This window comes from Anaeromyxobacter dehalogenans 2CP-1, assembly GCF_000022145.1.
Classification (GTDB): Bacteria; Myxococcota; Myxococcia; order Myxococcales; family Anaeromyxobacteraceae; genus Anaeromyxobacter; species Anaeromyxobacter dehalogenans.
On record NC_011891.1, the window covers coordinates 1,723,141 to 1,835,353 of the forward strand.

104 protein-coding genes and 1 tRNA gene (2 of these 105 running past the window's edge) are annotated in these 112,213 nt (G+C 75.0%); 79 read left to right on the forward strand and 26 right to left on the reverse strand.

What is annotated here, in order from left to right:
- The 8 genes from A2CP1_RS07745 to nadD all read left to right on the forward strand — a co-directional run.
- A protein-coding gene (locus tag A2CP1_RS07745; protein ID WP_012632822.1) for a lysylphosphatidylglycerol synthase transmembrane domain-containing protein crosses the window boundary here: on the forward strand, positions 1-215 show its final stretch. 775 nt of this gene lie to the left of the window's left edge; 215 of the gene's 990 nt are visible here — the last part of the coding sequence; its start codon lies beyond the left edge, outside the window; it ends in the stop codon at positions 213-215.
- Positions 216-229: 14 nt separating this feature from the next.
- Entirely contained in the window at positions 230-847 is a 618-nt protein-coding gene (locus tag A2CP1_RS07750; RefSeq protein WP_012632823.1) for an RNA polymerase sigma factor, read from the forward strand.
- Between the two features lie 4 nt (positions 848-851).
- Positions 852-1,694, forward strand: coding sequence for a hypothetical protein (locus A2CP1_RS07755; RefSeq protein WP_012632824.1), 843 nt, complete (start codon positions 852-854; stop codon positions 1,692-1,694).
- 119 nt (positions 1,695-1,813) lie between these two features.
- Complete coding sequence (locus A2CP1_RS07760; RefSeq protein WP_012632825.1) at positions 1,814-3,550, forward strand: caspase family protein; 1,737 nt, start codon at positions 1,814-1,816, stop codon at positions 3,548-3,550.
- Positions 3,551-3,606: 56 nt separating this feature from the next.
- Positions 3,607-4,584 carry a hypothetical protein gene (locus A2CP1_RS07765; protein WP_012632826.1) on the forward strand — a complete coding sequence of 326 codons (978 nt, stop codon included), beginning with the start codon at positions 3,607-3,609 and terminating at the stop codon, positions 4,582-4,584.
- A 160-nt stretch (positions 4,585-4,744) separates the two neighbouring features.
- On the forward strand, positions 4,745-5,986 hold the full coding sequence (locus tag A2CP1_RS07770) for an exo-beta-N-acetylmuramidase NamZ family protein (protein WP_012632827.1): 1,242 nt from the start codon (positions 4,745-4,747) through the stop codon (positions 5,984-5,986).
- A gap of 30 nt (positions 5,987-6,016) precedes the next feature.
- Complete coding sequence (locus A2CP1_RS07775; protein WP_012632828.1) at positions 6,017-6,580, forward strand: hypothetical protein; 564 nt, start codon at positions 6,017-6,019, stop codon at positions 6,578-6,580.
- Positions 6,577-7,140 (forward strand): nicotinate (nicotinamide) nucleotide adenylyltransferase, encoded by a 564-nt coding sequence (gene nadD, locus A2CP1_RS07780; RefSeq protein ID WP_012632829.1) that lies wholly within the window; start codon positions 6,577-6,579, stop codon positions 7,138-7,140. Before A2CP1_RS07775 ends, nadD begins: the two co-directional genes overlap by 4 nt.
- On the opposite strand, the gene A2CP1_RS07785 is transcribed toward nadD, so the two are convergent.
- Positions 7,128-7,985, reverse strand: a complete 858-nt coding sequence (locus tag A2CP1_RS07785; RefSeq protein WP_012632830.1) for a Rossmann-like and DUF2520 domain-containing protein — start codon at positions 7,983-7,985, stop codon at positions 7,128-7,130. The genes nadD and A2CP1_RS07785 overlap by 13 nt on opposite strands.
- A gap of 47 nt (positions 7,986-8,032) precedes the next feature.
- Entirely contained in the window at positions 8,033-10,474 is a 2,442-nt protein-coding gene (locus A2CP1_RS07790; RefSeq protein WP_012632831.1) for an AAA family ATPase, read from the reverse strand.
- A 195-nt stretch (positions 10,475-10,669) separates the two neighbouring features.
- On the opposite strand from A2CP1_RS07790, the gene A2CP1_RS07795 reads away from it, so the two are divergent.
- The 11 genes from A2CP1_RS07795 to A2CP1_RS07845 all read left to right on the forward strand — a co-directional run bounded on the left by A2CP1_RS07795 (position 10,670) and on the right by A2CP1_RS07845 (position 22,985).
- The gene (locus A2CP1_RS07795) at positions 10,670-12,628 is read left to right on the forward strand and encodes an FAD-dependent oxidoreductase (protein WP_245530011.1); all 1,959 of its coding nucleotides are present in this window, start codon (positions 10,670-10,672) and stop codon (positions 12,626-12,628) included.
- A 20-nt stretch (positions 12,629-12,648) separates the two neighbouring features.
- Positions 12,649-13,155, forward strand: coding sequence for a QcrA and Rieske domain-containing protein (locus A2CP1_RS07800; protein WP_012632833.1), 507 nt, complete (start codon positions 12,649-12,651; stop codon positions 13,153-13,155).
- A gap of 10 nt (positions 13,156-13,165) precedes the next feature.
- Entirely contained in the window at positions 13,166-14,521 is a 1,356-nt protein-coding gene (locus A2CP1_RS07805) for a cytochrome b (protein WP_012632834.1), read from the forward strand.
- A gap of 2 nt (positions 14,522-14,523) precedes the next feature.
- Positions 14,524-15,810, forward strand: coding sequence for a c-type cytochrome (locus A2CP1_RS07810; protein ID WP_012632835.1), 1,287 nt, complete (start codon positions 14,524-14,526; stop codon positions 15,808-15,810).
- Positions 15,811-15,831: 21 nt separating this feature from the next.
- Positions 15,832-17,694, forward strand: a complete 1,863-nt coding sequence (gene nosZ, locus A2CP1_RS07815) for a Sec-dependent nitrous-oxide reductase (RefSeq protein WP_012632836.1) — start codon at positions 15,832-15,834, stop codon at positions 17,692-17,694.
- Positions 17,695-17,716: 22 nt separating this feature from the next.
- Positions 17,717-18,373, forward strand: coding sequence for a hypothetical protein (locus A2CP1_RS07820; protein WP_012632837.1), 657 nt, complete (start codon positions 17,717-17,719; stop codon positions 18,371-18,373).
- 4 nt (positions 18,374-18,377) lie between these two features.
- Positions 18,378-19,754 (forward strand): nitrous oxide reductase family maturation protein NosD, encoded by a 1,377-nt coding sequence (nosD, locus tag A2CP1_RS07825; protein ID WP_012632838.1) that lies wholly within the window; start codon positions 18,378-18,380, stop codon positions 19,752-19,754.
- On the forward strand, positions 19,751-20,650 hold the full coding sequence (locus tag A2CP1_RS07830; RefSeq protein ID WP_012632839.1) for an ABC transporter ATP-binding protein: 900 nt from the start codon (positions 19,751-19,753) through the stop codon (positions 20,648-20,650). Before nosD ends, A2CP1_RS07830 begins: the two co-directional genes overlap by 4 nt.
- Positions 20,647-21,114: a nitrous oxide reductase accessory protein NosL gene (locus A2CP1_RS07835; RefSeq protein WP_012632840.1), complete on the forward strand. Its 468-nt coding sequence runs from the start codon at positions 20,647-20,649 to the stop codon at positions 21,112-21,114. Before A2CP1_RS07830 ends, A2CP1_RS07835 begins: the two co-directional genes overlap by 4 nt.
- Positions 21,111-21,953 carry an ABC transporter permease subunit gene (locus A2CP1_RS07840; protein ID WP_012632841.1) on the forward strand — a complete coding sequence of 281 codons (843 nt, stop codon included), beginning with the start codon at positions 21,111-21,113 and terminating at the stop codon, positions 21,951-21,953. The genes A2CP1_RS07835 and A2CP1_RS07840 overlap by 4 nt, the downstream gene beginning before the upstream one ends.
- Before the next feature lie 69 nt (positions 21,954-22,022).
- Entirely contained in the window at positions 22,023-22,985 is a 963-nt protein-coding gene (locus A2CP1_RS07845; protein ID WP_012632842.1) for a patatin-like phospholipase family protein, read from the forward strand.
- An 82-nt stretch (positions 22,986-23,067) separates the two neighbouring features.
- On the opposite strand, the gene A2CP1_RS07850 is transcribed toward A2CP1_RS07845, so the two are convergent.
- Complete coding sequence (locus A2CP1_RS07850; protein WP_012632843.1) at positions 23,068-24,156, reverse strand: HNH endonuclease; 1,089 nt, start codon at positions 24,154-24,156, stop codon at positions 23,068-23,070.
- A 535-nt stretch (positions 24,157-24,691) separates the two neighbouring features.
- The gene (locus A2CP1_RS07855; protein ID WP_012632844.1) at positions 24,692-25,753 is read right to left on the reverse strand and encodes a metallopeptidase family protein; all 1,062 of its coding nucleotides are present in this window, start codon (positions 25,751-25,753) and stop codon (positions 24,692-24,694) included.
- Positions 25,754-26,012: 259 nt separating this feature from the next.
- Here A2CP1_RS07855 and groL point away from each other — a divergent pair, with 259 nt between their 5' ends.
- Positions 26,013-27,656, forward strand: coding sequence for a chaperonin GroEL (gene groL, locus A2CP1_RS07860; protein ID WP_012632845.1), 1,644 nt, complete (start codon positions 26,013-26,015; stop codon positions 27,654-27,656).
- Between the two features lie 297 nt (positions 27,657-27,953).
- On the opposite strand, the gene A2CP1_RS07865 is transcribed toward groL, so the two are convergent.
- On the reverse strand, positions 27,954-29,321 hold the full coding sequence (locus A2CP1_RS07865; protein WP_012632846.1) for a GGDEF domain-containing response regulator: 1,368 nt from the start codon (positions 29,319-29,321) through the stop codon (positions 27,954-27,956).
- Between the two features lie 25 nt (positions 29,322-29,346).
- Between A2CP1_RS07865 and A2CP1_RS07870 the strand changes: the two genes are divergently transcribed.
- The 12 genes from A2CP1_RS07870 to A2CP1_RS07925 all read left to right on the forward strand — a co-directional run bounded on the left by A2CP1_RS07870 (position 29,347) and on the right by A2CP1_RS07925 (position 42,387).
- On the forward strand, positions 29,347-30,114 hold the full coding sequence (locus A2CP1_RS07870; RefSeq protein ID WP_012525523.1) for a chemotaxis protein CheW: 768 nt from the start codon (positions 29,347-29,349) through the stop codon (positions 30,112-30,114).
- A gap of 135 nt (positions 30,115-30,249) precedes the next feature.
- The gene (locus A2CP1_RS07875; RefSeq protein ID WP_012632847.1) at positions 30,250-31,680 is read left to right on the forward strand and encodes a response regulator; all 1,431 of its coding nucleotides are present in this window, start codon (positions 30,250-30,252) and stop codon (positions 31,678-31,680) included.
- Positions 31,681-31,777: 97 nt separating this feature from the next.
- A complete protein-coding gene (locus tag A2CP1_RS07880; RefSeq protein ID WP_012632848.1) occupies positions 31,778-34,933 on the forward strand; it encodes a valine--tRNA ligase in 3,156 nt (1,051 codons plus the stop codon).
- A gap of 14 nt (positions 34,934-34,947) precedes the next feature.
- Positions 34,948-35,784: a carboxylating nicotinate-nucleotide diphosphorylase gene (nadC, locus tag A2CP1_RS07885; RefSeq protein ID WP_012632849.1), complete on the forward strand. Its 837-nt coding sequence runs from the start codon at positions 34,948-34,950 to the stop codon at positions 35,782-35,784.
- 63 nt (positions 35,785-35,847) lie between these two features.
- Entirely contained in the window at positions 35,848-36,840 is a 993-nt protein-coding gene (locus tag A2CP1_RS07890) for a biotin--[acetyl-CoA-carboxylase] ligase (protein WP_012632850.1), read from the forward strand.
- Between the two features lie 73 nt (positions 36,841-36,913).
- Positions 36,914-37,678, forward strand: coding sequence for a type III pantothenate kinase (locus A2CP1_RS07895; protein ID WP_012525528.1), 765 nt, complete (start codon positions 36,914-36,916; stop codon positions 37,676-37,678).
- Positions 37,675-38,511 carry a tetratricopeptide repeat protein gene (locus A2CP1_RS07900; protein WP_012632851.1) on the forward strand — a complete coding sequence of 279 codons (837 nt, stop codon included), beginning with the start codon at positions 37,675-37,677 and terminating at the stop codon, positions 38,509-38,511. The genes A2CP1_RS07895 and A2CP1_RS07900 overlap by 4 nt, the downstream gene beginning before the upstream one ends.
- Positions 38,511-39,656: a hypothetical protein gene (locus tag A2CP1_RS07905; RefSeq protein WP_012632852.1), complete on the forward strand. Its 1,146-nt coding sequence runs from the start codon at positions 38,511-38,513 to the stop codon at positions 39,654-39,656. The genes A2CP1_RS07900 and A2CP1_RS07905 overlap by 1 nt, the downstream gene beginning before the upstream one ends.
- Complete coding sequence (gene murJ / locus A2CP1_RS07910; RefSeq protein WP_012632853.1) at positions 39,656-41,263, forward strand: murein biosynthesis integral membrane protein MurJ; 1,608 nt, start codon at positions 39,656-39,658, stop codon at positions 41,261-41,263. The genes A2CP1_RS07905 and murJ overlap by 1 nt, the downstream gene beginning before the upstream one ends.
- A gap of 113 nt (positions 41,264-41,376) precedes the next feature.
- Complete coding sequence (locus tag A2CP1_RS07915; protein ID WP_232288394.1) at positions 41,377-41,565, forward strand: glycine zipper domain-containing protein; 189 nt, start codon at positions 41,377-41,379, stop codon at positions 41,563-41,565.
- Positions 41,566-41,576: 11 nt separating this feature from the next.
- A complete protein-coding gene (locus A2CP1_RS07920) occupies positions 41,577-41,948 on the forward strand; it encodes a hypothetical protein (protein WP_012632854.1) in 372 nt (123 codons plus the stop codon).
- Positions 41,949-42,084: 136 nt separating this feature from the next.
- The gene (locus A2CP1_RS07925) at positions 42,085-42,387 is read left to right on the forward strand and encodes an STAS domain-containing protein (RefSeq protein WP_012525534.1); all 303 of its coding nucleotides are present in this window, start codon (positions 42,085-42,087) and stop codon (positions 42,385-42,387) included.
- Positions 42,388-42,582: 195 nt separating this feature from the next.
- Here A2CP1_RS07925 and A2CP1_RS07930 read toward each other — a convergent pair whose 3' ends face one another.
- From A2CP1_RS07930 to A2CP1_RS07940, 3 genes are all read right to left on the reverse strand, one after another.
- Complete coding sequence (locus tag A2CP1_RS07930) at positions 42,583-44,166, reverse strand: response regulator (RefSeq protein WP_012632855.1); 1,584 nt, start codon at positions 44,164-44,166, stop codon at positions 42,583-42,585.
- A gap of 166 nt (positions 44,167-44,332) precedes the next feature.
- Positions 44,333-45,148, reverse strand: coding sequence for an anti-sigma factor family protein (locus A2CP1_RS07935; RefSeq protein ID WP_012632856.1), 816 nt, complete (start codon positions 45,146-45,148; stop codon positions 44,333-44,335).
- A gap of 22 nt (positions 45,149-45,170) precedes the next feature.
- The gene (locus tag A2CP1_RS07940) at positions 45,171-45,815 is read right to left on the reverse strand and encodes a sigma-70 family RNA polymerase sigma factor (RefSeq protein ID WP_012632857.1); all 645 of its coding nucleotides are present in this window, start codon (positions 45,813-45,815) and stop codon (positions 45,171-45,173) included.
- Positions 45,816-46,120: 305 nt separating this feature from the next.
- On the opposite strand from A2CP1_RS07940, the gene A2CP1_RS07945 reads away from it, so the two are divergent.
- Positions 46,121-47,461 carry a radical SAM family protein gene (locus tag A2CP1_RS07945; protein WP_012632858.1) on the forward strand — a complete coding sequence of 447 codons (1,341 nt, stop codon included), beginning with the start codon at positions 46,121-46,123 and terminating at the stop codon, positions 47,459-47,461.
- The gene (locus tag A2CP1_RS07950) at positions 47,458-48,660 is read left to right on the forward strand and encodes a class I SAM-dependent rRNA methyltransferase (RefSeq protein ID WP_012632859.1); all 1,203 of its coding nucleotides are present in this window, start codon (positions 47,458-47,460) and stop codon (positions 48,658-48,660) included. Before A2CP1_RS07945 ends, A2CP1_RS07950 begins: the two co-directional genes overlap by 4 nt.
- Here A2CP1_RS07950 and A2CP1_RS07955 read toward each other — a convergent pair whose 3' ends face one another.
- The 3 genes from A2CP1_RS07955 to A2CP1_RS07965 all read right to left on the reverse strand — a co-directional run bounded on the left by A2CP1_RS07955 (position 48,661) and on the right by A2CP1_RS07965 (position 51,270).
- Complete coding sequence (locus A2CP1_RS07955) at positions 48,661-49,227, reverse strand: PAS domain-containing protein (RefSeq protein ID WP_245530012.1); 567 nt, start codon at positions 49,225-49,227, stop codon at positions 48,661-48,663.
- 185 nt (positions 49,228-49,412) lie between these two features.
- On the reverse strand, positions 49,413-49,952 hold the full coding sequence (locus A2CP1_RS07960; RefSeq protein WP_245530013.1) for a hypothetical protein: 540 nt from the start codon (positions 49,950-49,952) through the stop codon (positions 49,413-49,415).
- 238 nt (positions 49,953-50,190) lie between these two features.
- Positions 50,191-51,270 (reverse strand): CPBP family intramembrane glutamic endopeptidase, encoded by a 1,080-nt coding sequence (locus tag A2CP1_RS07965; protein ID WP_012632862.1) that lies wholly within the window; start codon positions 51,268-51,270, stop codon positions 50,191-50,193.
- A 72-nt stretch (positions 51,271-51,342) separates the two neighbouring features.
- Between A2CP1_RS07965 and coaBC the strand changes: the two genes are divergently transcribed.
- Entirely contained in the window at positions 51,343-52,560 is a 1,218-nt protein-coding gene (gene coaBC / locus A2CP1_RS07970; RefSeq protein ID WP_012632863.1) for a bifunctional phosphopantothenoylcysteine decarboxylase/phosphopantothenate--cysteine ligase CoaBC, read from the forward strand.
- Between the two features lie 2 nt (positions 52,561-52,562).
- On the opposite strand, the gene A2CP1_RS07975 is transcribed toward coaBC, so the two are convergent.
- Positions 52,563-53,507: a zinc dependent phospholipase C family protein gene (locus A2CP1_RS07975; RefSeq protein WP_012632864.1), complete on the reverse strand. Its 945-nt coding sequence runs from the start codon at positions 53,505-53,507 to the stop codon at positions 52,563-52,565.
- 339 nt (positions 53,508-53,846) lie between these two features.
- Here A2CP1_RS07975 and A2CP1_RS07980 point away from each other — a divergent pair, with 339 nt between their 5' ends.
- The 4 genes from A2CP1_RS07980 to A2CP1_RS07995 all read left to right on the forward strand — a co-directional run bounded on the left by A2CP1_RS07980 (position 53,847) and on the right by A2CP1_RS07995 (position 57,535).
- Entirely contained in the window at positions 53,847-54,464 is a 618-nt protein-coding gene (locus A2CP1_RS07980; protein WP_012632865.1) for a uracil-DNA glycosylase, read from the forward strand.
- Between the two features lie 2 nt (positions 54,465-54,466).
- A complete protein-coding gene (locus A2CP1_RS07985; protein ID WP_012632866.1) occupies positions 54,467-55,882 on the forward strand; it encodes an NfeD family protein in 1,416 nt (471 codons plus the stop codon).
- Between the two features lie 54 nt (positions 55,883-55,936).
- Positions 55,937-56,716, forward strand: coding sequence for a slipin family protein (locus A2CP1_RS07990; protein WP_012525547.1), 780 nt, complete (start codon positions 55,937-55,939; stop codon positions 56,714-56,716).
- A 123-nt stretch (positions 56,717-56,839) separates the two neighbouring features.
- The gene (locus A2CP1_RS07995) at positions 56,840-57,535 is read left to right on the forward strand and encodes a head GIN domain-containing protein (protein ID WP_012632867.1); all 696 of its coding nucleotides are present in this window, start codon (positions 56,840-56,842) and stop codon (positions 57,533-57,535) included.
- A gap of 17 nt (positions 57,536-57,552) precedes the next feature.
- Here A2CP1_RS07995 and A2CP1_RS08000 read toward each other — a convergent pair whose 3' ends face one another.
- A complete protein-coding gene (locus A2CP1_RS08000) occupies positions 57,553-58,455 on the reverse strand; it encodes an isoaspartyl peptidase/L-asparaginase family protein (RefSeq protein WP_012632868.1) in 903 nt (300 codons plus the stop codon).
- Positions 58,456-58,698: 243 nt separating this feature from the next.
- Here A2CP1_RS08000 and A2CP1_RS08005 point away from each other — a divergent pair, with 243 nt between their 5' ends.
- From A2CP1_RS08005 to A2CP1_RS23925, 8 genes are all read left to right on the forward strand, one after another.
- The gene (locus A2CP1_RS08005) at positions 58,699-59,880 is read left to right on the forward strand and encodes an acetyl-CoA C-acetyltransferase (protein WP_012632869.1); all 1,182 of its coding nucleotides are present in this window, start codon (positions 58,699-58,701) and stop codon (positions 59,878-59,880) included.
- Positions 59,881-59,888: 8 nt separating this feature from the next.
- Positions 59,889-60,590, forward strand: a complete 702-nt coding sequence (locus A2CP1_RS08010) for a CoA transferase subunit A (protein WP_012525551.1) — start codon at positions 59,889-59,891, stop codon at positions 60,588-60,590.
- Between the two features lie 14 nt (positions 60,591-60,604).
- Positions 60,605-61,261 carry a 3-oxoacid CoA-transferase subunit B gene (locus A2CP1_RS08015; protein ID WP_012632870.1) on the forward strand — a complete coding sequence of 219 codons (657 nt, stop codon included), beginning with the start codon at positions 60,605-60,607 and terminating at the stop codon, positions 61,259-61,261.
- A 37-nt stretch (positions 61,262-61,298) separates the two neighbouring features.
- The gene (locus A2CP1_RS08020) at positions 61,299-62,090 is read left to right on the forward strand and encodes an SAM hydrolase/SAM-dependent halogenase family protein (protein WP_012632871.1); all 792 of its coding nucleotides are present in this window, start codon (positions 61,299-61,301) and stop codon (positions 62,088-62,090) included.
- 14 nt (positions 62,091-62,104) lie between these two features.
- Positions 62,105-62,461, forward strand: coding sequence for a TIGR02266 family protein (locus A2CP1_RS08025; RefSeq protein ID WP_012632872.1), 357 nt, complete (start codon positions 62,105-62,107; stop codon positions 62,459-62,461).
- Positions 62,462-62,516: 55 nt separating this feature from the next.
- A complete protein-coding gene (locus A2CP1_RS08030) occupies positions 62,517-63,833 on the forward strand; it encodes a class I SAM-dependent RNA methyltransferase (RefSeq protein WP_012632873.1) in 1,317 nt (438 codons plus the stop codon).
- 157 nt (positions 63,834-63,990) lie between these two features.
- On the forward strand, positions 63,991-65,730 hold the full coding sequence (locus A2CP1_RS08035; protein ID WP_245530014.1) for an AMP-binding protein: 1,740 nt from the start codon (positions 63,991-63,993) through the stop codon (positions 65,728-65,730).
- A 144-nt stretch (positions 65,731-65,874) separates the two neighbouring features.
- Positions 65,875-67,029, forward strand: a complete 1,155-nt coding sequence (locus A2CP1_RS23925; protein WP_012632875.1) for a TonB family protein — start codon at positions 65,875-65,877, stop codon at positions 67,027-67,029.
- A 22-nt stretch (positions 67,030-67,051) separates the two neighbouring features.
- On the opposite strand, the gene A2CP1_RS08045 is transcribed toward A2CP1_RS23925, so the two are convergent.
- The 6 genes from A2CP1_RS08045 to A2CP1_RS08070 all read right to left on the reverse strand — a co-directional run bounded on the left by A2CP1_RS08045 (position 67,052) and on the right by A2CP1_RS08070 (position 74,012).
- Entirely contained in the window at positions 67,052-68,170 is a 1,119-nt protein-coding gene (locus tag A2CP1_RS08045; protein WP_012632876.1) for a hypothetical protein, read from the reverse strand.
- Between the two features lie 11 nt (positions 68,171-68,181).
- Complete coding sequence (locus A2CP1_RS08050) at positions 68,182-70,764, reverse strand: TonB-dependent receptor domain-containing protein (RefSeq protein ID WP_012632877.1); 2,583 nt, start codon at positions 70,762-70,764, stop codon at positions 68,182-68,184.
- A gap of 4 nt (positions 70,765-70,768) precedes the next feature.
- Complete coding sequence (locus A2CP1_RS23930; protein WP_012632878.1) at positions 70,769-71,500, reverse strand: energy transducer TonB; 732 nt, start codon at positions 71,498-71,500, stop codon at positions 70,769-70,771.
- Positions 71,497-71,919, reverse strand: a complete 423-nt coding sequence (locus A2CP1_RS08060; RefSeq protein ID WP_012632879.1) for an ExbD/TolR family protein — start codon at positions 71,917-71,919, stop codon at positions 71,497-71,499. Before A2CP1_RS08060 ends, A2CP1_RS23930 begins: the two co-directional genes overlap by 4 nt.
- Before the next feature lie 13 nt (positions 71,920-71,932).
- Positions 71,933-72,598 (reverse strand): MotA/TolQ/ExbB proton channel family protein, encoded by a 666-nt coding sequence (locus A2CP1_RS08065; RefSeq protein WP_012632880.1) that lies wholly within the window; start codon positions 72,596-72,598, stop codon positions 71,933-71,935.
- A gap of 163 nt (positions 72,599-72,761) precedes the next feature.
- On the reverse strand, positions 72,762-74,012 hold the full coding sequence (locus A2CP1_RS08070) for a M48 family metallopeptidase (RefSeq protein ID WP_012632881.1): 1,251 nt from the start codon (positions 74,010-74,012) through the stop codon (positions 72,762-72,764).
- A gap of 89 nt (positions 74,013-74,101) precedes the next feature.
- On the opposite strand from A2CP1_RS08070, the gene A2CP1_RS08075 reads away from it, so the two are divergent.
- The 6 genes from A2CP1_RS08075 to A2CP1_RS08100 all read left to right on the forward strand — a co-directional run bounded on the left by A2CP1_RS08075 (position 74,102) and on the right by A2CP1_RS08100 (position 79,217).
- Positions 74,102-75,502 carry a VWA domain-containing protein gene (locus A2CP1_RS08075; protein ID WP_012632882.1) on the forward strand — a complete coding sequence of 467 codons (1,401 nt, stop codon included), beginning with the start codon at positions 74,102-74,104 and terminating at the stop codon, positions 75,500-75,502.
- A 77-nt stretch (positions 75,503-75,579) separates the two neighbouring features.
- A complete protein-coding gene (gene miaB, locus A2CP1_RS08080) occupies positions 75,580-76,974 on the forward strand; it encodes a tRNA (N6-isopentenyl adenosine(37)-C2)-methylthiotransferase MiaB (RefSeq protein WP_012632883.1) in 1,395 nt (464 codons plus the stop codon).
- Complete coding sequence (locus A2CP1_RS08085) at positions 76,971-77,405, forward strand: VanZ family protein (protein ID WP_012632884.1); 435 nt, start codon at positions 76,971-76,973, stop codon at positions 77,403-77,405. Before miaB ends, A2CP1_RS08085 begins: the two co-directional genes overlap by 4 nt.
- A 12-nt stretch (positions 77,406-77,417) precedes the next feature.
- A complete protein-coding gene (locus tag A2CP1_RS08090) occupies positions 77,418-77,945 on the forward strand; it encodes a gamma carbonic anhydrase family protein (RefSeq protein ID WP_012632885.1) in 528 nt (175 codons plus the stop codon).
- On the forward strand, positions 77,942-78,406 hold the full coding sequence (locus A2CP1_RS08095; RefSeq protein ID WP_012632886.1) for a cyclic nucleotide-binding domain-containing protein: 465 nt from the start codon (positions 77,942-77,944) through the stop codon (positions 78,404-78,406). The genes A2CP1_RS08090 and A2CP1_RS08095 overlap by 4 nt, the downstream gene beginning before the upstream one ends.
- Positions 78,407-78,542: 136 nt before the next feature.
- Positions 78,543-79,217 carry a DedA family protein gene (locus tag A2CP1_RS08100; RefSeq protein ID WP_012632887.1) on the forward strand — a complete coding sequence of 225 codons (675 nt, stop codon included), beginning with the start codon at positions 78,543-78,545 and terminating at the stop codon, positions 79,215-79,217.
- A gap of 187 nt (positions 79,218-79,404) precedes the next feature.
- On the opposite strand, the gene A2CP1_RS08105 is transcribed toward A2CP1_RS08100, so the two are convergent.
- Positions 79,405-81,744 (reverse strand): TIGR02266 family protein, encoded by a 2,340-nt coding sequence (locus tag A2CP1_RS08105; protein ID WP_012632888.1) that lies wholly within the window; start codon positions 81,742-81,744, stop codon positions 79,405-79,407.
- A gap of 191 nt (positions 81,745-81,935) precedes the next feature.
- Here A2CP1_RS08105 and guaB point away from each other — a divergent pair, with 191 nt between their 5' ends.
- From guaB to A2CP1_RS08190, 17 genes are all read left to right on the forward strand, one after another.
- The gene (gene guaB / locus A2CP1_RS08110; protein ID WP_012632889.1) at positions 81,936-83,399 is read left to right on the forward strand and encodes an IMP dehydrogenase; all 1,464 of its coding nucleotides are present in this window, start codon (positions 81,936-81,938) and stop codon (positions 83,397-83,399) included.
- 49 nt (positions 83,400-83,448) lie between these two features.
- Positions 83,449-85,005: a glutamine-hydrolyzing GMP synthase gene (gene guaA / locus A2CP1_RS08115; protein WP_012632890.1), complete on the forward strand. Its 1,557-nt coding sequence runs from the start codon at positions 83,449-83,451 to the stop codon at positions 85,003-85,005.
- A 157-nt stretch (positions 85,006-85,162) separates the two neighbouring features.
- Positions 85,163-87,118 carry a hypothetical protein gene (locus tag A2CP1_RS08120; protein WP_012632891.1) on the forward strand — a complete coding sequence of 652 codons (1,956 nt, stop codon included), beginning with the start codon at positions 85,163-85,165 and terminating at the stop codon, positions 87,116-87,118.
- A 151-nt stretch (positions 87,119-87,269) separates the two neighbouring features.
- Positions 87,270-88,007, forward strand: a complete 738-nt coding sequence (locus A2CP1_RS08125) for a tetratricopeptide repeat protein (RefSeq protein WP_012632892.1) — start codon at positions 87,270-87,272, stop codon at positions 88,005-88,007.
- A 13-nt stretch (positions 88,008-88,020) separates the two neighbouring features.
- Entirely contained in the window at positions 88,021-89,835 is a 1,815-nt protein-coding gene (locus A2CP1_RS08130; protein WP_012632893.1) for an AMP-dependent synthetase/ligase, read from the forward strand.
- A 92-nt stretch (positions 89,836-89,927) separates the two neighbouring features.
- Positions 89,928-90,311 (forward strand): response regulator, encoded by a 384-nt coding sequence (locus tag A2CP1_RS08135; protein ID WP_012525575.1) that lies wholly within the window; start codon positions 89,928-89,930, stop codon positions 90,309-90,311.
- A 105-nt stretch (positions 90,312-90,416) separates the two neighbouring features.
- A complete protein-coding gene (locus A2CP1_RS08140; RefSeq protein ID WP_012525576.1) occupies positions 90,417-90,749 on the forward strand; it encodes an SCP2 sterol-binding domain-containing protein in 333 nt (110 codons plus the stop codon).
- A gap of 15 nt (positions 90,750-90,764) precedes the next feature.
- Positions 90,765-91,940, forward strand: coding sequence for a CaiB/BaiF CoA transferase family protein (locus tag A2CP1_RS08145; protein ID WP_012632894.1), 1,176 nt, complete (start codon positions 90,765-90,767; stop codon positions 91,938-91,940).
- 78 nt (positions 91,941-92,018) lie between these two features.
- On the forward strand, positions 92,019-92,282 hold the full coding sequence (locus A2CP1_RS08150; protein ID WP_012632895.1) for a hypothetical protein: 264 nt from the start codon (positions 92,019-92,021) through the stop codon (positions 92,280-92,282).
- A 93-nt stretch (positions 92,283-92,375) separates the two neighbouring features.
- Complete coding sequence (locus tag A2CP1_RS08155) at positions 92,376-93,608, forward strand: hypothetical protein (RefSeq protein WP_012632896.1); 1,233 nt, start codon at positions 92,376-92,378, stop codon at positions 93,606-93,608.
- A 12-nt stretch (positions 93,609-93,620) separates the two neighbouring features.
- The gene (locus tag A2CP1_RS08160) at positions 93,621-94,520 is read left to right on the forward strand and encodes a metal ABC transporter substrate-binding protein (RefSeq protein ID WP_012632897.1); all 900 of its coding nucleotides are present in this window, start codon (positions 93,621-93,623) and stop codon (positions 94,518-94,520) included.
- The gene (locus A2CP1_RS08165) at positions 94,517-95,287 is read left to right on the forward strand and encodes a metal ABC transporter ATP-binding protein (RefSeq protein ID WP_012632898.1); all 771 of its coding nucleotides are present in this window, start codon (positions 94,517-94,519) and stop codon (positions 95,285-95,287) included. Before A2CP1_RS08160 ends, A2CP1_RS08165 begins: the two co-directional genes overlap by 4 nt.
- Positions 95,284-96,126 carry a metal ABC transporter permease gene (locus A2CP1_RS08170; RefSeq protein WP_012632899.1) on the forward strand — a complete coding sequence of 281 codons (843 nt, stop codon included), beginning with the start codon at positions 95,284-95,286 and terminating at the stop codon, positions 96,124-96,126. Before A2CP1_RS08165 ends, A2CP1_RS08170 begins: the two co-directional genes overlap by 4 nt.
- 110 nt (positions 96,127-96,236) lie before the next feature.
- A tRNA-Met gene (locus A2CP1_RS08175) sits at positions 96,237-96,313 on the forward strand.
- 53 nt (positions 96,314-96,366) lie between these two features.
- The gene (locus A2CP1_RS08180; RefSeq protein ID WP_012632900.1) at positions 96,367-97,122 is read left to right on the forward strand and encodes a DUF554 domain-containing protein; all 756 of its coding nucleotides are present in this window, start codon (positions 96,367-96,369) and stop codon (positions 97,120-97,122) included.
- 397 nt (positions 97,123-97,519) lie between these two features.
- Positions 97,520-97,882, forward strand: coding sequence for a pyridoxamine 5'-phosphate oxidase family protein (locus A2CP1_RS08185; RefSeq protein WP_012632901.1), 363 nt, complete (start codon positions 97,520-97,522; stop codon positions 97,880-97,882).
- A 63-nt stretch (positions 97,883-97,945) separates the two neighbouring features.
- Positions 97,946-99,220 carry an amidohydrolase family protein gene (locus A2CP1_RS08190; protein WP_012632902.1) on the forward strand — a complete coding sequence of 425 codons (1,275 nt, stop codon included), beginning with the start codon at positions 97,946-97,948 and terminating at the stop codon, positions 99,218-99,220.
- 71 nt (positions 99,221-99,291) lie between these two features.
- On the opposite strand, the gene A2CP1_RS08195 is transcribed toward A2CP1_RS08190, so the two are convergent.
- Positions 99,292-100,197, reverse strand: a complete 906-nt coding sequence (locus A2CP1_RS08195; RefSeq protein WP_245530015.1) for a class I SAM-dependent methyltransferase — start codon at positions 100,195-100,197, stop codon at positions 99,292-99,294.
- A 524-nt stretch (positions 100,198-100,721) separates the two neighbouring features.
- Here A2CP1_RS08195 and cysK point away from each other — a divergent pair.
- Both cysK and A2CP1_RS08205 read left to right on the forward strand, forming a co-directional pair.
- On the forward strand, positions 100,722-101,771 hold the full coding sequence (gene cysK, locus A2CP1_RS08200; protein WP_012632904.1) for a cysteine synthase A: 1,050 nt from the start codon (positions 100,722-100,724) through the stop codon (positions 101,769-101,771).
- Between the two features lie 12 nt (positions 101,772-101,783).
- A complete protein-coding gene (locus A2CP1_RS08205; protein ID WP_012632905.1) occupies positions 101,784-102,953 on the forward strand; it encodes an aminotransferase class I/II-fold pyridoxal phosphate-dependent enzyme in 1,170 nt (389 codons plus the stop codon).
- 17 nt (positions 102,954-102,970) lie between these two features.
- On the opposite strand, the gene A2CP1_RS08210 is transcribed toward A2CP1_RS08205, so the two are convergent.
- The 3 genes from A2CP1_RS08210 to A2CP1_RS23445 form a co-directional block, all read right to left on the reverse strand.
- Positions 102,971-103,357 (reverse strand): hypothetical protein, encoded by a 387-nt coding sequence (locus A2CP1_RS08210; protein ID WP_012632906.1) that lies wholly within the window; start codon positions 103,355-103,357, stop codon positions 102,971-102,973.
- Positions 103,358-103,466: 109 nt separating this feature from the next.
- Positions 103,467-104,300, reverse strand: coding sequence for a rhomboid family intramembrane serine protease (locus A2CP1_RS08215; protein ID WP_168165118.1), 834 nt, complete (start codon positions 104,298-104,300; stop codon positions 103,467-103,469).
- Positions 104,301-104,444: 144 nt separating this feature from the next.
- Entirely contained in the window at positions 104,445-104,960 is a 516-nt protein-coding gene (locus A2CP1_RS23445; RefSeq protein ID WP_012632908.1) for a YeeE/YedE family protein, read from the reverse strand.
- A gap of 372 nt (positions 104,961-105,332) precedes the next feature.
- On the opposite strand from A2CP1_RS23445, the gene A2CP1_RS24025 reads away from it, so the two are divergent.
- The 4 genes from A2CP1_RS24025 to A2CP1_RS08235 are packed head-to-tail and all read left to right on the forward strand — an operon-like array spanning position 105,333 to position 107,411.
- Positions 105,333-105,563: a hypothetical protein gene (locus A2CP1_RS24025; RefSeq protein WP_342626139.1), complete on the forward strand. Its 231-nt coding sequence runs from the start codon at positions 105,333-105,335 to the stop codon at positions 105,561-105,563.
- Positions 105,564-105,983 carry a cytochrome b/b6 domain-containing protein gene (locus A2CP1_RS24030; RefSeq protein ID WP_342626140.1) on the forward strand — a complete coding sequence of 140 codons (420 nt, stop codon included), beginning with the start codon at positions 105,564-105,566 and terminating at the stop codon, positions 105,981-105,983.
- Complete coding sequence (locus A2CP1_RS08230) at positions 105,980-106,684, forward strand: molybdopterin-dependent oxidoreductase (RefSeq protein WP_012632909.1); 705 nt, start codon at positions 105,980-105,982, stop codon at positions 106,682-106,684. The genes A2CP1_RS24030 and A2CP1_RS08230 overlap by 4 nt, the downstream gene beginning before the upstream one ends.
- 25 nt (positions 106,685-106,709) lie before the next feature.
- Positions 106,710-107,411: a hypothetical protein gene (locus A2CP1_RS08235; protein ID WP_012632910.1), complete on the forward strand. Its 702-nt coding sequence runs from the start codon at positions 106,710-106,712 to the stop codon at positions 107,409-107,411.
- A gap of 67 nt (positions 107,412-107,478) precedes the next feature.
- Here the strand turns inward: A2CP1_RS08235 and A2CP1_RS08240 are convergent, their stop codons facing one another.
- A complete protein-coding gene (locus A2CP1_RS08240; protein WP_012632911.1) occupies positions 107,479-108,189 on the reverse strand; it encodes an SDR family oxidoreductase in 711 nt (236 codons plus the stop codon).
- 179 nt (positions 108,190-108,368) lie between these two features.
- Between A2CP1_RS08240 and A2CP1_RS08245 the strand changes: the two genes are divergently transcribed.
- Complete coding sequence (locus tag A2CP1_RS08245) at positions 108,369-109,337, forward strand: MBL fold metallo-hydrolase (protein ID WP_012632912.1); 969 nt, start codon at positions 108,369-108,371, stop codon at positions 109,335-109,337.
- A gap of 472 nt (positions 109,338-109,809) precedes the next feature.
- Entirely contained in the window at positions 109,810-110,556 is a 747-nt protein-coding gene (locus tag A2CP1_RS08250) for a glycine cleavage system protein H (protein WP_012632913.1), read from the forward strand.
- A 61-nt stretch (positions 110,557-110,617) separates the two neighbouring features.
- Here the strand turns inward: A2CP1_RS08250 and A2CP1_RS08255 are convergent, their stop codons facing one another.
- Positions 110,618-111,478, reverse strand: coding sequence for an SDR family NAD(P)-dependent oxidoreductase (locus tag A2CP1_RS08255; RefSeq protein ID WP_012632914.1), 861 nt, complete (start codon positions 111,476-111,478; stop codon positions 110,618-110,620).
- Positions 111,479-111,713: 235 nt separating this feature from the next.
- On the opposite strand from A2CP1_RS08255, the gene A2CP1_RS08260 reads away from it, so the two are divergent.
- A protein-coding gene (locus A2CP1_RS08260; protein WP_012632915.1) for a dehydrogenase crosses the window boundary here: on the forward strand, positions 111,714-112,213 show its start. It continues 1,624 nt past the right edge of the window; 500 of the gene's 2,124 nt are visible here — the first part of the coding sequence; its start codon is at positions 111,714-111,716; its stop codon lies beyond the right edge, outside the window.

The window sequence follows — 112,213 nt, forward strand, 5'->3', positions numbered from 1 at the left end:
CGGCCAACGTGGTGGCGGTGTCGCCCGGGAACGCCGGGCCGTTCGAGGCGGCGGTGGTGCTCGCGCTGGCGGGGGCGGGCGCGCCGCGCGAGGCCGCGCTGGCGTTCGCGCTGCTGTACCACCTGGCGCACCTCGCGCCGGTCGGGCTGGTGGGCGGCGCGATGCTCCTGCGGGAGGCCCGCGCGGCGGGACGGGACGCTCCGACGGGTCCGTAGTACCCTCCGCGCCGGTGACGGCGCAGCGCAAGCCGGAGGGCGGGGAGGACGCGGGGGCGGCGGACGCCGCCGACGTCGCGGCCGCCCTGCGCGGCGATCGCGCCGCCCAGCGCGCGCTCTACGACCGGTACCGTCCGGCGGTGCACCGGCTGGCGCGCAGCTTCCCCGCGCTCGACGCGGACGACGCCGAGGACGTGGTGCAGGACGCGTTCGTCCGCGCGTTCGCGAGCCTGGCCCGGCTGGAGCAGCCGGCGCGCTTCGGCGGCTGGCTGCTCACCATCGCCCGCAACCGGGCCATCACCCGCATCGCCCGCGGCCGGGCGCGGAGCCAGCTCGCCGAGGAGCTGGGGCGCGAGGCCGAGGCGCTGGGGGCGGGCGAGGCCGAGGCCCCGGATCCCGAGGCCGGCGCGGAGCTGGAGCTGGTGCGCCGGGTGGTGGACGAGCTGCCGGAGGGGCCGGAGAAGGAGACGGTCCGGCTCTTCTACCTGGAGGGCCAGCTCACCGCGCGCGAGATCGCGGCCAGGCTGGGCGTCGGCAAGAGCGCGATCACCATGCGGCTCGAGCGGTTCCGGGCCAAGGTGAAGCGTCGGCTGCTGGCCGAGGTGGCCAGGCTGCGGGGTGAGGAGTCCTAGGCACGTGGTCCACCTGACCGAACCCGTCTACGCGAGGCTGATCCGGGGCGAGCTTCCCCCGGACGAGGCGGCGGCCTGGGCGCGCCACCTCGAGTCCGGCTGCGACGCCTGCGAGGCGTTCCTCGCCGCCCGGCCGGGGCCGGACGCGCTCGACGCGCGCGCCGACCGGGCGCTGGCGGCGCTCGGCCCGCCCGGCGCGCCCGGCGACGATCTCGAGTACCGCCGCATCGAGCAGCGGCTCGCCCAGGGCCGGATGGTGGATGCCCGGCGCGCCGCGCCCCGCCGCCTCCCGCGCCCGGCGCTCGCGATCGCCGCGGGCATGGCCGCGGCCGGGCTCGCCGGGCTGTGGCTCGCGAGCCGGGCGCCGGAGCGGCCGGGCCGGCCGGAGTGGACGGGCGAGAAGGGCATGGGCGCGGCGCCGGCCGCGGCCCCGGTGCGGCTGCGCTTCCTCGTGGTCACGCGCGGCGCCGGCGCGCCCTCGGTGGAGAAGGGCGTCTCCGGGCAGCCGGTGCCCGCCGCCGCCAGCCTGCAGTTCGAGGTGGAGCTGGGGCGCGCCGCGCAGGTGGCGCTGGTGCGCGCGGCGCCGGGGCGCCCGCCCGAGGTGTTCTTCCGCGAGTCCCTGCCCGCGGGCCGCACCGTGGTCGCGGTGGACGGCCGGCCGGCGGCGTACCCGCTGGCGGAGCTCTCGGGCCCGCAGCGCTTCGTGGCGGTCTCGAGCCCCGCCGCGCTGGACGAGGCCGCGATCGCGCGCGCCGCCGGGCAGGTGGCGGGCGGTGCGCGGATGGAGCCGTCCGCCGCCGGTCCGGAGGGGCTTTCGGTGGACGCGGTGGACGTCACGGTGCAATAGGAGGGGCTGCGCCGGCGCGAGGGGTCGCGCCGGGACGGGGGCCACGGGGCGGTCCCCTCGACCGGAGCAACGGCCGGCGGCGGCCGAGGGAACCGCCGGCGGCGAGACGAAGGAGCCCGATGTTCGCGCCGTCCCCCAGCCCGCCACGGCCCGCGGCCGCGCCCGCTCGCGCGCGCCGCGCCTGCGCGCTGCTCGCCGCGGTCGCCTGCCTCGCCCCGCCCGCCGCCCGCGCCGACGATCCCGCCCCGCCCTCGGCGCCTCCCGCCGCGCCGGCCGCGTCCTCGGAGAAGGGCGGGCTCGTGCCGCTCGACCTGCCGCGCGCCAGCGTGGCGGCGGCCCACGCGCCGCGGCGGATCGCGCTGCTCCTCGGCGTGCAGCGCTTCGACGACGCGAGCTGGCGGCCGCTCAGGTACCCCGACGCCGACGCGCGCGCGCTCGGCGAGGCGCTGCGGGATCCGGGCGGGTTCGACGAGGTGCGGGTGCTCACCGGCGCCACGCGCGCCGAGGTGCGCGACGCGCTCCGGGCGCTCGCCGCGTCCGACCGCGACGAGCGCGACACGGTGGTCGTCTACGTCTCCTCGCACGGCACGCTGGCGCGCGACGCGGCCGGCCAGCTCCGGCGCTACCTGGTGGTGCGCGACACCCGGCTCGACGACGTGCCCGGCACCGCGCTCGCCATGGACGAGCTGAACGCCGAGTTCGACCACCTCCGCTCGCGGCGCAAGGTGCTGGTGCTCGCCACCTGCCACTCCGGCGGCGGCAAGTCGCTCCTGCCCGACGAGGTCCGCCGCGAGCTCGAGGCCACCAAGGCCGGGTTCCTGGTGCGGCCCATCGAGGAGGTCTCGCGCGCGAGCACCGTGCTCGCCGCCAGCGACTGGGGCGAGACCGCGCGCGAGGACGAGCGGCTCGGGCACGACATCTACACGTACTTCCTGGTCGAGGCGCTCCGCGCCGGCGCCGACCGCAACGGCGACGGGGCGGTGACCGCCTCGGAGGCGCACGACTACGCCCGCCGCCGGACCTACGCCTACACCGCCGGCCGGCAGCGGCCCAGCGCCGAGTCCACCGAGGTGGGCGCGGATCCCATCGTGCTGGTCGGGCGGGTGGAGCGGAAGGGGAAGCCGGAGCTGTACAGCTACGCCACGCGGCTCGACGGGTTCACGGTGAGCGTCGACGGGCGTCCGCTGGCGGAGCTGCCGGGCGGGGTGGTGCTCGAGCCCGGCCGCAGCCGTGTGCAGCTCGCGAAGGGCGGCGGGCCGGCGCTCCTCGACCGCACCGTCTCGCTCGACCCGGGCGAGCGGGTGGACGTGATGACGCTCCTCGAGCACGCCAAGGGGCGCTGGGAGGCGGCGCCGCGGGTGGCGCTGCTCGCGTTCCTGGACGCGCGCAGCCGGCGCGAGGTGCTCGGGCCCGTCCCCGGCATCGGCGCGGCGCTCACCGCGCGCGGCTGGCCGGCCCCCTCGCTCTCGCTCCGGCTCGACCTCGTCGGCTCGTTCGGCCGCTCGCGCATCCGGCAGGGCGGGGCCGAGGCCACGTTCGACTACACCGCGCTCGCGGCCGGCGTCGGCGTGCCCTGGCGATTCGAGCCGGCGGCGCTCCGCGGCGCGGCGCTCCTCGCCGGCCCGCGCCTCTCGCTGCTCTGGCTCGACCGGCGCTTCGACCTCGCGCTCGCGCCGCCCGCGCAGCGCGTGCTGACGTTCACCCCGGGGCTGCTGCTCGGCGCCGCGATGCCGCTCGGGCGCGGCTTCACCGCGGGCGCGGAGCTGCACGTCGACTGGCTCCTGCTCCGCGTGGACGGGGAGAACCGCTCCACCGGCCTCGCCGAGCTGCTGGTCGGCGCGGGGTATCGCTTCTGATGGGCGCGTGGCCGGCAGCCTGGGCCCCGGGGTCCGACGGACGGAGGTTCCGCCGCATGTCGCGAACGACGCTGGCCGTGCTCCTCGCGCTCACCCTCGGGTGTGGCGGCCTGGACAGCCCTGACCTGTCCACCGGCCAGGTGCAGGGGCGCATCCTGGGGGCTTCCGCCGGCGCGTACGTGTACCCGCTCGGCAGGCCCGACCTGGTGGTCCGCGCCGGCGCCGCCGGCGACTTCGCCTATCGCCTCGCGCTCCCGCGCGGCGCGCACGACCTCGTGCTCTACGACGGCGGCGTGCGCGCGGAGCGGGTACCGGTCGAGGTCGAGGGCGCGGGGCTGCGCACGGTCGCCGACCGGCGCGGGGAGGGCGCCGCGGGCGCCGCCGCGAAGATGCCGTTCGCCGGCGCGATCCTGGCCGGCGTCCGCGCGGTGGGCGGGGCGCTGCCGCTCGACCCGCGGCTCGACGTGACCGGCACCGACCCCGGCGCCAGGCTCCCGCTCGGCACCACCACCGCGCTGTTCCAGCCGCTGCCCGCCGGCCGCTACCGGCTCACCGCCGAGATGGTGGGCTTCGTGAAGGGCGGGGCCGACGTGGACGTGGTGGAGGGCGCGAGCACGTCCTACGAGCTCGACCTGCTGGTGGACGACGACGAGGCCGAGAAGGGGTGCGCGGCCACCGGCGGCTGCGAGAGCAGCGCGCTCGAGTGCGAGGACGACGGGCTCTGCCACGACGCGGATCCTTCGGGCAGCGCCTGCGCCTACACCTGCGACGGCGGCGCGCTCTGCCCGGCGGGCCTCGACTGCAGCGGCGGCCAGTGCCTCGCCGACCGCGACTGCGCCACGTACCTGTCCGTCGCCGGCACGCCGTGCGTGAGCGACGACGTCTGCGACGACGCGCTCCACGACGGCTCCTGCCGCCGGTCCTCGCCCGAGCAGCCCGGCTACTGCACCGCGCCCTGCCAGGACGCGGCGCAGTGCGCCCCGTTCGGCGCCGGCTGGACCTGCGACGGTGGCCTCTGCGCGCCGCCGCCGTGATCGGCGCGGTCGCCCGCAGCGAACGCTCCCGGCTCGTCCCTCGACCGGCCTCGGGGCGAGCGCGTCGTCGCAGGGCCGCGGAAGGCGCTGCACGCGCGCGCCGCCGCGAGGTACAACGTCGCGAGCCGCCCGGCCCGGGCGGCCCCGCGAGCCCCCACGCATGAGCCCACGCCGACCGCCGACCCCACGAACGCGCCCGCGCGCCCCGCGCCGCGGCCCGGTCCGCTCCGGCCTGGACGTGCTGGCCGCGCGCCGCTTCGCGCCGCTGCGCGGGCGCGCGGTGGGCCTGGTGTGCAACCCGACCGCGGTCACCTCGCGGCTCGTGCACGCGGCCGACCTGCTGCACGGCGCGCGCGGCGTGCGGCTCGCGGCGCTGTTCGGGCCGGAGCACGGCGTCCGGGGCGACGCGCAGTACATGGCGGCGGTGGAGGGCGACCGCGATCCCCGCACCGGCGTGCCGGTGCACTCGCTCTACGGGGCCACGCCGGCGTCGCTGAAGCCGCGGCCGGAGCACCTGGCGGGCCTGGACGCGCTGGTGTTCGACATCCAGGACGTCGGCACGCGCTTCTACACGTACCAGGCCACCATGATGCTGTGCATGGAGGCGGCCGCCGCGGCGCGGCTCGCGTTCGTGGTGCTGGACCGGCCCGACCCCATCGACGGGGTGCGGGTGGAGGGCCCCGCGCTGCGCCCGGGCTTCGAGAGCTTCTGCGGGCTGCACGATCTGGCGGTGCGCCACGGCATGACGGTGGGCGAGCTGGCGCTGCTGTTCCGCGCCGAGCGGCGGCTCGACCTCGAGCTCGAGATCGTGCCGTGCGAGGGGTGGCGGCGCGGGCAGCGCTTCCGCGACACCGGCCTGCCCTGGGTGTTCCCGTCGCCCAACATGCCCACGCCGGAGACCGCGCTGGTCTATCCGGGCATGTGCCTGCTCGAGGGCACCAACCTGTCGGAGGGGCGCGGCACCACCCGTCCGTTCGAGCTGTTCGGCGCGCCCTGGCTGGACGGCGCGCGCCTCGCGGCCGACCTCGCGCGCGACCGCCTCCCGGGCGTGGCCTTCCGCCCGGTGAGCTTCGTGCCGACCTGGGATAAGCACGCCGGAATCCGCTGCCACGGCGTGGAGCTGCACGTGACCGAGCCCGAGCGCTTCCGCCCGTTCCGCACCGGCCTCGCCTGCGTCATCCGCGCCCGCGCCCAGGAGCCGGCCCGGTTCGCCTGGCGCACCGAGCCGTACGAGTTCGTGGCGGACGTCCCGGCGTTCGACCTGCTGTGCGGCTCGGCCCGGGAGCGCGAGGGCATCGAGGCGGGGGCCTCGGCCGCCGAGCTGGCACGGGCGTTCGCGCCGGAGGAGCGGGCCTTCGCCCGCCGTCGCGCGCCCTTCCTGCGCTATCGCGACCTGCGCTAGCCTTCCCTGGTCCTCTCCCCCGGAGCCCACGTGCGCATCGGCCTGGCCAGCGACAGCGACGGCGACGTGGGCGCGCTCGTGCGCGCGCTCGACGTGCTGGCGCGCGCCGGCGTGGACCGGGCGTTCTTCCTGGGGCGGCGCCTCGCCGACCTGGAGGCGGCGCTGGCGCGGCGCGCGGCGGCGGGCCCGGATCCGCTGGCCGGGCGGGTGGTCCGCGTGGCGAGCCGCGCCGACCCGGAGCGCGCGGCCGGCGCGCCGGCGAAGGTGATCGATCTCCTGGAGGGCCTGCTCTGCTGCGCGGTGCACGACAAGGCCGAGCTGACCCGCGACGACATCGAGAACGCGACGCTGCTCCTGCACGGGCGCGCCGCGCGCGCCGCGCTGGTGGGGATCGGGCCGCGCTGCTTCGTGGCGCCGGGGCGCGTGCGCGCCGCCGCGGTGGCGCCCGGCACCTCGCCCGAGCCGCCCAGCTGCGCAGTGCTGGAGATCGGGCCGGACGGCTTCGCGCTCACCGTGCTCGGCCTCGACGGCGCGGAGCTGCGCCGCGAGCGCGCCGCGGCGACGGGCGGCGGCGGGAGGCTCTCGGTCCGATGAGCGGCGGCCGCGAGATCGCGCTCCTGGGCGGCTCGTTCAACCCGCCGCACGTGGCCCACCTGATGGCCGCGTGGTGGGCCCTCGCCACGCAGGGCGTCTCGGAGGTGTGGCTCCTCCCCACGTTCCGCCACCCGTTCGGCAAGGACCTGGCGCCGTTCGAGGACCGGCTGGAGATGTGCCGCCTCGCCGCGCGGGCGCTGCGCGGCGTGCACGTGTGCGGCGCCGAGGCGGAGCTGGCCGCGGACCCGCTGGTCGGCAAGACCGCCCGCACGCTCGAGCACCTCGCGGCGAAGCACCCCGATCAGCGGTTCGCGCTGATCGTCGGCGCGGACATCCTCGCCGAGACCGCGAAGTGGTACCGCTGGGACCGCGTGCAGGCGCTGGCCCGCATCATCGTGGTGGGGCGCCAGGGCCACCCGCCGGTCCCCGGCGCGCCCGACCTGCCGGCCATCTCCTCCACCGAGATCCGCGCGCGGCTCGCGCGCGGCGAGGACGTGCGCGGCCTCGTGCCGGAGAAGGTGCTGCGCTACGTCGAGGAGAAGGGGCTCTACCGCGGCTGACGCCGCGCGGGGCGCCGGGGCGCACCGCCGGCGGCCCGCAGCACCGCGTCGGCGCGCGCCCGGTCGAGGCCGCCGCGCGCCGCGATCTCCACCAGCCGCCGGGTGAGCACCCGGTACGCGTCCCGCGCCTCCCCGCGGAGCGCCCGCACCTGGCGCCGGATCACCGCGGCGTCGCCGCGGGAGGCCGGCCCGGTGAGCGCGCCGGGCAGGCCGCGCTCGGCCAGGTTCTCCACCGCGCCGCGCAGGAGCGGCACCAGGGCCGGCAGCGCCTCGGCGGGCGGCGCCCCGGCCCGCGCCCAGGTCTCGGCGGCGAGGTCGGCGAGCGCCATCACCAGGTTCGACGCCATCACCGCCGACGCGTGGTACAGCGGCCGGCCCGCCGCCGGGACGCGGATGGGCCGAAGGCCCAGGTCGCGCGCGGCGCGCACCAGCAGCCGCCGCGCCGCGGGACCCCCGTCCACCGCCGCCGCGGCGCCCGGCTGGAACGGCCCGCCCGCCAGCGCCTGGAGCGGGTGGAGCGAGCCGGGGAGGGCGCCGCGCCGGCGCGCCGGCTCCAGCACGTCGAGCGTCAGCGCCCCGGCGCCGTGGGCCACCACCTGGCCGCGGGTGAGGTGGGGCACGAGGCCGCGGACCACCTCGTCGATGACCGAGTCCGGGACCGCGAGCAGCACGACGTCGAAGCCGGCGGCGCGTTCGAGCGGGAGCGGCTCCGCGCCGAGCCGGCGCAGGCGCGTCCGGCCGCGCGCGCTGCGTGCGCTCCCGGCCACCCGCCAGCCGGCGGCGAGGAGGCCGGGGACGAGCGCGGAGGCGAGCCGGCCGGCGCCGAGGACGTAGGCGGAGGGCATGCGGGGAGTGTCCCGCCGCGCGCCGCCGGCGGCAAGGTGGCGCCGGATCAGGCGCGGGCGAACGCGAGCGCGCCGTCCGCGGCGGTCACCGCCACGGTGTCGCCGGCGACGATCTCGCCGGAGAGGATCCGCTCGGCGAGCGGCGCCTCGACCAGCCGCTGGATGGCGCCGCGCATGGGACGCGCGCCGAGCGCCGGGTCCCAGCCGCCGTGGTCGAGCAGGTGCTCCACCGCGGCGTCGTCCGCCTCGAAGCGGATGCGGCGCTCGCCCTCGAGGCGGCGCGAGGAGTCGGCGAGCAGCAGGCGCGCGATGCGGGCCACCTCGCCGCGGGCCAGCGGCGCGAGCACGAGCCGCTCGTCCAGCCGGTTCCACAGCTCCGGCGGCACCGCGCCCCGGGCGGCCGCCAGCGCGCGGTCCTCGCGCGGCGCGGCCCGGTCGGCGGCGCCGAAGCCCAGGGTGCCGGTGGAGGTCCGGGTGGCCTCGGCGGCGCCCAGGTTGGAGGTGAGCACCACCACGGTGTTGGAGAAGTCCACCAGCCGCCCGCGCCCGTCGGTGAGCCGGCCCTCCTCCAGGATCTGCAGGAGCAGCATCTGCACGTCGCGGTGCGCCTTCTCGATCTCGTCGAGCACCACCACCGACGCCGGCCGGCGGCGGACCGCGTCGGTGAGCTGCCCGCCCTCGCCGTAGCCCACGTAGCCGGGCGCGGCGCCCACCAGCCGCGCCACGCCGGTCTGCTCGGCGCACTCGGTCATGTCGAGCTGCACCAGCGCGTCGGCGGACCCGTACAGCGCGTCGGCGAGCGCGCGGGCCAGCTCGGTCTTGCCCACGCCGGTCGGCCCGAGCAGCAGGAACGAGCCCATGGGCCGGCGCGACGCGAACCCGGCGAAGTTGCGCTTCAGCACCCCGGCGACGCGGGCCACCGCGTCGGCGTGCCCCACCACCCGGGCGGCCAGCGCCGCCTCGATGCCCAGGATCCGCTCGCGATCCGAGGCGAGGAGCCGCGACTCGGGGATGCCCGCCATCTTCGCCACCACCTGCGCCACCTCGCGCTCGCCGACCTGCCGCTGGCCGGCGCGGTGCGCGCGCGAGCCGGCCAGGTCGAGCACCGCCACCGCCTTGTCGGGCAGGAAGCGGTCGGTGACGTGGCGGGCGGAGAGCGTGGCGGCGGCCTCGAGCGCCTCCGGCGCGTAGGCCACCTGGTGGTGCTTCTCGTAGCGGGGGGCGAGCCCGCGCAGGATGGTGACGGTGTCGGCCACCGACGGCTCCCGCACCAGCACCGGGGTGAAGCGGCGCTCCAGCGCCGGGTCCTTCTCGATGTGCTGGCGGTACTCGTCGTGCGTGGTGGCGCCGATGCAGGGGAACTCGCCGCGCGCCAGCGCCGCCTTCAGCTCGTTGGCGGCGTCCTGCGGCCCCTCGCCGGCGGCGCCCGCGCCCATGAGCGTGTGCACCTCGTCGATGAACACCACCACCCGGCCGCCGGCCTTGCGGACCTCCTCCTTGATGCCGAGGAGCTTCTCGGAGAACGCGCCGCGGAGCTGGGTGCCGGCCACCACGCTCGCCATGTCGATCTCGACCAGGATCCGCTCGCGGGCCTGGCCCGCCGAGGCGAGCAGCCGCTGCGCGATGCCCTCGACGATGGCGGTCTTGCCCACGCCCGGCTCGCCCACCAGCAGCGGGTTGTTGGTGCGGCGCTTGCCGAGGACGTCGATGGCCTCCTCCACCTCGCGCTCGCGCCCGACCAGCGGGTCGAGCTTGCCGGCCGCGGCGAGCTCGGTGAGGTTGCGGCCGAGCTGCGAGAGCCAGGGGAAGACCTTGGGGTCGAGCGCGTGCGGGCCGTTGCGGCGGGCGGGGGCCGCGGCCGCCGCGGCGGCGCGAGGCTCGGCGGCGGCGAGCGGGGGCGCCGCGGGCGCCGGGGTCGCGGCGGGGGCGGGGGTGAGGGCCGGGGCCTCACCGAGCGCGTCCTCCAGCCGATCGTCGAGGTCGTCCGCGGGCGGCGCGTCGGCGCCTCGCCGCGGGGCCGGGGGGGCGGTCGCGCCGGCCGCCGGGCCCACCTTCACCGGCTGGAGCTGGCGGAGCCGGCGCGGCATGCGGGCGGTGAAGTAGGACAGCGCGATGTTGCGCAGCGAGGCGAGCTGCAGCCCGCAGGCGGCGAGCAGCTGGTGGGCGGCGGCGCCGCGGACCCGGCTCATGGCGATGAGCAGGTGCAGGCAGTCCACCTCCTCGGCGCCCACGCCCTCGGCCACGTCCCGCGCGCGCTCGCGGAGGTCGCGCTCGACGCCCTCCGGCTCGCGGGGCGCGCCGGTCATGGCGAGCAGGATGCGGTCCTCGTCGATGCCGCGATCCCGGAGCAGGACCTCCGCGCGGTTGGGCACGGTGAAGAAGGCGAGGAGCTGGTGCGCGCTGGTGAGCTTCTGGTTGACGCTCCGTGCGATGTCCTCGGCCTCGGCCAGGACCTGCAGGAGCTCCATCGACTCGATGACCGTGGCCATTCCCGGGGAGAGTGCGATATCGGCCCGAACGGGTCAAATTTCGGGCCCTTCCAGGCCACGCGGGCCCCGGCGGGGAGCGCGGCACTTTGCCATTGACCCGCACGGCCGCACCCAGGGTCTGCGCGGCGCTGCATGGTTTCCGGGCACGGGGATCCGGCGCGGCGGGGCCGGTGCGGGCGGCGGCGGGTGCGTTCCATGGCGAGCGAGGTCCCGATGCGCATCGCGGTGCGGCTCCCGGGCTTCGAGGACTGGCGGGCCCAGGTGAAGTGCCAGGTCGGCTGCCCCGTCGACACCGACGGCGGCCGCTACTGCCAGCTCGTCGCGCAGGAGCGGTACGAGGAGGGGTACCTCGTCGCCCGGGCCCCGAATCCGTTCGCGTCGGTGTGCGGCCGCGTCTGCGCGGCGCCGTGCGAGGACGCCTGCCGCCGCGGCACCATCGACGCGCCCATCACCATCCGCGCCCTGAAGCGGACCCTCACCGAGCGCTACGGCGTCGAGTCGGTCCACCCCGACGCGCAGGACCGCCTCCGCGAGGCGCTGGTGCCGGAGGGCAACCGCTACCCGGGGCACCTCCCCACCGCGCCGCTCCGCCGTCCGGCGCAGGCCGGCGGCCGCAAGGTCGCGGTGATCGGGGCCGGGCCGGCCGGGCTCTCGGCCGCGCACGATCTCGCGCTGCTCGGCCACGACGTGACGGTCCTCGAGGCCGCCGAGGAGCCGGGCGGGATGATGCGCTTCGGCATCCCCGAGTACCGGCTGCCCCGCAGCGTGATCCGCGGGGAGATCGAGAAGATCCTGGCGCTCGGCGTCACGCTCCGGACCAGCGCGCCGCTCACCGCCGAGCGCGGCCTCGCCGCGCTGAGGGCCGAGGGCTTCGAGGCGTTCTTCCTCTCGGTGGGCGTGCAGAAGGGGCGCGACCTCGCCATCCCCGGCGTCGAGCTCGACGGCGTGGTCAAGGCGGCCGACTTCCTGCTCAACGCAAACCGCGGCTACCGGATGGACCTGGGCCAGCGCGTGGTGGTGATCGGCGGCGGGTTCGTGGCGTTCGACGCCGCGCGCATGGCCCTGCGCGCCGGGCGGGAGGACCGCGAGGACGACGTCCGCGCCCTGGGCGCGAGCCTGAAGGCGGAGTCGGACGCGCGCCTGGTCGAGGCGCTCGACTCGGCGCGCGCGGCGGTGCGCGGCGGCGCCGCCGAGGTGACCATCGTCTCGCTGGAGAGCTTCACCGAGATGCCGGTCCTGCGGACCGCGCAGGGGCACGAGGAGTTCCAGGAGGCGAAGAAGGAGGGGATCCGCTTCGAGCCGCGGCGCGGGCCGAAGCGGTTCGTGGGGTCCGGCCGGCTCGAGGCGGTCGAGCTGCGCGCGGTGACGCGGGTCTTCGACGACGCGGGCCGCTTCTCGCCCGCCTACGACGACCAGGACGTCGTCGCCGTCCCCGCGGACGGCTGCATCCTCGCCATCGGCCAGCGCGCCGACCTCTCCTTCCTCCGCCCCGAGGACGGGGTGGAGCTCACGCCGGCGGGGACGATCAAGGTGGACCGGACCACGCTCGCGACCAGCGCGCCGGGCGTCTACGCCGGCGGCGACGTGGCGTTCGGTCCCCGGAACCTCATCGAGGCGATCGCGAACGGGAAGCGGGCCGCGCGCTCCATCCACGAGCACCTGTCGGGCGAGGCCGCCCGGCTCGAGGCGATCATCTCCGTCCAGAAGATCCCCACCCGCGACTACCGGATGATCGCCGGCTTCGAGCTGCTCGACCGCGAGGCGCCCCCCACGCTCGACCTGGGGCGGCGGAGCGGCATCGCCGAGGTGGAGAGCGCGTTCGCGGCCGACGAGGCCATCGCGCAGGGCGCGCGCTGCCTCGTCTGCCACGTCCAGACCATCTACGATCCGGAGAAGTGCGTGCTCTGCGGGCGCTGCGTGGACGTGTGCCCGGAGTACTGCCTGGCGCTGGTGCCGCTCGAGGACGTGGACCTGCCGGAGGAGGAGCGGCGGGCGCTCGCCGCGGCGGCCGAGGCCGGCGGCCTGCCGCTCTCCGCCATGATCAAGGACGACGCGCCCTGCATCCGGTGCGGGCTCTGCGCCATCCGCTGTCCGACCGACGCGATGACGATGGAACGGTTCCAGCTCACGCAGCGCTACGCCCCCGCGGCCTAGCGGGGGCGCCGAGGTTCGCCATGGCCGAGCGGAAGGACCGAAGGGACTTCCTCGTGGGCGTCGGGATCGGCGCCGGGGTGGTGGCGCTGGGCGGCCAGGGGGTGGCGGCGCTGCGCTCCCTCGTGCCGAACGTGTCCTACGACGCGCCCACCACGGTGAAGCTCGGGCCGCCGGCCGAGTTCCCCGACGGGATGAAGTTCCTGCCCGAGCAGCGCCTGTTCGTGTTCCGGGAGGGCAACACCTTCCACGCCATCTCCGCGGTCTGCACGCACCTCGGGTGCACGGTGCGCGCCGAGGCGCTGCCCAGGGTGGAGACGAAGGAGGTCGGCGGCCGGCCGCTCAAGCTCACCCACCGCTTCCTCTGCCCGTGCCACGGCTCGCGCTACCAGGGCGACGGGCAGAACGTGGCCGGGCCCGCGCCGCGGCCGCTCGCCTGGTACGACCTGACGCTCGCCGCGGACGACGGGCAGCTGGTCGTCGACCTGGCGCGGCCCGTCGCGCACGACTTCCGCCTGACCATCGCGTGAGGAGGCGATCGTGGCCACCCTGCCCGAACCGTCGGTGAGCACGCCCGCGCCGGCCGCCGCGCCCGGCGTCCACCCTCGCCCGCTGTGGAGCCTGCGGCCCGCGTCCGACCGCGAGGCGGGCGACGCGATCGTCGCGAACTTCCTCCTCCACTGGTTCCCGGCGAAGGCGCTGCGCGCCTCGCTGGAGTGGCGGTACTCGCTCTGGCTCGGCACCATCTCGGCGGCGCTGCTGCTGCTGCTGGTGGTCTCCGGCCTGCCGCTGCTGTTCCTGCACGTGCCCTCGGTGGAGCGGGCCTACGGCTCGGTGAAGGACATCGAGTACGTGGTGACGTTCGGCTCCTGGATCCGCTCGGTCCACCGCCTGTCGGCGCACCTCATGGTGGCGGCGGTGTTCCTGCACCTGGTCCGGGTGTTCCTGACCGGCGCCTACAAGAACGGCGTCGGGCGCGGCCAGCGGCGCGAGTGGAACTGGATCCTCGGCGTGGTGATGCTGCTCGTCACGCTGTTCCTCTCCTTCACCGGCTACCTGCTGCCCTGGGACCAGCTCGCCTACTGGGCGGTGACGGTCGGCACCAACATCGCCTCGGCGGTCCCCCTCGTCGGGGAGGAGCTGCGGGAGCTGATGCTCGGCGGCCGCACCATCGACCAGCCCACGCTGATCCGCTTCTACGTGCTCCACGTCATCGTCCTGCCCGGCGCGCTGTTCGCGCTGCTCGCCTATCACATGTGGCGGATCCGCAAGGACGGCGGCCTGGCCTGCGCCGACCGCGCGGTGGTGCTGCCGGCGCCGGCGGAGGTCCCGCCCGCCGCCACCAAGACCTACACGCTCCTCGGCATCGCCCGCGGGACGCACCCGACCATCCGCGCCACCTCGGTGGAGCGGCCCGACACCACGGTGAGCGCGGTGCCGGACCTGACCCGCCGCGCGGCCATCGTGGTCCTCGGCACCATGGCGCTGGTGAGCATCCTGGCGGTGCTGGTGCCCTCGCCGCTGGAGGAGCCCGCCAACCCGCTCGTCACGCCGAACCCGGCGAAGGCGCCCTGGTACTTCCTGTGGCTGCAGGAGCTGGTGACCGACACGACGTTCCGGATCGGCTCGTTCACCGTCAACGGCGCGTTCCTCGGCGGCGTGATCCTGCCCGGCATCCTGGTCGCGCTGATGGTCGCGTGGCCGTGGCTCGACCGGAGCCCGGCCGCGGCGGCGGGGCGCTGGTTCCCGCGGAGCCGCCGCACGCAGAACCTGGTGTTCCTGCTGATCGTGGGGGTGGTGCTCGTCCTCACCTACATCGGCCTGTTCGCGCGCGGTCCCTACTGGAACCTGTACTGGCCGTGGGAGGCCTGGCCCCAGCTCCCGACGCGGATCTGATCATGGAACAGCGCACGCCCTCGCCCTACCGTCGCCGCGACCGGCTCCTCCTCGCCGTCGTCGGCCTGTCGCTGGTCGTCTCGCTCGGCCTGTTCGCCTGGAAGGACTGGTCCCACGACTGGCGCTACTACCAGTGGGAGTTCCGGAACCAGGTGGAGGCGAAGCTCGGGGCGGAGAAGGCCCGCACCGTGCCCTCGGGCATGCTGCAGATCTGGGTGCCGGCGCTGCGGCACGCGGATCGCTGCCCGATGTGCCACCAGGCGGTCTCGTGGAAGGGCTTCGAGGACGCCGAGAACCCGTTCCGCACGCACCCGCCGGCGATCCTGGCCGCGCACCCGGCCGAGCGCTACGGCTGCACCGCGTGCCACGGCGGCCAGGGCTACGCGGTGGACGTGGAGGCGGCGCACGGGCCGGTCCGGTTCTGGGAGGAGCCGGTGCTGGGCGCGACGCTCGGCGCGGAGTACTCGCTGGCGACCGACAAGGGCGCGCTCCTGCAGATGAACTGCAACGTCTGCCACCGCTACGACCGCGAGACGAAGGGCGCGAAGGCCATCAACGACGCGAAGGCGCTGGTGGCGCAGAAGGGCTGCCGCGCCTGCCACGTGATCAACGGGCGCGGCGGCAGCATCGGCCCGGACCTCACCTTCGAGGGCGACAAGGCGCCGGAGCAGTTCGACTACACGCGCCTGCTCGGGCAGCAGACCATGTTCGCCTGGCACGTGGCGCACTTCCGCGAGCCGAAGGCGATCGTGCCCGAGACGGTGATGCCGAACTTCAACTTCTCGACCGCGCAGGTGCAGTCGCTCGCGATGCTGGTGATGTCCTGGCGCAAGGTGGAGCTGCCATCGTCCTACCTGCGCGGCGCGCCGCGGACCGACCCGCAGACGCCGGCGGAGATCGAGGAGGAGCAGCGGATGCTGCACGGGCCGGGCGCGTGGTTCGTGAAGACCGGCTGCTTCATCTGCCACAACGTGTCCTCGCTGGGCGTGAAGAGCCCGGCGCAGATCGGCCCGGACCTCTCCATCGCGGTGGAGGACGTCCAGGCGCGCTTCGGGCGCACGCTGGACGACTTCCTGCGGGCGCCGACGGGTACGATGTCGGTGGTCCTCTCGCGCCAGATCATCCTGACGCCGGCGCAGCTCGACATGGCCATCCAGAAGGTCCGCGAGGCGTACGCCGAGCACCTGAAGCAGAAGGCGGCCGCCGGGCAGCAGGCGCCGGCGGAGCCGGCATCCGAGCAGAAGACCCCCGGGCCGAAGGCGCCCGTCCGCAAGGCACCCGCCCGCTGAACATCGACGACGGAGGCAGACATGGCCGACACGAAGCTCTGGACGAGGATCGCCGTGGCGCTCGCGGCGGTGGGGGCGCTGGCGCTCGTGGTGGGCTGCCCGCCCAGCAAGCCGAAGGGCTCGAAGCGCCCCGCCGCCGCGTCGGACATCGCGGTGGCGGCGGAGAAGACCTACGTCCCGCCCGGCGACCTCGACGAGTACTACATGTTCTCGTCCGGCGGTCACTCCGGGCAGGTCTACGTCTACGGCATCCCGTCGATGCGCCACATCACCACCATCCCGGTGTTCGCGCCGTACTCGGGCACGGGCTACGGCTTCGACGACGAGTCGAAGGCGATGCTCGGCAACCTGACCTGGGGTGACGTGCACCACCCGGCGCTCTCCGAGACCGGCGGCGACTACGACGGGCGCTGGCTGTTCGTCAACGAGATGAACGGGCGGGTGGCGCGCATCGACCTGCGCGACTTCAAGACGCGGCAGATCATCGGGCCGGTGCCGAACATCTCGGGCAACCACGGGTCCACCTTCATCACGCCGAACAGCGAGTACATCCTCATGTCCTCGCGGTTCTCCATCCCCATCCCCAAGGGGAAGGCGGTGTCGATCGACCGGTACGCCAGCGAGTACAAGGGCGTCGCGGCCGGGATCAAGGTCGACCCGAAGACCGGCCAGATGTCGCTGGGCTGGCAGGTGCTCCTGCCGCCGTTCGACTGGGACCTCGGCGACGCCGGCAAGAAGCTGTCGGAGGGCTGGTTCTTCCTCACCTGCTACAACTCCGAGCGCGCCACCGGGAAGCTCGAGGTCACCGCCTCGCAGCGCGACCGCGACTACATCGCGGCCATCGACTGGCGCCTGGCCGAGAAGGCGGCGGCGGAGGGGAAGGGCGAGCTCGTCGGCGGCGTGAAGGTGCTCGATCCGAAGACCGTCCCCGGGCTCGTGTACCTGCTTCCCTGCGGGAAGTCGCCGCACGGCGTGGACGTCTCGCCCGACGGCAAGTACGTGGTCGGCTCCGGCAAGCTCCAGGGCGTCACCACCGCCTTCAACTTCGAGAAGGTCCTCACCGCCATCAAGAACAAGGACTTCGCCGGCGAGGAGGACGGCATCCCGGTCCTCAAGTACGAGTCCATCAAGGACGCGGAGGTGCCGGTGGGGCTCGGGCCTCTCCACACGCAGTTCGGGCCCGACGGCATGGCGTACACCTCGCTGTTCGTGGACAGCGCGCTCGCGAAGTGGAAGCTCGGGACCTGGGAGGTCCTGGACAAGGTCCCGATGTCCTACTCGACCGGCCACCTCGCCGCGGCCGAGGGCGACACCGTCTCGCCGGACGGGAAGTGGCTGGTGGGCCTCAACAAGCTCTCCCACGGGCGGCACCTCCCCGTCGGCCCGTCGCAGCCCGAGTCCTCGCAGCTCGTGGACATCTCGGGCGACAAGATGAAGCTCGTCTACGACGCGTTCACCGAGCCCGAGCCGCACTACGCGCAGATCATCAAGGCCGACAAGCTGAAGCCGATCGAGGTCTACCCGAGGGAGGAGAACAAGCACCCGCTCGCGATCTGGGACGTGAAGGACGCGGGGGTGACGCGCAAGGGCAACGAGGTGCTGGCGAAGGTGGTGGTGGTGCGGTCCAGCATGACGCCGGCGCTCATCGAGGTGAACGAGGGCGACACGGTCAAGGTCGCGCTCACCAACATCGAGCAGACCACCGACGAGCTCCACGGCTTCGGGCTGCTCGACTACAACATCAACGTCGTCCTCGATCCCGGCGAGACCAAGACCGTCACCTTCAAGGCCGACAAGCCGGGCGTCTTCCCCTACTACTGCACCAACTTCTGCTCCGCGCTGCACCAGGAGATGCAGGGTTATCTCGTGGTGAAGCCGAGGTAGCGCCGCGCCACCGGGGACCGCCATGAAGAGACTGCTCGAGCGGAGCCACGCGCTCCTCACCGCGCCGGTGGGCGCGACGCCGCGGGTGCTCGCGCTCGTGGCGGCGCTGCTCGTCGTCCCGACCTACGTCGCGCCGCTGTGGAACCTCACCATGTTCGCGCCGCAGTACGGGGACGGGCTCCGGCTGGACATCTACAGCTACAAGCTGGAGGGCGGGAACCACGGGCAGGACCTGAAGGAGATCAACCTCCTCAACCACTACATCGGCATGCACGACCTGGCGGAGGAGGACTTCCGCGAGTTCAAGTGGATGCCGTTCGTGCTGGGCGGCCTCGCGCTCGTCTTCCTCCGGGCGGCGGTCATGGGGCGGCTGCTCGACCTGCTCGACTCGCTGGTGGTGTTCACCTACGTCGGGCTCTTCTCGCTCTGGTCGTTCGGCTACAAGCTGTACAGCTACGGCCACGACCTCGCCCCCGGCGCGCCGGTGAAGGTCCCGCCGTTCATGCCGCCGATGATGGGCGGCGCCCAGCTCGCGAACTTCGAGGTGTACTCGTACCCGGGCCTCGGCTCGTACGCGCTGTTCGCGGTGGGGTTCGCGCTGGCGGCGGCGCTCGTGCTGGGCGTGCGTGGCACGCGCCGGCGCGTCGTGGCCCTGCCGGTCCCGGCCGGTGGGCCCTGAGGCGATGGACGCCGTCGCGCCGCTCCTCGCCGTCCTCCTCGCCCAGGGCGACATGGCGGCCATCCCCGCCGGCAACCTGGAGGGGCGCCCGCCGCCCGGGGAGACGTCGCCGCTGCAGGCCAGGGTGGACGCGGCTGCGCCGGGCGAGCGGATCGAGGTCGGCCCCGGCACGTACGAGGGCGACCTCTACCTCGACCGTCCGGTCCACCTCGCCGGGCGCGGCCGCCCGCGGCTGGTGGGATCGGGCCGGGGCAGCGTGGTGCGCGTCCGGGCGCCCGGGGTGGTGGTGGAGGGCTTCGACGTCGACGGGCGCGAGGGCGGCGACCTGGGCCGCGACTCGGCCGGCGTCCACGTCGCGGCCCGCGACGCAGTGATCCGCGACTGCCGCATCGGGCGCGCGCTGTTCGGGATCTACCTGCGCGAGGCGAACGGCGCGCGCATCGAGGGGAACGTGGTGACGGGGATCCGCTCGAAGGAGCCGGGCGAGAAGGGCTCCGGCATCCACGTCTGGAACACCGACGGGTTCACGCTCGAGCGCAACGAGATCCGCGACGCCCGCGACGGCTTCTACATCCAGTCCTCCCCGCACGGCGTCGTCCGCGGCAACGTCGCGCGCGAGCTCCGGTACGCGCTGCACTACATGTTCTCGGACGACAACGTCTTCGAGGACAACCTGTTCGAGCGCTCGGACGCCGGCGCCGTCCTGATGTACTCGCGCCGGATCGCGTTCCGCCGCAACCGATTCCTGCACAACCGCGGCTTCGCCTCGGTGGGGCTCCTCTACAAGGCCTGCGACGACGTGATCGCCGAGGACAACCTCATCGCCGACAACGCCCGCGGCGTGTTCCTGGAGGGCTCGTACCGGGACGTCTTCCGCCGCAACGTGATCGCCGAGTCCGACGCGGCCATCGTGCTGTACGACTCCTGCGGCGGCGTCCGCTTCGAGGGCAACGCGTTCGTCGGCAACCTCACCACGCTCGACCTCGTGGGCCGGCGCACCGACACCGGGTTCGACGGCAACTACTGGTCGGACGACCGCGGGCTCGACCTCGACGGCGACGGGAGGAACGATGCGCCGCACGTCCTCGGGAGCCTGTTCGATCACCTGCGCGGCAACCTCTCCGCCGCGGACCTGCTCGCGCAGAGCGTCGCCGCCTCGGCGCTGGCCGCCGCGGAGCGCAGCTTCCCGGTGCTGGCCCGGATCCAGGCGGTCGATCACGCCCCGCTGGCGCGGCCGCCGGTGCTGCCGGCGGTGCCGGTGGCGCGCCCGGAGGATGGCGGCGCGGCCGCAGCGGGCGTGGCGGGCTCGGCCGGCGCGGTGGGGCTCGGCCTGGCGGTGCTCGCGCTCGGCGGGCGGGCCGCGCGACGGGGGCGTCCGTGATCCGGTTCGAGGCGCTCACCAAGCGGTACGGGCGCCACCGCGCCGTCGAGGCGCTCTCGCTCGAGCTCGCCGCCGGCGAGGTGGTGGCGCTGCTCGGGCCGAACGGCTCCGGCAAGACCACCTCGCTGAAGGTGGCGGCGGGGCTGGTGCTGCCCACCTCGGGCCGGGTGCTCGCCGGCGAGCCTCCCGCCAGCACGCGCGACCCGGCCGCGCGGCGCGTCCTGTCGTTCCTGCCGCAGCGGGTGAGCTTCCCGGAATCGCTCACCGGCCGCGAGGTGCTCGAGTTCTACCGGCGCCTGCGCGGCGCGCCCGCCGGCGCCGCGGAGCAGGCGCTCCGCGCGGCCTCGCTGGACGGGGCGGCCGAGCGGGCGGTGGGGACGTACTCGGGCGGCATGACCCAGCGGCTCGGGCTGGCGGTGGCGGCCCTGCCCGACGCCCGGGCCTACCTGCTCGACGAGCCCACCTCGGCGCTGGACGCCGAAGGGCTGGCGGCATTCTACGCGCTGGTCGAGCGCTGGCGCGGCGAGGGGCGGACGGTGCTGTTCAGCTCGCACCAGCTCGGGGACGCGGAGCGGCTCGCGGACCGGATCGCGATCCTGGTGGACGGGCGGCTGGTCGCGGCGCTCGGGCAGCGCGAGCTGGCGGATCGGCTGGCCGCGCGCGGGCGCATGCGCCTGCGGCTCGACGCCTGCCCCGCCGGGCTGGCCGAGCGGCTGGCCGCGCTCGCGCCCGGCGCGCGCTGGACCGGCGAGGAGCTGGTGATCCCCGGGCCGCCCGCGCTGCGCGCGCAGGCGCTGGAGCTGGCGCGCGCCGCGGGCGCGGAGATCCGCAGCCTCAGCGCCGAGGACGGGCGCCTGGAGCCGCTGTACCGCGAGCTGGTGGAGGGTTCCGCATGAGGACACGAGCTTCCGCGCGGCTCGCCGCGCTCGTGGTCGCCGCCGCCTGCGCCGCCGGCTGCCAGCGCGGCCCCCCGGCGCCGGCCCGGCTGGATCCCCGCAACGACGCCTGCGCCCACTGCCGCATGATGGTGTCGGATCCGCCGTTCGCCGCCCAGCTCGTCGCACCGGGCGAGGAGCCGCGGTTCTTCGACGACCTCGGGTGCCTGCGCGACTACCTGCGCGAGCACCCGCGGCTGCCGCGCGGGGCGGTGGCGTACGTCGCCGATCACCGGACCTCGGCCTGGGTGCGCGCCGACGCGGCCACGGTCTCGCGCGTGCCCGGGCTCCGCACGCCCATGGGCTCGGAGCTGATCGCCCACGCGGACGCCGCGTCGCGCGACGCCGACCCCGCCGCCAGGGGGGCCGTCCCGGTGCCGGCCGCGGAGCTCCTCGGCGCGGCACCCTCGGCGGAGCGGCGATGAGCCTCGGCGGTTCGCCCTTGCTCCTCGTGGCGCGGCAGGAGCTCCTGCTCGCGGCGCGCTCGCGCTGGGTGCAGATCTTCGCGGCGGTGTTCGCGGTGCTCTCGCTCGGCGTGGCCGGGTCCGGCTACGTCCTCTCCGGCGGGCACGGGTTCCAGGACTTCGCCCGGACCAGCGCGTCGCTGGTGGAGCTGGTGGCGCTGGTGGTCCCGCTGGCGGCGCTGCTCATGGGCGTCCTCGCGCTCGCGCCGGAGCGCGGCACCGCGGAGCTGCTGTACGCCCAGCCGGTGTCGCGCCGGACCATCCTGCTCGGCAAGCTGCTCGGCCTGTTCGCGGCGCTCTCCGCCGCCGAGCTGGTCGGGTTCGGCGCCGCCGGCGTGGTGGTGTTCTCGCAGGCCGGCGAGGAGGGTGGGGGAGGGTACGCGCTGCTCGTGATCGGTGCGGCCCTGCTCACCGCGGCGTTCCTCGCCATCGCCGCGCTGATCGCGGCCGGCGCGGTCGGCCGCCGGCGCGTGCGGGCGCTCGCCGTGGCGGTGGTGGTGTGGTTCGCGGCCGTGGTCCTGCTCGACGTGGCCGCGCTCGGCGTGGCGTCGCTGCTGCCCTCCGGGACCGCCTCGCGCCTGCTCGTCGTCGCCGTGATCGCGAACCCCGTCGGCGCGGCGCGGACCGGCGCGCTCCTCGCGGTCGAGGGCACCGCGGCGTTCGGCGCGGCGTCGCTCGCGTTCCTGCGGTTCACCGGCGGCCCCGCCGGCGCCGCGGTCGCGCTCGCGACGTCGCTCGCGCTCTGGATCGTGGTGCCGACCGCGCTGGCGGCGCGCCGGATCGGGCGGGTGGATCTGTAAGGGACTGTCGGAGCGCCCCGGGCCGCCAGGGCGCTGGTGCGCGCCCGCGTCCCGCGCCAGAATCGCCCGATGCGCCGCACCCATCTCGCCGCCCTCTCCGCCGCCGCGCTGGCCGCGCTCGCCGGCTGCCGCACCGCCGGCCCGGTCGCCCCCGCCGCGCCGTTCCCGTCCGCGCCCGCCCCCGCGCCCGCAGCCCCCCCGCCGCCCGCCCCCGTGCGCGAGCCCAGGATCGCGCTCGTCCTCGGCGGCGGCGCCGCCCGCGGCTTCGCCCACATCGGCGTGATCCGGGTGCTCGAGCAGGAGCGGATCCCCGTGGACCTCGTGGTCGGGACCAGCGTCGGCAGCCTCATCGGCGCGCTGTACGCGAGCGAGAAGGACTCGTTCGATCTCGAGTGGACCGCGTTCCAGCTCCAGCAGGACGACCTGTTCGACTTCCGGCTCGTGAACGCCGTGATGGGCATGGGCTACGCCAAGGGCGAGAAGCTCGACGCCTTCGTGCGGGCCAAGGTGAAGCAGCCCAGCATCGAGCAGCTGAAGGTGCCGTTCGCGGCCGTGGCGACGGACCTGAACTGGGGCACGCGGGTGGTGATCGACCGCGGCCCCGTCGCGCCCGCCGTCCGCGCGTCGTCGGCCATCCCCGGCATCTTCGAGCCCGTCGGCCACATGGGGAAGCTGCTCGTGGACGGCGGCGTGGTGGACAACATCCCCATCGACGTGGCCCGCGAGAAGGGCGCCGAGGTGGTGATCGCCGTGGACATCTCCGAGGACGTCGGGAACACCAGCATCCGCAACGCGCTCGACGTGATCCTCCAGGCCACCAACATCATGTTCGCGGAGAACGTGGCGCACCGGAAGCAGGGCGCCGACGTGCTGGTCCAGCCCGACGTGCGCGGCGTCGGCATGCTCGACTTCACGCAGAAGAAGCGCTGCGTCCAGTCCGGCATCGACGCGGCGCGCGCCGCCATGCCCCGCGTCCGCGCCGCGATCGAGGCGTGGAAGGCGAAGCAGGCCGCCCAGCGCCCGCGGGCGTGAGCAAGCCGGACCCGGAGCGAGGCGGGGACCACGGCGGCGGGCGGGAACGCGAGGGCCCGAGCTGGACACGAGGGCGCGCCCCTCACGCCGACCCCCTGCGACGCCGCGGAGCGTAGCCGTCCATCAACCCATCGCCGAGGACCCGCCGCGCCTCCTCGAGGTTGTGACCCCGGCAACGAATGCGAAGGTTGTCGGCGGTGGAGGCCCCGCCACGCGCCCGCGGGACGATGTGGTCGAGCTCGAGCCGGTGCGTGGAGCCACACGCCTCGCCCGAGGGAAGGACGAAGGTGCACCGTCCGCCGTCGCGCGCCCAGACCTCGCGGCGGACGTGGGCCGGGATGTGGTCCGGCTTCGCGCGGCGGATGGTCTTTTGGGGCCGTGCCGTGAGCCCCTTCCGCCGCGCGCGCTCCGCGAGCAACTCGTCCAGCGCCGCCTCGAGGACGTCCTCGCGCGTGGCGCCGGGCATGGAGTGGGACAGCGCATCGCGGGCCGCGTCGAGCTTCTTCAGGAACGCCTTCGAGACGGTGAGGTGCATGCGGGCCGAATCCCCGTCGAGCCAGTCCACCGAGCTCGGCTTGGCGACAGGCGCCGCGGCGCAGGCCGCGTGCGGGGCGGGCGAGGCTGCAGCGGCAGGTGTTTCATGCGCATGAAACACGAGGACTCGGTCGGGTGCGTTCAGTTCGGGCGCCCGAACTGAAGGCGGAACCGCCGCGCTTGCCATCGTCGCCACCGGCGCCGAGAGCGCCGCCCGGATAGGCACCACGACCTCGCGGCGCGGCGGGTTCTCCACTGGCCGGATCGAAGCAGCCACTGCCGCCGCGTCCCGGCTCGACAGCCCGAAGAACCGGGGAAGGATCTCCGCGCAGTTCTCGGCGGTCACCACCTTGGCCAGCTCACACACCGAGGAGAGGCACAGCTTCCCGTCGCGAAGCGCGCCCTCGACGGCCGGGTATCGCCGGATGAGCTCCGCCGCCGTCTTGCGGTACTGCGCTGCGCCCGCCGAGAGCCCGAGCTCGCGCCGCAGGAACGAGAACAGCGAGGTGTGCCCGCGCTCCCGGTACAGCCCGCGGCGGTCGAACTCCGCCAGGGCGACCAGGAACTCCGCCATCGCGTGGCGCTCGGAACGGAGGAGCGCAATGAGACGGTTGGTGAACTCGAGTGCGGTGTCCATGAAGGAAGCATCGCACGCGATTTTCGCTCACCGTTGAACGCACGAGGATTCGCCAGGACGCGAGGACGCCGGCGGGGTGCCGCGACCCCTCGCCTCGGTTCGCAGCGCCTCAACGTCGCCGCGAGAGCCCCTGAGGCGGCTCCCCACGCGCGACTCCGCTCGCGAGACCCGGCCTGTGCGTGAATCAGGTCAAGCATTCACTGATAGACAAACGGGTGCGGCATCGCTCCACGCCTCCGCCGCCACGCCCCTCGCGCGGAACCGCGTCCCGCGTCCCACCATCAGGCCTCTCGCAAGCCGATCCCGCCGCACCGGTTCCGGCCCACGGCCCCACCCCCCCGCTGCCCCGTCAAAAGCCAGGATCGATCCCCGATGTCTCTCCGCCGCCACGCCCCTCGCGCGGAACCGCGTCCCGCGTCACCATCAGGCCTCTCGCAAGCCGATCCCGCAATCAGCGGTTCCGGCCCACGGCCCCGCCCCCGACCGCCGCTGCCCCGCCCCGTCAAAAGCCCCCCCGCGCCTTCAAAGCCAGGCCCTAATCCAACCCCCGCTCCCACAGCTCCTCCTCGTCCAGCCCGAGGAAGTGCCCCACCTCGTGCACCAGCGTCACCCCGATCTCCTCGACGAGCTCCTCGCGGCTGCGCGCGAACCGCTCCAGGTTCCTCTGGTAGAGCACGATCGACGACGGGAAGTGGCTCCACGGATCCATCGACGCCTTCTGCCCCCACGGCGCGCCGCGGAACAGCCCCAGGATCGCCGGCGAGAGCGGCGGGTCGGAGCCGCGGAGGTCGTCGTCCTGCGGCACGTCCTCGACCGTGATGGCGACGTTCGACAGGTACCGCCGCACCGGCTCGGGCAGCCGCTCCAGCGCCGCCTCCACCGCGGCGTCGAACGCCTCGTGCGTGAGCGAGACCGGCTCCGGGAATTCCTCCGGCGCGAGCTTGCGCGCCCGCGCGAACCGGCGCGCCGCCTCGGCCGCGTCGCCCAGCCGCTCGGCCACCAGCCCGAGCTGGTGGTGCACCCACGGGTCCTTCCGGTCGAGCGCCTCGGCCCGGAGCAGCACCGCGCGCGCGTCGTCGAGGCGCGACAGCTCGTACAGCGCGAACGCCTGCTCGAGCAGGATCTCCACCCGGTCCGGTGCGGTCCGCGCGGCCTCCTCCAGCCGGACCAGCGCCTCGTCCGCGCGGCCGAGCTGGTCGAGCGCCGCGCCCTCGAGGTAGGCGAGGTCGGCGGCGAGGTCCGGGTCGTCGAGCTTCCGGGCGGCCCGCGAGCCCCGCCGCGCCAGCTCCAGCGCGCGCTCGGCCCGCTCGCGCGCGGTGTCCTCGTCGGCGAGCACGTTCAGGTGGAAGTCGGCCGCGCCCGCGAGCAGCTCGGGGTCGTCCCGCCCGCGCTCCAGCGCGCGCTCGTACGCGTCGGCCGCGTCCTCGAGCCGGTCGAGCGCAGCGAGCGCGGCGGCGCGCAGGTGGAGCGCCGGGACGGACCGGGGCGCCCGGGCCACCGCCGCCTCGGCGCGGGCGAGCGCCTCCTCGGGCTCGCCCCCCTCGAGCGCGGCGGCGGCGGCATCGAGCAGGTCGTCCAGCGCGTCGGGACCGGGCATGCGTCGCGAGTAGCGGGGCGGGCGGCCGGTGTCAAACCGCGCGCCCCCGGCGAGGGCGCGGGAGGCGCGCGGCCGAGCGCACCGCGCTTCACGGACAGCGCGCATCGGGGTTCCCCGGCGTGCCCTCGGGGTCGCGGCCGGGCGCCGCTTGACCGAGGTCGGGGAGCGGTTATGTTAGCGGCCGCCCGGGGCGACTGCCAACCCGAGTTGCCCCACAACATCTCAGAATCATTGCAGTTCTCTGAAAAGGAGACCCGGCATGCCCGCCAAGGAAATCGCATTCCACCAGCCCGCCCGCGAGGCCATCCTCCGCGGGGTGCAGACGCTGGCCGAAGCCGTCGCGGTGACCCTCGGCCCGAAGGGCCGGAACGTGGTCATCGAGAAGAGCTACGGCGCGCCGACCATCACCAAGGACGGCGTCACGGTCGCGAAGGAGATCGAGCTCGAGAACAAGTTCGAGAACATGGGCGCGCAGATGGTGAAGGAGGTCGCGTCGCAGACCTCCGACAAGGCCGGCGACGGCACCACCACCGCCACCGTGCTCGCGCGCTCGATCTACGAGGAGGGCCTGAAGCTGGTCGCGGCCGGCCACAACCCCATGGACCTGAAGCGCGGCATCGACCGCGCGGTCGAGGTGGTGGTGGCCCATCTGAAGAGCCTGTCCACCCCGACGAAGGGCAAGGACGACATCGCCCAGGTCGGCACCATCTCCGCGAACGGCGACACCACCATCGGCAACATCATTGCCGAGGCGATGGAGAAGGTCGGCAAGGAGGGCGTGATCACGGTCGAGGAGGCGAAGGGCCTCGAGACCACGCTCGACGTGGTCGAGGGCATGCAGTTCGACCGCGGCTACTCGTCGCCGTACTTCGTCACCAACCCCGACCGGATGGAGGCGGTGCTGGAGGATCCGTACGTCCTCGTCACCGAGAAGAAGATCACGGCGATGGCCGACCTCGTCCCGGTGCTCGAGCAGGTGGCGCGCTCCGGCAAGCCGCTCCTCATCATCGCGGAGGAGGTCGAGGGCGAGGCGCTCGCGACGCTGGTGGTCAACAAGCTGCGCGGCACGCTGCACGTCTGCGCGGTGAAGGCCCCCGGCTTCGGCGACCGCCGCAAGGAGATGCTGAAGGACATCGCCACCCTCACCGGCGGCACGGTGGTGGCCGAGGAGCTCGGCATCAAGCTCGACCAGCTCGGCCTGAAGGACCTCGGCCGCGCCAAGCGCATCACGGTGGACAAGGACAACACCACCATCGTGGACGGCGAGGGCAAGAAGGAGGACATCCAGGCCCGCATCAAGGTGATGCGCGGCCAGATCGAGGAGACCACCTCGGAGTACGACCGCGAGAAGCTGCAGGAGCGGCTCGCCAAGCTGGTGGGCGGCGTGGCGGTCATCAACGTGGGCGCCGCCACCGAGACCGAGATGAAGGAGAAGAAGGCCCGGGTCGAGGACGCGCTCCACGCCACCCGCGCCGCGGTCGAGGAGGGCATCGTCCCCGGCGGCGGCGTGGCGTATCTCCGCGCACTGGCCGAGCTCCAGAAGCTCGACGTCGGGCAGGGCGACCAGCGGTTCGGCGTGCAGATCGTGGTGAAGGCGCTCGAGTGGCCGGCCCGGCGCATCGCCGAGAACGCCGGCTGGGATGGGCCGGTGGTGGTGAACAAGATCCTCGAGGGGCAGGGCGCGTTCGGCTTCAACGCCGCGACCGACACGTTCGAGGACCTGACCAAGGCCGGCGTCATCGATCCGACCAAGGTCTCCCGCACCGCGCTCCAGAACGCGGCGTCCGTCGCGAGCCTCCTGCTCACCACCGAGGCGATGGTGGCGGACAAGCCGAAGAAGAAGGCGGCGGCCGCGGCAGGTGGTGCCGGCATGGGCGGCGGCATGGACGAGATGGACTACTAGCCGCCCGCCGTCCCGAGGGTTTTCCCCCTGCGCCGCCCGCGGTGCAGGGGGTTTCCTGTCCCCCGACGGGGTGCGTCATTGACACCGGGCCCTCGGTCGGGTAGGGTATTTGCATACGACGGACGGCCAGCGCGATATCGGACCGTCTCGTCGATGACGAGGGCAGCCGCTACTACGTGCTCGGACGGGCGGAACCCGGCAGTCGTCGTCAGCGGGGCCAAGGATCCTTCCTTGGCCCCGCGTTTTTTTTTGCCGCTCGGGTCAGCCCGTCGAGCCCGAGCCCGGAACCCGGGCCGCTTACGGCCTCTCGCCGGCCGGAATCGGCGGCAGGTCCTTCGACGCCATGTAGACCACGTTCCGGCTGGAGCGCTTGCCCCGGTACATGGCGCGGTCGGCGAGGTCGAGGATCTCGCTCTTCTCCTGGGCGTGCTCGGGGTAGCTCGCGAGCCCGATGGACGCCGTGACCCGCACCCGGGCGCCCTCCCGTGACAGGAACCGGTGGTCCTCGATGGCCCGGCGGACCCGCTCGGCCACCTTCAGCCCGCCGCCGGAGTCGATCCCGACCAGCAGCACCACGTACTCGTCCCCCCCGTAACGGACCAGGACGTCCTCGTCGCGGACGCAGGAGCGGAGCACCCGCGCCACCTCGACCAGCAGGCGCGAGCCGGACAGGTGGCCGTGCTGGTCGTTGACGGTCTTGAAGTGGTCGAGGTCCATGAACAGGACCGAGAACGGGCGGCCGCTCTGCATCTCGCGGTCGAGCGCCATGTCCAGGTAGCGGGTGTTGTAGAGGTGCGTGAGGTCGTCGAGGTAGGCGAGGTGCTCGACCTGCCTCAGCCGGCCGAGGTTGCGGAGCGCGAGCCCCAGGTTGCGGCAGAGGTACCCCACCGCCTCGGCGCCGGCCGGCTCGAGCGGGCCCGGCGCGTTCACCGCCACGGCCCCGAGCAGCGCGCCCTCCTCGGTGACCGGCAGGAGCAGCGCGCGCGGCCCGAACGGCCCCAGCTCGCCCGGCGCATGCTCGCCCCGGGCGGTCGGCTCGGCCCCCAGCGCATCGAGCTCCGCGCGGCAGGCGGCGAGCAGCTCGGTCGCGACCGCGTGATCGGTCCCGTGCGCGCCGGAGGGCACCCAGCTCCCGTCCGCCGCCTTCTCCATGAGCGCCGCGACCGGGCTGCGCGCCGCCGTCGCGACCGAGGCGAGGGCCATCGGCACCAGCTTGTCGCGATCGAGCGTGGCGGCGATGCGCTGGCCGGTCTCGAACAGCGTGAGGTGCGCGCGCAGCACCTTGTTCTCGGCGAGCAGCTCGCGGGTGGCGAGGCAGCGCTGCAGCGCGAGCTGGAGCTGCTCCGGCGTCACCGGCTTCACCAGGTAGTCCGAGGCGCCGGACTTCATGGCGCGCACGGCCGGGTCCACCTTGTCGAGCGCGGTGATGACCGTGACCTCGAGGTTCGGGTCGAGCTGCTTCGCGGCCGAGAGCAGGTCGAGGCCGGACGAGCCCGGGAGGATCACGTCGGTGAGCAGCACGTCGAAGCGCCGCTGGCGCAGGAGCGCGAGCGCCGCCTCCGCGTCCTCCGCGAGCTCGACCTCGTACCCCGCGGCGCGCAGGTAGTCCGAGTACACGGTGCGCGCGAAGCGCTCGTCGTCCACGAGGAGGACCGAGTAGGCCATCGCGGATCGTCGTATATCATGGCCCGTGTCGCTCCCCTCGGACCGCAAGGCGCTCCTGTTCTCGGCGGGTGGTGTGCGCCTGGCCCTGCGCCTGGCCCAGCTCCGCGAGATCGTCGCGGTCCCCGAGGCGGCCGGCGAGGTGATCGCCCGGGGCGAGGCGGTGCCCGCGGCGTTCGTCTCCACGGTGCTGGGGCTCCCCGGCGGCCGGTGCCCCTTCGCGCTCCTCACCGAGGGGCCCCCGCGCGTGGCGCTGCGCGTCGAGGCGCTGCACGGGATCGTGGACCTCTCCGAGGCCGAGTTCTTCCAGCTCCCGGCGCGCACCCCGCTGCCGCAGCCGCCGCCGTTCGCCGGCGCGATCGTGATGGGCGGGGCGGTGACGCTGGAGCTGTCGGTCGGGACGCTCGGCTTCGCCCCCCTCGAGCCGGCGCTGGACGCGGCCGAGCCGCCGCCCGACCTCGGCCTCGCCGCCGAGCGCGAGCTGCGGTTCGCGCGGGCGGGCCGGGAGTACGCGGTCCCGCTCGCGCTGCTCCTGCAGGTGCTGGAGGAGCCGGCGCTGGCGCCGGTGCCGCTCACGCCGCCCTCGCACCGCGGGCTCCTCTACCACGGCCGCGCGCTCCACCCGGTGGTGGACCTGGCCGTGCTGTACGGCGGCGCCGGAGGGGAGGGACGCACCGTGCTCCTGCTCGATGCCGGCGGCGCCGGCATCGGGGTGGTGGCCGACCGCGTGCTCGGGGTCGGGGAGGGCGGCGAGGACGTGCTGCGGCCGCCGTGGGATGCGCTGTTCGGGGGCTAGCCGGCGCCGGCGCGGCGCGGACCTCGAGTGTCGCCAACCCTGCGCAAAGCCCCGCAAATCTTGACATTCGAGGGATCCCGGCGGTACTGGAGTGGATCCTCTCCACAGGCCCGGAACGGCCCGGAAACCCGCCCCATGCCCAAGACCCTTCTCCTCGCGGACGACTCGATCACGATCCAGAAGGTCGTGGGCATCACCTTCGCGAACGAGGACGTGCAGGTCGTCGCGGTGGACAACGGGGAGGACGCGCTCGCCAAGGCGCGCGAGCTCCGCCCCGCCGTGATCCTGGCGGACGTGGTGATGCCGCGGCGCAACGGTTACGAGCTGTGCGAGGCGGTGAAGTCCGATCCGGCGCTTCGCGGCATCCCGGTGCTGCTGCTGGCCGGGACGTTCGAGGCGTTCGACGAGGCCCGCGCCCGCGGTGCGCACGCCGACGGCCACATCTCCAAGCCCTTCGAGAGCCAGGCGCTCATCAACAAGGTGCGCGAGCTCCTCGGCGAGCCGCCCATCACGGCGCCCTCGCCGTACCGGGGCGCCGGCGCCGCCCCGCAGCCGGCCGCGCAGGCCCCGGTGCCCTCGCAGCGCGCCCCGCTGGCGCCGCCCGCTGCCGCGCGCCCGACCGGTCCGGCCGCGCCCGGTGCCCGACCCCTCTCCGCAGTCCCCGCCGGCGCGGGCCGTCCGCTCGCGCCCGGCCCCGGGATGCCGCCTCCGGGCGCCCGCCCGCCCGGCCCTGGCTTCGCGCCCGGCGCGCGCCCGGCCATGCCCGAGCTGCGGCCCGGCATGCCCCCCGGCGCCCGCTCGCCCGCGCCCGGCGCGCCCGCCGGCTTCCGCCCCGGCGCCGCGCCGCCCCCCGGCGCGCGTCTCCCCGGTCCCGGCACGCCCCCCGGCGCCCGCCCGGCGGCGCCCGGGATGCGGCCCGGGATGGCGCCCGGTGCGCGGCCCCCTGGACCCGGCCTGCCGCCCCCCGGCGCCCGCCCCGCGGCCGGGATGCCCCCCGGCGCTCGCCCGGCGATGCCGTCCGGCGCCCCCGCGGGCTTCCGCCCCGGCCCCGGGATGCCGCCGACCGGCGCGCGCCCCTCGCCCACGCCCATCCCGCAGCCCGCCGCCCGCCGCGATCCGTTCGGCTTCGGCGTCCAGGGCCCGCAGGTCGGGCCCGGCGGCCCGCAGCGCGCGGTGAACGCGCCGCCGCCGCCGTCCGCGCCCGAGACCGACTGGAGCGATCTCGACCTCGGCGGCGAGCCCGCCGTGTCGAGGCCGGCCCCGTCGCCGGAGCGGGAGGCCGCGAGCGCGGCGCCCGCGGGCGCGCCGGTGGAGCTGCCCGGCGCGGCGGACGAGGCGCCGGAGCTCGCGCCCATGCACGCGTTCGTACCCCCCGCCGCCTCCACCGGCCACGCGCCGGCGCCGGCGGCCGCCGCGGCCGACGGTGGGGAGGCGGCGCTGCGCGAGGCCATCGGCAAGGCGTCGCGCGAGGTCATCGAGCGGGTGGTCTGGGAGGTGGTCCCCGAGCTCGCGGAGACGATCATCCGCGAGAACCTCGACCGCCTCGTCAAGCAGCGCCAGGGCTGAGCCGCCTCGGCGGCGCCGCCCGTTCCCAACGCATGCCGCGCCGAGGCCGCGCGCCCGATCGCCGGGCGGCCGCGGCCCCCGCAGGCCCGGAGACGACGTGTCGAACCCGAATCCCATCGAGAACGAGAACCGCACCGAGCTCGCCAAGGGCTACGAGCACCGCGAGGTCGAGGCCCGCTGGTATCCCTTCTGGCAGGAGCGCGGGTACTTCCACGGCGACGAGCACGATCGCACCCGCCCGCCGTTCTCCATCGTGCTGCCGCCGCCGAACGTGACCGGCTCGCTGCACCTCGGGCACGCGCTCACCGCCACGCTGCAGGACGTGCTCATCCGCTGGAAGCGGATGAGCGGGTTCAACACGCTCTGGCTCCCCGGGACCGATCACGCGGGCATCGCCACGCAGATGATCGTCGAGAAGGAGCTGAAGAAGACCGAGAAGAAGAGCCGGCACGACCTCGGGCGCGAGGCGTTCCTGGAGCGCGTCTGGGCGTGGAAGGAGCAGTACGGGTCGCGCATCGGCGAGCAGCACAAGGCGCTGGGCGCCTCGCTCGACTGGCAGCGCGAGCGCTTCACCATGGACGAGGGGCTCTCCCGGGCGGTGCGCGAGGTGTTCGTGCGCCTCCACGAGGAGGGGCTCATCTACCGGGAGAAGAAGCTCATCAACTGGTGCCCGGACTGCCGCACCGCGCTCTCCGACCTGGAGGTCGAGCACGAGGAGGCTCACCAGGGCGAGCTGTGGAGCTTCGCGTACCCGCTCGCCGACGGCTCGGGCGAGATCGTGGTCGCCACCACCCGGCCCGAGACCATGCTGGGCGACACCGCGGTGGCGGTGCACCCGCTCGACCCGCGCTACATGGCGCTCCACGGCAAGAAGGTCCGCCACCCCATCACCGGGCGCACCTTCCCGATCGTCGCCGACTCGATCCTGGTCGACCCGAAGTTCGGCACCGGCGCGGTGAAGGTCACCCCGGCGCACGACTTCAACGACTTCGAGGTCGGCAAGCGCCATGGGCTCGAGATGATCACCGTCATCGGCCCCGACGGCCGCATGACCGCCGAGGCCGGCGCGCTCGCCGGGCTGGATCGGTTCGAGGCGCGCAAGGAGGTGAAGCGCCTCCTCGCCGAGCAGGGCCTGGACCGCGGCGCGAAGCCGCACGTCCTGCCGCTGGGCCGCTGCCAGCGCAGCGCCACCATCCTCGAGCCGCTGCTCTCGGACCAGTGGTACGTGCGCATCGAGCCGCTGGCCCGGCCGGCCATCGAGGCGGTGGAGCAGGGCAGGACCCGCTTCATCCCCGAGCAGTGGACCAACACGTACATGGCGTGGATGCGCAACATCCACGACTGGTGCATCAGCCGGCAGCTGTGGTGGGGTCACCAGATCCCGGCCTGGTACTGCCCGGACGGCCACGTCACGGTGGCGCGGCAGACGCCGGAGGCCTGCTCGACCTGCGGCAAGGGCGAGCTGCGCCAGGACGAGGACGTCCTCGACACCTGGTTCTCGTCCGGCCTGTGGCCGTTCTCCACCATGGGCTGGCCGGAGCAGACCGAGACGCTGCGGACCTTCTACCCGACCTCCGTCATGGAGACCGGGCACGACATCATCTTCTTCTGGGTGGCCCGGATGATGATGATGGGCCTCCACTTCATGGGCGAGGTGCCTTTCCGGACGGTGTACCTGCACCCGATGGTGCGCGACGAGAAGGGCCAGAAGATGTCGAAGACGAAGGGGAACGTGATCGATCCCCTCGTCATCACCGACCAGTACGGCGCCGACGCGCTCCGCTTCACGCTGGCGGCGCTCACCGCGCAGGGCCGCGACATCAAGCTCGCGAAGGAGCGCATCGAGGGCTACCGCGCGTTCGCGAACAAGCTCTGGAACGCGAGCCGCTTCGCGCTCATGAACCTCTCCGGCTACCAGGAGCGCGGCGAGGACCCGGCCCGCCTCGCGCGCACGCCGGCCGACCGCTGGATCCTGGCCCGGCTGCAGCGGGCGGTGAACGAGACCGTGGAGGCGCTCGACGCCTTCCGGTTCAACGACGCCGCGAACGCCGTGTACGCGTTCGTCTGGCACGAGCTCTGCGACTGGTACATCGAGCTGGCGAAGGAGGCGCTCGCCTCCGAGGACCCCGAGGCGCGGCGGAGCGTCCAGGCCGTGCTGGTGCACTGCCTCCAGACGTCCTACCGGCTGCTGCACCCCTTCATGCCGTTCATCACCGAGGAGCTGTGGCACGTGCTCCGGGCGCAGGTCGGCGCGAGCGACTGGGCCGACTCGGTGCTCGCCGCCAAGTACCCCCGCAAGGGGGAGGCAGATGGGGCCGCCGAGTCCGCATTCCGGCCGGTTCTCGGGATCATCGACGCGGTGCGCAACATCCGCGGTGAGATGGGGATCCCGTGGAAGGTGAAGCTCGGCGCGCAGGCGCCGGTGGAGATCGCGGTCGCGGATCCCGCGCTCCGCGACCTGCTGCAGGCCGGCGAGCTGGCCCGGGTCCACCGGGTGGCAGGGGTCGAGGGCTCGCGCCTGGTCGTCGCGGCGGCGACGGCCCCGGCGCCGCAGTCGGCGGTGGGGGTGGGCCCCGGGTTCGAGGTCCGCGTCCCGCTGGCCGGGGTGATCGACCTCGCGGCCGAGACGGCGCGCGTGGACAAGGAGATCGGGAAGGTCGACCAGGACCTCGCCGTCCTCGAGCGGAAGCTCCAGAACCCGTCCTTCGTGCAGAACGCGCCGGCGGCGGTGGTCGAGAAGGACCGTGCCCGGGCGGAGGAGCTTCGCGAAAAAAGAGGCAAGCTCGAGGCGCATCGTGCGATGCTTTCGGGATCGGAGGCGAATTCCGCCAGGAGGGACACCATGGAGATCCAGAACGAGCAGAAGCCGACGCAGGACGGGCCCGCTGCCGAGTCGCAGCCGGCGCAGGAGAACACGGTCGTCGAGAGCGCCGAGAAGGCCGTCGCCGTGGTGAGCGAGGCCGCTCAGCAGGCCGCGACCGCGGTGGCGTCGGGCATCGAGAAGGTCGCGGAGGCGGTCCGCAAGACCGTTCGCCGGTCGGTGAAGAAGGCCGCGGCGACCCGCGCCGCCATGAAGAAGAAGGTCGCGAAGAAGGCCCCTGCGAAGAAGCCGGCCGCCAAGAAGGCCGCCGCGAAGAAGCCGGCCGGCAAGAAGAAGGTCGCGAAGAAGGCGCCCGCGAAGAAGGTCGCGCGGAAGCCGGCCGCGAAGAAGACCGCGAAGAAGCCGGCCCGGAAGGCCGCGAAGCGGAAGTAGGCGGCGGCGCGCGGATGCCCCGGCTCTCCGCCCACGCCGAGCGCCTCCTCGATCTGGCGCTCGAGGAGGACCTCCTCCTCGGCGACGCGACGAGCGAGGCGACCATCGACGCCTCGGCGACCGGGGAGGGCCGGTTCCTCGCGAAGGAGGACCTGGTCCTCGCCGGTACCGCGGTGGCGGTGCGGGTGTTCGAGCGGCTCGGGGCATCCTGCACGTTCGACCGCGCCGACGGCGCGCGCGCCGCGCGCGGCGAGGTCGTCGGCACCGCGCGCGGCACCGTGCGCGCGCTGCTCGCCGCCGAGCGCACCGCGCTGAACTTCCTCCAGCGCCTCTCCGGCGTGGCGACCGCCACCCGGCGCTGCGCCGACGCGCTGGCCGCGGGCGGCGGGCGCACCCGCCTGCTCGACACGCGCAAGACCACGCCCGGCTGGCGCATGCTGGAGAAGGCGGCGGTGCGCGCCGGCGGCGGCAAGAACCACCGCTTCAGCCTGGGCGACGGCGTCCTCATCAAGGACAACCACGTCGCGGCGTGCGGCGGCGTCGCCGAGGCGGTCCGGCGCGCCCGCGCGTCGGCGGGCGCGATGCTGCGCGTCGAGGTCGAGGTCGAGGATCTACCGGGGCTGGAGGAGGCCATCGCCGCCGGCGCCGACCTGGTGCTGCTCGACAACATGGACGACGCCGCCATGGCCGAGGCGGTCCGCCGCGCGGCCGGGCGCGCGCTGCTCGAGGCCAGCGGCAACATGACGCTGGAGCGGCTCCCGCGCGTGGCCGCGACCGGGGTGGACTTCGTGTCCATGGGCGCGGTCACGCACAGCGCGCGGGCCGTGGACCTCGCGTTCGACCTCGCCTGAGCCGCGCCCTGCCCGGGCGCGCCATTTGACAGGCCGCCGCCGGCCCCGGAAGATCCCGGGACCATGGCGACCGAGCCGTCCGACTCCGCCGAGCTGGTGCTCGCGTTCCTGGCCGAGGCCGGGGACGAGGTCGTGTCGGGCGAGGCCATCTCCGACAAGCTGGGCCTGACCCGCGCCGCGGTGTGGAAGCACGTGAACGCGCTCCGTGCCCGCGGCTACCGCATCGACGCGGTGCCGGCGCGCGGCTACCGCCTGGCCGAGGTGCCGGACCGGCTCACCGCGCTGGAGCTGCGACCGCTGCTCAACACCCACGACCTGGGGCAGGTGCTCCACGCGCACGAGGAGCTCGCCTCGACGAACGACCGCGCCCGGGAGCTGGCCGAGGAGGGCGCCGCCCACGGCGAGGTGGTGATCGCCGAGCGTCAGACCGCCGGTCGGGGACGGCGCGGCCGCGCCTGGATCTCGCCCGCGCGCAAGAACCTCTACTTCTCCGCGATCCTGCGGCCCGACCTGCCCACGGCGCGCGCGCCGGAGGTCACGCTGGTCGCCTCGCTGGCGGTCTGCGACGTCCTCCGGCAGGCCGGGGTGGACGCGGGCATCAAGTGGCCGAACGACGTGCTCGCGGGCGGGCGCAAGATCGCCGGGATCCTCACCGAGCTGGCGGCCGAGCCCGACCGCGTCCACTGGATCGTCGTGGGCGTCGGCGTGAACGTGAACGCCCGGGCCGAGGACTTCCCGGACGACCTGCGCGGCGAGGCCACCAGCGTGCTGCTGGAGCGCGGCGAGCCCGCGCCGCGCGCGCTGTTCGCCGCCGCCTGCCTGACCGCGCTGGAGGGCTGGCTGGACGTGCACGAGGAGCAGGGCTTCGGGCCCATCCGCGAGGCGTGGCGCGAGCGGTCGGTGACGCTGGGGCGCGAGGTGCGGGTGCGGGTGGACGACGGCGAGCTGGCGGGCACGGCCGAGGACATCGACGACGCCGGGGCCCTGCTGGTCCGGACGGCGAGCGGGCTGGAGCGGGTGCTCGCCGGCGACGTCCGCCTGCTGCGGCCCCGCTGACCCGCGCGCCGGCGCGCGCCCGCGGCGGCCGTGGAATTGACCCCGGACAGGCCCGGAAGCTAGGCTCCGGCCCGTGCTCCTCGCCATCGACGTCGGCAACACGAACACGACCCTGGGCGTCTACGACGGCGCCGTGCTGCGCAGGCACTGGCGCGTGGAGACGAGCCACACCCGCACCTACGACGAGTACGGGATCCTGCTGCGCCAGCTGTTCGCCTCGGCCGGCCTCGAGCCGGCGCGGGTCTCGGCGGTGGTGATCGCGAGCGTGGTCCCGCCGCTCGCCTTCACCCTCGAGCAGATGTGCGTGCGGTACTTCGATCGCAAGCCCATGTTCGTCGGCCCGGGGATGAAGACCGGGATGCCCATCCTCTACGAGAACCCGCGCGAGGTGGGCGCCGACCGGGTGGTGAACGCGGTGGCCGCGTACGAGCGCTGGCGCTGCGCCCTGGTGGTGGTGGACTTCGGCACCGCCACCACCTTCGACGTCATCTCCGCGAAGGGCGAGTACCTCGGCGGCGCGATCTGCCCCGGGATCGGCATCTCCATGGACGCCCTCGCGCGCAGCGCGTCCAAGCTGCCGCGGGTGGAGTTCGCGAAGCCGCCCTCGGTCGTCGGCAAGAACACCGTCGCCTCCATCCAGGCCGGTCTGGTGTACGGGTACGTCGGGATGGTGGACGGGATCTGCGCGCAGATCGCGGCCGAGCTGGCCACGCCGCCCAAGGTGGTGGCGACCGGCGGGCTCGCGCCGCTCATCGCAGGCGTCTCCCGCAGCATCACCGAGGTGGACGAGCACCTCACGCTGGAGGGGCTGCGGATCCTCCACGAGCGCAACCGGTGACCGCCCAGGCGACCCCAGCCGCGGCGCCGCGCGGTGCCGCCCCGGCGCGGAGCCTCCTCGACGAGGGCCTCGCCGCCTTCGTCGCGCGCGACGTGGGCGCGGCGCACGCCGCGTTCGAGCGCGCGCACCGCAGGGACCCGCGCGACGCCCGCGCCATGTCCTGGTACGGCGTGACGCTGGTGCTCGTGGAGAGGAACTCGAACCTGGGCGTCACGCTGTGCGACCAGGCGCTGCGCGCCACCGGGCCGGATCCGGAGCTCCTGCTCAACCAGGCCCGCGTGCACCTCGCGCTCAACCAGCGCGAGCGGGCCGTGCGCGCCATCCTGCGCGGGCTCGAGCTGTGGCCGCGCGACGCGAGCCTCTGCATGGCCCGCGACACGATCGGCATCCGCCGCCCGCCGGTGATCGGCGCCCTGTCGCGCAACAACCCGCTGAACCGCTTCCTCGGGCGGATCCGGCACCGGTGGCAGCGGCGCCACGCGCCGCTCTACGAGATGTCGCCGGTCGCGCTGGGCTTCGCGCCCGCGCCCGCGCAGGCCGCCGGCACGCCGCCGCCCGCGCCCCTGCCGCTGGAGGTGGAGGCGAAGCCGGCCGCGGTCGAGCCGTCCGTCGAGCCGCCGGTGGAGCCGCCGGCGGAGCCCACCCCATCCGACGCGGCCGCCGCCTTACCCGCCGGCGACGGGCCGGCACCGTCCGGGCCCGCCGCCGCTGCGTCCCCCGTATCCGACGAGGCGCCGAGCGCGCCCGCGCCTGCCGACTCCGGGCCCGCCGCGCAGGACGCCACTGCGCCCGCGGCCGCGGAGCCGGACGGGCCTCGAGAGGTCGAACGCTGATGCCGGACTGTCCGCTCCCGCTGGAGACCCTGCCGAAGCCGCTGCAGAAGCACGCCGATCCGAAGGCCCCGCTGCCGCTCCGCACCATGGGCGCCAAGGGGCTCGTCCCGGCGGTGGCCGCCGCGGACCTGGCCACGCTCCTGTTCATGCTGGCGCACGACCCCGAGGCCGCGGTGCGCGAGACGGCGGCGAAGACCGCCGAGGGGCTGCCCGAGAAGATCTGGAGCGTGGCGCTGCGCTCGGACGAGGTGCCCGGGCCGGTGCTGGACTGGATGGCCGACCGGCTCGCGCAGCGCGAGGGCGCGCTCGAGCTGGTGCTGCTCAACCCGGCCACGCTCGACGGGACGGTGGCCCGGCTCGCCGCGATCGTGCCGCAGCGCCTCGCCGAGATCGTCCGGCAGAACGAGCTGCGCCTGCTCCGGCACGAGCCCATCGTGCGGGCGCTGTGCGCGAACCCGCACGTGCTCGCGTCCACCGTGGACGGCGCCTGCGACTTCTGCGTTCGCAACGGGCTCACGCTGCTCGACGTGCCGCAGATGGTCGAGGCGCACAAGCGCGTCCACGGCGTCGATCCCACGGTGAGGCCGCCGGAGCCGGGCGAGACCGCCGCCGCGCTGATGGCCGAGTACGCGGACGAGCTGGCGCGCGACGGGGCCGGCGAGGGCCCGCCGCCCGCGGCGGAGACCGAGGAGCAGTCCACCCGCAAGCTGAACATCACCCAGCGGGTGATGCGCATGAGCGTGTCGGAGAAGATCAAGCTCGCCACGCTCGGCAACAAGGAGGCCCGGACGCTGCTCCTGCGCGACGCGAACAAGCTGGTGTGCATGGCGGCGGTCACCAGCCCCCGCATCACCGACGGCGAGATCCTCTCGCTGGCCAACTCGCGCACGGTGAGCGCCGACGTGCTGCGGCACATCTACGGCACCCGCGAGTACCTGAAGACCTACGCCATCAAGATCTCGCTGGTGAAGAACCCGAAGGTCCCGCTGCCCACCGCGCTCAAGATGCTCACCACGCTCCAGGAGAAGGACATCAAGGAGCTGGCCCGCGACCGGAACGTGCCGCAGACGATCCAGGCACAGGCGAAGGCGTGGATGATGAAGAAGGAGCAGGCGGCGCGCGGGCCGGTGGGCGGGAAGCACTAGTGGCCGGGAGCCCCGAGGCGGCGGGCGCGGCGCCGGTCCGCGTCGGGCGCGCGGTGTGGCTGTCGGCGGCGACCATGTCGTCGCGGGTGCTGGGCCTCGTCCGCGACCAGCTCTTCGCGATCCTGATCGGCGCGAACCGGTTCTCCGACGCGTTCGTGGTCGCGTTCCGGATCCCCAACCTGCTCCGCGACCTGTTCGCCGAGGGCGCGCTCTCCTCCGCGTTCGTGCCGGCGTTCGCGGACGCCCACCGCAACCGGGGCCGCGACGCCGCCTACCGGCTCGCCAACACGGTGGTGGCGCTGGTGCTGCTGGTGGTGGGGAGCATCACGCTGCTCGGCGTCGCCTTCGCCGGCCCGCTCGTCGCGCTCATGGCGCCGGGCTACACCGCCGACCAGGCGGCGCTGGCCGCGCACCTCACCCGCATCATGATGCCGTTCCTGCTCCTCGTCTCGCTCTCGGCGGTGGCGATGGGCATGCTGAACGCGCAGGGGCGCTTCACCGCGCCGGCGGTGGCCCCCGCGCTCTTCAACGTGGGGTCGATCGCGGTGGGCATGGGGCTGTGGCTGGCCGGGCTGCCGCCGGAGCGGGCGGTGGTGGGCTGGTCCATCGGCACGCTGCTCGGCGGCGCGCTCCAGCTCGCGGCCCAGCTCCCCTCGGTCCGCGCGGTGGGCTACCGCGCCCGGCCGGCGCTCGCGGCGGGCGCGCTGGCCGATCCCGGCGTGCGCCGCATCTTCCGGCTGATGGGCGCCGCGGTGGTGGGGCTCTCCGCCACGCAGGTGAACATCCTCGTCAACACCATCTTCGCCTCGCACGAGGAGGGCGCGAACACCTGGCTCCAGATGGCGTTCCGCCTCATGCAGCTCCCGCTCGGCGTGTTCGGCGTGGCGATCGCCACGGTGGCCGGCGCGGGCGTGGCGCAGCGGGCGGCGGCGCGCGACATGGACGCGGTGCAGGACACGCTCGGCTCGGCGCTGCGGCTGGTCGCGTTCCTGAACGTGCCCTCGGCGGTGGGGCTGGCGGTGCTGGCCCGGCCCATCATCTCGGTCATCTACGAGCACGGGCGCTTCGGCGCGGCCGACACCGACGCCACCGCCGCGGCGCTGGTCTGCTACGCGGCCGGGCTCTACGCCTACTCCGCGGTCAAGGTGCTCGCGCCGGCGTTCTACGCGCTCGACCGGGCCCGCGTGCCGGTGGTGGGGAGCGTGCTCGGCATGACCTCGAACGTGGTCCTGAACCTCGCGCTGTACCCGGTGCTCGGGTACCGCGGCGTGGCGCTCGGGACCTCGCTCGCGGCGCTCGCGAACTTCGCGGTGCTGCTGTTCTCCTGGCGGCGGCGGCACGGACGGCTGGGCGGGGAGGGGCTCGCCCGCCAGCTCGGCAAGGTCCTGCTCGCCTCGGCGGCGCTGGCGGCGGTCGCCTGGGCGGCCGAGCGTGGGCTCGCCACGCTGCTCCGCGACCACCGCGGCGTCCCGGCCCAGCTCGCCCTCGCGTTCGGCCCCATCGCGGCGGGCGGCCTCGCCTACCTCGCCGCGGCGCGGGCCCTGCGCATCGCCGAGCTCGACGAGCTGCTCGCCGGGCTGCGCCGGCGCCGGGCGCGCCGGGCCTGATCCGGCCCCGCCTCCCCGGGGTTTGGCCGCGCGTGTGCGCGCGGCCTACCTTGCCGCGAGGGCGACCGGCGAGGGTGAACATGGAAAACGGCGGCAGGGGCGGGGAAGGCACGATGGACGAGATGCGGCACCGGGCGGAGGAGCTGGCCGGGGGCATGCAGGAGCAGCTCGAGGGGCTCCGCGGCTATGCCGAGGACGCGGGCGAGTGGATCCGCGGCTTCGCGCGCGAGCGGCCCATCGCGGCCGTCGCCATCGCCGTCGGGCTCGGGTTCCTGGCCGGCCGGCTGCTCTCGCGGACCTGAGCGGAGGGGTGATGGAGCGCGAGCGGGGGGCGGGCGGCATGGAGGCGGGCGAGCTGGGCGACGTGGCGGACGCGCTGCGCGAGCTCGGCGACGAGGCGCGCGAGTCGGTGGCGCGGCTCGCGGAGCAGCTGGACCTGGAGCGCCGCATGGCCGAGTCGCCCATGGCGGTCCTGGGCGTGGCGGCCGCCGCGGGCATGGTGCTGGGCGGCGGGCTGTGGCCTCTGCTGCGGCCGATGGTGCGGATGGCGGCGCGCGCCGCGCTCTCGCCGACGAACCTGCTCGCGCTCGGCGCGGCGGTGGGCGCGATGCGGGCGGCGCGGGCGCGGGAGACGGCGTCCGCAGGCGCAGGGCCCGAGGGCTCCTCCGCGCCGTCGACGCATTGATCGCGCGCAGCGCAACGTCGACTCGGGAATCGGGCCCGCCCGTCGCACCCGCGTCCTCCACGTTGGGGCGCCGGGTTGACCCGGGCCGCGCGCGCGCGCACCTTGGACTCCTCTCCTCCGGGCCGGGGTCAGTGACATGATGGACGTGACGCGCGGGGCACGCGGCGAGCTCGTCATCCGGATCGAGGGCGTCTTCGATCGGCAGGCCGCGAGCCGCCTCTCGGGGTGGCTCGGCGAGATCCCCGCCTCCGCCCCGCTGCTGCTCGACTTCTCGGGCGTGCGCGAGGTGCAGGACCTGGGCGTCGCCGCCATGGCGGGGCAGCTCTGCGGGCGCGAGACGGTCGAGGTGGTGGGCCTGGGCCGCCACCAGCACCGGCTGCTGCGCTACCTCGGGGTCACGCTCGCGCCGCCGGTCGGCGACGAGGAGGCGCTCGGGTAAGGCCGAGACCGCTCGATCTGGATCGCTGCTGCGGCGCACGCTGGCTGCCTGCGCCGGGCAGACTCGTCCCTGCGCTGCTCGACGTGCCTACGGGCACGCCTGCGCTGCTCGGTCCTCGTGTGCCCGGCTCGGCGACGCCATCGCGTGCCTCGCGACGCGACCAGATCAACCGGGCTCGGCTGGCGCGCGGCGCCGCTACTCGCGCACCAGCGGCGAGGCGGCGCGGCGCTCCTTCTCGGCGGCCGGGTCCGCGGGCAGCCCCTCGTCGAGGAGCTGCGCGGCGATCGCGAGCGCCTTGCGGACCTTGTCCTTCACCTTCTCGTCGCCCTTGATCTTCTGGTACGCCTTGAGGACGCGCTCCTCGTTCTTGGCGTTCGCGGCCTCCAGCTCGGCCACGCGCCGGCCCAGCTCGGCGGTGCGGTTCTCCACCTCGCCGCGGGCGCCCTCGGCCTCGCCGCGCGCCACCACCAGCTCGGTGCGCAGCTCCTCCAGCTCGCGCTCCATCGCCTCGGCGCGCGCCGCGGCCTCGGCGGCGGCCGCCGCCTCCGCGGCTCGCTTGCGCGCGGCGTCCTCGGCCTCCAGCGCGCGCGCCTCGGCGTCCTCGGCGCGCCGCTCGGCGTCGCCGGCGGCGCGCTCGGCGCCGGCCAGCCGGTCGCGCAGCTCCGCCAGCTCGCGCTCCACGGTCTCCGCCCGGTCGGCGGCGTCCCGCGCCTCCTCGCGCGCCCCGGCCAGCTCGGCGCGGGCGCGCTCGGCCTCGGCCTCGGCCGCGTCTCCGCGCGCGCGGAGGGCGGCCTGCTCCGCGGCAGCGCCCGCGGCGGCGTCCTCCGCCTGACGGAGCTGCGCGCGCAGCGCCGCGAGCTCGGCCGGATCGGCGCCGGCACGCGCCGCGGCCGGCGCGGGGGCCGGCGAGTCCTCCAGCAGCCGGATCCCGGCCGCGCGCAGCGCGTCGGCGCTGGCGCCGCGCACCGACGGGCGCGCCGGCGCGGGCGGCTCGTCGGCGAGCGCGCCGAGCGCCGCGTCGGCGTCGAGCAGCGAGAGGCCGCCGTCGGCGTCGTCCGTGCCGGCCAGGCCCGCGGCGCCGGGGAGGTCGTCGGTCGGGTCGAGCAGCGACGGGTCCAGCGGGTCGTCCACCGCCGCCGGGCCGTCGCCGAGCCCGAGCGCCAGGTCGAGCGCGTCGCCGGGCCGCTCCGGGCTCGGCGCCGCGATCCCGTCGAACGCCTCGTCGAGCAGCGCCAGGTCGTCCGCCGCCGGACCTGCGGCCGCATCGCCCGGCTCGTCCGGGAGCGCGTCGAGGTCGAGCGCGGGGAGGTCCGCCTCGGCGAGGTCCGAGACGGCCTCGAGCCCCATCTCCTCCTCGAGGGAGACGATCTCCTCGTCGGCCTCGAGCGGCTCCTCGCCGAGGTCGGGCAGCCCCACCAGCGCGCCGAGCTTCTCCAGCAGCGCCGCGGCCGGGAACGGCTTCAGCAGGTACTCGTCGGCGCGGACCTTCAGCTTGCGGTGGTTCTCGAACGTCTCCTCGGTCGCCTCGGCGCTGGTGAGCACGAGCGGCGTCGCCTTCAGCGCGTCGTCCTTCTTCAGCTTCTGGCAGACGAGGTAGCCGCTCATGCCCGGCAGCTCGACGGAGAGGACCACGCCCGCGGGGGCCCACTCGCGCGCCAGCTCGATCCCGAGCTTCCCGTCGCCGGTGACGCGCACGTCGAAGCCGCTCGCCTCGAGCGCCTTCGAGAGCTCGGCGGCGAACGCGGCGTCGTTCTCGATGAGCAGGATCTTCGTCGGCATCAGGCGGACCCGGGCACGTGCGGGAGGGGACGGCGCGCGCGCCGCGCACGTCGCGCACCGCGCGGAAAATGCTGGTGAATCTTAACCGCCGCGCGGTGCGAGGTCAAAACGCGGGCCGGCGTCGCGGGTCGTCCCCGCGACCACATCCGCGGCACGCGATCGACCGCTATCGGCCGCCGGCGGCTTCCGCCTGGGCGGCCTGGACGAGCCTGAACAGCGCGTCCTCGTCGAGGTCCGAGACCAGCGAGTAGACGATCTCGTCCTGGCGCCACACCGCCACGTTGTACCCGCGCGCGTTGACCACCCGGACGACCTGCGGACCGACCTTCACCTCGCGGCCGGGCGTGTCGAAGCGGCGGTCGGGGTCGTCCACGATGAACAGCCCGGCCTGCCCGCGCGGGAGCTGGTAGCGCACGTAGGCGGCCGGCCACTCGCGCAGGTTGGAGAGCCGCGCACCCTCGACGCGCGCGCCGCCGCCGTCGAAGTGCGGCAGGGCGGGGTGGAAGTCGAGCTTGCCCGCGAACCAGCCCGGCATGGCCGCGGCGTCCACCTCGAGCGGCAGCGCGCGGTGGTGCACCCGGATCGCGTCGTCCACCAGCGCGGTGTCGCCCCGGTGACCCGCCAGCACCACCAGCGCGCCCATGGCGCAGGCGGCCACGGCGGCCGCGGGGACCGGCTGGAGCACCCGGCGCCAGAGCGGCCGGCGCTCGTGCGCGAGCGAGGTGCGGACGCGCGCGCGAAGGGCCGGGGGCGCGCAGCCGGCGGCGGCGGGCGAGGCCATCGCCTCGCGGAGCTTGGCGCGGAGCGCGAGCCGGAGCGCGCCCTGGCGGTCGGCCATGGCGCGGCACGGCGTGCAGGCGGCGAGGTGGGCCTCCGCCTCGGCGCGCTCGCGCTCGTCGAACTCGCCGTCCAGGTACGCGTCGATCGATCGCTCGAGCTCGCGGCAGTCCATGGCGGCGATGAGCGTGGAGTCGATCCGCATTCGAGGCCCTCTGGCCGGGATCCTAGGCCGACTTGCCGCGGCGGCGCCGGTACGTCTCGAGGTCGATGCTCTCGCCGTCCTCGGACTCCGGGAGCTGGATGACCCCGGAGACCACGGCGTAGCTCGCCAGCGCCTTCTGCAACAGCCGGCGTCCACGGTACAGCCGGCTCATCACCGTGCCGACCGGGACGTCGAGGATCTCGGCGATCTCCTTGTACGAGAACTCCTGCAGGTCCGCGAGGATCACGACCATCCGGAAGTCGATGGGCAGCGAGTCCACCGCCTTCAGGACGTCGTCGGAGAGGAGCCGGTCGAAGAAGTACTGCTCCGGGTTGGCCGCGTACTCGGCCGCCTCGCGCGACACGAACCGCTCGTGAACGGCGTCGCGCTCCGACCCCTCGACGATGTTGCGCTCCTTCACCGACCGTCGATACTGGTTGATGAAGGTGTTGGTCAGGATCTTGAACAGCCACGCCTTGATGTTCGTGCCGCGCTCGAACTTGTCGAAGAAGCGGTAGGCGCGCAGGAACGTGTCCTGGACGAGATCCTCGGCGTCGCGGTCGTTCTTGGTGAGCCGCAGCGCCGCCGAGTAGAGGGGGTCGATGTGCTTGAGCGCGAGCTCCTGGAACTCGTCGCGGGTCAGGTCGTTCTGTCGGAGGTCGAACATTTCGGGCTTGATCTCTTCTAATCCCGGACGACGCACACCCGCTTCCGAATCAGGCCACTCGACCTGGGAAACGGCCCATCGCCCGGGGAGATTCCCGCGCGTCGTCCGTCCGATCGCAGGACCGGAGGGGGGGAGGGCGAGCGCGCGGAAAGGACTCGGGATTCCTAGCATCCCGGCGGTCGGGGCGAAAAGCCCCGGGCGCGGGAGCCGGCAGGGGGTCCCCGCGGCCCCGGCGCGGCGCGCGCCGGCGTGGTAAGACCCTCGGCCCGCCGCCGCGCCCGCGCGGGTGAATCGCGACGACGCCCATGCCGAGACTCCTCTTCGCCGACGACCGGGGAACGGTCTACGACCACCCCACGCTGCTCGCGGCCGCGCGCAGCGGCGACGCGGTGCTGCGGCCCGCGGAGCGCCCGCTCCCGCTGCCGGAGGGCGCGACGCTCTGCCTGCTCCCGGGGCGGCGGCCGGTCGGCGTGGACCCGGAGACCGGCGCGAAGGTGGTGCTCCAGGACGTGAAGCTCGGGCGCCGCCGCGTCGTGCCGCACGCCGTCGGGGCCACGCTCCCGCCGGGCTACACCCGTACGCTGCTCCCGGCCGCGGCGCGGCCGCCGCTCGCCACGCTGGACGAGGCGCCCACGCTCCCGCAGTGGGCCTACACCGCGGCGGGGCTGGGCGAGGACGGACCGGTGGTGTGGGCGCTCCACACCGACCGCCGCTCGCACTGGGACCCGTCGCGCCACTCCACCCCGGACCTGCCCGCCAAGGTCGAGCGGCTGGTCTCGACCGGGAACCCCATCTACCGCCAGCTGGCGCGGTGCGCGCTGGAGTGGCGCTGCTTCACCGCGCAGAACACGTTCTACGGCCGCGACGAGGGCGCCATCCCGTCGTCGGCCGCATGCAACGCCGCCTGCGTGGGCTGCCTGTCCGAGCAGGACGAGGGGATGCCGCCCTCCTCGCACGAGCGGATCGCGCGGCCGCCCACCGCCGCGGAGATGGCCGACGTGGCGGTCCGCCACCTGGAGCGCGCCACCGGCCGGGTGATGGTCTCCTTCGGACAGGGCTGCGAGGGCGAGCCGCTGCTGCGCTGGAAGGAGATCGAGAAGGCCATCCGGCTCATCCGCGCGCGGACCCGGCGCGGCACGCTGCACGCGAACACCAACGGCTCGCTGCCCGAGGCGCTGGCGCGGCTGGTCGCGGCCGGGCTGGAGTCGGTGCGCATCTCGCTGAACAGCGCCTCGCCCGACCTGTACGCCGCCTACTACCGGCCCACCGGCTACGGGCTCGAGGACGTGGTGCGCGGCGTGCGCGCCGCGAAGGCGGGCGGCGCCTACGTGGCGCTCAACCTGCTCACCTTCCCCGGCGTCACCGACCGCGGCGGCGAGGCGGAGCGGCTCTGCCAGCTGGTGGCGGACACGGGCGTGGACCAGGTGCAGACCCGGCCGCTCGCCATCGATCCGGACGTCTACATGGCGATCGCCCGCGACCGCGGCGCGCCCGGCGAGGCGCTGGGCATCCCGGCGCTGGTGCGCGCGCTGAAGCGGGCGCGGCCGGGGCTGGTGGTGGGCAACTTCTCCCGCGCGCGGAGCGAGCGCGGGGCGCGGCGACGGCCGGCCTCGCCGGCCCGGCGCCGCCGCACGGAGGCGAGATGAAGGCCGAGGCCGAGCTGCCGCTGCGCAAGGACCTGGCGCGCCACCTGCGCGCCGGGCACCCCTGGGTGTTCCGCAAGGCGGTGGAGCGCGCGCCGGCGCGGCTGCCGGCGGGCACGATCGTGGACGTCACCGAGGACGGCCGCTTCGTGGCCCGCGGCTACTACGATCCGCACTCCGCCATCTCGGTCCGCATCCTCACCCGCGAGCCGGCCGAGGCCATCGACGCCGCGTTCTGGCGCCGGCGCGTGGCGCGGGCGGTGGCGCTGCGGAAGGAGCTGGTGCGCGACACCACCGGCTACCGGGTGGTGCACGGCGAGGGCGACGCGCTGCCCGGCGTCGTCGCCGATCGCTACGACCGCCACGTGGTGCTGAAGCTCTACTCCGCCGGCCTCACCCCGCACCGCGCCGAGATCGTCGAGGCGCTCCACGCCGAGCAGGAGGGCGTGGCCGGCGTGTTCGGCCGCGACGAGATCCCGCGCGACGACCAGGACGAGGGCGAGGGCGACGGGAGCGGGCGCGTGCTGTGGGGCGCCGAGCCGCCGGAGCGGATCGCGATCGACGAGCACGGGATGAAGGTGCTGGTGGACGTGCGCCGCGGGCAGAAGACCGGCCACTTCCTCGACCAGCGCGAGAACCGGCGCATGGTGCGCGACCTGGCCCGCGGGCGGGCCGAGGCGCTCAACCTGTTCGGCTACACCGGCGGCTTCTCGGTGGCGGCGGCGCTGGGCGGCGCCGGGCACGTGGTCACGGTGGACGTGGACCGCGACGCCATCGCGCTCGCGCGCGAGAACTTCCGCGCCAACGGCCTCGACGCGGCCGACCACGCGTTCGCCGCCGAGGACTGCTTCGAGCTGCTCGCCCGCTACAAGCGCGAGGGGCGCCGCTTCGACCTGGTGGTGTGCGATCCGCCCGCGTTCGCGAAGTCGCAGAAGGCGGTGGAGGGCGCGCTGGCCGGCTACGCCTCGCTGAACCGGGCCGCGCTCGCCGTGCTCGCGCCGGGCGGGCTGCTCGTCACCGCGAGCTGCTCGGCGCGCGTCTCGGCGGAGCAGTTCGCCGACGCGGTCAAGGAGGCGGCCTACAAGGCGCGGGTGGACCTCGCGCTGGTGGCCGAGACCCGGCAGCCGCCCGATCACCCGGTCTCGCTGCAGTTCCGCGAGGGCCGCTACCTGAAGTGCATGGTGCTGCGCCGCGCGGGGTAGCTACCGGCGCGACGGCGGGGCGTGCCCGCCGAGCGCGCCGGCGAGCGCCTCGGGCTCGTCCAGCGTCACCTCCACGAAGCCCTGCGCCGGCCGCGCCGAGATCGTCACCGGCACGCGCCCGGCGTCGGTCTTCACCCACGCGCGCGCGCCGGCGACGGAGCGGCCGGTCTCGTGCACCTCGTCCACGGTCCGGCGGATGGTGCACTCGCGGCAGTGCTCCGCCTTGCCGCAGCCGCCGGGGAGGCGCGATCGGGAGCAGGCCATCGCCTCGCCGCAGCGCAGTCCGCGCAGCTCGGCGCGCGGCCGGTGCAGCACGTCCGCCAGCCGCTCGCTCGCGGCCACCACGCGCCCGCCGCCGTCCACCACCATGACCGGCACCGGCAGCAGGTCGAGGTACTCGCCCAGCTTCAGCCCGCCCCACAGCTTCGCGAAGTACGCGTCGCACTCCGGGCACATGCCGTGGCTCACGCCGACGGCCTCGCCGGGCGACTCCCGCAGCAGCCGGTGGCAGTAGGAGCAGACGACCTTCATGCCGAACTCCCGCGTGCGGCGCGGCTCGCGCGCCACGACGGGAGCCTGCGACCGGCGCCGCCGCGCGTCAACGCCCGGAGGGAGCCGCGCGGCCGAGCGCCGCGGTGCGGCCGCCGCATACATTCACGATGCGTGACCCGGGTGCGTCAGATTGGGCCGCTGCCCCGCGCCGCCGGCCGCGCCCGCGGGGACCTCGCCCGGTCCCGGGGCGCAGCGCTCGCTCAGATCGCGTCGCCTGGCGCAGGGCCGGCGGGCTCGTCGCAGCCCTCCATCGCCTGCTCGAGCAGCGCCGGCAGGCGGCCGCGCCGCTGCGCCGCGAGCAGCGCGTCGAGCTCGTCCCAGCGGGCCTGCGGGCGCGCGCGCAGCAGCGACCGGTAGGCGCGGAGCACGCTCTCCACGCCCGCCGTCTGCACCGCCAGCCAGTCGTCCGCGCTGCGGGGGTGCTCGATCTGGAAGGCTGCCATGCCGAACATCGACTGCACGAAGAGGATCTTCCCGAAGCGGCTGCCGTCGTCCTCGGCGAGCGGGTCGAGCGGGCCCGAGCAGCCGCGCACCTGGATGTCCGGGATCTCCACGATCCACTGCAGCAGCCAGCGGCGGTCGGCCGCGGCCCGGCGCGCGAGCGGCTCGCGCTCGAGCCGGCGGGTCACGTCGACCGCCTTGCGGCGCTCGGTCGGGGTGGAGGGGCCGCGCTCCCCCCGGGCGGGAACGGCGGCGAGCAGCGCGGCGAGGCTGGCGGTGACGAGGAGGGTCCGGTTCACGCGGGGCTCCATGGGAGGTCGTGGGGAGGAAGATAACCGCCCGAGGCGGCCGGGACCGCACCGCGCGCGGGCCTCAGGGCGCGTGAATCCATCCCCGGACCGAGCCAGGCGGTCGAGCCGCGAGCAGCGCGAGGCGCGACGACCGAGCATGCCCGTAGGCATGTGAGGGAGGAGCAACGACGCGATGCGACGCGGACCGGCCGCCGCGGCGACGGGAGGGGATGGGTTCACGTGCCCTTCAGGGCGCGGGCACGGTGGGGGCCGGACCGGGGGGCACCGGCGGCGCAGGGGTGCGCCCGCCGCCCAGCGCGGCCACGAGCGCGAGCGCCGCGAGCAGCGCCATGCCCAGCGACGCGCTCGCCCATACGCCCTGCGGCAGACGCGCCAGCCGGAAGCGGAGCGACGGCTGTGCCGGGTCGCGCCGCTCCAGCGCGGCCGCGGCGGGCGGCGGCGGGGGGGTGGCGTTCCGGAACGCGCGCAGCAGGAGCGCCAGCGCCACGCCGCCGGCCACCAGCGTGGCGACCATCTGCCCGGTGGCGGGCGCGCCGGCGGCCTCGTCCGCGCCCGAGCCGGCGGAGGCGAGCGCGGCCCCCGCCGCGAGCGCGTTGTTCATCGCGTGCGCGGCGACCGCGTTCCAGGTGTTGCCGCTGCGCAGCGCGAGCCAGCCGAACAGGAGCCCCTGCAGCAGGAGCGCGGGGAGCCGCACCGGGTCGAGGTGCAGGAGCGCGAAGAAGATCGTGCCTGCCGCGAGGCCGGCCGCCGGGCCGCGGCGGAGGGCGACCGTCCGCTGCAGGTACCCGCGGAACGCGACCTCCTCGCAGACGGGCGCGAGCAGCGCCGCCGCGGCGGCGATGGCGTACCGCTGCGGCCCCGGCGTCTCGAACAGCCGGCCCACGTCGAACAGCTCGGTGACGCGCGGGGGGAGCACCTCCACCCACGCGAACATGAGCGCGTTCGCGACCAGGAACCCCGCCGCGCCCGCCAGGGCCGCGAGCGCCAGGGGCACGCCCGCCGGGCGCGCCAAGCCGAGGTACGGCACCGCCCGCAGGTTCGAGCCGAGCGCGGCCGCGAACGCGGGCAGCAGGAACACGAAGAGCTCGCTCCAGGCCAGGCCCGCCGCCGGGTGGAGCTGCTGGGCCAGGATGCCCGGGCCGTACAGGAGCAGGAGCACCGCGAAGAAGGCGAGGCCGCTCTTGCGGAACGGCGCGGCCGCGGGACCGCCGGGCTCGCCGGCCTCCGGCGCGGGCGCCGGGGAGGGAAGGGGCGGCGAGGGCGGGGGCGCGTCGCCCTGCGACGGGCCGGGACGGGAGGGATCCACTCGGGCGGATGATAGCCGCGCCGGGCGCCGCGCGCGCCCTCGTCTGCGCCGGAACGCGGGTAAGATGCGCGCATGGACTTCCGCAACCGGACGGTGGTGGTGTGCGTGGGCGGCGGCATCGCCGCGTACAAGGCCTGCGACCTCACGCGACTCATCGTGAAGGGGAACGGCAAGGTGCGCGTCGCCATGACCCCGGCCGCGACCCGCTTCGTCGCCCCGCTCACGTTCCAGGCGCTGTCCGGCGCGCCCGTGCTCACCGACCTGTTCGAGCCGGCGGCGGACCTCACCTACGGCCACCTCGAGATGGCGCGCGTCGCCGACCTGGTGGTGGTCGCGCCCGCCACCGCCGACCTGATCGCGCGGATCCGCGCCGGCATGGCGGACGACGCCGTCACCACCGCGGTGCTCGCCGCCACCTGCCCGGTGCTGCTCGCCCCCGCCATGAACACGCGGATGTGGCGCAACGTCGCGACGCAGGAGAACCTGGCCGCGCTGCGGGCGCGCGGGATGCACGTGGTCGGCCCGGCCGCGGGGCTGCTCGCCGACGGGGACGTGGGCGAGGGCCGGCTCGCCGAGCCGCAGGAGATCGCGCTCGCCGCCGCGCGGCTGCTGGGACGCCAGGACCTGGCCGGGCGCAAGGTGCTGGTGACCGCCGGCCCGACCCGCGAGCCCATCGACCCGGTCCGCTTCGTCTCCAACCCGTCGTCGGGGAAGATGGGCTATGCGGTGGCGCGGGTGGCGGCCCGCCGTGGCGCGCAGGTGACGCTCGTGTCGGGGCCCACCGCGCTGGAGGACCCCTCCGGCGTCGAGGTGGTGCGCGTCGAGACCGCCGAGGAGATGGCGCGCGCGGTCGAGTCGGCCCAGGCGGAGATGGATCTGTTCGTGGGCGCGGCCGCCGTGTCGGATTACCGGCCCGCCGCGCCGGCCGCGCACAAGCTCAAGAAGAAGCCGGGCGAGGAGACGCTGGTGCTCGCGCGCACGCCGGACATCCTGGCCGGGCTGGGCGCGCGCCACGCCGGCAGGCCCGGCGCGCCGGTGCTGGTGGGGTTCGCGGCGGAGACCGAGGAGGTCATCGCGCGCGCCCGCGAGAAGCTGAAGGGCAAGCGCTGCGACCTGGTGGTGGCGAACAAGGTCGGCGCCCCGGGCGCCGGCTTCGGCGGCGACACCAACCGCGTGGCGCTCGTCTCGGCCGCCGAGCTGGCCGAGATCGAGGGGACGAAGGACAAGGTCGCCGAGGCGATCCTGGACTGGATCCTGCCCGTGCTCGACGCGCGCCGCCCGCGAGGCTGAGCCTACGCCGCCAGCTTCGCGATCGACGGCGGCAGGATCAGCTTGCCGTTGATGCCGCGCCGGAAGCTGAGGCGCGTCTCCTCGGCGATGTCGGCCGCGTCGCGGAACGGGATCCGGTGCCGCGCGGTCCGCTCCTTGAGCTGCTTGCGGAGGTCGGTCGCGAGCCGGATGTTCCGGGCGCCGGTGGCGTCGGCCCGCGCGGCCTGGCTGCGCTCGCCCTCGGCGAGCAGCCCCAGGATGGCCTGCACCGCGAGCTCGTTCGTCTCGGTCACGAGATCGGGCTCGAGCACGAGGTTGCGCTCGCGCGCCAGCGCCAGCCGCGACACGTGGTGGAACCCGCCCATGCGCGCGCTCACCAGCAGCGAGCGGAACAGCTGCCGCGAGACGCCGAACGGGATCACCGACGCGCCGGTGAGCGTGCGCGCCAGGAAGTCGTCGTGGCCGCGGATGGCGCGGGTGGACACCTGGCGCGCCAGCCGCGACAGGTCGCGGTCCATGCGGCGGTCGTAGCGCAGCTCCCAGTAGGCGTGGCGGGTGTTGGTCTTGTGGAACGACGCGACCGTCTTGAACGGCACGAAGTAGTTGTGCGCGACGGTGTCGGCCGAGAGGTGCGCGAGGAAGCCGAGCGCGAAGGCCTGCTCGGCCCCGGGCTTCGCCTGCTTGAACACGTTGAAGCCCACGCGCCAGTTGTGACAGTGGTACAGGTAGCGGGCCATGTTCTTGCCCACCACGATGTCCGCCGCGAGGGAGCCGTAGAGGAACTCGTTGCCGAAGTCCTGCAGGACCATGCGCAGCGATGGCTGCGCCACCCCGAGGTTCGCGAGGGCCTGCGCCGAGAAGTTCAGGTGCGCCAGCGGCCCCCACGCCTGGGCGTCGGAGGGCCAGGCGAGGATGGCGACGGCGGCGGCGGCGAGGGTGGCGGGGAGGAGCAGGCGGAGCAGCTTCATCGGGGTTCGATTCTAGGTTTCGCGCGGCCGCGGCCGCAACGCGCGGTACCTGTTTTTTCGAGGGGTCAGGTGGGCGAAGCGCGTTCAGGGGAGGCGGTGTCGGACGTGGCGGCGGAGCTGGCGCGGCACCTGCGCTGGCTGGAGGCCGCCGGCGTGCGGGAGGTTCCCGTCCCGGTGCTGGCGGTGGAACCGCCGGCGCCGGCTGCGCATGCCCGGCAGGCCGGGCCAGCGGCCGAGCGCGGCGCCTCCGCCGGCCGGGCCACGGCGTCCCCCCCTCCTCCTGGTCAGCAGGCCCCACCTGCGGGACCCCGGGAGGCGCCCGCCCGCACGCCTGCGCCCGTGGCGCCCGCCCCGGTCGCCGGCGCCCACCGCATCGGGGAGAAGGGCTGCGGGAGCGCGGCGCTCGTCCAGGTCCGCGACGCGCTCGGCGACTGCCGCCGCTGCAAGCTCGCCGGCGGCCGCACCACGCTCGTGTTCGGGGTGGGGAACCCGCAGGCCGAGCTCGTGTTCGTGGGCGAGGGGCCGGGCGCGGACGAGGATCGCGAGGGCGAGCCGTTCGTCGGCAAGGCCGGCCAGCTCCTCACGAAGATGATCCAGGCGATGGGGTACCAGCGCGAGCAGGTGTACATCGCGAACGTGGTGAAGTGCCGCCCGCCCGGGAACCGCAACCCGGAGCCGGACGAGATCGAGGCCTGCGAGCCGTTCCTGCGCGCCCAGCTCGCCGCGATCCGGCCGCGCGTGGTCGTCGCGCTGGGCAAGTTCGCGGCGCAGACCCTCCTGCGGGACACGACCCCCATCACCCGGCTCCGGGGCCGCTGGCGCGAGTACGAGGGCATCCGCCTCATGCCGACGTTCCACCCCGCCTATCTCCTGCGCAGCCCCGAGGAGAAGAAGAAGGCATGGGAGGACCTGCAGCTCGTCATGAAGGAGCTGGGCCAGCCGCCGCCCGGGAGGTGAGCATGCGCCTCGGCGAGATCGCTCGCGCCACGAGATCCGCCGTTCCCCGCCGCGCCCGCGCCGCGCTGCCGCTGCTGTGCGCCGGGCTCCTCGCCGCCGGCGCCGCCGCGCGCGCCACCGGGGCCGCCGCGCCTCCGGCGTCCCCGGCCGCCAGGCCGGCGCGGGTCCTGTCCGCGACGGTGAAGGGGCCCATCACCGGCGGCACCGTCGAGTACCTCGAGGCGGCCCTGGCGCGCGCCCGCACCGGCGCGTTCGCGGCGCTGGTGGTGACGCTCGACACGCCCGGCGGCCAGCTCGACGCGACGCGCGAGATCGTCCAGGCCATGCTCGCCACCGAGGTGCCGGTGATCGTGTGGGTCGGCCCGGCCGGCGCGCGGGCCGGCTCGGCCGGCGTGTTCCTCACGCTCGCGGCCGACGTGGCCGCGATGCACCCGACCTCCAACATCGGCGCGGCGCACCCGGTCACCGGCGCGGGCCGCGACGTGGCCGAGGAGGCCGGGAAGGACATGGCGAAGAAGGTGGAGAACGACACCGCCGCCTTCGCCCGCAGCGTCGCGGCCGCCCGCGGGCGGAACGCGGACTGGGCCGAGAAGGCGGTGCGCGAGAGCGTGTCGGTCACCGCCGAGGAGGCGCTCCGGCTGAAGGTGGCGGACCTGGTCGCGGCCGACCTCTCCGAGGTGCTCGCGAAGGCCGACGGGCGGAAGGTGGGCCAGGGGGCCTCGGCGCGCGCGCTCCGGGTGGCCGGCGCGGCGATCGAGCCGTACGAGCCGACGGTGCGGCAGCGGCTGCTCGGGTTCCTCGCCGACCCGAACGTCATGGCGATCCTGATGCTGGTGGGGATGCTCGGGATCGCGGTCGAGTTCTACCACCCCGGCATGATCTTCCCGGGCGCGGCGGGCGGCTTCTGCCTGTTCCTCGCGTTCCTCGCCATGCGGGTCATCCCGGTGAACGTGGGGGCGGTGATCCTGCTCCTCACCGGCGTGGGGCTGCTGGTGGCGGAGGCGTACGTCACCGCGCACGGGCTGGCGGGGCTGGCCGGCGCGGCGTGCCTGGTGCTCGGGACGCTGTTCTTCGTGAACACCTCCGCGCCGGGCGACTGGTTCGACCCCGGCGCGCTGCGGCTGTCACCCTGGGTGATCTGGCCCACGCCGGCCGCCCTGGCGGTCCTGCTCGCGTTCATGGCCTGGAACATCGCGCGGGTGCGGCGCGCGCCCTTGCGCCTGGGTGCGCCCGGCCTGGTGGGCGCGGCCGGCGAGGCGCTCTCCGAGATCGGCCCGGCCGCGGGCGAGGCGTTCGTTCACGGTGAGTACTGGCAGGCCCGCAGCGCCGCGCCCATCCCGAGCGGCGCCGCGGTGCGGGTGGTGGCCGTGGAGGGGCTGACGGTCACGGTGGTGGCCGCCGCGCCCGGGAAGGGCTAGAACGGAGCGCACGCGCGCCGCTCACCCGGGGTGACGCCGCGCAGGGAGGAAAGCATGCCGCTCCTCGGAGTCGCCGTCCCCGTCGCGCTGGTGGTCATCTGGTTCCTGTCCGGCGTCCGGATCGTGAACGAGTACGAGCAGGGCGTGGTGCTGCGGCTGGGGCGCTTCGCCGGGATCCGCACCGCGGGCCTGAAGTGGATCGTCCCGTTCATCGACCGGATGATCATCATCGACATGCGCATCACGGCCGAGCAGGTGCCGCCGCAGGACGTGATCACGCGCGACAACGTGTCGGTGAAGGTGAACGCGGTCATCTACTTCCGCGTGCTGCAGGCCGACCGGGCGTTCCTCCAGGTCACCGACTTCCTGTTCGCCACCAGCCAGTTCGCGCAGACCACGCTGCGCTCGGTGCTCGGCCAGGTGGAGCTCGACGACCTGCTCAGCCAGCGCGACAAGATCAACCGGCAGCTCCAGGAGATCATCGACCGGCACACCGAGCCCTGGGGCGTGAAGGTGACCGCGGTGGAGGTCAAGCAGGTGGACCTCCCCGACGAGATGCGCCGCGCCATGGCCAAGCAGGCCGAGGCGGAGCGCGAGCGGCGGTCGAAGGTCATCGCGGCCGAGGGCGAGTACCAGGCCGCGGAGAAGCTGGGCCAGGCGGCCGACGTCATCGCCCGCTCGCCGGGGGCGCTGCAGCTCCGCTACCTCCAGACGCTGGTCGAGATCTCCGCCGAGAAGAACTCGACCATCGTGTTCCCGCTCCCCCTCGACATCGTGAAGCCGTTCATGGACGCCGCCGCCCGCCTCCCCGGAGGGCCCAGGACGGAGGGGTGAAATAGGCGCGCGCGGCGCGCGTATGGGCCAGGGTCCGCTCTGGGGAGAGAGGACCCGGTGCGGGGAGCGCGGCGGCGACGTCGCGCTCCCCCGCGCCTCGCACCTGCCGTCGGAGGACTCCGCATGCGCCTCGCCGTCGCCGCCGCCCTCGCTGCCCTGACCGCCCCCCTCTCCGCCGTCGCCGTGGACGGCGACGGGCACGTGGTGCACCAGCGCCGGGAGGTCCCGGCCTTCCAGTCCATCCAGCTCGCCGGCTCGCTCGACCTCGAGGTGAAGGTCGGGCCGGCCCGGTCGGTCGTGGTCGTGGCCGACGAGAACCTGCAGCCGGAGATCGTCACCGAGGTCCGGGGTGGCACGCTCACCATCCGCAACGAGCGCGACCTCCGCTCGTACCGCGGGCCGCGCGTCGAGGTCACCGTCCCCGCGCTCGAGCGGCTCGCGCTCGCCGGCTCCGGCAACGCCTCGGTCGACGGCGCGCGCGGCGACCAGGTGCTCTCCCTGAGCGGCTCCGGCCACCTGCGCTGGACCGGCACCGCCGGGAAGCTCCGGGTGGAGCTCGCCGGCTCCGGCTCCGCGGAGCTGGACGGGCGCGCCGATCGGCTGGAGGCCGCGGTGAAGGGCTCGGGCGAGATCCTGGGCCGCCGGCTCGCGGCCCACGACGCGGCGGTGCAGATCTCCGGCTCGGGCGACGCCGAGGTGACCCTGGCCGGCGGCGCGCTCCGCGCGTCGGTCGCCGGCTCCGGCGACGTGCGCTGGTGGGGCGAGGGCCGGGTGGAGCAGGCCGCCGTGGCCGGCTCCGGGCGCATCACCCGCGGGTGAGCTCCGGGCCCGCGCGGCTACAGGGCGGCGTGCACCACCCCATCCCGCCCGATCCAGGCCCGGCTCATGGCCTCGGTGCAGAACGCGAACCCCGGGTCGCCCGCCGGGCCGACCAGGATCAGGCCGCCCTCGCCCTGCACGCGCGCGGCGAGCATCCGCACCGCCTCGCGGGCCGCCTCCGCCGGCGTGGCGCCCGCGGCCACCCGGTCGGCCGCGTACCGCGCCAGGGTCACCTGGATGACGCGCTCGCCGTGGCCGGTGCAGGAGACCGCCGCCGAGGCGTCGTCCGCGTAGGTGCCGGCCCCGATGATGGGCGTGTCGCCCACGCGGCCGGCGCGCTTCAGCATCATCCCGCCGGTGGACGTGGCGGCGGCGAGGTGGCCCCGCGCGTCGCGCGCGGCGGCGCCGACCGTGCCGTGCCCCGGCCTCGACCGCGCCGCGTCGCGCTCCGCCTCGAAGCGGACCCGCTGCGCGGGCGTGACGAGCGCCGCGGGGTCGCAGGGCGGGATGCCCACCTCGCGGGCGAACGACGACGCGCCCTCGCCGGCGAGCAGCACGTGCGGCGAGCGCTCCATCACCGCCCGGGCGAGCGAGACCGGGTTCGCCACGTCGCGCACCGCCGCCACCGCCCCGCAGCGGAGCGTGGCGCCGTCCATGATCGAGGCGTCGAGCTCGACCGTCCCGTCGGCGGTGAGCGCGGCGCCCCGGCCCGCGTTGAACAGCGGGTCGTCCTCCAGCACCCGCACCGCGGCCTCCACCGCGTCGAGCGCGGCGCCGCCCCGGGAGAGGATCTGCCAGCCGGCCGCGCAGGCGCGGCGGAGCCCCTCGAGCCGCGGCGCGTCGGTCCCGCGGTCGGGGCTGGGCTGCCCCGCGCCGCCGTGGACCACGAGGACCGGTGTGACCGTGGGTGATGGCGTCATGGGCTGGAGCGTAGCGGCGGGCCCGCCGCGGGGGCAAGGCGGCGCGCGGCGCGGGGGAGGCGCGCGGACGCGCCCCGGGGCGCGCTGCCCGACACGCAGATCCCGCCCACCGCCGCAACGAACCGTACGGGGCGCGGCGCCGGCGACGGGCTCCGACGATTGGTTGACGAGCGGGGAAACGCCTTCCTATCTTCGGGGCGCTGCCCGAGGTCCCTTGGGCGGGTCCCTCACCCAGAGGTCACCATGACCGGACGCGAAGTGGTCATCGTCGGGGCGGCGCGCACGCCCATCGGCTCGTTCCTCGGCTCGCTCGCCTCCGTCACCGCGCCGCGCCTCGGCGCGGTCGCGATCCGCGCCGCGCTCGCGCGCGCCGGGGTGGAGCCCTCGACCGTGGACGAGGTGGTGATGGGCAACGTCCTCCAGGCGGGCGAGGGGCAGGCGCCGGCCCGGCAGGCGGCGATCTACGCGGGCCTCCCGGAAAAGACCCCCGCCTGGACGCTCAACAAGGTGTGCGGCTCCGGCCTGAAGGCGGTGATCTCCGCCGCGCAGGCGATCGCCCTCGGCGACGCCGACGTGGTGGTGGCGGGCGGCATGGAGTCGATGTCCAACGTGCCGTACTACGATCGGTCCGCGCGGACCGGCGCGCGGATGGGCAACGTGGAGCTGGTGGACGGGATGATCCACGACGGCCTCTGGGACGTGTACGGGCAGCAGCACATGGGCATGTGCGCCGAGCACTGCGCCGCCACGCAGGGGATCTCGCGCGCCGCGCAGGACGAGTACGCGATCGAGTCCACCCGCCGCGCGGTCGAGGCGTGGAAGGCGGGGGCGTTCAAGGCCGAGATCGTCCCGGTGGAGATCGAGGGCAAGAAGGGCGAGAAGACGGTCGTGGCCGAGGACGACGGCCCGAAGGGCGCGCGGCCGGAGAAGATCCCGACGCTCCGGCCGTCCTTCAAGAAGGACGGCACCGTCACCGCCGGCAGCTCCTCGTCCATCAACGACGGGGCGGCCGCGCTGGTGCTCGCGAGCGCCGAGCGCGCCGCGCGCGACGGGCTGCCGGTGCTCGGGCGCCTGCGCGCCTGGGGCGGCGCCGCGCGCGCCCCGGTGGAGTTCACCATCGCCCCGGCCGACGCGATCCGGACCACGCTGGCGAAGGCGCGGCTCCAGGTCTCGGACGTGGACCTCTGGGAGATCAACGAGGCGTTCGCGGTGGTGTCGATCGCCAACAACGCGCTGCTCGGCCTCGACCCGCGCAAGGTGAACGTGCGCGGCGGCGCGGTGGTGCTGGGCCACCCCATCGGCGCCTCCGGCGCGCGCATCCTGGTGACGCTGCTCCAGGCCATGAAGGACCTCGATCGCCGGCGCGGCCTGGCGTCGCTCTGCATCGGCGGCGGCGAGGCCGTCGCGCTCGTGGTGGAGCGGTAGGAGGGCGGATGAACAAGCTGGTCGAGTCGGCCGACGCCGCGGTCGCGGACGTGAAGGACGGGGCCACCATCATGGTGGGCGGGTTCGGCCTGTGCGGGAACCCGGAGAACCTCATCCTCGCGCTCCACCGCAAGGGCGTGCGCGACCTCGTGCTCGTCTCGAACAACTGCGGCACGACCGAGCTCGGGCTGGGCGTGCTGCTGAAGGCGCGGCAGATCCGCAAGATCGTCGCGTCGTACGTGGGCGAGAACAAGGAGTTCGAGCGGCAGTTCCTCTCCGGCGAGCTGGAGGTGGAGCTGGTGCCGCAGGGCACGCTCGCCGAGCGCATCCGCGCCGGCGGCGCCGGCATCGGCGGCTTCTACACCGCCACGGGCGTCGGCACGCAGGTGGCGGAGGGCAAGGAGACGCGGCTGCTCTCCGGCCGCGAGTACCTGCTGGAGTTGCCGCTCAAGGCCGACTTCGCGTTCCTGAAGGCCTGGAAGGCCGACACCTGGGGCAACCTCGTGTACCGGAAGACCACCCGCAACTTCCAGCCGATGATGGCCGCCGCGGCGGCGGTCACGGTGGCGGAGGCGGAGGAGGTGGTCGAGCCGGGCGCGCTCGACCCGGACCGGATCCACACGCCCAGCATCTACGTGAGGCGGGTGGTCCGCGGGGAGCGGTACGAGAAGTGGATCGAGCGGCGGACGATCCGTCCGGCGACGGCGTAGGGAGGATCGGAACGATGCCGCTCAAGCGAGAGCAGATCGCCGCGCGCGTGGCCCGCGAGCTCCGCGACGGCTTCTACGTGAACCTCGGCATCGGGATGCCCACGCTCGTCTCCAACTTCGTTCCGCCGGGCGTCGAGGTGGTGCTGCAGTCGGAGAACGGCATCCTGGGCGTGGGGCCGTACCCGCGCGAGGAAGAGCTGGACGCGGACCTCATCAACGCCGGGAAGGAGACCGTGACGGTGGTGAAGGGCGCGGCGTTCTTCTCCTCCGCCGAGTCGTTCGCGATGATCCGGGGCGGCCACATCGACCTCGCCATCCTCGGCGCGCTCGAGGTGTCGGAGCGCGGCGACCTCGCCAACTGGCTCGTGCCCGGCAAGATGGTGAAGGGGATGGGCGGCGGGATGGACCTCGTCGCCGGGGCGAAGCGGGTGGTGGTGATGATGGAGCACGCCACCAAGGACGGGAAGCCGAAGATCCTCCGGCAGTGCACGCTGCCCATCACCGGCCTGCGCTGCGTCTCGTCGATCTGCACCGATCGCGCCTGGCTGGACGTGAGCCAGGACGGCCTGATCCTGCGCGAGCTCGCGCCGGGTGAGACGGTCGAGTCGGTGCAGGCGCTCACCGAGCCGAAGCTCATCGTGGCGCCCGACCTGCGGTCCATGCAGGCCTGAGCGCCGCCGCCCCGGGCGCGGGGCGGGGAGGGCACCCGTGGCCGGTCCCCTGTTCACGCTCACCACCGACTTCGGCGCCGGCTCGGGGTTCCCGGCGCAGATGAAGGCGGTGCTGCTCGTCGCGTTCCCGGACGCCCGCCTGGTGGACGTGTCCCACGAGGTGCCCGCGTTCGACGTCCTCGCCGGCGCGCTCATGCTCGAGGCCTGCCTGCCCTGGTTCCCCCGGGAGGCCGTCCACCTCGCCGTGGTGGACCCGGGGGTCGGCACCGCCCGCCGCGCGCTGTGCGTCGTGGATCCCGAGGGTCGGCGGCTGCTCGGGCCCGACAACGGGCTGCTCACGCCCTTCCTCGGCCAGGGGGCGCGCGCCTGGGCGCTCGCGACGGGCGGCGTCCTGGCGGCGCCGCGCACCGCCACCTTCCACGGCCGCGACCTGTTCGCCCCGGCGGCCATCTACCTCGCCCGCGGCGGGACGCCCGCCGCGCTCGGCCGGGAGGCGGCGGATCCGGTGCGGCTGGAGTGGCCGGCGGCCGAGGTGGCCGGCGGCGAGCTGCGCGGGGTGGCGCTGGCGGCCGACCGGTTCGGCAACGTGGTCACCTCGATCCGCGCGGCCGACCTGGGCGGCGCGGCGGTGGGCGCCGCGTTCGCGGGCGACCAGCCGGCGCGCTGGGTCCGGACGTTCGGGGAGGGGGCACCGGGCGAGCTGGTCGCGCTGGTGGGGAGCGGGGGCCGGGTGGAGCTGGCCATCCGCGAGGGGAGCGCGGCCGCGCGGCTGGGTGACGCCCGCGGGCTCACGATCCGCCTCGTTCTTGGCCCCGCCGTGAGCCCCTGATACAGTTTTCGCGGATGACGCCGTCCGGAACGAAGCGGCGCTCCGCGCGCCTCCACCACGAGATCCCCGTTGCCTACCGGACGGTGGGCGCCTTCCTCAGCGACTGGGCCACCGACATCAGCCAGGGCGGGCTGTTCATCAACACGCGCAGCCCGCTGCCGGTCGGCACCTCGGTGAAGATCCTCATACAGCTCCCGGGCGCGTCGTTCCCGTACCACCTGGAAGGCCGCGTCACCCGGGTCAGCCCGTTCGGCAACCCCGTGAACGTGGTGCCGGGCATGGGCATCGAGTTCACCGGCGTCGACGAGCCGCGGCGGCGCGAGCTGGAGGCGTTCGTCTCGCGGCTGCGCCGCGACCTCGACGAGACCTGAGCCCGGCCGGCGCCCGCCGGCTGAAGTTCGCGCCGGGGCGTGTTATCCCCGGCGCGTGCGCATCCCGCTGACCATCGAGGCGCTCGCCCCCGGCGGCGAGGGGGTGGGCCGCCACGGCGAGCTGACCGCGTTCGTGCCCTGGACCGCGCCCGGCGACCGGGTGCTCGCCGACGTCCCGCCGCCGCGCCCGGGGGCGGCCACCGCGCACGGTGCGCTCGTCGAGCTCACCGCGCCCGGCGAGGCCCGGGTGGCCGCGCCCTGCCGCCACTTCGGCCCGGGCCCGTCGCCGGACGCCGCCTGCGGCGGCTGCGAGTGGCTCCACGTCGCGTACCCGGCGCAGCTCGCCGCGAAGGAACGGTCGCTCCACGAGGCGCTGCGGCGGATCGGCAAGCTCGAGCCGGGCAGCTACCCGGCGCGGCCCATCGTCCCCTCGCCCTCGCCCCTGCGCTACCGCGCCCGCGCCAAGTTCCACCACGACCGCGCCGCCGGCCGGCTGGTGTTCTTCCGCCGGCGCTCCCACGAGCCGGTCCGGCTGCGGGAGTGCCACCTGCTCTCGCCCGGGCTCGACGCGCTGCGCGAGGCGGTCGGGCCGGCGCTCGCCGCGGCGAGGCTGTCGCCGCGCGAGGTGGCGCTGGAGTGGTCGGACGCCGCGGGGCGGGGCGCGGCGTGGCTGCTCCTGCCGGAGGTGACCGCGCCGGTGCGCGCCCGCGCCGAGGCGCTCCTCCGGGACGTGCCCTCGCTCCAGGGCCTCGTGCTCCAGGCCGAGGGCGGGCAGCCGGTGACCGCCGGCGACCCGGTGCTGCGGCACGCGCGCGCGCCCGGCCGGCCGGAGGCGGGGACGCAGCGCTCGCGGCCGGACGTGTTCCAGCAGGCGAACCGCGGCGCGAACGCGCGGCTGGTGGAGACCGCGCTCGAGCTGCTCGCGCCCGCGGGCGAGGACGTCCTCGAGCTGCACTGCGGCGCGGGGAACTTCACCGGGCCGCTCTCGGAGCAGGCCCGGAGCGTCTCCGCGGTGGAGGTGCAGGGGCCGGCGCTCGACCTGGCCCGCGCCGACCTGGGCGGGCGGAACGTGCGCTTCTTCGCGGGCGACGCGCTGGCGCTGGCGCGCGCCTTCGGCCGCGAGGCCGGCCCCGGGGCGCGGCGCTTCGGCGCGGCGCTGCTCGATCCGCCGCGCGAGGGGGCGCGGGGGATCGGGCCCGCGCTCCGCGACCTGGGCGTCCCGCGGGCCGTCTACGTCTCCTGCGACCCGGCCACGTTCGCGCGCGACCTGCGCGCCTGCGTGGAGGCCGGCTATCGGGTCGCGGCGGTGGTCCCGGTGGACATGTTCCCGCAGACGCACCACGTGGAGGGGGTGGCGCTGCTCGAGCGGTAGCGCGCCGGTTGGGGGCGAGGCGGGGGGCCGCGCCCACCCACGGCTCCCGCCGTGACACGCTGGTGACACGCCCGGGGCACGCTCCCACCGGCCACCGGCCAGCCCCATGCCCACGCGACTCCCCCTGCACCGATACGCCGCCCGCACGCTGCCGGCCATGCTCGAGCACACCGCGGCGCGGCTCCCGGACAAGCCGTTCATCCGGTTCTTCGACCCCGCCACCCCCGGCGCGGCGCCGCGGGCGGTGACGTTCGCCGGGTTCCGCGCCGGCGTGGGCCGCGCGGCCGCGTTCCTGCGCGCACACGGCGTCGGCCCCGGGACGCGCATCCTGCTGCTCGCCGACAACGCGCCGGAGTGGCAGATGGTGGCGCTCGGGGCGCAGCTCCTCCGCGCCGAGCCGGCCGCGATCTTCGCCAGCCTCTCGGCCGAGGCGGCCCAGGGGATCGCGCGGCGGGTGCGGCCCCGGGTGGTGATCGTCTCGGGCGCGCAGGGGTGGGAGAAGCTCGCGCCCATCGCCGGCGAGCTGTCCGCCGCCGGCCTGCGGGTGGTCCTCTCCGGCGAGCCGCTCGCCGCTCCGTCGCTCGTCGCCGGCCTCTCGGCCGTCACCCTGGCCGACGCGACCGGGCCGGGCGCGCCCGGCCTGGACGGCGCGGAGCACGCCGCGCTCGCCGCCGCGGTGGGCGAGGAGGACCCGTTCCTGCTGCTCTTCACGAGCGGCACCACCGGCCGGCCCAAGGGCGTCCGGCTGCCGCAGCGCGCGATGGTGCACGCGGTCGAGGGCGGGACGCTGCCGGTCGGCACCACCGAGGACGACCTCGGCGTGCACTTCCTGCCCTTCGCCCACGTGGCCGGGCACGCCCAGTTCACGCTGGCGCTGGCCCAGGGGCACGCGCTCGCGATGACCGCCCGGCGCGAGGACATCGAGCGCGCGCTGGAGCTCCACCCGACCTACCTGTTCTCGGTGCCGCTCGTGTACGAGCGGATCCGCGCCGGCGTGCTGGCGCGGGTGGACGCGCTGCCGGGGCCGGCGCGCGCGCTCGCCCGGCGCGCGCTGGAGGCGGCGGCGCGGGTGCGGGTGGACGGCTCGCGGCGTCTCTCCGACCGCGCCCTGGCGCGGCTCGCCGACCGGCTGGTGGGGCGCGCCGTGCGGGCCAGGCTCGGCGGCCGCATCCGCGGCCTGTTCGCCGGCGGCGCCCCCGCGGCGCCGGCGCTGTTCCGGTTCTACGAGGCGCTCGGCATCCCCATGGTCGAGCTCTACGGCATGAGCGAGACGGCCGGGCTCATCTCGTCCAACCTGTTCTCCGGCCCGCGCCGCGCCGGCAGCGCCGGGTACCCGACGCCCGAGCACGACCTGCGCTTCGCCCCCGACGGAGAGCTGCAGGTGCGCGGCCCGCTCCTGTTCACCGGCTACCTCGAGCCGGAGGACGCCGAGGATGCCTACACGGACGACGGCTTCTTCCGCACCGGCGACGTCGGGTGCGAGGAGCCGGACGGCGCGCTCCGGATCGACGGCCGGAAGAAGAACCTCATGGTGCTCTCCACCGGCAAGAAGGTGTCGCCCGAGCCGGTGGAGCAGGCCATCGCGGCCGCCGAGCCGTTCCAGGGCGCGGTGCTGCTCGGCGAGGGACGTCCGTTCGTGGCCGCGGCCGTGTTCGTGGCCAGGGAGGAGCTGGCCCGCTTCGCCGCGGCCGGCAAGGACGCGGCCGAGGAGCTGCTCCCGCGCGCCCGCGCCGCGCTGGCCGCGTTCAGCGAGTTCGAGAAGCCCAAGCGCCTGCTGGTGATCCCGGGCGCGCCGCACGAGCACCCCGCGCTCGTCACGCCGACGCTGAAGGTGAAGCGCGACGCGCTCGTCGAGTGGCTGGCGCCCTCGCTGGCGCGGCTGTACGGCGCGGTGTAGGCGCCGCCCGCCCTCGTCGCCGATCGTCACCCGAGGTGCGCCCGGGTCGCACCGCCCGTCGCGTGGACCCCGCCCGCGCGACTTGGGGCGGGCCGGGGCGGCTGCTACAAGCCAGACCATCGGTCCGGTGCGACGGGGGGAGCGATGGATTCACGGGTTGTGACGTGCGCACGCTGCGGCGGCGAGGTGCCCGGGGGCGCGCCGCGCTGCGCGTGCGGGTATCCGGCCTCGCCCGCCGCCGCCACCGGGCGCGCGCCGGGCTCGCCGCCGCCGCTCCCGGCCGCCGCGCCCGCGCCGGCGGCCACGCCGGCCGTGCCGCTCGCGCAGGCGCTCGGCTTCGACGACGCCCCGGGGCCGGCGGACGGGGCCGAGGCCAGCTTCGAGGATCTCGACCTGGGCGGCGAGCCGGAACCGCCGGCGCCGGCCGCCGCCGCGCCGGCCGTCGCGGAGCGCGCCCGCTACCGCGGCCCGGCCGCCGGCCCCGCCTTCGCGCGCGTCACCCCTCGCCGCGGCGCCGCGCCCGTGCTGGGCGCCGTCGCGGTGCTGTGCCTCGGGGCGGTGTCCGCGTTCGTCTGGCAGGCGCGGAAGCTGGAGCGCGCCGCGCCGGTCCCGGACGCCGCCACCGCCACCGCGCCGGCCGCCGCGACGGCGCCTGCGCCCGCCGCCGCCCCGGCGTCCGCCGATCCCGCCGCGCTCGCCGTCGCGCCGGCGCCTGCGCCGGTGGTCGCCGCCCGCACGCTGCCTCCGGCCGCCGCGCCGTCCCGGGTGCCAGCCGGGCCGCCCGCGCCGCGCCCCCGCGCCGCCCGCGAGCAGCCGGCGCCGTCGCCCGCACCGCGGCCGTCCGGCGCGCGCGCCGCCGACCCGGCCCCGGCGCGCGGCGGGGGCTCGGTCGGCCCGGCCACGCTGGTCTCGCTCGATCACGCGGACGCCGGGCGCGGCGCCTGGACCGACGTGCCCCTCCCGCCGCCGCCGGCGGGCGCGACGCCGGTGGAGGACGCGCCGCGCTACGCGGCGGAGGGCTTCCGGAAGCCGCACCTCGAGGTCGCGCGCTGCGTGCAGGACGCCATCCGGCTTCCGCGCGACGCGCGGGAGCGGGTGAGCGGGCCGGTGACGGTCCGCTTCGCGGTGGCGAAGGACGGGACGGTGGGGCTGTTCCAGGTGATGGGGGACCTGCCCGACCGCCGCGTCGCCGACGCCATCTGGACCGCGGTGCGCGGCTGCCGCTTCGCGCCGGGCGCCGACGCCGCGGGCAAGCCCACCCGCCTCTGGGTGGTGATGCCCATCCGCTTCGACGAGTAGCACGCGGGGGCGGCGGCGCGGGTCATGGGCCGGTCGCGAGCGCGCCCGCGCTCCAGGCGGTGCCGCCGCGCAGGTCCCGCACCACCGACCAGACCAGCGCCGGTCCGGCGGGCGCCGGTGCGTACCGGTCGGCCTCGCCCGCGCCGTGCGTGACGAGCCGATCGATCTCGCCGGCGGTCGCGAACCAGGAGAACGCCCAGGTCTCGCGCCGGGTCTCGATGGGCCGACCGTCCGAGTCGGCGTACACGTACTCCTCGAGCAGCGTCGCGGGGTCGCCGGGGAGCGCGGGGAGCAGGTCCTGACCGCCGCCCGCGATCGCGGCGGGCGGCGCGCCCGGCGGCGGCAGCGCGGCGCCGCCCAGGCGGACCGCCGAGATCACCGGGTTCGCGTTGGGCGGTGAGAGCGCCTCCGGGCCGCGCACCCGCACGCGCTTCAGCGCGAGCACGTGTCCGCGGAGGTCCCACTCGGCCAGCAGGCGCGCGGCCACCTCGGCCAGCGCCGCGCACGCGTCCGGCGCCGCGGACGCCGGGGCGAGCTCAGCGGGCGCCGCGTCGAGCGCGAGCGCGATCACCGTCACCTCCAGCCCGAGCACCCGCTCCGGCGCGCCGGCGGGGAGCGCCGAGAAGGAGAGGTCCGACGGCAGCTCGTAGGCAGGCTCGGGCAGCGTCACCTCGGAGCCCGGGTCGGCCGGGTCGCGCCGCACCACCGCCGGCTCGCAGCCCAGCGCGCCGCAGGCCGCCGCGCCCGCGAAGGTGAGCGCGCCGGCGCGGCCTCGCCCCGGCGCCGCGCAGGCCTCGGCGAGGTCGGCGCCAGAGAGGAGGGCGGCCGGGTCGGTCAGCGCCTCGAGGCGGGCGCACCCGGACGCGTCCGGTGCGCCGGGCACGGGCGTGCACGCGAGGTGGATCACCGTCGCGCGGCGGGACGGATCGGTCGCCTGGAGCGGGTGCGCGACCAGCGCGTCGAGCGCGGCGCGGGCCGGGGCGCTCCCGTCGCCGGCGGGGGCGATCTCGGGCGGCTCGGCGCGGATCGCGAGGACCCGGAGGCCGGAGACCTCGGAGGCCGGCGGAAAGTCCGGGGCGCAGCCGGCGGCGGCGGACGCGGCGAGGAGGAGGGCGAGCGGGAGCGGCAGGAGGTGGCGCATGGGGGGCTCCGTCAGTACTCGGCGCGCAGGCCGAACGCGGGGAAGAAGGGAAGGCCGGTCACCCAGCCCCGGCGCGTGTAGTCGTGGTTCCAGGCGACCGCCTCGGCGTTCTCCCGCGCGGTCGCGTTCTGGATCTCGAGGTAGGCGGCGAACGTCCAGGTGCGGTAGGTCCACTTCTTGTCGGCGCGGACGTCGAGCTGGAAGAACGCCGGCATCCGCGCCGACCGGCGCCCGGTCTCGAGCGGGCGGTACGCGTCCGCGTCGGCGTCGTACACGGCGGCGCGGACGGGCTCGTAGGGATTGCCGCTGCCCGCGCGCAGGCGGAAGCCGGCGGACAGGCCGTCCCACAGCTCCGGGAGCTCCCAGCTCCCCACCGCCACGAGGTTGAGCGGCTGGTCGTAGGCGTCGCCCTCGTCCTCGAGCCGCTCCCCGCCCACCGCCTGCCCGCGCCGCGTGCGCGACCACGACGTGGCGAGCCAGCCCATGAAGCGGCCCCCGGGCTCCCAGCGGAGCAGCAGCTCCGCGCCGCGCGCGCGGCCGGTGCCGCGGCTGGAGAAGCGCTCCGGCACCTCGACGCCGTCGCGGACCACCGTGGCGTCCGACGGGAGCGCCAGGTCGAACAGGCGCTTCGCGAAGAGCTGCACGCCCACGGTGAGTCGCGGGAGGAGGCGCTGCTCCACGCCGGCCGAGTACTGCCAGGCGCCCTCCGGCCGGAGCGCCGGGTTGCCCCACTCCTCGGTGAGGTAGGCGAGCGGCGGCGACTGGTGGTAGAGGCCGGCGGCCGCGGTGAGCGCCGTCGAGGCACGCAGCTGCCAGCGCGCCGCGACGCGCGGGTCCACCCAGGTGCGCGTGCCCAGCAGCCGCTCCGCGTCGGCGCGGATCCCGGGGACGATCGCCACGCCCGCCGCCGGCTTCCAGGTCGCCTCCAGGAACGCGCCGCCCTCGGCGCCCTCGATCCGCGCGCGGTATCGCCGCGGCGGCTCCTGCGGCGAGGGCACCTGGCCCGGCGGCGGGAACGGCGCGGCGGTCACCTCGACGCGCGCCGACGGCGCCCAGCCGCCGTCCACGCCCGCGGCGAGGTCGAGCCAGGGCGCGGCGGCGTGGCGGACCTCGCTGCGCACGCTGCCGGTGAAGACCCGGGACCGCTCCTGGTACGCGTCGCCGGCCCGGATGGTCGCGTCCTGCCAGTCGCCGCCCGCCGAGACCTCGACCCGCGTCGCCTCGCTGGCGCGGTGCGCCCAGCGCAGCGTGGCGACCGAGAAGCGGGTCCCGTACTCGAGCAGCGCCACGTCGCGGAGCTCCTCCCGCGCCACGCCGGTGAGGACCATCCGATCGTCCGATCCGAACACGTCGAGGCGGACCGTGTCGTCCGGGCCGGGGCGCCAGGCGGCCTTGGCCTGCAGGTCGTAGTAGCGCGGCGCCACGCGCATCCCGGGGCCGTCGTCGGCCTGCTCGGCGGCGCGGGTCAGGATCGCGTCGGCGTAGGAGCGCCGGGCGGCGAGCGCCACGCCCACCCCGGCCGCCGTCGTCCCCTCGACGAGCGCGGTGGCGTGGTACAGGTTCACGTCGGCGAGCGCGTGGCTGCGCTCCCCCGGATCGCGGGTGACCAGGTTCACCCGGCCGCCGATGGCGCGTCCGGTGCGCACGCCGAAGTTGCCGGGCTCGAACTCCACGTCCTGGAGCAGGTCCGAGGCGTAGACGCTGGTCAGGCCACCGAAGTGGAAGACCTGCGGCACCCGCTGGCCGTCCACGTAGACGCGGGTGTCGCGCGGGTTGCCGCCGCGGACCACGAGCTGGCCGGAGGGGCCGGGCGGCCGCGCCACGCCGGGCAGGTTCTGCAGCACCTTCACCGCGTCGCCGGAGGCGCCGGGTACGCGGCGCACCTCGCCGGCGGAGAGCGCCACCCGCGAGACCTCGCGCGCCTCCCGCTCCCCGACCACCACCGCCTCGTACTCGCCCGGGCCGGCCGCCCGCGCCACCCAGTACGTCGCCTCCAGCGCCTCGCCCGCGCGGACCTCCTCCATCGAGCGGAGCGGCCGGTGCGCGCCGTCCTCGACGGTGACCGCCACCGGGCCGGCCGGGACCCCGGCGAGCGCGAAGCGCCCGTCACGGTCGGTGTAGGTCGAGCGCCCCTCGCCGGCGGCCGGCTCGGCCCGCACCAGCGCGCCGGCCACGGGCAGGCGGGTGCCGCGCTCCAGCACCCGCCCGCGAAGCTCGGGCGGCGCGGGTGCATCCTCGGCGGGCGCGGCGAGCCGGAACTCGAAGCGGTAGGCGATGCGCACCGCCGCAGGCTTCCCGTCGATCTCGGCGGGCGTGAAGCGGAGCCGGCGCGCGGCGGCGAGCGCCGCCTCGTCGAGGCCGTGGTCGGCGGACTCGGTCACTTCGGCCGAGACCACCTCGCCCGCGTCGGAGAGCTCCAGCTCGAGCGCGACCACGCCGGTGACGCCGGCGGCCCGGGCGGCCTCCGGGTAGTCCGGCTCGACCGCCTGGAGGAGCTCCGGTGCGCGGGTCAGGGCGCCCTCGCCCTCGCCGGCGCGAGCGAGGGGAGGCGCCGCCGCGACGAGCGCGACGGCGAGCGTGAGGAGGCGGATCATGGGTTCACTCCAGGACGAAGGTGTAGGTGAAGCGGATCTCGGTCTCGACCGGCTCGCCCTCGAGCAGCGCCGGCTGGAAGCGGAAGCCGAGCGCGGCCGCGCGGGCCGCCGCGCCGAGCCCGCCGCCCGGCTCCGAGAGCACGCGCGCCGCGGCCACGCGCCCCTCCCGATCGACGCGCAGGAGCAGCACCACCCGGCCCTCCAGACCGGCGCGGCGGGCGTCGGGCGGGTAGGGCATCTCCGGTCGCGCCACCAGCCGCGGCTGCGCCGAGGGCCGCGGCGCGGCGGGGAGCGGCCGGGCCGGCTCCGGCGCGTCGGCGACCTCGCGAGGGCGGCCCGCGAGCGTCTCGCCGGTGCCCACCGCGAAGCCGCCCGCGGTGGTGGTGGACGAGAGCGAGATGCCCACGCGCGGCGCGCGGGCCGGCGCGGGCGAGGGTGCGGGCGCGTCCGGGGGCGGCGGCGGCGCCGGCGCGGGCGGCGCCGGGATCGGGCGCGGCGGTGGGAGCGCCGCGGCGGCGACCCGGCGCGGCGGAGGTGGAGGGGCGGGCGGCTCCGGGGCGGGCGGCGGGGCCGGCGGCGGCGCGGCCTCGAGGTCCACCACCACCGGCGCGGGCCGCTCGCGGGGCCTCTGGGGGAGGCGCAGCGCCGCGGCGAGGATCGCCGCGTGCAGCAGGAGCGAGGCCGCGGCGGCGCCGGCGAGCGGGCCGCGGACCCTGGGCGCTTGCCCCGCGGTCACCGCGCCGCCCCCGCGTCCTCGCGCTCGATCTGGAGGGCGAAGCGGGTGAGCCCCTCGGTCTTCACCAGGTCGATGAGCGACACCACCGCGCCGTGCGAGGCCGCGCGGTCGGCCCCGATGACCGCGCGCGCCTCCGGGCTCCGGGCGAGCGCGGCGCGCACCGCCGCCCGCGCCGCGTCGCGCTCCACCGGCGCGCCGTCGAGGAACAGGCGGCCGCCGCGGTCGAGCGTGAACGCGAGCGTGGGGCCGGTGGACTCGCCGCCGCTCGCGGCGCGGGGCAGGTCCACGTCGATGCCGTCCTTCACGACGTACGTGGCGGTGACCATGAAGACCACCAGCAGCACCAGCGTGACGTCCACCAGCGGCGTCACGTTGATGCCGGTGATCGCGTCGTCGGGGTCGTTGGAGTGCGCGGCCATGGCGGGCTCCGGGTCAGGCGGCGGTGACGGGCGGGCGCGCCCGCGCCAGCGCGGCCTGGCGGACCTCGTCGCGCTCGAGGTGGGCGGCGAGCGCGTGCTCGATCGCCTCCGCCCGCTGCACCAACGCCTTCAGCCAGCGCTGGTAGCCGTTGAACGCGACCACCGCCGGGATCGCCACCAGGATGCCCGCCGCGGTCGCGACCAGGGCCTCCGAGATGCCGGCCATCACCGCCGCGGCGCCCGCGCCCCGTGGCCCGCCCACCGCCAGGTCGGAGAACGCCTGGATGACGCCGATCACGGTGCCGAACAGCCCGAGGAAGGGGGCGTTGTTCCCGAGCGTCCCGAGGAACGACAGCGCGCGCTCGTAGCCGGGCCGCGCCTCGGCGATCGCGCACGCGACCGCCTCGTGCACCGACGCCGGGCCGCCCTCGGCGGCGTCGATGGCGGCGCGCGCCACCTCGGCCTCGAGGCCCCGCAGCTGCCCGACCCGGAGCCGCGCCTCCTCCAGGCGCCCCGCGCGCAGCAGCGGCAGCAGCCCCGGGACCGGCGCGCGGCGCCGCGCGAACCAGGCGAGCCGCTCGAGGATCAGCGTCACCGACGCCACGGAGAGCGCGGCGAGCAGGAACATCACCCACTCCGCGCCGGCGCGGGTGAACAGGTGGAACAGTGCGTTCGTCATGTCTCGCTCCGGGGCGACCGCGCCTGCGGCCGCCGTCGAGCGCGAAACACCGCTGCCCCGCGGCCGCGCTACCGCGGGCGCGCAGGAGCTCCGGCCCGACCCTCCGGGAGGCGGGCGGCGGTCCGGGCGCTGGCGGTGATCGCCCGGTGGGCGCCGCGGAGCCTCAGCGGGCCGGGGCGGGCTGGGAGCGGATGGCCTCGAGCCGCTCGACCAGGGTCGGGTGGCTGTAGTGCCAGGCGCTGTACCAGGGGTGCGGGTGCAGGTTGGAGAGGTTCTCGCCGTTCAGCCGCACCAGCGCGCTCGCGAGCGCGTCCGGGGCCCGCGCCAGCGCGATCGCGTAGCGGTCCGCCTCGTACTCGTGGCGTCGGGACATCTGCGCCGCGAGCGGCGCGAGCCAGAACACGAACGCGCCGCCGCACAGCGAGAGCAGCGCGACCGCCGCGTGGAGCGAGGGGCCGTCGAAGCCGAAGGCGGTGTAGAGCGGCGGCCACGGCACGATCCGCGAGAGCACGAACAGCATGACGAGCGTGCCGGCGAGCGACAGCGCCAGGCCGCGGTGCACGTGGTGCCGCCGGTAGTGGCCGATCTCGTGCGCCAGCACGCTCGCCGCCTCGTCCACGCTCATGCTCGCCACCAGCGTGTCGAACAGCACGATGCGCGGCCGGAAGATCCCGGTGAAGTACGCGTTCGAGTGGCCGGAGCGGCGCGACGCGTCCATCACGAACAGCCCCCGGTTCGCGAACCCCGCCTCGCGCGCCAGCGCGTCGAGCCGGTCGCGGAGCGGCCCCTCCGGCAGCGGCTGGAACCGGTTGAACAGCGGCGCGATGAGCGTGGGCCAGGCCCAGAGCAGCAGCACCTGCACCACCACCAGGAACGCGAACAGCCACAGCCACCAGTGCGCGCCGGCGAAGCGCATGAACCCGTAGACCGCGTAGAGGACGGGGATCCCGATCAGCGCCTGGAGCGCGACGCCCCGGGCGCGGTCGCCGAGCCAGGTCGCCAGGCTGGTCCGGTTGAAGCCGAAGCGGGCCTCGGTGACGAACGTGCGCCAGGCGGAGAAGGGGAGCGCGATCGCGGCGCCCCCCATGGCGAGCAGCATCAGGTACGCCACGAAGCGGTGGGGACCCGCCAGGCGCGCCGAGACGGCGCGGTCGAGCCAGGGCAGCAGGCCCGAGAACAGCACCGCGAGCGTGGCCGCCGCCGAGAACAGCCCGTCCACGAGCGCCAGCCGCCCGTTCGCGAGCGTGTAGGCGCGGCTCCGCGCCGCGGTCTCGTCGCTCACCTGGCCCGCGAGCGGCGACGGCACGCCCCGCTCGCGCCGGACGTGGCGGAGGTTGAGCGCGAGCAGGCCGGTCTCCACCGCCAGCTGGACGGCGAACAGCGCCAGGAAGACGGGCACGACCAGCGGTCCCATGACCTCCCGTCATACACCGGCCCCGCCGCGCGCGCAGCCGGCCCCGCCGTCCCGCCGCGCCGCCCGGCCGGTCCGGTTAGACTCGCCGGGTGGACGCCCTCGTCTCCGAGCTCGCCCGGCTCCTGCGCGCGAACGGCGTGCGCGTGTCGCCCGCCGAGGTGGCCGACGCGGTCGCCGCCGGCGCGCTGGTGGGCGTCGAGGACCGGGGCTCGTTCAAGGCCGCCCTGCGCGCCACCCTGGTGAAGCGCGCCGCGGACGTGCCGGTGTTCGAGGCGCTCTTCGACCTCCTGTTCTCCGGCATGGGACGGCTGGTGGCGGGGGCCGAGCGCGGGCTGCTCGCCGAGCTGGAGGAGCAGGGGCTGCTCGAGCCCGACGACCTGGAGATGGTCGCCTGGACGCTGGGTGAGCTGGCCTCGGCGATGAGCCCGCTCGCCCTCGCCGCGCTCCAGGGGGATCCCGCGCTCCTGGCCCGGCTGCTCCGCGCGGCCGCGCAGCAGCTCGACTTCGCCGCGCTGGCGAGCGCCGGCGCCACCGGCTTCCAGGGCCGGCGCCTGCTCGCGGCCGCGGGCGGCGCGGCGCTCCCGGCCGACGCGGCCGCGCTGGAGCAGGCGCTGCGGGCGCGCGGGCTGGACGCCGCGAAGCTCCAGCTCGTCTCGGAGCGGGTCGCGGGGGTGCTCCGGCGCGTCGAGGACGCCGCCCGGCGCTGGGCGGAGCTGGAGGCCGGCGCGCGCAGCGTGCGGCGCGCGGAGCAGGGGCGCGGCGGCCTCGCGCCGATCTCGCGCGACGAGATCGCGCGCACCGAGCGCGCCGTGAAGCGGCTCGCCGAGCGGCTGAAGAGCCGGCTGGTGCGGCGGGACCGGAGCCGGCGCCGCGGCGTCCTGGCGGTCCGGCGGACGCTCCGGCGCAACCTGGGCCTCGGAGGCTTTCCGGCGCAGGTGGTGTTCCGGCGGCGGCGCCCGCAGCGACCGGACGTGGTGGTCCTGTGCGACGTCTCCGAGTCGGTGCGCCACGTCACCCGGCTGATGCTGCTGTTCCTCTACACCATGCAGTCGCTGTTCAGCCGCGTCCGCACGTTCGTGTTCGTGGCCGACCTCGCCGAGGTGACCGCGCAGCTCCGGGCCGAGCGCGAGCCGGCCCGCGCCGCGGACCTCGCGGTGGCCGCGCGGGCGGTGAGCCTCGCGGCCAACTCCAACTACGGGCGGGCGCTGCGCACGTTCCACCGCGACGCGCTGCCCGCCGTCACCCGGCGCACCACCGTGCTCGTCATCGGCGACGGCCGGAACAACTACAACCCCCCGGAGGCGTGGGTGCTGGAGGAGCTGCGCCGGCGGGCCCGCCGCGTGCTGTGGATGTGCCCCGAGCCCCGGCACCTGTGGGGCACCGGCGACAGCGAGCTGCCGCTCTACGCGGCCCACTGCGACCGCGTCGCCCCGGTGACCACGCTGGCCGAGCTGGAGGGGATCGCCGACGCGCTGGTGCCCGCCCGCTGACCCGCCGGCCCGCCCCCCGCCGTGCCCGGCCGCCCGGCGATTGACTCCCCGCCCACCGTTCCATAGGTTCCGCGCCGATGTCCGATCTCGTGCCCCTCTCCAGGAAGCCGGCCCCCGTCGCGGGCGACCCCGTCCCGTCGCCGGCGGCGCCGCCGCGCAAGGTCTACGTCCACACCTTCGGCTGCCAGATGAACGAGTCCGACTCCGACCGGATGGTCGAGCTGCTCGGGCGCCACGCCTACGCCCGCGCCGCCAGCGCGGACGAGGCCGACCTCATCCTGCTCAACACCTGCGCGGTGCGCGAGAAGGCCGAGCAGAAGCTGCTCTCGGCGCTGGGGCGCTATCGCGAGGTGAAGGCGCGGCGCGGCGCGCTCATCGCGGTGTCCGGGTGCGTCGCGCAGCAGGAGAAGGACCGGCTGCTCGCGCGCGTGCCGTACGTGGACTTCGTGTTCGGGCCGGACAACATCGGCCGGCTCCCGGAGATGGTCGAGCGCGCCCGCGACGAGCGCTTCGCCGAGACCGGCTGGATGGACTCGGAGGAGTACGTGTTCCCGCGCGCCGACCCCGAGGCGGCCCGCGGCCGGGTGACCGCGTTCGTCACCGCCATGAAGGGCTGCGACAACGTCTGCGCGTTCTGCATCGTGCCGCACACCCGCGGGCGCGAGGTGTCGCGGCCGTTCCCCGACGTGGTGGCCGAGTGCGCGGCGCTCGCCGGGGTGGGCGTGCGCGAGGTGACGCTCATCGGGCAGAACGTGAACTCGTACACCGGCGGCTGCACGTTCGCCGACCTGCTCCGGCGCGTGGCGGCCGTGCCCGGGATCGACCGCATCCGCTTCACCACCAGCCACCCGCACGACCTGTCCGACGCGCTCGTCGAGGTGTTCCGCGACGAGCCGAAGGTGATGCCGCACTTCCACCTCCCGGTGCAGTCCGGCTCCGACGCCGTGCTGCGCCGCATGCGCCGCGACTACTCGGTGGCCGAGTACCTCGATCGCTTCGACCGCCTGCGCGCCGCCCGGCCCGGCATCGCCATCACCACCGACTTCATCGTCGGGTTCCCCGGCGAGACCGACGCCGACTTCGAGGCCTCGCTGGCGCTGCTGGAGCGCGCGCGCTTCGAGCAGAGCTTCAGCTTCGTGTTCAGCCCGCGGCCGCACACCGTCGCGGCGGTGCGGCTCGGCAGCGCGCCGGAGTGGCAGGACGTGCCGCGCGGGACCGCGGTGGCGCGGCTCGAGCGGCTGCTCGCGGCGCAGCGGCGCATCGCCGGGGAGATCCTGGCCGGGGAGCTCGGGAAGGTGGTCGAGGTGCTGGTGGAGGGCCCGTCCGACGAGCCGGGGGAGCGGCTCGGGCGGACGCCCGAGAACCGCGTGGTCCACCTGGCGGCGGACGAGGCGGCCGCGCCGGCGGGCGCGCGCGTGGCGGTGCGCATCACGCGCGCCGGCGGCAGCTCGCTCTCGGGCACGCTCGCGTGAGCGCGGACCTCCCGGCCGCGGCTGGGGCCGTCGCCGCCCCCGTGGGGAGGGGCTGGCGGGCGCTCGCGGCCGCGGGCGCGGCCGCGTACGCCGGGTTCATCTACTGGCTCTCCTCCCGCCCGGATCCGCTGCCGTTCGTGCCGAAGGGCGTCTTCTCGCACGACAAGGTGGTCCACGCTTCCGCCTACGCCGTGCTCGGGGCGCTCCTCGCGCTGGCGCTGGCCGGCACGCGCCTGGCGCGCGGACGGCGCCGGCTGCTCGCGACCGCGGTGGTGCTGGCCAGCCTGTACGGCGCGAGCGACGAGTGGCACCAGGCGCACGTGCCGCACCGGCAGCCCGACGCGTTCGACTGGGCGGCCGACAGCGCCGGCGCGCTGGCGGGCGCCGCGCTCGCCGCCGCGTTCTTGCGGCGCCGGTCGCGCGCGGGCTAGCATCCGGGCGCGATGCCCATCCTGCTGCCGTACGCGGGCGCGAGGCCCCGGCTGCACCCCACCGTCTTCGCCGCGCCCGGCTGCGTCGTCACCGGCGACGTGGAGGTGGGCCCCGAGGCCTCGCTCTGGTTCGGGACGGTGGTGCGGGGGGACGTGAACACCGTCCGGATCGGCGCCCGCACCAACGTGCAGGACGGGACCGTCATCCACGTCACCACGCGCACGCACCCCACCGTCATCGGCGAGGACGTCACCATCGGCCACCGCGCGGTGCTGCACGGCTGCACCGTGCACGACCGCTGCCTGATCGGCATCGGCGCGATCGTGCTCGACGGCGCGGTGGTGGGCCCCGACGCCATGGTCGGGGCGGGGGCGCTCGTCCCGCCCGGCGCGGTGGTGCCGCCGGGCACGCTGGTCATGGGCCAGCCCGCGAAGCCGAAGCGCCCGCTCACGCCGGAGGAGATCGCCTTCCTGCGGACCAGCGCGGCGAACTACGTGTCGTACGCCGCGCGCTACCGCGCCGAGGGGGGCGTACCATGACGGTGGTCGAGGCGCTGCAGCGCTCGGTCCTGTTCCGCGACTTCACCGAGACCGGCCTGCGCATCTTCGCGAGCGTCGCCGCGGAGAAGACCGTCCCGGCCGGCAGCCCGCTGTTCGTCGAGAACATGGTGGGCGAGTCGATGTTCATCCTGAAGACCGGCACCGTGCGCGTCACCCAGCGCGGGCCGGAGGGCGAGCGCGAGCTGGCCGTGCTGGGGCCCGGCGAGCACCTCGGCGCCCTGGCGCTGCTCGGCAAGAGCGTGCGCCTGGTGTCGGCGGTGGCGGCCACGCCCTGCGAGGTGCTGGAGCTGGCCCAGCGCGACTTCGTGCGGCTGCAGCCGCAGAAGCCGCAGGCGTGCTTGAAGCTGGCGCTCGCCATCGCCGCCGACCTCTCGGCGAAGGTGGCGGAGAGCCGCGAGCTGCTGCGCGGCCTGGCGGCGGCGAGACCCTCCGCGCCGTGACCCGGGTGCACGGAACGTGCGCGTCGCGCGCCCGCGCCGGCGGGCGGGAGGCCTGCGCACGGGCGCACGTGCCGCGTGACCTCCGGGCGGACATGCGGTAAGCCGGGATCCCGGGAAGGAGCGCGAGGCACCGCGGATGCTCGAACGCCTGGTCGAGTTGCTCGGAGGGCACTCCCTCCACGTGGGATACGCGTTCGTCTTCGCCGTGCTGGTGCTGTGCGGCTTCGGCCTGCCCATGCCCGAGGACGTGATCCTCGTCACGGGCGGCGTGCTCGCCTGGCTCGCGAGCGACCTCGAGGCGGCCTCGTTCTCGGCGATGGTCCGGGACGACGGGCTGCTGTTCATGGTGGCGGTCGGGCTGGCGGGCATCCTGGCGGGCGACTCGGTCATCTTCCTGGCCGGCCGCAAGTTCGGCGCCCGGGTGGCGGACTTCCGGCCGCTGCGCCGCATGATCACGCCCGAGAAGCTCGAGAAGGTCGAGAAGCTGATGCGCCGCCGGGGGAACGTGGTCGTGGTGGTGGCGCGGTACCTCCCGGGCATCCGCATGCCGACCTACTTCACGGCCGGACACGCGGGCATGCCGTACTGGGAGTTCCTGCTGTTCGACGGCGCCGCGGCGCTGGTCTCCGCGCCGCTCTGGGTGTGCCTGGGCTTCTACTTCGGGTCGAACATCGAGGAGGCCGCGCGCCTCGCCGCCCGCTTCAGCCACTACATCCTGCTCGGCGTCGGGGTGGTCCTGCTCGGCCTGTTCCTGCGCTGGCTCCAGACGCGGCGGGCGGTGCCCGCGTCGCCGGACGGCGACCGGGACTGACAGCGCCGCCCATTCACGTGGAGCCCTGCTGCGGCGCACGCTGGCTGCCTGCGCCGGGCAGACTCGTCCCTGCGCTGCTCGACGTGCCTAGGGGCACGCCTGCGCTGCTCGGTCCTCGTGTGCCCGGCTCGGCGACGCCATCGTGTGCCTCGCGACGGGCCCCACGCGAACGGGAGGCGCCATGAGCCTAGCGCGCCTCGCTGCGGCCCAGCAGCCGGCGCAGCAGCCCGCCCAGCCCGCGCGCGGCGCCGGTCGCGGTGGGGTCGCCGGACGGTCCCGCCGCGCCGGGGGACGGGACCGGGAAGCTGCCGGTCGAGACCGCCGGGGCGCCCTCGCGCTCCAGCCTGCGCCGCGCGCTCGCGGCGCCCTCCCGCGCCGACATGACCGCCTGCACCTTGCGCCCGGTGTTGAGCTCGCGGGCGGTGACGGTGAGCAGGCACTCGGCGCCCAGCTCGAACGTCACCGCGATCTTCACCATCCCGCGCGGCCCCGGGGGCAGCCCCTCCAGGCGCAGCGTGCCCAGGTACTCGCAGTCGTCGGCGTTCGCGCCCTCGCCCTGGAGCACCACCAGCTCGAACTCGGTCTGGCCGTCGTGCGAGGTGGTGAGCCCGTACTGCTTGCGCGCCGGGAGCGGCGTGTTCCGCTCCATGATGGTCTTCACCCGGCCGCCGGGCAGCCCGATGCCGATGGACATGGGCAGCACGTCGATGAGCACCACGCCCTCGGCCCCCTGGAGCGAGTGCGCGAGCAGCGCCGCCCCCACCGCCACGGCCTCGTCCGGGTGGACCGCGCGCGACGGCGCCCGGCCGAAGAACTCGCCGACCTTCTGGTGCACGAGCGGCATGCGCGACTGGCCGCCCACCAGGATCACCTCGTCGATGTCGGTGGCGGAGAGCGAGCGGGCCGCGAGCACCTCGCGGCACACCTCCAGCGTCCGGTCCACCAGCGGCGCGACCAGCTCCACCACCTCGTCGCGCGAGATGGCCACCTCGAGCGAGAGCGGCTGCCCGTCCGCCATGGACAAGAACGGCAGGTCCACCCGGTGCTCGGTGCGCTCCGAGAGCGCGCACTTGGCCCGCTCCGCCGCGTCCACCATCCGCGAGAGCGCCACGCGATCGCCGGAGAACGGCGCGCCGTGCACGCGCTGCCAGGCGGCGAGCATCCGCTCCACGATGCGGTTGTCGAAGTCCACGCCGCCGAGGAAGGTGTCCCCACCGGTGGAGACCACCTCGTACACGTTGTCGTTCAGCTCCAGCACCGAGGCGTCGAAGGTGCCGCCGCCGAGGTCGTACACCAGCACCCGCTGGTCGAGGTGCCGCCCGAACGCGTACGCCAGCGCGGCGGCGGTGGGCTCGTTCAGGATCCGCTCGACCTTGAGCCCCGCGAGCGCGCCCGCGTGGCGGACCGCCGCGCGCTGCCGCTCGTTGTAGTAGGCGGGCACGGTGATGACGGCGCGGTTCACCTCCTCGCCGAGGTGGTTCTGCGCGACCTCCTTCACCTCCGCGAGCACCAGCGCCGAGACCTGCTCGAGCGTGAGCGTCTCGGGCCCGAGCCGCACCGCCGCGAGGCCGTCCGGCCCGGCCACGATCTCGTAGGCGAACTTGCCCTTGATCTCCTGGACCACGGGCGAGTCGAAGGCGCGGCCCACCAGCCGCTTCGCGCCCCACACCGTCGCGCGCGGGTTGGTGAGGAGCTGCGCCCGCGCCAGGTGGCCGACCACGATGCGGTTTCGCGCGTTCAGGGCGACGATCGACGGGACGGTGTTGTAGCCCTCGCGCGACGGGATCACGTACGGACGCCCGTCCCGCACCACCGCGGCGCAGGAGTTCGAGGTGCCGAGGTCGATGCCGATGACGTGGCGAGACGGCCGGGTGATGGGGACCGGCTCGTCGGGCAGGCCGGTGGCGACGCGGGCCAGGCCGGCCTCGAGCTGCTCGACCCGGTGCGGGCGCGAGAGGTCGGCGAGCGCCGGCGCGGGGTCCGCGCGCGGCGGGGGCGCCGGGGTCGCCGTCGCACCCGCACGAGGGAGCGCCGGCGGCGTGGCGGCGGGTGGGGGCGTCGGGGCAGGGGACGGCGCGACCGTCGGCGAGGCGGGCAGCGGCGCGCGCGTCGGGGCCGGGGTGCGGTCCGGTCGCGGCGCGATGGGCGCCGGCGCACCCACGCCCGGCGCGGCGCCGCGCAGCTCCTTGCGCGCCGCCATCCGCTCGACGAGCGCCTGCGAGCGCTCGTCCAGCCAGGTGAACTGCACGCCCATGCCCGGCGCGGTGGGCGGGTGCGCGTCGGGCCGCTCCTCGCGGATCCAGCGGACCACCCCGCGCCCGCGGATCACCGTCTCGCCGCCCTGCAGCCGCAGATCGAACGCGAGGAGGGTCCCCACCGGTCGCGGCTCGCGCGTCCGGATGAAGATCCCGCCGCGCGAGATGTTCACCGCGAAGCGCTCGGTGAACTCGTCCACGCTGCCGTACGAGAGGCGCACGAGCAGCCCGACCGGCGTCCGCTCGCTCCCGCGCTTGTCTGCTGGTGGCACCGCCGCCGATTATCCCTTCGCGGCAGGCGGACCGGCAAGCGCGCGCACGTGCGGAACGTCGTGTGCGCGTCCGGCCCACCCGCGCCGGCCGCGAGATCGCGGTTGCAGGGGAACTCCCCGCGATCCCCGCAGCTTGGGCTCGCCGGAACGGCTGGCTTGACGCTCCCGGACGCGCTCGTCTATACGTCCGCATGCTCAACCGCGACGACCTCCGCCTGGCGCTGACGTTCGACGACGTCCTGCTGCTCCCGGCCGAGTCGGACGTGCTCCCGAAGTCGGTCGAGACGTCCACGCGACTCACCCGCAACATCCAGCTCAACATCCCCATCGTCTCGTCCGCGATGGACACCGTCACCGAGGCGCGCATGGCCATCGCCATGGCGGCGGTCGGCGGGCTCGGCTTCATCCACAAGAACCTCACCGTCGAGGATCAGGCGGCGGAGGTCGTGAAGGTGAAGAAGTACGAGTCGGCGGTGGTCACCGAGCCGATCACCGTGGAGCCGGACGCGCCGCTGCACCGGGCCGTCGCGCTCATGCGCGAGAACGGCATCAGCGGCATCCCGGTGGTGCAGGGCGGCCGCCTCCTCGGCATCCTCACCAACCGCGACCTGCGCTTCGAGAAGAACCTGGAGCAGCGGGTGGAGCAGGTGATGACGAAGGACCTCGTCACCGCGCACGAGGGCGTCACCATCGAGCAGGCGAAGGAGCTGCTCCACCGGCACCGCATCGAGAAGCTGCTGGTGGTGAACGAGCGGTACGAGCTCCGCGGCCTCGTCACCATCAAGGACATCGAGAAGATCCAGAAGCACCCCAACGCCGCGAAGGATCGCATGGGCCGGCTGCTCTGCGGCGCCGCCGTGGGCGTCGGCCCCGACCGCGAGGCGCGCATCCAGGCGCTGCTCAAGGCCGGCGCGGACGTGATCGCGATCGACACCGCGCACGGCCACTCGAAGGGCGTGGTGGACGCGGTCCGCTCGACCAAGGCGAACTTCAAGGGCATCGAGCTGGTCGCCGGCAACGTGGCCACCGCCGAGGCCGCCGAGGCGCTCTGCAAGGCCGGCGTGGACGCGGTGAAGGTGGGCATCGGCCCCGGCTCCATCTGCACCACGCGCGTGGTCGCCGGCGTGGGCGTCCCGCAGATCACCGCGGTGGACGAGTGCGCCCGGGCCGCCGAGAAGTACGGCGTGCCGGTCATCTCCGACGGCGGCGTGAAGTACTCGGGCGACATGGTGAAGGCGCTCGCCGCCGGCGCGTCGTCGGTGATGATCGGGTCGCTGCTGGCCGGCACCGAGGAGGCGCCCGGCGAGGTCATCCTGTACCAGGGCCGCAGCTACAAGTCGTACCGCGGCATGGGCTCGATCGGCGCGATGAAGCTCGGCTCCAAGGACCGCTACTTCCAGGGCGACGTCTCCGACGCGGACAAGCTGGTCCCCGAGGGCATCGAGGGCCGCGTGCCGTACAAGGGCACGGTGGAGATGAACCTGTTCCAGCTGGTGGGCGGCCTGCGCAGCGGAATGGGGTACGTGGGGTGCCGGACCATCGCCGAGCTGCGGACCAAGCCGCGCTTCGTGCGCATCTCCGCCTCCGGCCTGCGCGAGAGCCACGTCCACGACGTGATCATCACGCAGGAGGCGCCGAACTACCGGGTCGACTGACCCTCCCTCCTCACCCGCGCACCGCCGGGCGGCGCGCGGCCGGGCCGACATGGACATCCACTCAGAGAAGATCCTCATCCTCGACTTCGGGTCGCAGTACACGCAGCTCATCGCGAGGCGGCTGCGCGAGCTGGGCGTCTACTGCGAGATCCACCCCTGCACCGCGAAGGCGGAGGCGATCCGCGCGTTCCGGCCCCGCGGCGTGGTGCTCTCCGGCGGCCCGGCCTCGGTGCTCGCCGAGGGCAGCCCGCGCTGCGACCGGGTGGTGTTCGAGCTGGGCGTGCCGGTGCTCGGCATCTGCTACGGCCTCCAGGTCTTCGCCGCCGAGCTGGGCGGCCGGGTCGACCAGGCGGCGCACCGCGAGTTCGGGCCGGCCACCATCGAGGTGAAGGCGACCTCGCCGCTGTTCCAGGGCCTGCCCGCCACGCTGGACGTGTGGATGAGCCACGGCGACCGGGTCGAGGCGCTGCCCCCCGGCTTCGAGCCCATCGCCGCCACCGCCTCGGCCCCGTACGCCGCGGTGGAGGATCGCGCCCGCCGCTTCTACGGCGTGCAGTTCCACCCCGAGGTGGTCCACACGCCGCGCGGCAAGGACGTGCTGCGCAACTTCGCCTACGGCGTGTGCGGGTGCTCCGGCACCTGGTCGATGCGCGGCTACGCCGAGGCGGCGGTGGAGCAGATCCGCGCCCAGGTGAAGGACGGCCACGTCATCTGCGCGCTGTCCGGCGGGGTGGACTCCGCGGTGGCCGCGCTGCTGGTGCACCGGGCCATCGGCGACCGGCTGCGCTGCATCTTCGTGGACAACGGCGTGCTCCGCGCCGGCGAGCGCCAGCAGGTCGAGGACGTGTTCGGCGCCATGTTCCACCTGCCGCTCGTGACCGTGGACGCCTCGCGGCGCTTCCTCGGCGCGCTGGCGGGCGTCACCGACCCCGAGCGCAAGCGCAAGATCATCGGGCACGAGTTCATCGCGGTGTTCGAGCAGGAGGTGGAGCGGCTCGCGGCGCACGGCGCCCGCGCGAAGTTCCTGGTGCAGGGCACGCTCTACCCGGACGTCATCGAGTCGGTCTCGTTCCGCGGGCCGTCCGCCACCATCAAGAGCCACCACAACGTCGGCGGCCTGCCCGAGAAGATGAACCTCTCGCTGGTGGAGCCGCTCCGCGAGCTGTTCAAGGACGAGGTGCGCCAGCTCGGCCTCGAGCTGGGCCTGCCCGAGGCGATCGTCCGGCGGCAGCCGTTCCCCGGCCCCGGGCTCGCCATCCGCGTGCTCGGCGAGGTCACCGAGGAGCGGCTGGCGGTGCTGCGCCGCGCCGACACGATCGTGCAGGAGGAGGTCCGCGCCGCCGGGCTGTACGAGAAGCTCTGGCAGGGGTTCGCGGTGCTCCTGCCGGTCCGCAGCGTCGGCGTCATGGGCGACGAGCGCACCTACGAGTCCACCTGCGCGATCCGCGCGGTGGAGTCCACCGACGGCATGACCGGCGACTGGGCGCGGCTGCCGTACGACCTGCTGGCCCGGCTGTCGTCGCGCATCATCAACGAGGTCCGCGGCATCAACCGCGTGGTCTACGACATCTCCTCCAAGCCGCCCGCCACCATCGAGTGGGAATGACCGCGGCCGCGGCGGCGGCCTCCGGGCCGCCGCGCGCCGTGGTGGGCGCAGGTGGGCGCTCCTGCGTGCCGCCGACGGTCGGTGAACGTGGGATTGCTGCGTCGTTTGCTCAAGGGACGATCGCGGCTATCATCGCGCGCGAACTGGAGGCCAAACGATGGCGCGAGCGTCCCGGGTCCTCGCGGTGCTTCCGCTGCTGCTGCTCGCGGCGGGGTGCCAGGACTACAACTTCAACCCTGTCGGCCACTGCCTGATCCAGCCGGGCTCGGAGCGCGTGACGCTCTCGAGCATCTCGACCGCGGACGTGCTGTTCGTGGTGGACGACTCCGGCTCGATGGCGGGCGAGCAGGAGAAGCTCGCGCAGAACTTCGCCGCGTTCATCCAGAACCTGGACCAGACGAACACGTCCCGGCGCGCGGCGGGCCTCGAGCCCATCGACTTCCACGTGGCGGTCACCACCACGTCGGTGTTCTACAACGGCCCGCTCTCCGGCGTGACCTGCCGGAACGATTGCCCCGGCGCCGCGGGCCAGCAGGTGTGCTGCGAGGCGCCGAGCGGCGTGCCCACCGGGCCGATGAAGGGGCCGCGGGCGTGCAGCAGCGACGCGGCCTGCGCCGGGATCGCCGGCACGACCTGCAAGACCACCTGCACCGGGCTCCTCGGCGAGGGCTACTGCTGCGGCGCCGATGCGGTGGCGCCCGCCGTCGATCCCATCGGGTGCTCCGCCCTGGGCAGCGGCTGCGGCAAGGTCGAGACCCACTACCGCTTCGACGGGCGCTGCTCGCCCGGCCTCGCGGCCGACGGCGGCTACTATCCGCACGGTGCCTTCGTGGGCCTGGGCGACAGCCCCCGCGTGCTCCACTTCGACAAGGAGCTGTACCCGCAGCTCGACGGGAGCGGCCTCGCGATCCGCGATCCGGCCCTGCCCGCGTGCAGCGACGGCACCAAGGTCTGCAACCGCCAGGGCTACACCGCGACCCAGCTCAAGGACTGGTTCGCCAACAACCGCACCGGCGCCTGGCAGGGCAACGTCATCGCGGGCACCTGCGGCTCCGGCCAGGAGCAGGCGCTCGAGGCGGGCCGCCTCGCGGTGGAGCGGGCGGTCTCCGGGGGCCAGGTGGACCGCCGCGACGCGAGCGGGAACGTGGTGGCCGCCGCGCCCGCGTCCTGGCTGCACGACAACTCCAAGCTGGTGACGGTCTTCGTGGGCGACGAGGACGACTGCTCGTCGCCGCAGGATCCCTCCGGCGGCGTGGTGCTCACCGGCGGCCCGGGCTCCGACTCCTGCGTGGCCGACGCGTCGTCGCCCACGCCCAAGCAGTTCGCGGTCGCGCAGATCGTGGACTACCTCACCGGCCTCGGCCGCCCGGTCGGCGCCGGCTTCATCGTCTCCACCTCGCAGAGCGTCTGCCAGGACGCGTCCTGCGCCCCCGGCATCTGCTGCGACTACGCGTGCACCGGCACCGACCTGACCTGCACGAACAACGTGTGCGGCGGCCAGGCCCCCGGCTCGCGCCTGCTGCAGGCGTCGCAGCAGCTCCGCGCCAAGGGCGCGGACGTGGTGGCCGGATCGATCTGCGATCCGAACTTCGCGCAGATCCTCGACCGCATCGCCGAGATCGTGAAGCCGCCCTCGGGCCTGCTGCTCCCCACCGATCCGGCCGGCAGCGACATCGTGCTGCTGCGCATCGCCAACCAGAAGGGCGACACGCGCAAGACCTGCCGCGGCCCGGCGCCCTCGACCATGACGGCCGCCGACGCGGCCGCCGCGGGCTACGACTGGTGGTTCACGGCCACGCGCGACCAGATCACCGCCGACCAGCGCAAGCCCTCCGCCGCGACGCGCAACATCTACATCAACCACGACACGCGGAACTGCGAGGCGAACCCCGGCGAGACCTACTCGGCGGACTACCTCGGCCGGCTCCCGGCGGGCGGCTGCCAGACGCGCGCGGACTGCTACGGCGCGCTCGGCGGAAAGCCGAATGGCGACGTCGACGCGTGGACCTGCTACGCGGGCGAGAGCGGCAACCCCGCGGCGCCGTTCACGCAGCCCACGCCCACCGCGCCCGGCACCTGCATCTGCGGCGACCTGCAGGCGAACTCGTACTGATCCACGCCCCGTCCGGGGTCACGGGTCGCCCCGCGCCCGCCACGCGCGCCCGCCGCCCCCGCCTCCGGGCGGACGGCGGCGCGCGTCGTGACGAAGCGTGAACCTCTCCAGGGGCGCAGCCAAGAGGGACGCATCCCGGCATGCTTCGGGGATGCTCTGCGCCCTGCTCGCCGCCGCCGCCCTGGCGGCCACGGCTGCTCCCCAGGGGGCAGCCCTGGGCGACCTGCTGGAGCGCTCCGACGCCGCGTACGCGCGGCGCGACGCGCCCGGCGCGCTCGACGAGGTCCGGACCACGCTCGAGGAGGCGAGTCGGCGCGCGCCCGACGACTACGAGGTGCTGTGGCGCCTCGCGCGGCTCTACTTCTGGCTCTCCGACGACCCGGCGCTGAAGGACTCGGAGAAGAGCCGGCTCGGGAAGCAGGGCTGGGAGTTCGGCGAGCGCGCCATCCGCGCGAACCCGGCGCGCGTCGAGGGCTGGCACTTCGCCGCCGCCGGCATGGGCAACTACTCGCTCGGCATCGGCGTCCTCAAGGCGCTGACCCAGGGCATCGAGGGCAAGTTCAAGGACCGCCTCTCGCACGCCGAGAAGATCGATCCCGCGTTCCAGCACGGCTCGATCCAGACGGCGTGGGGGCGCTTCTGGTTCAAGCTCCCCTGGCCGAAGTACGACGCGAGGAAGAGCGAGCGCTCGCTCCAGGCGGCGCTGGCGCAGAACCCGGTGAACGTGCGGGCGCGCGTGTACCTGGCCGACCTCTACCGGAAGGAAGGGCACAAGCGCGAGGCGACGGAGCAGCTCGAGAAGGCGCTGGCGTCGGAGCCGGGCCGTTATGACCCCCCCGAGGAGCGGCGGTGGCAGCAGGTCGCGCGGGGCATGCTGGAACGCAAGTGAAAGCGAGGACGCGATGATCGCCGAGGCGGAGCTCAGGAAGGGGGCGTCCGACGCCCAGAACCTCGTCTCTCTCTTCGAGACGCAGGCGCGCCGGCGCGGCGACGCCACCGCGGTGAAGCTCAAGTCCGCGGGCGCCTGGCGCGACGTGAGCTGGGCCGAGATGGCCCGCCGCGCGCGCGACGTGGCCGACGGCCTCGCCGCGCTGGGGCTCCGCGCCGGCGATCGCGTCGCCATCATCGGCGACACGAACCTCGAGTGGATCCTGGCCGACCTGGGCATCCTCGGCGCGGGCGGGATCACCGTCACGATCTACCAGTCGAACACGCCGACCGAGTGCCAGTACATCCTGGCCGACTCCGGCGCGCGGTTCGTGTTCTGCGACTCCGCGGCGCAGGTCGCGAAGATCCGCGAGGTGCGGGCCAAGCTGCCGGCGCTGGAGGCCCTGGTGCGCGCGCAGGGCCCGGCGGCCGACGCGTTCGAGCGGACGCTCGCCGACGTGGAGCGGGCCGGGGTCGCCTGGCGCGCCTCGAACCCGGACGCGCACGCGGCGCGGCTCGCGCGCATCGGGCGCGACGACCCGGCCAGCTTCATCTACACCTCGGGCACCACCGGGAACCCGAAGGGCGTCGTGCTCACGCACGGCAACTGGGTCTACGAGGCGCTCGCGGTCGAGGGCCTGAAGGTCGTCCGCCCCGACGACCTCATCCTCATGTTCCTGCCCATGGCCCACTCGTTCGCGAAGGTGATCGAGGCGGTCTGGTTCAGCACCGGCGCCACCGGCGCGTTCGTCGAGTCGCTCGAGAAGATCGTGGACAACGCCGGCGAGGTCCGGCCCACCGTGATGCCCTCGGTGCCGCGCATCTTCGAGAAGGCCTACAACACCGTGATCTCGAAGGGGCTCGCCACGCCCGGCCTGAAGGGCAAGCTGTTCAAGCTCGCCCTGCAGGAGTTCGAGAAGTACGCCGCCGCGAAGGAGCAGGGGAAGGACTACTCCTCGCTCGGGCTCACCATCGGCCGGAAGCTGGTCTTCCCGAAGCTCTCCGCGACGCTCTCGGAGCGCTTCGGCGGGCGGATGCGCCTGTTCGTCTCCGGCGGCGCGCCGCTCTCGCCGAAGATCGCGCACTTCTTCGACCAGCTCGGCTTCGTGATCCTGGAGGGCTACGGCCTCACCGAGACGTCCGCCGGCACGTTCGTGAACCGCCCCGGCGCGAACCGCATCGGCACGGTGGGCCCGCCGGTCCCCGGCACGGAGGTGCGCATCGCCGAGGACGGCGAGATCCTGGTGCGCGGGCCGTGCGTGATGAAGGAGTACTACAACAACCCCGCCGCCACCGCCGAGGTGCTGAAGGATGGCTGGCTCGCCACCGGCGACATCGGGTTCGTGGACGAGGCCGGCTGCCTCAAGATCACCGACCGCAAGAAGGACATCATCGTCACCGCGGGCGGGAAGAACGTCGCGCCGCAGAACCTGGAGAACGAGCTGAAGACCGATCCGCTCGTCTCGCAGGTGATGGTGCACGGCGACAAGCGCAAGTTCCTCTCGGCGCTCATCACGCTGAACGAGGAGAACGCGCGCAAGTGGGCCGGCGACCACGGCCTGCCCGCGGGCGAGGGGCTGCACCGCGATCCGCGGCTGCGCGCACGCATCCAGCAGACCATCGACGCGCTGAACGCCCGGCAGGCGAGCTACGCCACGATCAAGAAGTTCGAGATCCTCCCCCGCGACTTCACCCAGGCGACCGGCGAGCTGACGCCGACGCTGAAGGTGAAGCGCAAGGTCGTCACGCAGCAGTACCGGGCCCTGCTCGACTCCTTCTACGCCGAGTAGCCGTCGCCCCCACGAGGCGGTCGCGCCCCGGGGCGCCGAGTGCTTAACTGACCCCGGGGTGCCAGGTCGCGCGGCCGCCCGGCGAGGGGATCATGGAGCAGAGCGGGGTACGGGTCCTCCTCGTCGAGGACGACGACGACAACCGGGAGCTGATGGCGGAGGTGCTCACCGCCTCCGGGTGCCTGGTCCTGTCCGCCGCGAGCGGGCAGGAGGGGCTGAAGACCCTGTCCGAGCACTCGATCGACGTGGTGGTCACCGACGTCGGCATGCCCGGCATGGGCGGGCTGGAGATGGCCCGGGCGGCGAAGGCCATCGCGCCCACCGTCCCGGTGGTCATCGTCACCGGCTGGGCGGAGCGCGACGACATCGCGCGGGCGCGCGGCCGCGACGTGGACGCGGTGCTCATCAAGCCGGTGGACCCGGACGCGCTCACCGCCGCAGTGAACGACGCGGTGCAGACGCACGGGCGCGCGTAGCGGCGGCCGGGCCGGCTTGACACTCCCGGATCCGCCCAATACGTTGCGCTCTCCCCAGGCTTGATTCTGGAATCAGCGGCCGCCGAGCGGCTCCGAGGGTCCGACATGGCAGTGTCCACCGTGAAGGAAGTCTTCGAGCAGCACATCCCGGCGAAGCTCCAGGCGAAGCCGGACGTCGTCACCCGGATCGCGGCGGTCTACCAGTTCAACATCAGCGGTCCCGGCGGCGGCACCTGGGGCGTGGACTGCACCGCGCCGGGCGGGAAGGTGAGCGAGGGCGCGCCCGCCAGCCCGAAGTGCACGGTCGCCGCGACCGAGCAGGACTTCCTGAACATCGTGAACGGCAAGCTCAACCCGCAGATGGCGTTCATGTCCGGGAAGCTGAAGATCCAGGGCGACATGGGCCTCGCCATGAAGCTGCAGCAGATCCTGGTCTGATCCTGGGCCACGGGCGTGGCGCTCCCGCTCGCCGGCGTCCGCATCCTCGACCTCACCCGGCTCCTGCCCGGGCCGTACGCGACGCTGGTCCTCGCGGACCTCGGCGCCGACGTCGTCAAGGTGGAGGACCCGCAGGGCGGCGACTGGCTGCGCTGGATGCCGCCGCTCGCGGGCGAGCAGTCCGGCGCATTCCACGCGCTCAACCGCAACAAGCGCTCGCTCGCGATCGACCTCCGCAGGGCCGAGGGCGTCGAGGCCTTCCTGCGGCTCGCCGCGCGCGCCGACGCCGTCGTCGAGTCCTTCCGGCCCGGCGTGCTCGACCGGCTGGGCGTCGGCTACGAGGCGCTGCGCGCCCGCGCCCCCGGCCTCGTGCTCTGCTCGATCTCCGGCTACGGGCAGGACGGCCCGTACGCCGGTCGCGCCGGCCACGACCTCGACTACTGCGCGGTCTCCGGCGTGCTCGCCGCGAACGGCCCGCCGGACGCGCCGCGACCCCTGGGCGTCCAGGTCGCCGACGTGGCGGGCGGCGCCTGGCCGGCGGTCGCCGGCATCCTGGCGGCGCTGGTGCGGCGCGCGTCGACCGGCGAGGGCGCGCACGTGGACGTGTCGATGACCGAGGGCGCGCTGGCGCTGCTCGCCATGCCGCTCGGGATGGCGTGGGCCCGCGGCGCGCCGCTCGCGCGCGGCCGCGAGCTCCTCGACGGCGGCGCGGGCTGCTACGGCGTGTATCGCACCCGCGACGGCCGCTTCGTCGCGCTCGCCGCGCTCGAGCCCCGGTTCTTCGCCGCGTTCTGCGAGGCCGTGGGCCGGCCGGAGCTCGCCTCGCGGCAGTGGGACGAGGGCGGCGCCGGGGCGCGCGCCGAGCTCGCGGCGATCTTCGCGGCGCGCACGCGCGACGAGTGGGCCGCGTTCGCCGCGGCGCACGACGCGTGCGTGGCGCCGGTGCTGGAAGGCGACGAGCCGCGCGCCGATCCGCAGCTCGCCGCGCGCGGCGCGTTCCTCGAGGTGGACACGCCGTGGGAGGGCAGGGCGCTCCCCGCGGTGGCGTCGCCGGTGCGGCTGCGCGGCGAGGCCGCGCCGCGCCGGCCCGCGCCCCGGCTGGGCGAGCACGGCGAGGCGGTGCTGGCCGAGGCCGGGTTCTCGCCCGCGGAGATCGCGGCCTTGCGCGCGTCGGGTGCGCTCGGAGCGTGAACCCGGGCCCGCGCGCCGCGGCGGGTGCTGGCACTTTCGGTTGACAGGCACCGAGCGGCCGACCAAGTTCGGGGCGGGATGCGCGCGCTCCTCGCCGCCGGGCTGGCCCTGTTCCTGGTCTTCGCGGCCGGGGGGCACCACGCGCACGCGCCCGGGCCCCACGGCGCCGACCACTGCGCCGTGTGCGCGGTGCGGAGCGCCGACGTCGCGCACACCGAGACGCCCGACGTCGCGCCGCGCCCCGTCGTCGAGGACGTGGTCGAGCCTGCGCGCGGCCTCGCACCCGTGCTGGGCGCCCCGCTCGGCGCCGTCCCGGGCCAGTCACCTCCGCGGAACGCGTAGCCCCTGCCGGCTCCGCAATGGGCGCGCGGCTGCTCGCGCGCGTCCGATCCGTTCCGCGTAACATGGCGCGCCGGGCGCGCGCCGAGGTGTCTCATGCGTTCACTGATCGTGGCGAGCGTGCTCGCCGTGTCCGCCGTCCCCGTCGCCGGTTCCGCGCAGTCGTCCGGCGCGACCTCGCCGCCGTCCAGTCCCCCCGCGCAGCAGGATCCGAAGCAGCTCGAGGCGGAGATCGCCAGGGAGCTGGGCGCCGCTCCCGCGGCCGCCCCCGCGCCGCAGCCGGCGGCCCCGGCGCCGCCCGGCGCGGCCGCGCCGTCCACCGGCGGGAGCCCGTACGCGCGCCTCCTGCTCCTCCCCGACGTGAGCGCCATCGGCTCGGCCTCGCTCGCGTACGACGGCTACGACGTCGAGAAGCGCTCGCCGCGCGGCGGCCCGTTCAGCCCCGCCGAGAAGCCGGCGTTCGCGTTCGAGGAGCTCGAGCTCGGGCTGCAGGCGGTGGTCGACCCCTACGTCCGCGCCGACGTGTTCCTGTCCTTCACCGAGGCCGGCGCCGGCGTCGAGGAGGCCTACGTCACCACGCTCGCGCTCCCGGCCGGGCTTCAGGTCCGCGCCGGCCGCATCTACAGCCCGTTCGGCCGGCTCAACCTGCAGCACCCGCACGCCTGGGAGTTCGTGGACGCGCCGCTCGCGCGGGAGCGGCTCCTCGGCGAGGAGTCGCTGGGCGGGCCGGGCGTGGAGGTCGCCTGGCTCGCGCCGCTGCCCTGGTTCTCGGAGCTGCGCGTCGCCGGGCAGAACACCACGCTGATGGAGGACGCGACCTCGGAGCTGACCGGCGTGGCGCGGCTGCTCAACTACCTGCCGCTCGGCGAGACGGCGACGCTCGGCCTCGGCCTGTCCGCGGCGCGCCGCGGCGAGGGCACCGGCGGCGCGTTCCGCGACCTCGGCGGCGCCGACGCGTACCTGCGCATCCGCCCGCCCGCCGGGCGCGCCTACCTCGCGGTCCAGGGCGAGGTCTACGCGCGCAGGTTCCGTGGGGCCGCCGCCGACGCGAACGGCGGGGAGACCGAGACCGGCTGGTGGACGCAGGCGTTCTGGCGGCAGAGCGCGTGGTGGGGGTACGGCGTCCGCTACGAGCGCGCGCCGTCCGCGGGCGAGGCGCCCAGCGGCACCGAGCAGCGCGCCAGCGGGCTCGTGACCTGGTTCCCGTCGGAGTTCCAGCGGCTCCGCTTGCAGGTCGGCTGGGATCGGCTGCCCGGCGGCGGAGGAGGCCTCGAGGCGCTGCTCCACGTCGAGTTCGGCATCGGGGCGCACGGCGCCCACCCGTTCTAGGAGGAGATCGCCATGACCTTCCGCCCCGTCGCCGTCCTCCTGGCCCTTGTCCCCTCGCTTGCGCTCGCCGGACCCCGCGTCGTCACCACCACCGAGGGGCTCGCCGCGCTCGTCCGAGAGGTCTCCGCCGGCCGCGCGTCGGTGGAGAGCCTCTCGCGCGGCTCGCAGGATCCGCACTACGTGGACGCGAACCCGATGCTCGCGGTGAAGCTCCGCAACGCCGACTTGCTCGTGGACGTCGGCCTCGACCTCGAGATCGGCTGGCTGCCGCCGCTCGTGAACCAGTCGCGCAACGGCGCCATCCAGCCCGGCGGCGCGCACCGGCTCACCGCCGCCTCGGCCGTGCAGGTGCTCGACGTGCCCACGGGCCCGGTGGACCGCAGCCGCGGCGACCTCCACCCCGCCGGCAACCCGCACTTCCTCACCGACCCGCGCCGCGCGCTCCAGGTCGCGACGGCGATCGCCGGGAAGCTGGGCGAGCTCGATCCCAGCGGTGCCGCCGCCTACCAGGGCGCGCTCGCCGCGTTCCGGACGAAGCTCCAGGCCGACTTGGCGCGCTGGCAGGCGACGCTCGCGCCGGTGAAGGGGCGGAAGATCTTCTCGCAGCACCGCACGCTCACGTACTTCCTCGACTGGAGCGGGATCGTGTCGGCGGGCGAGATCGAGCCGCGCCCCGGCGTGCCCGCGCCGCCCGCCTACCTCGCCGAGCTGGTGCAGCGGGCGCAGCGCGAGCAGGTGAAGGCGATCGTGGTGGAGAACTACTACGACACGAAGTCCGCCGAGGTGGTGGCGCGCCACGCCGGCGCGAAGGTGGTGCGCGTGCCCGGGGACGTGGGCGGCGAGCCCGGGGTGAAGACCTACGAGCAGTGGATCCAGGAGCTCGTGGAGCGCGTCGCGGAGGCGCTCCGTTGAGCCCCGGCCCGCTCGTCGCGCTCGAGGGCGCAACCGTCGGGTACGGCCGCCGCGCCATCCTCCAGCGGGTGGACCTCGCGGTCGAGGCCGGGGACTTCCTGGCCGTGGTCGGCCCGAACGGCGGCGGCAAGACCACGCTCGTGCGCTCGCTGCTCGGCGCGCTGCCGCTGCTCGCCGGGCGGCGCACGCTGCGGCCCGGCGTGCGCGTCGGCTACGTGCCCCAGCGCGACCACGTCGATCCCGTGTGGCCGTTCACCGCGGGAGAGGTGGTGCTGATGGGCCGGGTCCCCGCGCTCGGCCCCGGGCGCCGCCCCGGCCCCGCCGACCACGAGGCGGTGCGGGCCGCGCTCGGGCTCGTCGGGATCGAGGCGCTCGCCGGGAGCGCGTACGGCGAGCTCTCCGGCGGGCAGCGGCAGCGCACGCTCATCGCGCGGGCGCTCGCCGCGGAGCCCACGCTGCTGGTGGTGGACGAGCCCACCAACGGCATGGACCCCGCCGCCGAGCTCGCGACCATGGACCTGCTCCGCGATCTGCACCAGGGCGTGCGGATCGCGATCGTGATGGTGTCGCACCGGCTCGAGGCCGTGGCGAACTACGCGCGCGCGCTCGCGTTCGTGGACAAGGACCAGACGCTGTTCCGCGTCGGGCCGGTGGAGGAGATGCTGCGGCCCGACGGGCTCGGGGCGCTGTACGGAAGGCCCGTCGCGGTGCGCGAGCTGGACGGGCGGCGCCTCGTGTACCCCATCAACGGCGGGGTGCGTCGGTGAGCGCGCTCGAGACGTTCCTGTCCGCGCGCGAGATCTGGGAGGTGCCCCTCGCCGCGTCCGTCGTGGCCGGCGCGCTGCTCGGCGCGCTCGGCGTGTACGTGGTGCTCCGGCGGACCGTGTTCGTGTCCGCCGCGCTCACGCAGGTGTCCACCCTCGGGCTCGTGCTCACGCTGCTCGTCGAGGAGCGGGTGCACATCGAGACCGAGCACGCCACCGAGCAGCTCGCCGTCGCGATCCTGTTCTCGGTGGCCGGCGCCCTCGTCCTCGGCGCGCTCCGCCCCCGCCGGCTGCCCGCCGAGGCCACCGTCGGCGCCGCCTGGGTGACCGCGTCCGCGCTCGTCGTGCTCGGGGTGAGCCAGCTCGTGCACGCCGCGCACGACCTCGGCGGCATGGTGTTCGGCAACGCCGTCGCCGTGCCCGCCGGCGACCTCGCCGTGATCGTGGTGGTGGCGGCCGTCTGCACCGCCGTGCACCTCGTGTTCGCGAAGGAGCTCGCGTTCGCGTCGTTCGACCCCGAGACCGCCCAGGCGCTCGGGCTGCGGGTGAAGCTGTGGGACGCCGTGCTGTTCCTGACCATCGGGCTCGCGATCCCCGTCACCGCGCGGGCGCTCGGCGCGCTGCCCGTGTTCGCGTTCCTGACCCTGCCCGCCGCGGCCGCGCTGCTGCTCAAGGTCGGGTTCCGCCCCGCGTTCGCCGTCGCCGCCGGCCTCGGCATCCTGGCGGCGGGTGGCGGCTACGTGCTGTCGTGGATCTGGGAGATCCCCACCGGCGCGACCATGGTGGCGCTCGCCGCGCTGTTCCTGGTGCCCGGCGCCGTGCTGCGGAGAGCGGGAGGATGAGGCCGCCGGCGAGGCCGTCCCGAACGCATTTCGGCGCGGTGCGAAAAGGTCTTGACCGGAACCGGCCCGGACTGTAGAAACCCGCCTCGCTTCGACACTTTCCCACCTGACGCGGGGTGGAGCAGCCAGGTAGCTCGTCGGGCTCATAACCCGAAGGTCGCAGGTTCAAATCCTGCCCCCGCAACCAGTTCGACGCCGGCCAGCCCAGAGCTGAGCCGGCGTCTTCTTTTGGGGTGACCGTTGCTCGACCTCGTCGCGCGCACCTCCGGCACCTGGATCAACGTCGCCGCGATCGCGGCCGGCACCGTCGTCGGCGCCGGCGTGGGCGCCCGGCTGCCGGACCGCCTCGGGCGGACGCTGATGCAGGTGCTCGGGCTCGTGACGCTGCTCGTCGGGCTCGGGATGGCGCGGGGCCTGGACGGCGTTCGCGCCGGTCCGCTGCCCGGCATCATCCTCGCGCTGGTGAGCCTCGCGCTCGGCGCGGTCGTGGGCGAGCTGCTCCAGATCGAGGAGCGGCTCACGGCCATCGGCGAGGCGGCGCGCCGCAAGGTGGGCGGCGGGGGCCGCTTCACCGAGGGCTTCGTCACCGCGTCGCTGCTCTTCTGCATCGGGCCGATGGCGATCGTCGGCTCGATCCAGAACGGCCTGACGCTCGACGCGCAGACGCTGGTGCTGAAATCGTCGCTCGACGGGATCGCCGCGGTCGCGCTCGCGGGCGTCTACGGCGTCGGGGTCGGGCTCTCCGCGCTGCCGATCCTCGTCCTCCAGGGCGGCATCAGCGTGGCCGCGGCCGCGTTCGCGCGGGTGCTGCCGGATCCCGCGACGGATCCGCGCGTGCTCGCGGTCGGGGGCGCCGGCGGGTTGCTCGTCGCGGGGATCGGGCTGAACCTGCTGCTCGCCGGCGTGGGGATGGAGGACCGCCGGGTTCGCGTCGGGTCGATGCTGCCGGCGCTGCTGATCGCGCCGGTGCTGGTGGTGGTGCTGGCGGGGTGGTGAGGCGGCGAGGGCGCTGAGCTTGCGGCATTCGCGATTCGCGAATCCGATTGGTCGTATCCGAAGACCGCCGCCGGGATCGGGATGAGCGCGTCCGAGATCCACCCGGCGGTCCGCCGCGCCCCGGTTCACTCAGCCGGGTGCTCGCGGGCGGAGGGCTGGGGGGCGGCTGCAGCCAACAAAGCAACTTTCGGGCGCCCGAAGTGCGGCTCGCGCCGCCGCGCCCGCGGCCTCGAGCCGGCCCAGCGGTTCACGATCCTGCCGTATCCGAGGTCCGGATCTCTTCCCGCCGCGGGAACGCCGCGCGGCGGTGCCGCGAGCGGGTGGCGAACCTCCGGCGCAACCGGTAGACCTCTTGCGAACGCGGCCGGGGCACGGCTCGCTCGCAGCGGAGTCAACGATGATTCCGGATCGGTTGAAGGCGGCGCTGAAGGGCGAGGGCTCGGCTGCGTTCGTGACGCAGGGGCCGGACGGCCCCCACCTCGTCGCGACGTGGAACAGCTACCTCGACGTGCTCGACGCCGATACGCTGGTCTTCCCGGCGGGTGGCTATCGGAAGACGGAGGAGAACCTCCGGAGCGGAAGCCCGGTGCAGATGATCGTGGGGGGACACGACCCCGCGGGCATCGGCTTCCGCCTCACCGGCCGCGCCGCGCTCGAGGTGGACACGCCGAACCACCAGCGGGTGAAGCAGCGGTTCCCGTGGGCTCGCGCGGCCGTCGTCTTCCGGGTCGGCTCGGTCGAGCAGGTGCTCGGGAAGTGACGCTGGCGCCGACGCCGGACACGAGGACGCGTATCATCTCGTCTTGCTCGGTCGAAACTGCCGATGAAGCGACCCGTCCTCGCCTGCCTGGCCCTCCTCGCGGTCTCCGCGTGCCTGCCCGCCGCATCGCAGCGGCGCGTGCCGGCGGTCGAGTACCGGAACGGCCACTGGTTCGACGGAGCGCGGTTCGTGGACCGCACGATGTGGGGGGTCGGCGATCGCTTCTCCGAGACCGCGCCGACGGGGACGGGGACCGTGACGGTCGTCGACCTCCGCGGCGGCTTCGTGGTGCCGCCGTACGCCGAGGGGCACAACCACTGGCTCGAGCCGGCGCTGGTCGACGCGTACATCCAGACGTACCTCCGGGACGGGGTGTTCTACGTCCAGGACCAGGGGACCTCTCCGAAGTCTCACGATGCGATGCGGGCGGCGCTCGGCGCGCCGACGTCCGTGGACTTCGTGAGCGCACACCAGGGCTTCACGGGGCCAGGCGGCCACCCGATGGAGCTCATCGACCAGCTTGCCGCGATGGGGATCCTCCCGGCCGACTGGGCGACGACCCACGGCGAGGGCGAGGCGCTCTTCGCGGTGGCCTCCGAGGCGGACGTCGATCGAGCCTGGCCGAAGCTCCTGGCCGGGCGGCCCGACTTCGTGAAGCTGTTCCTCGTCCACTCGGACGAGTACGCGGCGCGGCGGGACGACCGAACGCTCACGCCCAGGCAGCGGGGCCTGGATCCGGCGCTCGTCCCGGCGATCGTCCGTCGCGCGCACGCCGCGAACCTCCGCGTCTCCGCGCACATCGAGGACGCGCACGATTTCCACGTCGCGGTCGCGGGCGGTGTGGACGAGATCGCCCACCTGCCGTTCGTATCGGCCGACGCGCCGGACGCGTACCTGCTCGACGACGCGGACTGCGAGGCGGCGGGGCGGCGCAAGGTCTCGATCTCGACCACCTTCGACTTCCTGGGGGACGCGCCTGGCCCACGCCAGCTCGAGGTCGCGCGCGCGAACCTCCGCAACCTCCAGCGCCATGGCGTCCTGATCGCCATCGGCACCGACCTGTTCCGCCAGACGCCGCGCGTCGAGGTCGAGCGGATCGCCCGGTTCCACCTCCTCACCAACCTCGAGATCCTCGTCGCCTGGGCGGTCACGACGCCGCAGGTCATCTTCCCGGGGAGGAAGATCGGGCGGCTCGCCGACCGGTACGAGGCGAGCTTCCTCGTGCTCGGTGCGGATCCGCTGCGCGATCCGGCGAACCTCGAGCACATCGTCGACCGGGTGAAGCGGGGCCGCGCGGTCGTCCCGGGGCCGGAGACGCTCCCGCCGCTCGGCCGATAGGCGCGCCGACCCGCGCTTGCGTCGCGGCACGCACGGAGTGCGCGCGCCGCACCCGTCGAGATCCCCCGCGGCTACTCCTCGCGTCGGAAGTAGGCCTGCGTCGTCCTGCGCCACGGCGCGAGCGCGCGCTGCGCTGCCGTCCGGGCGAGGCGCACCGGGTCGGCGGTCACCCACGCGGCGGGCGTCTCGATCCGCCGGAAGCCGACCCGTTCCACGAACCGCTCCAGCGACGCCGCCGTGAACGCGTTGATGTGCTCGAGCGGGTGGACGGCCCGGTACTCGGCGAGGGTCCGGATCCCGTCCACTCCGGAGCAGTCGGGGACCTCGACCACCAGGATGCCGCGGAAGGCGAGGCGGTACCGGAGCTGCCTCAGGACCTCGAGCGGCTCCGTGAGGTGCTCCAGCACCTCGAAGAGCGTGACCGCGTGGAAGCGGAGCGACGGATCCAGCTCGGAGAGGCCGCCGACGAGCCGGTCGGCGCCGAGCCCGGCGCCGCGCAGGCGGTGCGCGTCCCAGTCCACGCCGTGGACGTCGCATCCTGCCAGCGCGGCCGTCGCGACGAGCTCCCCCCATCCGCAGCCGAAGTCGAGCAAGCGCGGCGCCTCGTCGCGGGTCCGCAGCTCGCGCGTCAGGCGCTCCAGCCGCAGCACGTGCGCGATCCGGTTCGTGCCGCTGCTCCACCGGGCCGGGAACGCCGTGGCCCCGACGCGCTCGGCGAACGAGCGCATCGCGGCCTCGCCCATCCAGCGTCGGAACCGGAGCTTCTGCCATGCGTCGTCGAGCACCCAGCGGTGGAACACCTGGCCGCACGCCGCGCACCCGCGCAGCTCCCACGGCGCGTCTCCGAGGGCCGGGAGCGGGTCCTCGCCCCACGGATCGGCGGCGAGGAACCCGCGCAGCGGCTCGGCGTCGAAGCGCCCCTGCGCGACCGCGCGCAGGTCGGCTGACCCACAGGCGATGCAGGCATCGCGGGACACGAACCTCGCTCGAGCGGGCGCGTTGGCGAGCGGAACGGGGCCAGCCAGCATGGCGTTGCCTCCGTCACCAGGAACGCCGTGTCCACCGTTCGTGACATGGTCGGTGCGTGGGCCGTCGACGCAGGTTGACGTACGGTGTACGCGGCGCGCGAGCGCGTGACGTGGGCGACGGCGCGCGGGCGCCAGGTGGCGCCATCGTGTGCGTGCCGACGGTCCCCGGCTGCTTCCCCTGCTTCCCGAGCGGTGCGCAGCGCTCCACGCTTCTGCGGCGCGTCGTCGAGGCCCCGAGGACCGGGCGTCGCGCAGCGGGCGACGCCGCCCGTCATGGTCGCAGGTGAGGCGGCGGCCGCCGGGCCCTCGTGCCGTTCACCGGGCGCCTCGGCATGGCGTCCCCTGGCAGTCCCCCGAACGGTGGGCCCGAGGCGTCGATGCGCCGACGCTCCCGTCCGGTTCCCGTCATGGCGACGCGTCTCCATTACAGATGTCGCCTCGAGCGGCTCCCCCGCCGCTCCACGAGGTGCGCCATGGGCCGACGTTACGCGAGCATCCTGGAGACGATCGGAAACACTCCCGTAGTCCGGATCAACAGGCTCGCTCCACCGAACGTGAACCTGTTCGTGAAGGTGGAGGCCTTCAACCCGCTCGGCTCGGTGAAGGACCGTCTCGCCATCGCGGTGATCGAGGCGGCGGAGCGCTCGGGAGCGCTGAAGCCGGGGCAGACGGTCATCGAGGCGACCAGCGGCAACACCGGCATCGGCCTGGCCATGGTCTGCGCGGCGAAGGGCTATCCGCTGGTGCTCGTGATGGCCGAGTCGTTCAGCGTCGAGCGGCGCCGGCTGATGCGCTTCCTGGGTGCGAAGGTGGTGCTCACCCCGGCGGCGGAGCGCGCGGTGGGCATGATCAGGAAGACGGAGGCGCTGGCGGCCGCGCACGGCTGGTTCATGACGCGTCAGTTCGAGAACGAGGCCAACCCCGACTACCACTCGCGCACGACGGCGCAGGAGATCCTGGCCGACTTCGCGGGCGACCGGCTCGACTACTGGGTGACCGGCTACGGGACCGGTGGGACGCTCAAGGGCGTGGCCCGCGTGCTCCGCAAGGAACGGCCGGAGACGAAGATCGTGGTCTGCGAGCCGGCGGAGGCCCCGCTCCTGGGCAGCGGGGCCGCGCAGTCACGCAATCCGGACGGCACCCCGGCCGCACCGCACCCGAGCTTCAAGCCGCATCCGATGCAGGGATGGACCCCGGACTTCATCCCGAAGCTGACCGGCGACGCGGTGGACCTGAAGCTGGTGGACCGCATCCTGGCCGTCCCCGGCCCGGAGGCGATCCGCTGCGCCAAGGAGCTGGCCGCACGGGAGGGCATCTTCGTGGGCATCACCTCCGGCGGCACGTTCGCCGGCGCCCTCGAGATCGCCGCCAGCGCGGAGCCGGGGGCCAACATCCTCTGCATGCTGCCGGACACGGGGGAGCGTTACCTCAGCACGCCGCTCTTCGCGGACGTGCCGTCGGAGATGACCGAGGAGGAACAGTCGATCGCGCGTTCCGTGGCGGACGCGGGCCCGAAGGCCTGAGGGCGCACGGCCATGGCCATCGTGTCGCGCAGGGCGGCGGCGGCGGATCGGGCGTTCGAGGCGGTCAAGAGCTTCTACTTCAGCTCGCGGTACGGCGAACGGCGCGGGGATGCCACCATCGCCGACTTCACCTTCGGGAACCCGCACGAGATGCCGCTCGACGGCCTCGTCGCGGCCATCCGCGAAGCCGCCGTCCCGCTCGACGAGAACTGGTTCGCCTACAAGTCCAGCGAGGAGGCGCCGCAGGCGTTCCTGGCCGAGACCGTCGGCCGCGAGCTGGGGCTTCCGCTCGAGCCATCCGACGTGGCCCTCACCGCCGGAGCCTTCGGGGCCATCTCGCTCGCCTTCCGCCTACTGCTCGACGCCCGCGACGAGGCCATCTTCAACGCGCCGGCCTGGTTCTGCTACGAGCCGATGCTCCTTGCGGCCGACGCCGTGCCGCGGGAGGTGGCGCTTCGCGCGCCGCGCTTCGACCTCGACCTCGAGGCCATCGAGGCGGCCATCGGTCCGAACACGCGCCTCGTGATCGTGAACACCCCGCACAACCCCACGGGCCGGATCTACGGGCGCGCCGAGCTGGCGGGGCTGGCGGAGGTGCTGGAGCGCGCTTCGCGCCGGATCGGCCGCCGGGTCTTCCTCCTGTCCGATGAGCCCTATCGGCGCATCCGCTTCGACGGCCGGGCCTTCACCAGCCCGGCGGCCGTGTACCCGTGGACGCTCGTCTCCTACAGCTACGGCAAGGTCCTGCTGGCCCCGGGGCAGCGGCTCGGCTACCTGGCCCTCTCACCGCTGATGCCCGCCTCCGACCGTCAGCAGCTGCGCGACGTCATGTTCGCGAGCCAGATGGCGCTGGGCTGGTGCTTCCCGAATGCCGTCATGCAGTACGCGGTACCGCAGCTGGAGCCCCTCTCCATCGACGTGACGGCGCTGGCCCGCCGGCGCGATGCGCTGAGCGAGGCGCTGGGCCGGGCCGGCCACGGCGTCCTGCCGCCGGAGGGGACGTTCTACCTGTGGGCGCGGTGGTCGGGAGATCCCGTCCGCCAGTGGGAGGCCCTGGCCGACGAAGGGGTCTTCGTCATGCCGGGCACGCTCATGAAGCAGCCGGACTACTTCCGGATCAGCCTGACCGCGTCGGACGCGATGGTGGCGCAAGCGCTTCCATACCTGGCCCGGCGGGCGTGAGGACGCCGCCCGGCGGTCTATGGTGCGCGCACCAGCGCGACCACCGAAGGCGAGTAGGTGATGCAGCCGGCGCAGCACTTCCCGGGTGCGCCCTCCACAGGCGTGAGCTGAACGTCCTGCGAAACGTAGCCGGGCGCGGTGACCGTGACGCTGAAGACCGCATCGGGCAACTGCTCGGTGCCCGTCGTGCACCGGGTCGCCCCACCGGCGTCGGTACATGCCCAGGTCACGCTCCCGCCACTGACGGCCGCTCCGGGCACCACGCCGGAGCTCACGGAATCCGTGATCGTGAGGTCTCCCGACCGAGGACACGGCGAGCAGTTCACGTCCTGGCAAGCCTCGTCCTCGCAGCCGACCGTGCACAGCCCGAGGATCGAGAGCAGCGCGACGAGAGGGATTCGCATCGGGTCATCCTTGCGCCGACAGTGAAGTCCGTCAAGCCCTTTGGCCGTCACATCCGGCTCGGCACCGAGTTGCCTGGCGAGCGCGGGACGATCGGCGGCCGGTCCCGGATCACTTGACCGGCGATCGGCCTTCCTCGTCGATCAGCGCTGCTTCGGCGGGCGAGACGGTCCTCAGCCTCGTGAGGAGCGAGGCCGCGGCGTCCGCGTTCCCCGAGGCGCGGTAGGCGCGAATCAGGCTCGCCATGACCCACGGCTGGTCGGGCCGGAACCGGAGGCTCATGTCATACGCCTGGATGGCAAGGTCGTACTGGCCGCGGGCATGAGCGCCGTGACCCTTGGTGGACCACCAGGTGGCTGACCACGGGCAGGCGACGGTGACGCCAAACGCCAGCAGGATCAGGAGGATCGCTCCGGCCTTCGCCAGGCGTGGCCGCCTCCCCGTCGCGACGGCCTCCGCGGCGGCTGCTCCGAACAGGAGGCCGCCGAGGTGAGCCCCGTTCGCCACCTCGCGTGTCAGGACGATCCAGCATCCGACGAGACCTGCCGCGAACAGGATTCCGGTCTTCGTCGTGAAAGTCGCTCTCAGCTCGCCGCGCTTGCCCCTCGCCAGCCATCCGAAGCCGAACACGGCGAACACCATTCCGGAAGCGCCCACTCCGACGTCGTCGAAGATGGCCAGATGGAACGAAGAGCTCACGAACGCGGACGTGAGCAGGAGCAGCCCCATCGCGCGCGGTCCGAATGCGCCCTCGACCGCCCGCCCGAGCGTCCACAGCCAGTAGACGTTCAGCGCCAGGTGCGACAGGGCCTGGTGGATGAAGGCTGAAACGAGCAGCACCCAGGCCGCCCCGGACCAGACCTGGAACGCGTCGCCACGGTAGCCCCAGGACGCGAACGGCGCCTCGCCTGGCGTTGCGGAGATCACCGCGAAGAGTGCCACCATCGTGGCGCAGGCGGTGGCCGTGACCCACGGCACTCGGCGTCTCGAGGCCGGCCCCGTCGCAAGTGCTGGACGCGAGGTGCTCCCGGCGACCGGAGAGAGGGCTTCGGGAGCGTCCTGTCTCATGTCGTTGGCCCCCTGCCGGCCTCACGCCAATGGATTGGCCGCCACGGAGAGTATATGTGGCACCCAGGAACCGCAATCGTCTCCGCCGGTCACCTCGAGTGACTGGCGATCCGACGCGCAGTTCCCGGCGACGAGCCCGACGGCGCCGACGACCGCGTTCAGGTCGCCGCCGCCGACGCGCAGCCACACGCGCACGGTGCAGCCGAGGAACACCAGCGCGGCCACCATGAACACGAAGCCGAGCACGAAGCGCGGCAGGACGGCGACGCCGCCGCGCGGACGGAACTGTCCGGACGCGACGGCGGCGCCGGCCGCGCCGAGCACGAGCGCGGGGAGCTCGGGCCGGAGGTAGGCGAGGGCGCCCATCCCGGCGGCGGACCCGCCGAACGCGCCGGTGATGTCGCGCAGGAAGCAGGCGACGCAGACGCCCATGTTCCCGGGGTTCCCGGCGTACACGAGCAGCGATGCGACGACCCCGAAGAAGAGGCCGGCGAGGAGGAGCTTCCACAGGGCGGAAGAGGGGGACTGCGCTTGCATGCGTGCTGCTCCGTGCGCCGGGGAATCTCGGCACGGCCGAGGAGGGTGGCGGCGGCGGCTTGGTCTACGAGGCGAACTCGCCTCGGGCCCTCACGGGCGGGCGAGCTGGAGCGGCGCGCGGCTCACGATCGGCAGCACGGGCGCACCATACCCCGAGCCACGGACGGGGCGCGGCGGAAAGGCGTGCGGCACGCGGTCGCGCCGCGCGCTTCCACGGCAGCTGCGCCGCCCACCGACCGCTCGGCGGATGGAGGTGCGCTCGACCCGCTGCCGCTCAAGCGCGCGGTTCGAGAACGCCCCGTCGAATCCGCGCGCTGCGGGGATCCGCTCCTTAGGTCCGACTGGCTTGGCGCGTCCAGGCAGGTCTTCGAGATGCCGCGCTCGTCGCAGCCCTTCCTCATCCGCGTGACCCACTGGGCGCACGCCGTCCTGTTCGCGGTGATGGCCGGGAGCGGGCTCCAGATCCTCGCCGCGTTCCCGCTGCTCGGCCCGCGCGGCGAGCCCTACGCCTGGTACCCGCTGCAGGGCGTCGGCCCGCCCGCCGTGCTGACGGTAGGGAAGTGGCTCGCGGGAGCGCGGCACTGGCACTTCGCGTTCGCCTAGATCTTCACCGCGAACGCCCTCGTCTACCTCGCCTACTTCATCGCGAGCGGCGCATGGCGCGAGCGGCTCTTCTCCCCGCGGCGCGACGCGCGGAACGCGTGGGAGACCGTGCTCCACGACCTGCGCCTCCGGCGTGCCGCGCCGTCGCCGGTGGGGCTCTACAACGGGATGCAGCGCCTCGTGTACACCGGCGTGCTCGCGATCGCGCCCCTCCTCGTCGCGTCGGGGCTCGCGATCTACAAGCCTGTCCAGCTGCCACGCCTCACGGCGCTCCTGGGCGGATACGACGCGGCACGCGCGATTCACCTGGGCGTGCTGGTGGCGCTCGCCGCGTTCCTCGTCGTCCACGTCGTGCAGGCGGTGCTCCACCCGCGGACGCTCGTCGACATGACGGCGGGCGGACGGAGGGCCGAGGCGTGACCGGTACGCGGCGAGCGTTCCTCCGGGCCGGCCTGCGCACGGGGGCGCTCGTCGCGCTCGGGGGCGTCGCGTGCGACTCCGACCACCCGCGGGCGGGCTTCCTGGGCCTCATGGAGCGGGTGAACGAGCGCTTGCAGCGGGCGCTCTTCGACCCGGGCCGGCTCGCGCCGGAGCTCGCCGAGAGTGACGAGAGCGCGCCCGGCGACTTCCCGCAGTACAAGATCGGGAGCGACTACCCCGCCGCGCCGGAGGGCTGGGCGCTGCGGGTCGGAGGCCTCGTCGCGCGCCCGGTCGTCCTGTCCGCGGACGCGCTCCAGCGGCTGCAGCGGACGCGCACGCGCGTCCGGCACCACTGCGTCGAGGGCTGGTCCGCCGTCGCGTCCTGGGACGGCGTGCGCGTCTCGGAGCTCGCGCGGCTCGTCGCGCCCGACCGGCGTGTCCGGTACGTCGAGTTCCGCTCGTTCGAGGCCGGATACTACTCGTCGTGGGACCTCGAGAGCGCCCTTCACCCTCAGACGATCCTCGCCTACGGCATGAACGGCCAGCCGCTCGCACGCGAGTACGGCGCGCCGCTGCGGCTCTACTCCGCGGTGAAGCTCGGCTACAAGATGGTGAAGTGGGTGACCGACGTCTCCTTCCTGCCGGTTCGGACCGGCGGCTACTGGGAGGACCGCGGGTACGAGTGGTTCGCGGGCGTGTGACGGTGCCCGGGCGAAGGGGGCGGACATGGCGGGTCATGAGGAGCGCGGGACGAACGGGCGGGAGGCGCTCGCGCGGGCGCTGCGGTGGGTCGTGGCAGCCATGGCGTGCATGGCGGCGGTCAGCGCGCTCGCGGCGGAGGGCGAGCAGCACGTGCGCGGCGTGGTGAGCGAGGTGGCCGGCGACTCGGTCACGGTGAAGCTGCAGGATGGACGGCCGCAGCCGCTGAAGCTCGGGCCGAAGTCGCGCGTGAGCACCGCGACGCGGGCCGATCTCGGCGCGATCGCGAAGGGCGCGTACGTCGGCACGACGGCGGTCCAGGCGAAGGACGGCACGCTGCGCGCCGTCGAGGTCCACGTCTTCCCCGAGGCGGCGCGGGGCACGGGCGAGGGGCATCGCCCCTGGGACCTGAAGCCGGGCAGCTCGATGACGAACGCGACGGTGGCCGGCGCCGAGGATGCGAAGGGCGCTCGGAGCACGATGACGAACGCGAACGTCTCGGACGTCTCCGGCGGGTCCGGCGGGAAGCGGCTCGAGCTCACGTACGCGGGCGGCAAGCAGACGGTGATCGTTCCCCCGGGGACGCCAGTCGTGCGCATCGAGCCGGCGGACCGCGCCGCCATCGCGACCGGCGCGCACGTGTTCGCGGCGGGGGCGCCCCAGCCGGACGGGACGGTGCTCGTCGATCGGATGTTCGTCGGGAAGGACGGCGCGGTTCCGCCGATGTGATCCCCGACCGCGCTTCGCGGTCCGGGGGGCGTGGCGCTCGGCTCGGAGCGCGCCGCCACCCGGCGGGTCAGGCGCGCCCGTACACGGGAACGACCGCGCCGCTCACGTCGCGGGCCGCGTCGGAGAGCAGGAACTCGATGACGGCTGAGAGCGACTCGATCGACACCCACCGTGAAGGATCGGCGCCGGGCATGGCGCCGCGGTTCGCGGGGGTGTCGATGGTGCTCGGCAGGACGGCGTTCACGCGGACGCCGGTCTCCAGCACCTCCTGGGCGATCACGCGCGCGAGCGCCACGACCGCGGTCTTCGCGACCGTGTAGCCCGCGGCGCCCGCCCCGGACCACGGCCGCTCCACGTTCCGCGAGCCGACCACCACCACGCTGCCGGAGCGCTGCGCCACGAGGCGCGGCATCAGCGCGCGCAGCGCGCGCTGCGCCGACTCGAGGTTCTCGTCGAGCATGCTCCGCCAGGTCCCCTCGTCGCGGTCCTCGTGGAACGGCTCGCCTCCGCGCCAGCCACCGGCGACCAGCGCAGCGCCCGAGACCGCGCCGAGGCGCGACCCCACGGCGTCGAGCGTCGCGTCCCACGCCGCGGTCGAGTCGGCCTCGAGGGTGAACCCCGCGAACCCGGCGCCGAGGTCCGCCTCGAGCGTTCGCAGGCGCTCCTCGTGCCGGCGGAGCCCCACGCCGGCGACGCGGTAGCCATGCGCGACGAGGTGGCCGGCGAGGGCGGTCCCGAGGGCTCCTGCGGCTCCGGAGATCACGACGACAGGGGTCATGCTGGACTGTGTAATCGCTCGACGCCTTTGCGGCAGCGCTCGGCCCATGGCCCTGGCGGCCGGACCTTCGCCGGCTGCCATACCGGCGAGCCACCGGCTCGCGCGGGTACGCGCACGCGCGACCTTCCGTCGTTACGTCGTCGTCCGGCCGCACGCGCTGCGACCGGAGTGGAGGGTGCATGTTGCCGAGGACCTGCCGCCGTCTCGTCCCGCTGCTCTTGCTCGCGGTGGCTCCCGCGGTCGGCGCGCAGGAGATCCGCGTGACGCTGCTCGGGACGGGGAGGCCCGCGCCGGAGATCGACCGGTTCGGCCCGAGCACGCTCGTGGAGGCCGGAGGGCACCGGCTGCTCTTCGACGCCGGACGCGGCGTGACGCAGCGGTTGTGGCAGCTCCGGATACCCCTTCGAGACGTGGACGCGGTCTTCCTGACGCATCTCCACTCGGATCACGTGGTCGGCCTCCCCGACCTCTGGCTCACCGGCTGGCTGCCGACGCCGTTCGGACGTCGCGCTGCGCCGCTGTCGCTGTGGGGGCCCGCGGGGACGGTCGACATGGTGGCCGCGCTCCGGAGGGCGTATGCGTGGGACCTGCGCGCCCGCAGCGGGCACCAGCAGCTCCCGGAAGCGGGGACCACGATCCGTGCGCGCGACGTCAAGCAGGGCGTCGTGTACGAACGCGACGGCGTGAAGGTCACCGCGTTCCTCGTCGACCACGGACCGCACCTCCGTCCCGCGCTCGGGTACCGCGTCGATCACGCCGGGCGGTCCGTCGCCATCTCGGGGGACACGCGCCCGTGCGAGAATCTCGTCCGGTTCGCGGCGGGCACCGACGTGCTCGTCCACGAGGTGGCTGCCGCGCGAAAGGAGCTCGTGGAGCGTTCCGCCGTGGTGCGCAGCATCCTCGAGGTCCACACCTCGCCTGAGGACGCGGGCCGGGTCTTCACGCGCGTGAAGCCCAGGCTCGCGGTGTTCACGCACGTCGCGCTGGTCACGACGGACCCGGACGTGCCGGCGCCCTCGGTCGCGGACATCATCGCCCGGACGCGCACGACCTACGCCGGGCCGCTCGTCGTCGGCGAGGACCTCATGACGGTCGTCATCGGCGACGAGGTCGAGGTCCGCCACGCTCCGGAGGCGGGTGCCCGCTGAAGGCGCCGCCGTCGCGCTGACCTGCTGGGCTCACGTTCGCACCGTCGCGAAACTCTGCACCGTGTTGTGTTCCTCCGCAGTGCGGGGCGCGAGGCCGATCGGCTCGAAATCTCAGAGCATTCCGGGCGGGCGCGGCGCGGCGCCGCTGTCCCTCTCAGCAGTTCGCCGTGCGCGTCGCGGCGCACGCCGAGGCGCTCGCCGCGGCCGCTCGCGACCCAACCGCCCGCGTCCGCACGGGGTTCCCGGGATCGGGGTGCGGCCCGCGTGCGCTGGCCCGCGGCTTGCCATCGAGAACGGTCGAAGGGCGAAGGACCGCAGCGACGAAGCCCAACGCAGGAGCTGACAAGGAGCACGCCATGATGTTCGCACTCGTGCTGGCCCTCATCGGATTCGCCATCATCCCGGCCCTGAACCTCTCCGCCTCGCACTGACTCCCGTCGGCGGCAGCGCACGCGTACGGAGCGAGGAGCCCATGGCCTACGATCTACTTTCCGTGTACCCGGCGAAGCTCCTGGAGTACGGCCTCGGGATCGGCTACCTGCTGCTCTTCATCCCCTTCTGGAGGTACGTGCAGGGCGGCCGGCGCGAGGCGCGCGAGGTGATGCGGGTCGCGGTGCCGGTGCGCGAGGCGGTGTCCGCCGCCCTCCGTGCGGCGCGTCCCGCGGGCGCGACCGCCATCGCCCGGCCGGCCTCGGCCGGCTGGTTCCACGTCCCGGCCGACGTGCACCTGCACCCCGGCCACACCTGGGCGCGGCTGGGCGGCGACGGGCTCGTCTCCGTGGGCATCGACGACTTCGCCCACAAGCTGGTGGGGCCGGCGACGGTGGAGCTGCCCGCGGTCGGGGCGCGGGTGGCGCAGGGCGAGCCCGCCATCGAGCTGCGCGAAGAGGACCGCGGGGTCGCGATGCTCTCGCCGGTGGACGGCACCGTGGTCGCGGTGAACCCGCGCGTCCGCGCCCACGGCGCGCTCGAGGACCCCTACGGCGCGGGCTGGCTGTTCAAGGTGAAGGCGCCGCGGCTGGTGGCGAACTTCCGGCAGCTCCAGGCCGAGGCGCCGGCGCAGCGGATGCTCGACGTGGCCGGGGACACGCTGGCGCTCCGCCTCGCGCCCGAGCTCGGGCAGGTCCTGCAGGACGGCGGCACGCCGGTCCACGGCATCGCCCGCGCGCTGGCCGGGGAGGGCTGGGACGAGCTGGCGCGGGAGTACTTCCTGACCTGAGCCGCCGCGGACGCACGCGAGGGGCCGGCGAGCGCCGGCCCTTCGCCGTCGGACGCGGTCCTCATCGCCGGCGGCGGCCGGCGACCCGGCGCGCGGGCGCCTCGGGCACCTTCGCGGCGCGGCCGGTCCACTGCTCCATGCTGCCGGCGGCGCCGAGCGCGCTGGACAGGGCGTCGGCCAGGCCGGTGGGGAGCACGCCGTTCAGGAAGGGGACGAGCTTCACGAGCCACGGGGTGCGGACGAACACCCGGTCCCGCTCGACGCCCTCGACGATCTCGTCCGCGAGCTGCGCCGGCGTGAGCATCGACGTGAGCAGCGGCGGCCGGGCTCCTTCGAAGAGGCCGGTCGAGACGTACAGCGGGCAGACGGTCGTCACGTGCACGTGGCGGTGCCCCTGCCGCGCGAGCTCCAGCCGGATCGACTCGGAGAACCCGACCACGGCCCACTTGCTCGAGGCGTAGGTGGTCGCGAACGGCACCGCGGTGAGCCCCGCCGCGCTCGCCACGTTGACGAGGTGCGCCTCCGGCCGGCCGACGAGGTCGGCGAGGAACGCGTGCGTCACCGACACCAGGCCGAGCACGTTCACGGAGAACGTGTCGAGGTGCTTCTGGAGCGGGACATCCACGAACGCGCCGCCGAAGACCACCCCGGCGTTGTTGACCAGCACGTCGATCGGCCCGCCGCGGGAGTGGATCGCGTCCCGCGCCTGCAGGATCGAGGGGCCCTTCGTGACGTCGAGGACGTGGTGCTGCGCGTTTGCCCCGGCCCGGCGGATTCCGTCGGCGGTCGCGGCCAGGGGCGCCTCGTCGCGGTCGGTCAGGATCAGCGCCGCGCCCCGGGCGCCGAGCCGCTCGGCGAGGGCCCGGCCGATTCCGGCCGCGGCCCCGGTGATGAGGACGCGCTTTCCGTTCCAGGCCTTCATGGCGACCTCCGGTCGTTTGCGTCGACGTTGCTCCTCGCGCGAAACGGTGAGGCTGCGCCCGTTGGTCGCAGACCAGGGAGAGACGCACCGTGGACGAGCACCGCCGCGCCCTCTGCAGCCGATCGTCCTGCCCGGCTGTCACACCATCCCGAGGGGACCGCTTCGAACTGGCCCCGCCCGGTGCCGGCGAAGGCCTCCCGGGCCTGGCGCATCATGGGGGCCAGCGGGGATGCCAATGAAGAACGTCGTCAGCATCAGCCTCGGCGCGAGCGCCGGTGACTACGACTACACCACGCGGTTCATGGGGCAGTCGTTCCGCGTCCGCCGCTTCGGGGTCGACCACGACCTCCGCAAGGCGCTCGACCTGCTCGCGCGCTGGCAGGGCGAGTGCGACGCGATCGGGCTCGGCCTCGTGGCCGACCACCTGCTGGTCGGGACGCGCCGCTGGGAGGATCCGACCACCGCCGAGCTCGAGGCGGCGGTGTGCGAGGTGCCGGTCACCACCGGCGCCCGCCTCCGCGGCTTCCTCGACGAGTGGGCCATCCGGCACATCCAGGCGCACGAGCAGCGCTGCTTCACGAACGCACGGGTGATCTTCCTCTCCGGCCTCGCGAACTACGCCATCGCGCAGGCCGTGTCCGAGTACACGCACAACCTGGGCTTCGCCGACCCGCTGCTCCAGCTCGGGCTGCCGGCGATCCTGGGCTCGGTCGCGCAGCTCGAGGCATACGCGGC

Excerpts from the sequence above, each read along its gene's own strand:
- A2CP1_RS07760 (WP_012632825.1), top strand. The coding sequence starts at position 1,814 with ATGTTCGCGCCGTCCCCCAGCCCGCCACGGCCCGCGGCCGCGCCCGCT.
- A2CP1_RS07765 (WP_012632826.1), top strand. The coding sequence starts at position 3,607 with ATGTCGCGAACGACGCTGGCCGTGCTCCTCGCGCTCACCCTCGGGTGT.
- A2CP1_RS07770 (WP_012632827.1), top strand. The coding sequence starts at position 4,745 with ATGAGCCCACGCCGACCGCCGACCCCACGAACGCGCCCGCGCGCCCCG.
- nadD (WP_012632829.1), top strand. The coding sequence starts at position 6,577 with ATGAGCGGCGGCCGCGAGATCGCGCTCCTGGGCGGCTCGTTCAACCCG.
- A2CP1_RS07785 (WP_012632830.1), bottom strand. The coding sequence starts at position 7,985 with ATGCCCTCCGCCTACGTCCTCGGCGCCGGCCGGCTCGCCTCCGCGCTC.
- A2CP1_RS07790 (WP_012632831.1), bottom strand. The coding sequence starts at position 10,474 with ATGGCCACGGTCATCGAGTCGATGGAGCTCCTGCAGGTCCTGGCCGAG.
- A2CP1_RS07795 (WP_245530011.1), top strand. The coding sequence starts at position 10,670 with ATGGCGAGCGAGGTCCCGATGCGCATCGCGGTGCGGCTCCCGGGCTTC.
- A2CP1_RS07800 (WP_012632833.1), top strand. The coding sequence starts at position 12,649 with ATGGCCGAGCGGAAGGACCGAAGGGACTTCCTCGTGGGCGTCGGGATC.
- A2CP1_RS07810 (WP_012632835.1), top strand. The coding sequence starts at position 14,524 with ATGGAACAGCGCACGCCCTCGCCCTACCGTCGCCGCGACCGGCTCCTC.
- nosZ (WP_012632836.1), top strand. The coding sequence starts at position 15,832 with ATGGCCGACACGAAGCTCTGGACGAGGATCGCCGTGGCGCTCGCGGCG.
- A2CP1_RS07820 (WP_012632837.1), top strand. The coding sequence starts at position 17,717 with ATGAAGAGACTGCTCGAGCGGAGCCACGCGCTCCTCACCGCGCCGGTG.
- nosD (WP_012632838.1), top strand. The coding sequence starts at position 18,378 with ATGGACGCCGTCGCGCCGCTCCTCGCCGTCCTCCTCGCCCAGGGCGAC.
- A2CP1_RS07835 (WP_012632840.1), top strand. The coding sequence starts at position 20,647 with ATGAGGACACGAGCTTCCGCGCGGCTCGCCGCGCTCGTGGTCGCCGCC.
- A2CP1_RS07840 (WP_012632841.1), top strand. The coding sequence starts at position 21,111 with ATGAGCCTCGGCGGTTCGCCCTTGCTCCTCGTGGCGCGGCAGGAGCTC.
- A2CP1_RS07845 (WP_012632842.1), top strand. The coding sequence starts at position 22,023 with ATGCGCCGCACCCATCTCGCCGCCCTCTCCGCCGCCGCGCTGGCCGCG.
- A2CP1_RS07850 (WP_012632843.1), bottom strand. The coding sequence starts at position 24,156 with ATGGACACCGCACTCGAGTTCACCAACCGTCTCATTGCGCTCCTCCGT.
- A2CP1_RS07855 (WP_012632844.1), bottom strand. The coding sequence starts at position 25,753 with ATGCCCGGTCCCGACGCGCTGGACGACCTGCTCGATGCCGCCGCCGCC.
- groL (WP_012632845.1), top strand. The coding sequence starts at position 26,013 with ATGCCCGCCAAGGAAATCGCATTCCACCAGCCCGCCCGCGAGGCCATC.
- A2CP1_RS07865 (WP_012632846.1), bottom strand. The coding sequence starts at position 29,321 with ATGGCCTACTCGGTCCTCCTCGTGGACGACGAGCGCTTCGCGCGCACC.
- A2CP1_RS07875 (WP_012632847.1), top strand. The coding sequence starts at position 30,250 with ATGCCCAAGACCCTTCTCCTCGCGGACGACTCGATCACGATCCAGAAG.
- nadC (WP_012632849.1), top strand. The coding sequence starts at position 34,948 with ATGCCCCGGCTCTCCGCCCACGCCGAGCGCCTCCTCGATCTGGCGCTC.
- A2CP1_RS07890 (WP_012632850.1), top strand. The coding sequence starts at position 35,848 with ATGGCGACCGAGCCGTCCGACTCCGCCGAGCTGGTGCTCGCGTTCCTG.
- A2CP1_RS07905 (WP_012632852.1), top strand. The coding sequence starts at position 38,511 with ATGCCGGACTGTCCGCTCCCGCTGGAGACCCTGCCGAAGCCGCTGCAG.
- A2CP1_RS07915 (WP_232288394.1), top strand. The coding sequence starts at position 41,377 with ATGGACGAGATGCGGCACCGGGCGGAGGAGCTGGCCGGGGGCATGCAG.
- A2CP1_RS07920 (WP_012632854.1), top strand. The coding sequence starts at position 41,577 with ATGGAGCGCGAGCGGGGGGCGGGCGGCATGGAGGCGGGCGAGCTGGGC.
- A2CP1_RS07925 (WP_012525534.1), top strand. The coding sequence starts at position 42,085 with ATGATGGACGTGACGCGCGGGGCACGCGGCGAGCTCGTCATCCGGATC.
- A2CP1_RS07930 (WP_012632855.1), bottom strand. The coding sequence starts at position 44,166 with ATGCCGACGAAGATCCTGCTCATCGAGAACGACGCCGCGTTCGCCGCC.
- A2CP1_RS07935 (WP_012632856.1), bottom strand. The coding sequence starts at position 45,148 with ATGCGGATCGACTCCACGCTCATCGCCGCCATGGACTGCCGCGAGCTC.
- A2CP1_RS07940 (WP_012632857.1), bottom strand. The coding sequence starts at position 45,815 with ATGTTCGACCTCCGACAGAACGACCTGACCCGCGACGAGTTCCAGGAG.
- A2CP1_RS07945 (WP_012632858.1), top strand. The coding sequence starts at position 46,121 with ATGCCGAGACTCCTCTTCGCCGACGACCGGGGAACGGTCTACGACCAC.
- A2CP1_RS07950 (WP_012632859.1), top strand. The coding sequence starts at position 47,458 with ATGAAGGCCGAGGCCGAGCTGCCGCTGCGCAAGGACCTGGCGCGCCAC.
- coaBC (WP_012632863.1), top strand. The coding sequence starts at position 51,343 with ATGGACTTCCGCAACCGGACGGTGGTGGTGTGCGTGGGCGGCGGCATC.
- A2CP1_RS07975 (WP_012632864.1), bottom strand. The coding sequence starts at position 53,507 with ATGAAGCTGCTCCGCCTGCTCCTCCCCGCCACCCTCGCCGCCGCCGCC.
- A2CP1_RS07985 (WP_012632866.1), top strand. The coding sequence starts at position 54,467 with ATGCGCCTCGGCGAGATCGCTCGCGCCACGAGATCCGCCGTTCCCCGC.
- A2CP1_RS07990 (WP_012525547.1), top strand. The coding sequence starts at position 55,937 with ATGCCGCTCCTCGGAGTCGCCGTCCCCGTCGCGCTGGTGGTCATCTGG.
- A2CP1_RS07995 (WP_012632867.1), top strand. The coding sequence starts at position 56,840 with ATGCGCCTCGCCGTCGCCGCCGCCCTCGCTGCCCTGACCGCCCCCCTC.
- A2CP1_RS08000 (WP_012632868.1), bottom strand. The coding sequence starts at position 58,455 with ATGACGCCATCACCCACGGTCACACCGGTCCTCGTGGTCCACGGCGGC.
- A2CP1_RS08005 (WP_012632869.1), top strand. The coding sequence starts at position 58,699 with ATGACCGGACGCGAAGTGGTCATCGTCGGGGCGGCGCGCACGCCCATC.
- A2CP1_RS08010 (WP_012525551.1), top strand. The coding sequence starts at position 59,889 with ATGAACAAGCTGGTCGAGTCGGCCGACGCCGCGGTCGCGGACGTGAAG.
- A2CP1_RS08015 (WP_012632870.1), top strand. The coding sequence starts at position 60,605 with ATGCCGCTCAAGCGAGAGCAGATCGCCGCGCGCGTGGCCCGCGAGCTC.
- A2CP1_RS08025 (WP_012632872.1), top strand. The coding sequence starts at position 62,105 with ATGACGCCGTCCGGAACGAAGCGGCGCTCCGCGCGCCTCCACCACGAG.
- A2CP1_RS08035 (WP_245530014.1), top strand. The coding sequence starts at position 63,991 with ATGCTCGAGCACACCGCGGCGCGGCTCCCGGACAAGCCGTTCATCCGG.
- A2CP1_RS23925 (WP_012632875.1), top strand. The coding sequence starts at position 65,875 with ATGGATTCACGGGTTGTGACGTGCGCACGCTGCGGCGGCGAGGTGCCC.
- A2CP1_RS08045 (WP_012632876.1), bottom strand. The coding sequence starts at position 68,170 with ATGCGCCACCTCCTGCCGCTCCCGCTCGCCCTCCTCCTCGCCGCGTCC.
- A2CP1_RS08050 (WP_012632877.1), bottom strand. The coding sequence starts at position 70,764 with ATGATCCGCCTCCTCACGCTCGCCGTCGCGCTCGTCGCGGCGGCGCCT.
- A2CP1_RS08060 (WP_012632879.1), bottom strand. The coding sequence starts at position 71,919 with ATGGCCGCGCACTCCAACGACCCCGACGACGCGATCACCGGCATCAAC.
- A2CP1_RS08065 (WP_012632880.1), bottom strand. The coding sequence starts at position 72,598 with ATGACGAACGCACTGTTCCACCTGTTCACCCGCGCCGGCGCGGAGTGG.
- A2CP1_RS08070 (WP_012632881.1), bottom strand. The coding sequence starts at position 74,012 with ATGGGACCGCTGGTCGTGCCCGTCTTCCTGGCGCTGTTCGCCGTCCAG.
- miaB (WP_012632883.1), top strand. The coding sequence starts at position 75,580 with ATGTCCGATCTCGTGCCCCTCTCCAGGAAGCCGGCCCCCGTCGCGGGC.
- A2CP1_RS08090 (WP_012632885.1), top strand. The coding sequence starts at position 77,418 with ATGCCCATCCTGCTGCCGTACGCGGGCGCGAGGCCCCGGCTGCACCCC.
- A2CP1_RS08095 (WP_012632886.1), top strand. The coding sequence starts at position 77,942 with ATGACGGTGGTCGAGGCGCTGCAGCGCTCGGTCCTGTTCCGCGACTTC.
- A2CP1_RS08100 (WP_012632887.1), top strand. The coding sequence starts at position 78,543 with ATGCTCGAACGCCTGGTCGAGTTGCTCGGAGGGCACTCCCTCCACGTG.
- guaB (WP_012632889.1), top strand. The coding sequence starts at position 81,936 with ATGCTCAACCGCGACGACCTCCGCCTGGCGCTGACGTTCGACGACGTC.
- guaA (WP_012632890.1), top strand. The coding sequence starts at position 83,449 with ATGGACATCCACTCAGAGAAGATCCTCATCCTCGACTTCGGGTCGCAG.
- A2CP1_RS08120 (WP_012632891.1), top strand. The coding sequence starts at position 85,163 with ATGGCGCGAGCGTCCCGGGTCCTCGCGGTGCTTCCGCTGCTGCTGCTC.
- A2CP1_RS08125 (WP_012632892.1), top strand. The coding sequence starts at position 87,270 with ATGCTCTGCGCCCTGCTCGCCGCCGCCGCCCTGGCGGCCACGGCTGCT.
- A2CP1_RS08130 (WP_012632893.1), top strand. The coding sequence starts at position 88,021 with ATGATCGCCGAGGCGGAGCTCAGGAAGGGGGCGTCCGACGCCCAGAAC.
- A2CP1_RS08135 (WP_012525575.1), top strand. The coding sequence starts at position 89,928 with ATGGAGCAGAGCGGGGTACGGGTCCTCCTCGTCGAGGACGACGACGAC.
- A2CP1_RS08140 (WP_012525576.1), top strand. The coding sequence starts at position 90,417 with ATGGCAGTGTCCACCGTGAAGGAAGTCTTCGAGCAGCACATCCCGGCG.
- A2CP1_RS08150 (WP_012632895.1), top strand. The coding sequence starts at position 92,019 with ATGCGCGCGCTCCTCGCCGCCGGGCTGGCCCTGTTCCTGGTCTTCGCG.
- A2CP1_RS08155 (WP_012632896.1), top strand. The coding sequence starts at position 92,376 with ATGCGTTCACTGATCGTGGCGAGCGTGCTCGCCGTGTCCGCCGTCCCC.
- A2CP1_RS08160 (WP_012632897.1), top strand. The coding sequence starts at position 93,621 with ATGACCTTCCGCCCCGTCGCCGTCCTCCTGGCCCTTGTCCCCTCGCTT.
- A2CP1_RS08185 (WP_012632901.1), top strand. The coding sequence starts at position 97,520 with ATGATTCCGGATCGGTTGAAGGCGGCGCTGAAGGGCGAGGGCTCGGCT.
- A2CP1_RS08190 (WP_012632902.1), top strand. The coding sequence starts at position 97,946 with ATGAAGCGACCCGTCCTCGCCTGCCTGGCCCTCCTCGCGGTCTCCGCG.
- cysK (WP_012632904.1), top strand. The coding sequence starts at position 100,722 with ATGGGCCGACGTTACGCGAGCATCCTGGAGACGATCGGAAACACTCCC.
- A2CP1_RS08205 (WP_012632905.1), top strand. The coding sequence starts at position 101,784 with ATGGCCATCGTGTCGCGCAGGGCGGCGGCGGCGGATCGGGCGTTCGAG.
- A2CP1_RS08210 (WP_012632906.1), bottom strand. The coding sequence starts at position 103,357 with ATGCGAATCCCTCTCGTCGCGCTGCTCTCGATCCTCGGGCTGTGCACG.
- A2CP1_RS08215 (WP_168165118.1), bottom strand. The coding sequence starts at position 104,300 with ATGGTGGCACTCTTCGCGGTGATCTCCGCAACGCCAGGCGAGGCGCCG.
- A2CP1_RS23445 (WP_012632908.1), bottom strand. The coding sequence starts at position 104,960 with ATGCAAGCGCAGTCCCCCTCTTCCGCCCTGTGGAAGCTCCTCCTCGCC.
- A2CP1_RS24025 (WP_342626139.1), top strand. The coding sequence starts at position 105,333 with ATGCCGCGCTCGTCGCAGCCCTTCCTCATCCGCGTGACCCACTGGGCG.
- A2CP1_RS08235 (WP_012632910.1), top strand. The coding sequence starts at position 106,710 with ATGGCGGGTCATGAGGAGCGCGGGACGAACGGGCGGGAGGCGCTCGCG.
- A2CP1_RS08240 (WP_012632911.1), bottom strand. The coding sequence starts at position 108,189 with ATGACCCCTGTCGTCGTGATCTCCGGAGCCGCAGGAGCCCTCGGGACC.
- A2CP1_RS08245 (WP_012632912.1), top strand. The coding sequence starts at position 108,369 with ATGTTGCCGAGGACCTGCCGCCGTCTCGTCCCGCTGCTCTTGCTCGCG.
- A2CP1_RS08250 (WP_012632913.1), top strand. The coding sequence starts at position 109,810 with ATGGCCTACGATCTACTTTCCGTGTACCCGGCGAAGCTCCTGGAGTAC.
- A2CP1_RS08255 (WP_012632914.1), bottom strand. The coding sequence starts at position 111,478 with ATGAAGGCCTGGAACGGAAAGCGCGTCCTCATCACCGGGGCCGCGGCC.